Source organism: Cyanobacteria bacterium FACHB-DQ100, assembly GCA_014695195.1.
GTDB lineage: Bacteria > Cyanobacteriota > Cyanobacteriia > Leptolyngbyales > Leptolyngbyaceae > Leptolyngbya.
In genome coordinates, this window is record JACJNW010000028.1 from 865,073 (window position 1) to 978,621 (window position 113,549).

The 113,549-nt window shown below is 48.4% G+C and carries 119 protein-coding genes, 1 other RNA gene and 5 pseudogenes (2 of these 125 running past the window's edge); 66 read left to right on the forward strand and 59 right to left on the reverse strand.

Features of this window, described 5'->3' with window-relative positions:
• The 4 genes from H6F51_15205 to H6F51_15220 form a co-directional block, all read left to right on the forward strand.
• Positions 1-818, forward strand: partial view of a DEAD/DEAH box helicase gene (locus H6F51_15205; GenBank protein ID MBD1823832.1) — the 3' end only. 2,242 nt of this gene lie to the left of the window's left edge; only the last 818 of its 3,060 coding nucleotides appear in the window; its start codon lies off the left edge, out of view; its stop codon occupies positions 816-818.
• A 4-nt stretch (positions 819-822) separates the two neighbouring features.
• The gene (locus H6F51_15210) at positions 823-1,629 is read left to right on the forward strand and encodes an SWIM zinc finger family protein (protein ID MBD1823833.1); all 807 of its coding nucleotides are present in this window, start codon (positions 823-825) and stop codon (positions 1,627-1,629) included.
• A 381-nt stretch (positions 1,630-2,010) separates the two neighbouring features.
• Positions 2,011-4,287: an FG-GAP repeat protein gene (locus tag H6F51_15215; protein ID MBD1823834.1), complete on the forward strand. Its 2,277-nt coding sequence runs from the start codon at positions 2,011-2,013 to the stop codon at positions 4,285-4,287.
• 97 nt (positions 4,288-4,384) lie between these two features.
• Positions 4,385-5,110, forward strand: a complete 726-nt coding sequence (locus tag H6F51_15220) for a triose-phosphate isomerase (GenBank protein ID MBD1823835.1) — start codon at positions 4,385-4,387, stop codon at positions 5,108-5,110.
• Between the two features lie 161 nt (positions 5,111-5,271).
• Here the strand turns inward: H6F51_15220 and H6F51_15225 are convergent, their stop codons facing one another.
• On the reverse strand, positions 5,272-8,343 hold the full coding sequence (locus H6F51_15225) for a DUF3854 domain-containing protein (protein ID MBD1823836.1): 3,072 nt from the start codon (positions 8,341-8,343) through the stop codon (positions 5,272-5,274).
• 258 nt (positions 8,344-8,601) lie between these two features.
• Between H6F51_15225 and H6F51_15230 the strand changes: the two genes are divergently transcribed.
• The 3 genes from H6F51_15230 (at position 8,602) to msrA (ending at position 10,855) form a co-directional block, all read left to right on the forward strand.
• Positions 8,602-8,802: a hypothetical protein gene (locus H6F51_15230; protein MBD1823837.1), complete on the forward strand. Its 201-nt coding sequence runs from the start codon at positions 8,602-8,604 to the stop codon at positions 8,800-8,802.
• A gap of 237 nt (positions 8,803-9,039) precedes the next feature.
• Entirely contained in the window at positions 9,040-10,119 is a 1,080-nt protein-coding gene (locus H6F51_15235; GenBank protein MBD1823838.1) for a hypothetical protein, read from the forward strand.
• Between the two features lie 91 nt (positions 10,120-10,210).
• Complete coding sequence (gene msrA / locus H6F51_15240; protein MBD1823839.1) at positions 10,211-10,855, forward strand: peptide-methionine (S)-S-oxide reductase MsrA; 645 nt, start codon at positions 10,211-10,213, stop codon at positions 10,853-10,855.
• Here msrA and H6F51_15245 read toward each other — a convergent pair.
• Together H6F51_15245 and H6F51_15250 are read right to left on the reverse strand one after the other, a co-directional pair.
• Complete coding sequence (locus tag H6F51_15245; GenBank protein ID MBD1823840.1) at positions 10,840-12,519, reverse strand: MBL fold metallo-hydrolase; 1,680 nt, start codon at positions 12,517-12,519, stop codon at positions 10,840-10,842. The genes msrA and H6F51_15245 overlap by 16 nt on opposite strands.
• 446 nt (positions 12,520-12,965) lie before the next feature.
• Positions 12,966-13,451 carry a hypothetical protein gene (locus tag H6F51_15250; protein MBD1823841.1) on the reverse strand — a complete coding sequence of 162 codons (486 nt, stop codon included), beginning with the start codon at positions 13,449-13,451 and terminating at the stop codon, positions 12,966-12,968.
• Positions 13,452-13,751: 300 nt separating this feature from the next.
• Between H6F51_15250 and mgtE the strand changes: the two genes are divergently transcribed.
• Genes mgtE through H6F51_15265 form a run of 3 tightly spaced genes read left to right on the forward strand, consistent with a single transcriptional unit; the run spans position 13,752 to position 16,812 of the window.
• Complete coding sequence (gene mgtE, locus H6F51_15255; protein MBD1823842.1) at positions 13,752-15,104, forward strand: magnesium transporter; 1,353 nt, start codon at positions 13,752-13,754, stop codon at positions 15,102-15,104.
• A gap of 32 nt (positions 15,105-15,136) precedes the next feature.
• On the forward strand, positions 15,137-16,318 hold the full coding sequence (locus H6F51_15260) for a DNA double-strand break repair nuclease NurA (protein MBD1823843.1): 1,182 nt from the start codon (positions 15,137-15,139) through the stop codon (positions 16,316-16,318).
• Positions 16,319-16,350: 32 nt separating this feature from the next.
• The gene (locus H6F51_15265) at positions 16,351-16,812 is read left to right on the forward strand and encodes a DUF29 domain-containing protein (protein MBD1823844.1); all 462 of its coding nucleotides are present in this window, start codon (positions 16,351-16,353) and stop codon (positions 16,810-16,812) included.
• Here H6F51_15265 and xseB read toward each other — a convergent pair.
• Together xseB and H6F51_15275 are read right to left on the reverse strand one after the other, a co-directional pair.
• On the reverse strand, positions 16,809-17,060 hold the full coding sequence (gene xseB, locus H6F51_15270; protein MBD1823845.1) for an exodeoxyribonuclease VII small subunit: 252 nt from the start codon (positions 17,058-17,060) through the stop codon (positions 16,809-16,811). The two genes, H6F51_15265 and xseB, sit on opposite strands and share 4 nt — an antisense overlap.
• A gap of 26 nt (positions 17,061-17,086) precedes the next feature.
• Positions 17,087-18,328 (reverse strand): exodeoxyribonuclease VII large subunit, encoded by a 1,242-nt coding sequence (locus H6F51_15275; protein ID MBD1823846.1) that lies wholly within the window; start codon positions 18,326-18,328, stop codon positions 17,087-17,089.
• A gap of 162 nt (positions 18,329-18,490) precedes the next feature.
• Between H6F51_15275 and recA the strand changes: the two genes are divergently transcribed.
• From recA to H6F51_15295, 4 genes and pseudogenes are all read left to right on the forward strand, one after another.
• The gene (gene recA / locus H6F51_15280) at positions 18,491-19,567 is read left to right on the forward strand and encodes a recombinase RecA (GenBank protein MBD1823847.1); all 1,077 of its coding nucleotides are present in this window, start codon (positions 18,491-18,493) and stop codon (positions 19,565-19,567) included.
• 137 nt (positions 19,568-19,704) lie between these two features.
• Positions 19,705-20,592, forward strand: a complete 888-nt coding sequence (locus H6F51_15285; GenBank protein MBD1823848.1) for an alpha/beta fold hydrolase — start codon at positions 19,705-19,707, stop codon at positions 20,590-20,592.
• A 104-nt stretch (positions 20,593-20,696) separates the two neighbouring features.
• Positions 20,697-20,909, forward strand: a pseudogene (locus H6F51_15290) (hypothetical protein).
• Between the two features lie 15 nt (positions 20,910-20,924).
• Positions 20,925-21,002, forward strand: a pseudogene (locus tag H6F51_15295) (type II toxin-antitoxin system VapC family toxin).
• 121 nt (positions 21,003-21,123) lie between these two features.
• Here the strand turns inward: H6F51_15295 and dnaK are convergent.
• The 3 genes and pseudogenes from dnaK to H6F51_15310 all read right to left on the reverse strand — a co-directional run bounded on the left by dnaK (position 21,124) and on the right by H6F51_15310 (position 24,693).
• Positions 21,124-23,031: a molecular chaperone DnaK gene (gene dnaK, locus H6F51_15300; protein ID MBD1823849.1), complete on the reverse strand. Its 1,908-nt coding sequence runs from the start codon at positions 23,029-23,031 to the stop codon at positions 21,124-21,126.
• Between the two features lie 267 nt (positions 23,032-23,298).
• Positions 23,299-23,781: an Hsp20/alpha crystallin family protein gene (locus tag H6F51_15305; GenBank protein MBD1823850.1), complete on the reverse strand. Its 483-nt coding sequence runs from the start codon at positions 23,779-23,781 to the stop codon at positions 23,299-23,301.
• Between the two features lie 395 nt (positions 23,782-24,176).
• Positions 24,177-24,693 (reverse strand): annotated as a pseudogene (locus H6F51_15310) (Uma2 family endonuclease).
• Positions 24,694-24,794: 101 nt separating this feature from the next.
• Between H6F51_15310 and trxB the strand changes: the two are divergent.
• Together trxB and H6F51_15320 are read left to right on the forward strand one after the other, a co-directional pair.
• Positions 24,795-26,162 (forward strand): thioredoxin-disulfide reductase, encoded by a 1,368-nt coding sequence (trxB, locus tag H6F51_15315; GenBank protein ID MBD1823851.1) that lies wholly within the window; start codon positions 24,795-24,797, stop codon positions 26,160-26,162.
• A gap of 138 nt (positions 26,163-26,300) precedes the next feature.
• Positions 26,301-26,720 (forward strand): DUF2358 domain-containing protein, encoded by a 420-nt coding sequence (locus H6F51_15320; protein ID MBD1823852.1) that lies wholly within the window; start codon positions 26,301-26,303, stop codon positions 26,718-26,720.
• Positions 26,721-26,724: 4 nt separating this feature from the next.
• On the opposite strand, the gene H6F51_15325 is transcribed toward H6F51_15320, so the two are convergent.
• Together H6F51_15325 and H6F51_15330 are read right to left on the reverse strand one after the other, a co-directional pair.
• Positions 26,725-27,177, reverse strand: a complete 453-nt coding sequence (locus tag H6F51_15325) for a hypothetical protein (GenBank protein ID MBD1823853.1) — start codon at positions 27,175-27,177, stop codon at positions 26,725-26,727.
• A gap of 104 nt (positions 27,178-27,281) precedes the next feature.
• Positions 27,282-27,881: a hypothetical protein gene (locus H6F51_15330; protein MBD1823854.1), complete on the reverse strand. Its 600-nt coding sequence runs from the start codon at positions 27,879-27,881 to the stop codon at positions 27,282-27,284.
• Between the two features lie 148 nt (positions 27,882-28,029).
• Between H6F51_15330 and H6F51_15335 the strand changes: the two genes are divergently transcribed.
• Entirely contained in the window at positions 28,030-28,353 is a 324-nt protein-coding gene (locus H6F51_15335; GenBank protein ID MBD1823855.1) for a DUF760 domain-containing protein, read from the forward strand.
• A gap of 44 nt (positions 28,354-28,397) precedes the next feature.
• Here the strand turns inward: H6F51_15335 and H6F51_15340 are convergent, their stop codons facing one another.
• On the reverse strand, positions 28,398-29,579 hold the full coding sequence (locus tag H6F51_15340) for a trypsin-like peptidase domain-containing protein (protein MBD1823856.1): 1,182 nt from the start codon (positions 29,577-29,579) through the stop codon (positions 28,398-28,400).
• A 177-nt stretch (positions 29,580-29,756) separates the two neighbouring features.
• On the opposite strand from H6F51_15340, the gene psbQ reads away from it, so the two are divergent.
• Together psbQ and H6F51_15350 are read left to right on the forward strand one after the other, a co-directional pair.
• Entirely contained in the window at positions 29,757-30,200 is a 444-nt protein-coding gene (gene psbQ, locus H6F51_15345) for a photosystem II protein PsbQ (GenBank protein ID MBD1823857.1), read from the forward strand.
• A 52-nt stretch (positions 30,201-30,252) separates the two neighbouring features.
• On the forward strand, positions 30,253-31,332 hold the full coding sequence (locus H6F51_15350) for an FAD-binding oxidoreductase (GenBank protein MBD1823858.1): 1,080 nt from the start codon (positions 30,253-30,255) through the stop codon (positions 31,330-31,332).
• On the opposite strand, the gene H6F51_15355 is transcribed toward H6F51_15350, so the two are convergent.
• Positions 31,321-31,755 carry a hypothetical protein gene (locus tag H6F51_15355; protein ID MBD1823859.1) on the reverse strand — a complete coding sequence of 145 codons (435 nt, stop codon included), beginning with the start codon at positions 31,753-31,755 and terminating at the stop codon, positions 31,321-31,323. The two genes, H6F51_15350 and H6F51_15355, sit on opposite strands and share 12 nt — an antisense overlap.
• A gap of 9 nt (positions 31,756-31,764) precedes the next feature.
• Positions 31,765-31,983, reverse strand: a complete 219-nt coding sequence (locus tag H6F51_15360; protein MBD1823860.1) for a hypothetical protein — start codon at positions 31,981-31,983, stop codon at positions 31,765-31,767.
• Between the two features lie 302 nt (positions 31,984-32,285).
• Between H6F51_15360 and hemC the strand changes: the two genes are divergently transcribed.
• Both hemC and H6F51_15370 read left to right on the forward strand, forming a co-directional pair.
• A complete protein-coding gene (gene hemC / locus H6F51_15365; GenBank protein MBD1823861.1) occupies positions 32,286-33,254 on the forward strand; it encodes a hydroxymethylbilane synthase in 969 nt (322 codons plus the stop codon).
• Positions 33,255-33,321: 67 nt separating this feature from the next.
• Positions 33,322-34,068 (forward strand): phosphoadenylyl-sulfate reductase, encoded by a 747-nt coding sequence (locus H6F51_15370; GenBank protein MBD1823862.1) that lies wholly within the window; start codon positions 33,322-33,324, stop codon positions 34,066-34,068.
• Here H6F51_15370 and H6F51_15375 read toward each other — a convergent pair.
• The gene (locus H6F51_15375) at positions 34,060-34,722 is read right to left on the reverse strand and encodes a Uma2 family endonuclease (protein MBD1823863.1); all 663 of its coding nucleotides are present in this window, start codon (positions 34,720-34,722) and stop codon (positions 34,060-34,062) included. The genes H6F51_15370 and H6F51_15375 overlap by 9 nt on opposite strands.
• A 97-nt stretch (positions 34,723-34,819) precedes the next feature.
• On the opposite strand from H6F51_15375, the gene glgA reads away from it, so the two are divergent.
• Together glgA and H6F51_15385 are read left to right on the forward strand one after the other, a co-directional pair.
• A complete protein-coding gene (gene glgA, locus H6F51_15380) occupies positions 34,820-36,232 on the forward strand; it encodes a glycogen synthase GlgA (GenBank protein ID MBD1823864.1) in 1,413 nt (470 codons plus the stop codon).
• Positions 36,233-36,329: 97 nt separating this feature from the next.
• Positions 36,330-37,292, forward strand: coding sequence for a glycerol acyltransferase (locus tag H6F51_15385; protein MBD1823865.1), 963 nt, complete (start codon positions 36,330-36,332; stop codon positions 37,290-37,292).
• On the opposite strand, the gene H6F51_15390 is transcribed toward H6F51_15385, so the two are convergent.
• The gene (locus H6F51_15390; protein ID MBD1823866.1) at positions 37,278-37,751 is read right to left on the reverse strand and encodes a hypothetical protein; all 474 of its coding nucleotides are present in this window, start codon (positions 37,749-37,751) and stop codon (positions 37,278-37,280) included. The two genes, H6F51_15385 and H6F51_15390, sit on opposite strands and share 15 nt — an antisense overlap.
• A 41-nt stretch (positions 37,752-37,792) precedes the next feature.
• Complete coding sequence (locus H6F51_15395) at positions 37,793-39,019, reverse strand: NAD(P)/FAD-dependent oxidoreductase (GenBank protein ID MBD1823867.1); 1,227 nt, start codon at positions 39,017-39,019, stop codon at positions 37,793-37,795.
• Positions 39,020-39,126: 107 nt separating this feature from the next.
• Here H6F51_15395 and H6F51_15400 point away from each other — a divergent pair, with 107 nt between their 5' ends.
• Positions 39,127-39,597, forward strand: a complete 471-nt coding sequence (locus tag H6F51_15400) for a DUF4112 domain-containing protein (GenBank protein ID MBD1823868.1) — start codon at positions 39,127-39,129, stop codon at positions 39,595-39,597.
• A gap of 46 nt (positions 39,598-39,643) precedes the next feature.
• Complete coding sequence (locus tag H6F51_15405; protein MBD1823869.1) at positions 39,644-40,696, forward strand: hypothetical protein; 1,053 nt, start codon at positions 39,644-39,646, stop codon at positions 40,694-40,696.
• Here the strand turns inward: H6F51_15405 and H6F51_15410 are convergent.
• The 9 genes from H6F51_15410 to H6F51_15450 all read right to left on the reverse strand — a co-directional run bounded on the left by H6F51_15410 (position 40,693) and on the right by H6F51_15450 (position 48,002).
• Positions 40,693-40,833, reverse strand: a complete 141-nt coding sequence (locus tag H6F51_15410; protein MBD1823870.1) for a hypothetical protein — start codon at positions 40,831-40,833, stop codon at positions 40,693-40,695. The two genes, H6F51_15405 and H6F51_15410, sit on opposite strands and share 4 nt — an antisense overlap.
• A 161-nt stretch (positions 40,834-40,994) precedes the next feature.
• Positions 40,995-41,558 (reverse strand): Uma2 family endonuclease, encoded by a 564-nt coding sequence (locus tag H6F51_15415; GenBank protein ID MBD1823871.1) that lies wholly within the window; start codon positions 41,556-41,558, stop codon positions 40,995-40,997.
• Positions 41,559-41,642: 84 nt separating this feature from the next.
• Positions 41,643-42,962, reverse strand: coding sequence for a DNA methyltransferase (locus H6F51_15420; protein MBD1823872.1), 1,320 nt, complete (start codon positions 42,960-42,962; stop codon positions 41,643-41,645).
• A gap of 93 nt (positions 42,963-43,055) precedes the next feature.
• Positions 43,056-44,726 (reverse strand): NAD+ synthase, encoded by a 1,671-nt coding sequence (locus tag H6F51_15425; GenBank protein ID MBD1823873.1) that lies wholly within the window; start codon positions 44,724-44,726, stop codon positions 43,056-43,058.
• Entirely contained in the window at positions 44,726-45,067 is a 342-nt protein-coding gene (locus tag H6F51_15430; GenBank protein MBD1823874.1) for a DUF86 domain-containing protein, read from the reverse strand. The genes H6F51_15425 and H6F51_15430 overlap by 1 nt, the downstream gene beginning before the upstream one ends.
• The gene (locus tag H6F51_15435) at positions 45,064-45,357 is read right to left on the reverse strand and encodes a nucleotidyltransferase family protein (GenBank protein ID MBD1823875.1); all 294 of its coding nucleotides are present in this window, start codon (positions 45,355-45,357) and stop codon (positions 45,064-45,066) included. Before H6F51_15435 ends, H6F51_15430 begins: the two co-directional genes overlap by 4 nt.
• 10 nt (positions 45,358-45,367) lie before the next feature.
• Complete coding sequence (locus tag H6F51_15440) at positions 45,368-46,111, reverse strand: NUDIX hydrolase (protein ID MBD1823876.1); 744 nt, start codon at positions 46,109-46,111, stop codon at positions 45,368-45,370.
• Positions 46,075-46,662 (reverse strand): nicotinate-nucleotide adenylyltransferase, encoded by a 588-nt coding sequence (locus tag H6F51_15445; protein ID MBD1823877.1) that lies wholly within the window; start codon positions 46,660-46,662, stop codon positions 46,075-46,077. Before H6F51_15445 ends, H6F51_15440 begins: the two co-directional genes overlap by 37 nt.
• Positions 46,659-48,002 carry a nicotinate phosphoribosyltransferase gene (locus H6F51_15450; protein ID MBD1823878.1) on the reverse strand — a complete coding sequence of 448 codons (1,344 nt, stop codon included), beginning with the start codon at positions 48,000-48,002 and terminating at the stop codon, positions 46,659-46,661. The genes H6F51_15445 and H6F51_15450 overlap by 4 nt, the downstream gene beginning before the upstream one ends.
• 407 nt (positions 48,003-48,409) lie before the next feature.
• Between H6F51_15450 and H6F51_15455 the strand changes: the two genes are divergently transcribed.
• The 11 genes from H6F51_15455 (at position 48,410) to H6F51_15505 (ending at position 55,078) form a co-directional block, all read left to right on the forward strand.
• Entirely contained in the window at positions 48,410-48,571 is a 162-nt protein-coding gene (locus H6F51_15455; protein MBD1823879.1) for a hypothetical protein, read from the forward strand.
• Positions 48,572-48,657: 86 nt separating this feature from the next.
• Entirely contained in the window at positions 48,658-49,449 is a 792-nt protein-coding gene (locus H6F51_15460; protein MBD1823880.1) for a hypothetical protein, read from the forward strand.
• 28 nt (positions 49,450-49,477) lie between these two features.
• Positions 49,478-49,924, forward strand: an RNA gene (gene rnpB / locus H6F51_15465) — RNase P RNA component class A.
• A gap of 215 nt (positions 49,925-50,139) precedes the next feature.
• Positions 50,140-50,748: a hypothetical protein gene (locus H6F51_15470; GenBank protein ID MBD1823881.1), complete on the forward strand. Its 609-nt coding sequence runs from the start codon at positions 50,140-50,142 to the stop codon at positions 50,746-50,748.
• A 60-nt stretch (positions 50,749-50,808) separates the two neighbouring features.
• Positions 50,809-51,522 carry a ribonuclease III gene (gene rnc / locus H6F51_15475; GenBank protein ID MBD1823882.1) on the forward strand — a complete coding sequence of 238 codons (714 nt, stop codon included), beginning with the start codon at positions 50,809-50,811 and terminating at the stop codon, positions 51,520-51,522.
• A 41-nt stretch (positions 51,523-51,563) separates the two neighbouring features.
• Positions 51,564-52,562: a Gfo/Idh/MocA family oxidoreductase gene (locus H6F51_15480; protein MBD1823883.1), complete on the forward strand. Its 999-nt coding sequence runs from the start codon at positions 51,564-51,566 to the stop codon at positions 52,560-52,562.
• Positions 52,563-52,630: 68 nt separating this feature from the next.
• On the forward strand, positions 52,631-53,065 hold the full coding sequence (ureE, locus tag H6F51_15485) for an urease accessory protein UreE (GenBank protein ID MBD1823884.1): 435 nt from the start codon (positions 52,631-52,633) through the stop codon (positions 53,063-53,065).
• A complete protein-coding gene (locus H6F51_15490; GenBank protein MBD1823885.1) occupies positions 53,049-53,717 on the forward strand; it encodes an urease accessory protein UreF in 669 nt (222 codons plus the stop codon). Before ureE ends, H6F51_15490 begins: the two co-directional genes overlap by 17 nt.
• A 26-nt stretch (positions 53,718-53,743) precedes the next feature.
• Positions 53,744-53,983: a DUF2281 domain-containing protein gene (locus tag H6F51_15495; GenBank protein MBD1823886.1), complete on the forward strand. Its 240-nt coding sequence runs from the start codon at positions 53,744-53,746 to the stop codon at positions 53,981-53,983.
• On the forward strand, positions 53,984-54,376 hold the full coding sequence (locus tag H6F51_15500; GenBank protein ID MBD1823887.1) for a type II toxin-antitoxin system VapC family toxin: 393 nt from the start codon (positions 53,984-53,986) through the stop codon (positions 54,374-54,376).
• Between the two features lie 138 nt (positions 54,377-54,514).
• Positions 54,515-55,078: a hypothetical protein gene (locus tag H6F51_15505; GenBank protein MBD1823888.1), complete on the forward strand. Its 564-nt coding sequence runs from the start codon at positions 54,515-54,517 to the stop codon at positions 55,076-55,078.
• Between the two features lie 187 nt (positions 55,079-55,265).
• Here the strand turns inward: H6F51_15505 and H6F51_15510 are convergent, their stop codons facing one another.
• Positions 55,266-55,667: a hypothetical protein gene (locus H6F51_15510; GenBank protein MBD1823889.1), complete on the reverse strand. Its 402-nt coding sequence runs from the start codon at positions 55,665-55,667 to the stop codon at positions 55,266-55,268.
• Positions 55,668-55,947: 280 nt separating this feature from the next.
• On the opposite strand from H6F51_15510, the gene atpD reads away from it, so the two are divergent.
• From atpD to acs, 4 genes are all read left to right on the forward strand, one after another.
• Positions 55,948-57,405 (forward strand): F0F1 ATP synthase subunit beta, encoded by a 1,458-nt coding sequence (gene atpD, locus H6F51_15515; protein MBD1823890.1) that lies wholly within the window; start codon positions 55,948-55,950, stop codon positions 57,403-57,405.
• A gap of 59 nt (positions 57,406-57,464) precedes the next feature.
• Entirely contained in the window at positions 57,465-57,875 is a 411-nt protein-coding gene (locus H6F51_15520) for a F0F1 ATP synthase subunit epsilon (GenBank protein MBD1823891.1), read from the forward strand.
• A 749-nt stretch (positions 57,876-58,624) separates the two neighbouring features.
• Positions 58,625-59,353 (forward strand): carbonic anhydrase, encoded by a 729-nt coding sequence (locus H6F51_15525; GenBank protein ID MBD1823892.1) that lies wholly within the window; start codon positions 58,625-58,627, stop codon positions 59,351-59,353.
• A gap of 202 nt (positions 59,354-59,555) precedes the next feature.
• The gene (gene acs / locus H6F51_15530; protein ID MBD1823893.1) at positions 59,556-61,529 is read left to right on the forward strand and encodes an acetate--CoA ligase; all 1,974 of its coding nucleotides are present in this window, start codon (positions 59,556-59,558) and stop codon (positions 61,527-61,529) included.
• A gap of 36 nt (positions 61,530-61,565) precedes the next feature.
• Here acs and H6F51_15535 read toward each other — a convergent pair whose 3' ends face one another.
• The 3 genes from H6F51_15535 to H6F51_15545 all read right to left on the reverse strand — a co-directional run bounded on the left by H6F51_15535 (position 61,566) and on the right by H6F51_15545 (position 64,049).
• A complete protein-coding gene (locus tag H6F51_15535) occupies positions 61,566-62,351 on the reverse strand; it encodes an alpha/beta hydrolase (GenBank protein MBD1823894.1) in 786 nt (261 codons plus the stop codon).
• Positions 62,352-62,368: 17 nt separating this feature from the next.
• Complete coding sequence (locus H6F51_15540) at positions 62,369-63,091, reverse strand: 1-acyl-sn-glycerol-3-phosphate acyltransferase (GenBank protein MBD1823895.1); 723 nt, start codon at positions 63,089-63,091, stop codon at positions 62,369-62,371.
• Positions 63,092-63,314: 223 nt separating this feature from the next.
• Positions 63,315-64,049, reverse strand: a complete 735-nt coding sequence (locus H6F51_15545) for a PEP-CTERM sorting domain-containing protein (protein ID MBD1823896.1) — start codon at positions 64,047-64,049, stop codon at positions 63,315-63,317.
• Positions 64,050-64,599: 550 nt separating this feature from the next.
• On the opposite strand from H6F51_15545, the gene H6F51_15550 reads away from it, so the two are divergent.
• From H6F51_15550 to lptC, 3 genes are all read left to right on the forward strand, one after another.
• Positions 64,600-66,195, forward strand: a complete 1,596-nt coding sequence (locus tag H6F51_15550) for a methionine--tRNA ligase (GenBank protein ID MBD1823897.1) — start codon at positions 64,600-64,602, stop codon at positions 66,193-66,195.
• Positions 66,196-66,263: 68 nt separating this feature from the next.
• Complete coding sequence (locus H6F51_15555; GenBank protein ID MBD1823898.1) at positions 66,264-66,881, forward strand: NYN domain-containing protein; 618 nt, start codon at positions 66,264-66,266, stop codon at positions 66,879-66,881.
• Between the two features lie 86 nt (positions 66,882-66,967).
• The gene (lptC, locus tag H6F51_15560) at positions 66,968-68,119 is read left to right on the forward strand and encodes an LPS export ABC transporter periplasmic protein LptC (GenBank protein ID MBD1823899.1); all 1,152 of its coding nucleotides are present in this window, start codon (positions 66,968-66,970) and stop codon (positions 68,117-68,119) included.
• A gap of 17 nt (positions 68,120-68,136) precedes the next feature.
• Here the strand turns inward: lptC and H6F51_15565 are convergent, their stop codons facing one another.
• Positions 68,137-68,532, reverse strand: a complete 396-nt coding sequence (locus H6F51_15565; protein MBD1823900.1) for a nuclear transport factor 2 family protein — start codon at positions 68,530-68,532, stop codon at positions 68,137-68,139.
• 75 nt (positions 68,533-68,607) lie between these two features.
• Between H6F51_15565 and queG the strand changes: the two genes are divergently transcribed.
• Positions 68,608-69,513 carry a tRNA epoxyqueuosine(34) reductase QueG gene (gene queG / locus H6F51_15570; GenBank protein ID MBD1823901.1) on the forward strand — a complete coding sequence of 302 codons (906 nt, stop codon included), beginning with the start codon at positions 68,608-68,610 and terminating at the stop codon, positions 69,511-69,513.
• 59 nt (positions 69,514-69,572) lie between these two features.
• Here queG and H6F51_15575 read toward each other — a convergent pair whose 3' ends face one another.
• Positions 69,573-69,887: a thioredoxin family protein gene (locus tag H6F51_15575; protein MBD1823902.1), complete on the reverse strand. Its 315-nt coding sequence runs from the start codon at positions 69,885-69,887 to the stop codon at positions 69,573-69,575.
• Positions 69,888-70,016: 129 nt separating this feature from the next.
• Here H6F51_15575 and H6F51_15580 point away from each other — a divergent pair, with 129 nt between their 5' ends.
• On the forward strand, positions 70,017-70,583 hold the full coding sequence (locus H6F51_15580) for a DUF2854 domain-containing protein (protein ID MBD1823903.1): 567 nt from the start codon (positions 70,017-70,019) through the stop codon (positions 70,581-70,583).
• Between the two features lie 52 nt (positions 70,584-70,635).
• On the opposite strand, the gene rpmA is transcribed toward H6F51_15580, so the two are convergent.
• Complete coding sequence (gene rpmA, locus H6F51_15585) at positions 70,636-70,905, reverse strand: 50S ribosomal protein L27 (protein ID MBD1823904.1); 270 nt, start codon at positions 70,903-70,905, stop codon at positions 70,636-70,638.
• 35 nt (positions 70,906-70,940) lie between these two features.
• The gene (gene rplU, locus H6F51_15590) at positions 70,941-71,294 is read right to left on the reverse strand and encodes a 50S ribosomal protein L21 (GenBank protein ID MBD1823905.1); all 354 of its coding nucleotides are present in this window, start codon (positions 71,292-71,294) and stop codon (positions 70,941-70,943) included.
• Between the two features lie 183 nt (positions 71,295-71,477).
• Here rplU and H6F51_15595 point away from each other — a divergent pair, with 183 nt between their 5' ends.
• Both H6F51_15595 and H6F51_15600 read left to right on the forward strand, forming a co-directional pair.
• Complete coding sequence (locus tag H6F51_15595) at positions 71,478-72,314, forward strand: PRC-barrel domain-containing protein (GenBank protein ID MBD1823906.1); 837 nt, start codon at positions 71,478-71,480, stop codon at positions 72,312-72,314.
• A gap of 108 nt (positions 72,315-72,422) precedes the next feature.
• Positions 72,423-74,576 (forward strand): VWD domain-containing protein, encoded by a 2,154-nt coding sequence (locus H6F51_15600; protein ID MBD1823907.1) that lies wholly within the window; start codon positions 72,423-72,425, stop codon positions 74,574-74,576.
• 45 nt (positions 74,577-74,621) lie between these two features.
• Here H6F51_15600 and H6F51_15605 read toward each other — a convergent pair whose 3' ends face one another.
• The 4 genes from H6F51_15605 to H6F51_15620 all read right to left on the reverse strand — a co-directional run bounded on the left by H6F51_15605 (position 74,622) and on the right by H6F51_15620 (position 76,770).
• On the reverse strand, positions 74,622-75,290 hold the full coding sequence (locus tag H6F51_15605) for a hypothetical protein (protein ID MBD1823908.1): 669 nt from the start codon (positions 75,288-75,290) through the stop codon (positions 74,622-74,624).
• A 117-nt stretch (positions 75,291-75,407) separates the two neighbouring features.
• Positions 75,408-75,887: a flavin reductase gene (locus tag H6F51_15610; protein MBD1823909.1), complete on the reverse strand. Its 480-nt coding sequence runs from the start codon at positions 75,885-75,887 to the stop codon at positions 75,408-75,410.
• Positions 75,888-76,008: 121 nt separating this feature from the next.
• Positions 76,009-76,128 (reverse strand): photosystem II protein Y, encoded by a 120-nt coding sequence (locus H6F51_15615; protein MBD1823910.1) that lies wholly within the window; start codon positions 76,126-76,128, stop codon positions 76,009-76,011.
• Positions 76,129-76,215: 87 nt separating this feature from the next.
• Positions 76,216-76,770, reverse strand: a complete 555-nt coding sequence (locus tag H6F51_15620; GenBank protein ID MBD1823911.1) for a gamma carbonic anhydrase family protein — start codon at positions 76,768-76,770, stop codon at positions 76,216-76,218.
• 96 nt (positions 76,771-76,866) lie between these two features.
• Between H6F51_15620 and H6F51_15625 the strand changes: the two genes are divergently transcribed.
• From H6F51_15625 to H6F51_15635, 3 genes are all read left to right on the forward strand, one after another.
• Complete coding sequence (locus H6F51_15625; GenBank protein MBD1823912.1) at positions 76,867-77,376, forward strand: TIGR02652 family protein; 510 nt, start codon at positions 76,867-76,869, stop codon at positions 77,374-77,376.
• A 5-nt stretch (positions 77,377-77,381) separates the two neighbouring features.
• Entirely contained in the window at positions 77,382-77,795 is a 414-nt protein-coding gene (locus tag H6F51_15630; protein MBD1823913.1) for a VOC family protein, read from the forward strand.
• A gap of 111 nt (positions 77,796-77,906) precedes the next feature.
• Positions 77,907-79,271, forward strand: coding sequence for an ATP-binding protein (locus H6F51_15635; protein MBD1823914.1), 1,365 nt, complete (start codon positions 77,907-77,909; stop codon positions 79,269-79,271).
• Here the strand turns inward: H6F51_15635 and H6F51_15640 are convergent.
• The gene (locus tag H6F51_15640) at positions 79,243-79,599 is read right to left on the reverse strand and encodes a hypothetical protein (protein MBD1823915.1); all 357 of its coding nucleotides are present in this window, start codon (positions 79,597-79,599) and stop codon (positions 79,243-79,245) included. The genes H6F51_15635 and H6F51_15640 overlap by 29 nt on opposite strands.
• Positions 79,600-79,710: 111 nt before the next feature.
• On the opposite strand from H6F51_15640, the pseudogene H6F51_15645 reads away from it, so the two are divergent.
• The 6 genes and pseudogenes from H6F51_15645 (at position 79,711) to H6F51_15670 (ending at position 83,742) form a co-directional block, all read left to right on the forward strand.
• A pseudogene (locus tag H6F51_15645) lies at positions 79,711-80,793 on the forward strand (AI-2E family transporter).
• 141 nt (positions 80,794-80,934) lie between these two features.
• A complete protein-coding gene (locus H6F51_15650) occupies positions 80,935-81,186 on the forward strand; it encodes a hypothetical protein (protein MBD1823916.1) in 252 nt (83 codons plus the stop codon).
• A 115-nt stretch (positions 81,187-81,301) separates the two neighbouring features.
• Positions 81,302-81,505 (forward strand): RNA-binding S4 domain-containing protein, encoded by a 204-nt coding sequence (locus H6F51_15655; GenBank protein ID MBD1823917.1) that lies wholly within the window; start codon positions 81,302-81,304, stop codon positions 81,503-81,505.
• A 42-nt stretch (positions 81,506-81,547) separates the two neighbouring features.
• Positions 81,548-82,327: an MBL fold metallo-hydrolase gene (locus H6F51_15660; protein MBD1823918.1), complete on the forward strand. Its 780-nt coding sequence runs from the start codon at positions 81,548-81,550 to the stop codon at positions 82,325-82,327.
• 181 nt (positions 82,328-82,508) lie between these two features.
• Positions 82,509-82,787, forward strand: a complete 279-nt coding sequence (locus H6F51_15665) for a 4a-hydroxytetrahydrobiopterin dehydratase (protein ID MBD1823919.1) — start codon at positions 82,509-82,511, stop codon at positions 82,785-82,787.
• A gap of 142 nt (positions 82,788-82,929) precedes the next feature.
• Complete coding sequence (locus H6F51_15670; protein MBD1823920.1) at positions 82,930-83,742, forward strand: helix-turn-helix domain-containing protein; 813 nt, start codon at positions 82,930-82,932, stop codon at positions 83,740-83,742.
• A gap of 32 nt (positions 83,743-83,774) precedes the next feature.
• Here H6F51_15670 and crtC read toward each other — a convergent pair whose 3' ends face one another.
• The 7 genes from crtC to H6F51_15705 form a co-directional block, all read right to left on the reverse strand.
• On the reverse strand, positions 83,775-84,668 hold the full coding sequence (crtC, locus tag H6F51_15675; protein ID MBD1823921.1) for a cyanoexosortase C: 894 nt from the start codon (positions 84,666-84,668) through the stop codon (positions 83,775-83,777).
• A gap of 25 nt (positions 84,669-84,693) precedes the next feature.
• Positions 84,694-85,302: a hypothetical protein gene (locus H6F51_15680; protein ID MBD1823922.1), complete on the reverse strand. Its 609-nt coding sequence runs from the start codon at positions 85,300-85,302 to the stop codon at positions 84,694-84,696.
• A gap of 151 nt (positions 85,303-85,453) precedes the next feature.
• On the reverse strand, positions 85,454-88,363 hold the full coding sequence (locus H6F51_15685; protein MBD1823923.1) for a UPF0182 family protein: 2,910 nt from the start codon (positions 88,361-88,363) through the stop codon (positions 85,454-85,456).
• Between the two features lie 64 nt (positions 88,364-88,427).
• On the reverse strand, positions 88,428-88,970 hold the full coding sequence (locus H6F51_15690) for a DUF721 domain-containing protein (protein MBD1823924.1): 543 nt from the start codon (positions 88,968-88,970) through the stop codon (positions 88,428-88,430).
• A 3-nt stretch (positions 88,971-88,973) separates the two neighbouring features.
• On the reverse strand, positions 88,974-89,912 hold the full coding sequence (locus tag H6F51_15695) for a cobalamin biosynthesis protein (GenBank protein MBD1823925.1): 939 nt from the start codon (positions 89,910-89,912) through the stop codon (positions 88,974-88,976).
• Position 89,913: 1 nt separating this feature from the next.
• On the reverse strand, positions 89,914-90,357 hold the full coding sequence (locus H6F51_15700) for an RrF2 family transcriptional regulator (GenBank protein MBD1823926.1): 444 nt from the start codon (positions 90,355-90,357) through the stop codon (positions 89,914-89,916).
• Positions 90,358-90,439: 82 nt separating this feature from the next.
• Entirely contained in the window at positions 90,440-90,715 is a 276-nt protein-coding gene (locus H6F51_15705; GenBank protein MBD1823927.1) for a hypothetical protein, read from the reverse strand.
• A 227-nt stretch (positions 90,716-90,942) separates the two neighbouring features.
• On the opposite strand from H6F51_15705, the gene H6F51_15710 reads away from it, so the two are divergent.
• The 3 genes from H6F51_15710 (at position 90,943) to H6F51_15720 (ending at position 93,333) form a co-directional block, all read left to right on the forward strand.
• Positions 90,943-91,779, forward strand: a complete 837-nt coding sequence (locus H6F51_15710; protein MBD1823928.1) for a metal-dependent hydrolase — start codon at positions 90,943-90,945, stop codon at positions 91,777-91,779.
• 147 nt (positions 91,780-91,926) lie between these two features.
• Complete coding sequence (locus H6F51_15715; GenBank protein MBD1823929.1) at positions 91,927-92,838, forward strand: fatty acid desaturase; 912 nt, start codon at positions 91,927-91,929, stop codon at positions 92,836-92,838.
• Between the two features lie 129 nt (positions 92,839-92,967).
• Positions 92,968-93,333: a phage holin family protein gene (locus H6F51_15720; GenBank protein ID MBD1823930.1), complete on the forward strand. Its 366-nt coding sequence runs from the start codon at positions 92,968-92,970 to the stop codon at positions 93,331-93,333.
• 173 nt (positions 93,334-93,506) lie between these two features.
• On the opposite strand, the gene aroH is transcribed toward H6F51_15720, so the two are convergent.
• Positions 93,507-93,902 (reverse strand): chorismate mutase, encoded by a 396-nt coding sequence (gene aroH, locus H6F51_15725; GenBank protein MBD1823931.1) that lies wholly within the window; start codon positions 93,900-93,902, stop codon positions 93,507-93,509.
• 83 nt (positions 93,903-93,985) lie between these two features.
• Positions 93,986-94,822: a signal peptide peptidase SppA gene (gene sppA, locus H6F51_15730; GenBank protein ID MBD1823932.1), complete on the reverse strand. Its 837-nt coding sequence runs from the start codon at positions 94,820-94,822 to the stop codon at positions 93,986-93,988.
• A 138-nt stretch (positions 94,823-94,960) separates the two neighbouring features.
• On the opposite strand from sppA, the gene H6F51_15735 reads away from it, so the two are divergent.
• Genes H6F51_15735 through H6F51_15750 form a run of 4 tightly spaced genes read left to right on the forward strand, consistent with a single transcriptional unit; the run spans position 94,961 to position 99,017 of the window.
• Positions 94,961-96,031, forward strand: coding sequence for a DMT family transporter (locus H6F51_15735; GenBank protein ID MBD1823933.1), 1,071 nt, complete (start codon positions 94,961-94,963; stop codon positions 96,029-96,031).
• Between the two features lie 53 nt (positions 96,032-96,084).
• Positions 96,085-96,981 (forward strand): HEAT repeat domain-containing protein, encoded by an 897-nt coding sequence (locus H6F51_15740; GenBank protein MBD1823934.1) that lies wholly within the window; start codon positions 96,085-96,087, stop codon positions 96,979-96,981.
• 29 nt (positions 96,982-97,010) lie between these two features.
• Positions 97,011-98,096, forward strand: a complete 1,086-nt coding sequence (locus tag H6F51_15745) for a glycosyltransferase family 4 protein (protein MBD1823935.1) — start codon at positions 97,011-97,013, stop codon at positions 98,094-98,096.
• 21 nt (positions 98,097-98,117) lie between these two features.
• Positions 98,118-99,017, forward strand: coding sequence for an LD-carboxypeptidase (locus H6F51_15750; GenBank protein ID MBD1823936.1), 900 nt, complete (start codon positions 98,118-98,120; stop codon positions 99,015-99,017).
• Here H6F51_15750 and H6F51_15755 read toward each other — a convergent pair.
• The 5 genes from H6F51_15755 to H6F51_15775 all read right to left on the reverse strand — a co-directional run bounded on the left by H6F51_15755 (position 99,002) and on the right by H6F51_15775 (position 104,423).
• Entirely contained in the window at positions 99,002-99,574 is a 573-nt protein-coding gene (locus tag H6F51_15755; GenBank protein ID MBD1823937.1) for a Uma2 family endonuclease, read from the reverse strand. The genes H6F51_15750 and H6F51_15755 overlap by 16 nt on opposite strands.
• Positions 99,575-99,599: 25 nt before the next feature.
• A complete protein-coding gene (locus tag H6F51_15760; protein ID MBD1823938.1) occupies positions 99,600-101,402 on the reverse strand; it encodes a M61 family metallopeptidase in 1,803 nt (600 codons plus the stop codon).
• Between the two features lie 62 nt (positions 101,403-101,464).
• The gene (locus H6F51_15765) at positions 101,465-102,157 is read right to left on the reverse strand and encodes a Crp/Fnr family transcriptional regulator (protein MBD1823939.1); all 693 of its coding nucleotides are present in this window, start codon (positions 102,155-102,157) and stop codon (positions 101,465-101,467) included.
• Positions 102,158-102,219: 62 nt separating this feature from the next.
• Positions 102,220-103,071 carry an inositol monophosphatase family protein gene (locus tag H6F51_15770; GenBank protein MBD1823940.1) on the reverse strand — a complete coding sequence of 284 codons (852 nt, stop codon included), beginning with the start codon at positions 103,069-103,071 and terminating at the stop codon, positions 102,220-102,222.
• Between the two features lie 272 nt (positions 103,072-103,343).
• Positions 103,344-104,423: a PIN/TRAM domain-containing protein gene (locus tag H6F51_15775; protein ID MBD1823941.1), complete on the reverse strand. Its 1,080-nt coding sequence runs from the start codon at positions 104,421-104,423 to the stop codon at positions 103,344-103,346.
• A 332-nt stretch (positions 104,424-104,755) separates the two neighbouring features.
• Here H6F51_15775 and H6F51_15780 point away from each other — a divergent pair, with 332 nt between their 5' ends.
• On the forward strand, positions 104,756-105,922 hold the full coding sequence (locus tag H6F51_15780) for a coproporphyrinogen III oxidase (protein MBD1823942.1): 1,167 nt from the start codon (positions 104,756-104,758) through the stop codon (positions 105,920-105,922).
• On the opposite strand, the gene H6F51_15785 is transcribed toward H6F51_15780, so the two are convergent.
• Complete coding sequence (locus tag H6F51_15785; GenBank protein MBD1823943.1) at positions 105,923-106,648, reverse strand: phosphatase PAP2 family protein; 726 nt, start codon at positions 106,646-106,648, stop codon at positions 105,923-105,925.
• 232 nt (positions 106,649-106,880) lie between these two features.
• Here H6F51_15785 and H6F51_15790 point away from each other — a divergent pair, with 232 nt between their 5' ends.
• A complete protein-coding gene (locus H6F51_15790; GenBank protein MBD1823944.1) occupies positions 106,881-107,393 on the forward strand; it encodes a universal stress protein in 513 nt (170 codons plus the stop codon).
• Between the two features lie 76 nt (positions 107,394-107,469).
• Here the strand turns inward: H6F51_15790 and H6F51_15795 are convergent, their stop codons facing one another.
• Positions 107,470-108,306, reverse strand: coding sequence for a tetratricopeptide repeat protein (locus H6F51_15795; GenBank protein ID MBD1823945.1), 837 nt, complete (start codon positions 108,304-108,306; stop codon positions 107,470-107,472).
• Between the two features lie 118 nt (positions 108,307-108,424).
• The gene (locus tag H6F51_15800; GenBank protein MBD1823946.1) at positions 108,425-109,165 is read right to left on the reverse strand and encodes a DUF2993 domain-containing protein; all 741 of its coding nucleotides are present in this window, start codon (positions 109,163-109,165) and stop codon (positions 108,425-108,427) included.
• Between the two features lie 157 nt (positions 109,166-109,322).
• Here H6F51_15800 and H6F51_15805 point away from each other — a divergent pair, with 157 nt between their 5' ends.
• Positions 109,323-109,967, forward strand: coding sequence for an acetoacetate decarboxylase family protein (locus H6F51_15805; protein ID MBD1823947.1), 645 nt, complete (start codon positions 109,323-109,325; stop codon positions 109,965-109,967).
• A gap of 634 nt (positions 109,968-110,601) precedes the next feature.
• On the opposite strand, the pseudogene H6F51_15810 reads toward H6F51_15805, so the two are convergent.
• The 4 genes and pseudogenes from H6F51_15810 to mnmE all read right to left on the reverse strand — a co-directional run.
• Positions 110,602-110,871: pseudogene (locus H6F51_15810) on the reverse strand (Ycf66 family protein).
• Between the two features lie 82 nt (positions 110,872-110,953).
• Positions 110,954-111,880, reverse strand: coding sequence for an NAD-dependent epimerase/dehydratase family protein (locus H6F51_15815; GenBank protein MBD1823948.1), 927 nt, complete (start codon positions 111,878-111,880; stop codon positions 110,954-110,956).
• Positions 111,881-111,954: 74 nt separating this feature from the next.
• On the reverse strand, positions 111,955-112,620 hold the full coding sequence (locus H6F51_15820) for a Uma2 family endonuclease (GenBank protein ID MBD1823949.1): 666 nt from the start codon (positions 112,618-112,620) through the stop codon (positions 111,955-111,957).
• A 131-nt stretch (positions 112,621-112,751) separates the two neighbouring features.
• Positions 112,752-113,549: the 3' portion of a tRNA uridine-5-carboxymethylaminomethyl(34) synthesis GTPase MnmE gene (gene mnmE / locus H6F51_15825; GenBank protein MBD1823950.1), read on the reverse strand. It continues 561 nt past the right edge of the window; the window shows 798 of its 1,359 coding nt (coding positions 562-1,359); its start codon lies off the right edge, out of view — the gene reads right to left on this strand; it ends in the stop codon at positions 112,752-112,754.

A 113,549-nucleotide genomic window follows, 5' to 3' on the forward strand; every position in this document is an offset into this window, starting at 1 on the left:
CGCTAACTCAGCCTTTCATTCTCAGGCGTTTGAAAACCGATCGCTCAATCATTCAAGACTTGCCGGAGAAACAGGAGATGCCTGTTTACTGTGGATTGTCTGCGGAACAAGCAGCGCTCTATCAAGCAATGGTCGATCGCTCCCTTGCCGAAATCGAAGCAGCAGAAGGTATTCAGCGCAAAGGCATCATTCTTGCACTACTCACGAAGCTAAAGCAAATCTGCAATCATCCTGCATTGTTCAATCGAGAAGAAAGCATTCCGTCGAACCGATCAGTGAAGTTGCAACGACTCGAAGAAATGCTCGAAGAAGCGGTTGCAGAAGGCGATCGCGCTTTAATCTTCACTCAATTTGCAGAATGGGGAAAACTGCTGAAACCACATTTAGAACAGCAACTAGGACGTGAAACGCTGTTCCTCTACGGCAGCACTTCAAAGAAACAGCGCGAAGAAATGATCGATCGCTTCCAAAATGATCCGCAAGCTCCTCGAATTTTCATTTTGTCGCTCAAAGCAGGCGGAGTCGGCTTGAATCTCACTCGTGCAAATCATGTGTTTCACTACGATCGCTGGTGGAATCCAGCAGTCGAAAATCAAGCCACCGATCGCGTCTTTCGCATCGGACAAAAGCGAAATGTGCAAGTGCATAAATTCGTTTGTACCGGAACGCTTGAAGAACGCATTCACGACATGATCGAAAGCAAAAAAGCCTTAGCCGAACAAGTCGTGGGTACAGGCGAGAACTGGCTGACTGAATTAAATACCGATCAGCTTCGAGATTTACTCTTGCTCGATCGTAGCGCTGTGATAGAGGAGTAAACCGATGAGTGATTCTTACGTACAACCTAACCGTGAATGGTGGGTACAACAGTGGATTGATTTGTTAGAACGCATTGGATTTACACAGCGATTAGCACGAGCGAGAAACTACGCGCGTCAGGGAAACGTTCTCAGTCTCGAATTCAACGGTGCAAAAGTAATCGCAAAAGTGCAAGGAACGGCACCCGAACCGTATGAAGTGTCATTTTCGCTCGATCGCTTTACTGATGAAGAATGGGGCTATGTGATCGAATCGATGGCAGAACGGGCAATCTTTTCTGCCAAACTCCTAGCTGGAGAAATGCCGCAGAACATTCAAGATGTCTTTATCGCTAATGGATTGAGCCTATTTCCATACGACAAATCTGCGATTCATAGTCGCTGTTCCTGCCCTGATCCGGCAAATCCTTGCAAGCATATAGGAGCCGTTTACTATTTGCTGGGCGATCGCTTCGGAGAAGATCCGTTTGTGTTGTTCCAACTGCGCGGACGCAGCAAAGAAGAAATTATTAATGCACTGCGTCAGATTCGCAGCTCCGGAGAAGAAAGCGCGATCGCATCAGAAAACGCGATCATTCGAGCGATCGCCCCCCTGAATCCTGATCAATTTTGGAACTACAGCGATCAGCTTGAGCCTTCCTTAATCGTCATCACTCCGCCGCCTAGCAGCGAAACGGTTTTAGATGTGTTAGGAACAATTCCGCTCAAAATCGACCCGCCTGCGAATCAAGCCGCAATGGAAACCCTGAAACTGATTTATCAAACGGTCAGTATGGGAGCAGTGCAAATGGCAATGGCGCTGAATCTGTAAAGATTTCTATGCTGTAAGGAGATTCAAATTTCTTATTTAGACTTTCAATAATTTTAACAATTTCGATTAGAAGGAACTTAATTTCTGCAAGATCTAATATATTCATCAATCAACATTGTTGATCCGGAATATTATCTTTTCTCCTATCGCTGAAACTTTTCAGTAGAATAGCTTAGACACTCAAATCCTCTCTATACCGCAAGCTCAGCGCCGAATTTCTAAAGATTCTTTGAGACAATGCGAGTTTTTAAAGCAAAGATAAAGCACCTGCTTTTCCTAAACGAGCTGTTTGAAAATTCAATGTAGGTTGTACGGGTTTCGATAAGAAAAGCTCACCGAAAATGGTAGTTAGAAAGAGTACAAGATTTTTGGCTCTAGAGAATGGCAGGACAAAATATCCTTACTGAATCTTTCAGAAATGCAGATGTTAGCCAATTCAATTGGCTCCCTGGTATCAGTCAAGCTGGAGCACTTCCCCCAATTTTGACCGCTCGGAGCAGCAGTTCTGCTTCTCCAGGTGGAATTGCTGGCGGTGGCGCAGATGCTCCCGGCAGTGGCGCACTCCGCCTCACCAACAATACCCAGGGTCAAGGCTCCTTTGTGATCTACAACAAACCCCTGAATGCCGCATCAGGGCTGTCAGTCGAGTTTGATTTATACGCTTATGGGGGAAGCAGTGCTGATGGTATCAGCTTCTTTTTAATCGATGGTACTCAGAGTCCCACCGCAGGCGGTGCAGTGGGGCGCAGCTTGGGCTACTCCTCAGACTCGTCTACTGGTGCCGCCGGAATTGTGGGCGGATATTTGGGAGTCGGCTTTGATGAGTTCGGTAACTTTTCGACCAGCGAAGCCGGAGCAGCGGGGATTGGCAACAGACCTCAATCGATCGCCGTTCGCGGTCGAGAAGGACTGAACTATCCACTCCTACAAAGCGTTGCTCTACCTGATGGAAGCCGCATTGATGTTCCCACAGCCACAAGTCGAGCGGGCAATGCTCGGCGAGCCAAGATTGATCTGACGACCGCTGGGCTGCTTTCTGTAGCACTCGATGTCAATGGCAATGCTGTTTTTGACAGCGGTGAGACCTTTATTTCCAATCTCAACGTTACCCAGAATCTCAGCTCAGGCGATAGCCCCCTGCCCACGACCTTCAAGTTTGGCTTTGCGGCTTCAACAGGAGGATCCACCAACTTCCACGAAATCAATAACCTTTCGATTAGCACCTTTTCTGGAACCTACACGCCGCTGGTCGAATTCCCTACAACGACCGGCGTGATTTCGTCGCGTAGCTCTACGATCACAGCAAGTATTGATGTCGCGACCGACAAAGCAGTCACTATTCCGCTCCTTGTCGGTGGCACAGCCCAGAACAACATCGACTATCGGCTTTCGTCACAAACGATCACGATCGCGCCTGGACAAACCACAGGCAGCATCACGCTCACCAGACTGAACTCGCCAACCGCTGCGGATAAAACGATTCAAATCAATCTTGACACTCCGACCAATGCTGACAGAAGCCCACGGAACGCAGCAGTAAACCTCGTATTGGCACCTGGGGTGACATTCACGAATCCTACCGACTGCGAGATTCCCGATTTTGATGGCAACGGCGGCGTTGATTTGCCCTGGCGCAATGTGGCAACGACTGAGAGTGCAATTTGGTTGATCGATGGGACGCAAGTAAGCGCGGCTGGCTTTACAACGACAACTGGGCCTAACTGGGAAATCGCTTCCACCCGCGATTTCAACGCTGATGGTAGAACCGACCTGCTCTGGCGCAATGGTGTTACAGGTGAGAATGCAATCTGGTTAATGAATGGCACGGCGATCGGGCAAGCCGTCTTTATCACACCACAAGCTGATCTCAACTGGGAGATTGTGGGTTCACGCGACTTTAACAATGATGGAAAAGCGGACATCTTCTGGCGGAACGGAGTGACGGGTGAAAATGCGATCTGGCTGGTGAACGATACGACGATCGCCAGTGCTGCGTTTCTCACAACGACTGCGACAAGCTGGCAGGTTGCTGACTTTGGTGACTTTAACAACGATGGCAAAGCGGATCTGGTTTGGCGTAATGCTGTCACAGGTGAAAACGCAATTTGGTTAATCGACGGAACGACGGTCAGTGGCGCTCAATTTCTCGCAACGATCGAGGATTTGAATTGGCAAATCATTGCCGCAGGGGATACGAGCGGCGACGGGAAAGCAGATTTGATCTGGCGGAATCGATCGACGGGCGCGGATGCCGTCTGGTTAATCGATGGCACGACCGTAGCAAATGCACAATTTCTCTCGACGGTCAGCGATACCAACTGGCGGATTGCCGATGTCTGTGACACCAATGCGGATGGAAAAGCAGATTTAATCTGGCGCAACTCTGCAACGGGAGAAAATGCAGTTTGGCTGTTGGATGGAACCACGGTTGCCAACGCTGGCTTTATTGGGACAGTTGCTGAACTGAACTGGGAGATTATCAGCGCACGCGATACGAGCAGAGATGGCAAAGCCGATCTGATTTGGCGGAATCGATCAACAGGTCAGAATGCGATCTGGCTGCTCGACGGTATCACCGTTACAAACGCGCAATTCGTGCAAACGGTTGAAGATCCAAACTGGCAGATTCAAATTCGTCCGGGTGCGCTAGCGCTCTAAAGGCAGCGGAATCGGGAGCGATCACTCCCGATTCCCCTCCAAAACTGTCCCCGCGAAGCCGTAGACTGGAAAATGCAATTTAATAAGCTGACAGACCGTGCGAAAAATTATCATTGCTGGCAATTGGAAAATGTTCAAAACCCAGGCAGAAACGCTGGAGTTTTTGCAGGGATTCATGCCTCAGTTGGAGAACACACCTGACGATCGAGAAATAGTGCTGTGTGTGCCGTTTACTGATTTAGCAGTGTTGTCGAAGAATTTGCACGGAAGTCGGATACAGGTCGGGGCGCAGAACGTGCATTGGGCAGAGACGGGAGCCTTCACGGGCGAGATTTCAGCGTCGATGCTGACAGAATTAGCAGTTCGCTATGTGGTGATCGGGCACAGCGAACGGAGACAGTATTTTGGCGAAACGGATGAGACGGTGAATCTGCGGCTGAAAGCGGCTCAAAGTGCTGGATTGAAGCCAATTCTTTGTGTGGGTGAAAGTAAGCAGCAACGGGATACAGGTGAGACTGAAGCGGTGATTTTCGCTCAGCTTGAGAAGGATTTGGCGGGCGTAGATCAAGACAATTTAGTGATTGCTTATGAGCCGATTTGGGCGATCGGAACTGGAGATACTTGTGAGTCGATCGAAGCTAATCGCGTGATCGGGCTGATTCGCAGTCGGTTGAGTAATCCGAATGTCACGATCCAATATGGTGGATCGGTCAAGCCTGAGAATATTGATGAAATTATGGCGCAACCGGAGATTGATGGTGCTTTGGTGGGGGGTGCAAGCCTTGATCCAAAAGGCTTTGCTCGACTTGTCAATTTTCAGTAAAAGCGATGAAGCTTCGGAATGAGGTGATGGTTCTAGCAAAAGAACTAAATCGGAGCTAGAACCATCACCCTCATCGAACATCGAACAACTTCAGCTTATCCCAGATCCTAGCCAGAGCAGGTAATCGCACCCTTCCCCAAGCACAATGGGGTTAGGCGGGGCTAGGCAGATTGCTCAATCCACTCATCGATCTCCGAGAAATCATTACAGCCTGTAACTTCCATCAGCGTTTGTAGCATTGCAAGATCCTGCTTTTCCCATTCCGCCAGAATTGAGTCGCGATCGTCTTGGGGTGGAAAGTATTTGTAGATTCGCAATCCGCCGCGCCGTCCATCTGGTGCAACAGCTCGACCTGTACAGGTGAGTTTGACTCCAATTTTGCCGAGTAGGGTTTGAACAATCGCGATCGGTGCCAGCTTCTCGGTCACGGTGAAACTAAACAAGGCTTTCATGTCGTCGCGGCACTCTAATGCCGTTGTTGCCACGAATTGAACCAAATCATCGGTTGCAAGAATCTTCTCTCCGGGTTTGAGAAATTCTAGGATTCTTAGCGATCGTAATGCTTCGACTTGAGCGGTGAGGAGTTTGACATCCTGAATGGAGATTTTGCCGTCTCCGCGCTCTAGATGATCTTCGATCTCTTGCATATCGTGGAGTCGGACATATTCTGGATTGCGAGTCAGGTAGTAATACAATCGCAATTGTGTATACCAGCCATCATCATCTTTGAGTTTGATCTCTGGTGTGATCGTTTCAACGTTGTATTTACGCTTCAGTTCATGCTTGCGTTTACTGTAGCGTTTCTGAACGGTTTGTTCTGCTTGTTCTTTGAGTTCGTAATATTCTGCTGGAGTGATTTCTGGAGAATCGGAAACCGCGATCGCTTCTGCGGTTTGATTGCGAGTCCGAATCGCAGAAATCACCTGAGCAATGCGATCGCACACTTTCAAGTCATGCCGTGCTTCCAAGAACTCAAAGCCTGGAATGTTCAGAACGCCCGTCTTTAGTTGAGCCACCATTTGATCTGTGATCGGTAACTGTCCAAACATCTTCGTTAAATCGTCTGTGACTAATGTCACTGTATGACCTTCGAGCAGTAGCCCATTGCGAAACTCGCGCCGATAGCGCCACAGAGACGCATTCACTCGTGCCGCCATTTTCGCCCAAGTCCGCAGCGCGATCGGGTTACTCTGCTCATCCAAATCAAAATCGATATCTTTTAGCAATGCAATGTTGTACTGAACCGATTTCGTCACCGATTGCGCGACATCGCGGTAGTTACAGCTTCCATTACCAATTTTTCCAGGGCCGAAATGTGCTGCCCAAATGTAACGAGGAATCGGTTCACGGACTCTCGCTAAAGCTTGCCGGGACTCCGAATCTGGAGTTACCCCTTGGAAGATACCGAATACCCCTTGGAAGTGATTGCGGACATCGATCGAGACTCCCGTTCCGATCGTGGGTGTTGCCAAAACGATATCGTAATCACCCACAACATCATTAATGCGCTCAGCAATGTGATAAGCAGCATGATCCGGATCGGAAACAGTTTCGCTATCAATTCGGAGAATGCGCTTTTCGGGAAACTGCAATCTGAGGTAAGTTTCTAAATTCTTAGAACTCCAGCGACCTCGGACTTTCTGAGAATCGACGCAGACGAAAACGGCTCCAGTTTTTAGAACGGATTCCATGCGATCGATCAAAGGTGCAGGATTTTTCGTGTCGTATAGCGAAACATTCCAAGAAATTTCTGGCTTCCATTGATTCACCACCACCCAAGGTGTTACCGGAGTTTCTGCCAATCCGCGTAAGTAATCGATGCTGACATCTGACAAGTCTGCGTCTTGTGCAATCACCAATCCATCGGTCGCCAGTACAGTCTCGATTAATTCGCGCAGGGTTTCGAGAATTCTGACGCGCTGATTGTAGCAAGTTGCACTATTGAGCGCGTGCCATAACACCTGTTCGACTTCATCGAGAATGACGATCGCACCTTCCCACTCTGCCGCATTAAACCGGATGCGCGAGTTCGGATGCAGCGAATCAATACACAATCCATAGCTGCCCGGATTTTCCGAATTCAGCGCATCAGTAATCCAATCAATCCCAATACTTTGACAAATTGCTTTACCGAGTTGAATGCGATGGGTGATCACCAGAACTTTGCGGGCAGCTTTCGCTGTGCCAGGGGCAACGGTTGCCGTTTTGATTAATCCTTGTAGGGCTGTTGTTTTCCCGGTTCCTTTAGCACTTTTAATACAAGCTAAACCAGATTCGGGATAAGGAAGATCTCCTAAATACGGCTGATTTAATGTAAGTGAAGGGGTATAGGTTAGTGACCATAATTTTGATGCCTGCCAGAACTCAAGCTCAACTGCTGATTCATATAGTTTTGTAAATGCAGCATGACCATGAGCCACAATAAAATCGTCAACGCCTTTTTCAGCACCTGGCAGTGCAATAACTTTAACCTGACAGCCCGCATTGGTTAATAGTTGCCCTAAACGAGAAGTCGCAAGAAAAATATTTTGTAAGGTTCGCGGTTTTGTTTCGTAATCGAAGCAGATATGAACGGTTCTTTGAGTCGTGGCAAAATGACCGAGTTCTGCGATTAGTTGCCGAGTTTCGCGCCGATAGCCGCTAAAAATTCCGGGAAGCGCGATCGCGGCATAGCCCAAACTCAACAGACAACCCGCTTTCTTCTCGCCTTCGGTGAGCACGATCGGCAAATTATTGCGCCAAACCCATTCCCAAAAGTTCGTTGCTCCAGCAATTTCGATTTCAAACCGTTCTGCAACCTTCTGCCAAATCCGCATGGGTACATCGAGCAGAATCAATCGGCTAGAGCCTTTACCCAGACTGGGACTGAGATATTTTGCGGGTTTGCTTTTCGTGCGATCGACGATCGGCGTATCGGCATCGGGCTTAAACCGTCCCCACTCCATCCGCTGCCAGTGGTTAAGCGGATCAATTCCGCTCACCCACCAGCCCCGCACCGATTCCCGCGCTTGTTGACCAAATCGCGTCACTTTCCAATTCAGCCGCTCAGCGATCGGATAACTCGCCTCGCGAGTAAATGGATCGAAGTCGGTATCATGCAGTGATCGTACATTCCGGCGAATAATCTCCGGATCGACACCGCTCATTAACCATTCTTGTTCGTGATCGGGCGCAAGGTAGCCCTCGATCGATTTTGCCGCTTCAGAAGAAGCAATTCTGAGGGAAGTTACCATCAGTCCTGCTCCTTCTGACATAAATTCGCACACGAACCTGGCGCAGACGCGCCGCACCTGATACAATATCTAGACATAGAAATCAAGCCCAATCTTTTTGGGCAAACAAGGTTATCAACCCCTTTGGCTGACTGTGGTAGGGAAGCTCGAGGGGTTTTGCTTATGCAATTGAAATTCTAGATTGGCGGACTTCTTGAAGCGGTGGTAGTCGCCTGAAATCGCGCAATCTAATTCGAGACAAACAAGGTTAGTCGGGTCATGCAGGTTAAACATTACCGACGTGGAAAGCAGATTAACACTGATCCAGCAGAGGCTCAAGAGGGGATGGATCAGCGATCCGGGGGAGTGATAGGTGAGTTAGAGGCACAAGTTAGGTGGGAAGTTGGACGGGGGAGGAATAGGCAGTGGGAAGTGGAGAGCGGGGGAATTAGGGAGTTTGTGAGGGATGCGATCGCGTAAAATAGCTTCACCCCTGGATCGAATCAACGACAGAGTTACAGGGAAAAGATCGACGCGGCAGTTACAGAGATCGCGATCGAAATCAGACGCAGGCGTTACAGAACTGAGTGAAATTACTACTAGCGATAGGGGCAGCCTGGATCATTCCGGCACTAAATCTCCAGATATAGCGTTTAACCTCTAGACAAAACTCCGAGGGTAGGGCACTATATGTGGGGTCTAGAATCTTCGAGAGCGATGAAACCACTAGAAGCAGCCTTTCCCGTCGATAGTCAACTTTTGATGGTGTTGCCCAGAGCCAGCGCATCCATCCGCAATCCAGATGTACGACTGCCGATTTTGCGATCGGATGCTAACGGCTATTACTTGGAGATGCGAGTGGAGGCGGATGCTCAGGACGAAAGCGAATTTGCTGTGATTCGTCGAGTGCCGCTAGAAAATTTGACCGAAGAAGAATTAATAGAGTTAAAAACCGAATATGCCAAGCTCGATTGGGCAGCTTGTGTCCGGAAAGGCGTAAGCAATGGATTAGAAAAAGTCCACGATCGCCGGATTCAAAGAATGTTTATGGCGTTGATGACGTTTCTGAATCCACGTCAGATTTCGATCGTGCTGTATCTCTATAAATTGGCGGCCCAACAGCAAAACGGCGGAACAGTGACGTTCCGATCGAATGATTTACTTGAAAGTTTGGGATACACCCGCACAAAGGATGGCGGATTTGCGTCGAAGCTGCGATCGCAACTGAATCGAGATTTAGTCACGCTGCATCGAACCGAATTAGTATTAGCGCAGTCGTTCAAAAAAATGCACCAAAATCGTGGCGCAAAAGTCATGATTAAAAGCATTCTGCGAATCAAAGATTATGAAGTGGACACTGCTCCGCGGGATTTTGATATTACAAAAGCCGCGGATTACACTTATGAATTGGCAGATTCTTACACGATCTCTCTAGAGTTTTTTGACAGTTCTCGAAACGGGGATTGTGTCCTTTTTCCGAATCAGTTCGACATTACTCAACGGCTGGGTACGAACGCGAAGTGCGATTATAAAACCAAGCTTCTCATCTATCTAGCAAGTCGAATGAAATGGGATAGCTTAACCGATGGACAATTCATCTCTGTTTCTAAACGATACTTGTTCAAAAACCTTGATTTACTCGGCAGTAATTCTTCTCGAAATAACCAAATTCTTTGGCGCACTGTGGACGAACTCAAAGCAGATGGCTACCTCTTGGGCGCACAAGAACTCTCAGGAAAAAGTCGCATTTCTACGATTCAATTCCAGATTGATTCAACCAAATTGAAGTGCAAATAGTCTACTCCCCACTCTCCACCCCAGATAACCCTACAAATCCCACCCAAGGTTCACGCTAAAATTAAGAAGTATGAACCTAAGAGAAAAAGCAATGGTGTTATTTGGATTTGGCAAAAAACTGGCGATTCCTACTCCTGATGAAGCGCTAAAAGGTCGATCGGAACCAATGCCCGTTCCCGCGAAGCATTTCGTCAAGGGTCATCCGCTCAAGCCTCCCTTCCCGCCTGGAATTGAAACCGCCGTCTTTGGTCTCGGTTGCTTCTGGGGTGCGGAGCGAAAATTCTGGCAGCAAGAAGGCGTTTACACGACTGCCGTTGGTTATGCCGCAGGGAGCACTCCAAATCCGACTTACCAAGAAGTTTGCTCTGGCATGACCGGACATAATGAAGTTGTATTAGTGGCTTACGATCCGAAAGCCATCAGTTACGAGCAACTCTTGAAAGTATTCTGGGAAAGCCACGATCCGACTCAAGGAATGCGCCAGGGAAATGATGTCGGCACTCAGTATCGATCGGGAGTCTATGTCTACAACGACGAACAGCGCAAGGCAGCAGAAGCTTCTCTGAAGACCTACCAGGAAGAACTCGCAAAAGCAGGATACAAAGCAATCACCACCGAGATTCTAGATGCGCCTGAATTCTATTATGCTGAAGCTTACCATCAGCAGTATCTCGCTAAAAATCCCAATGGCTACTGTGGTTTAGGCGGTACAAAGGTCTGCTATCCCGGAGCTTGATCCACATCTTCGCGAGTCGGCTCATTCGCTTCGCTCCATGTAGTGTTTGCGCTTTGAGCCGCCTCAAACGCTGGACAATATCCATCCGGTGTCACCTTGAAATTAAACAGCGGTGATCTCGGATTCCAGCAGCGTTGCCCCCGAAAATGCCGACAGCGAAAACAACAAGCTTTCTCAGAGCTATCCATCCAAGACGGCGATCGTTCGGTATTTTGCGTCATTAATTCACGCTGAGACAACCCCCGCAAGACTAAATCTTGACCCTGCCAACGCGCCTCAATCAGCCCGGTGTCAGAGATCGATCGCCATCTCGGATCGTTTGTGATTGCCTCCGGAAGCGTGATCGTCACCACCGTTCCAAGCTCGGCCAGCTCACCTTCGTAAGTCGTTTCTGGTGGTGCAGGCTGGAGGAAGGTTTCTCCGATTGGTAACTCAACCAAGTTGCCTGAAGCGGGGGAATGTAGATGATAGCGGTTGTGCAATTCCTCTAATCCGGCTAAATCCGATAGATAGTTCGGATCACCGTGAACGAAAATAACGTGTTGGGGACGCAGATTGTGAATAAACTGCGTGGTACTTGCCCCATCACAATGTTGTGCTAGCAGATAGGTTTCGATCGCATACTTCGGTGGGATATCAATCAATCCTTCTTCTAGATGTTGCGGCAGTAGAATTAGCCAGCGCTCTGGCGTATCTTCGCAAAATTCCTGCCAATCTGTTGAAAAATCCGTCAGCACAATACAAGGCGACTCACCGACTAGCGGTCGCTGTTCTGGATGCAGTCGTCGCACCCGTGGACGAACGCGATCGTCCCAAAACAGCGATTGATGCTTGGCAAAGTTCTGCACCGAAGCAGGCAAGTGCGGTAAAAGCGCTAAGTAGGCATCGCACCCAGACGCGACCCGACCATCCACCCAGATATCTAAATCGCGTCCGGTAAACGAGTGATGGCTCCTCAGCAGCATCAACAATTCTTGTCCAAGTCCGACCATCGGCAGCGGCAAGAGAACTGACCGCCGATCGCTCAACGCCCGACTCATTCTTTCAGCGATCTGATTTTCTTGCTGCCGTCGATGTGGAAATCGTGCCGTTCCATACGAGCCTTCGATAATCACCACATCCGGGCGCAATCCCCGCAGTTCCTCTAGCCGCAAGCCTTCTACTAAGCGGGAATTCGATAAAAAGAAATCCCCCGTATATAAAATCGAGTGCGATCGACCCTGATGCGGCGTATACGTCAGCAAAATCGCCGCTGCTCCGGGAAGATGACCCGCCGGAAATAGTTCAGCCGTTAGCCCATCCTGAAACTCAACCGGCGATCGCCAAGGCAGGGCATGAACAAATTGCGGAATTAGACCCGGTTGATCCAGCCAGTTAAGCGGTAATAGCTCTGTCGTCACTTCACTGGCATAAATCGGCAACTGCGGAAAAGCGCGATGCAAACTGAGCAAACCTTGAGCGTGATCCGAGTGAGCATGACTGCACAACACTACATCTGCCGGAGCGCGGTCAGGAGGATTTGACACTGCACTCCCATCCGTGAGCGCAGAAATATCTGCCAGCCCGCAGTCGAGCAGAATCCGATAGGGACCCATACGAACGAGAAGACAGACTCCTTCTTCGCCATGTCCCGCACCGTAAGGAAAACAGTCCAATTGCGTCACGTATCCACCCTAGAAAAACTCAGAATTCATACATCCTGAATTTGGAAAACAGGGTAGATTTTTCACCCTGTTTTCCGCGTTCTGGCTCTGATGCTAATGCGCTGAGCCATTGCCATGATAGTTATCTGTATCATAAAAACCGTTGCGCGTCCCAAAGAAAAGACAGGCAACCGTGAACACACCGGAGAGTACCAGTAGGACGAGCTTTACATCCATATTGCTTACAACCCTTAACCTGTATTATCAAGTGTACAAGAACGAAAATACAAATCGATACCGAGCATCCTAGAGCGAGTTTGCCCATAGTTTAAGAAATCACAGATTGATCTTAGATTCTCCCAAAGACAGAAATAGCGAAATCCCGTAGAGACGTGATTAATCACGTCTCTACGGGATTTCGGTCAACGCAGAATCTGTGGCAGCATTTTTTTGAATTGATATGAACTCTACCTCGGTTTGATTAATTGACCCCGATCGGTAAATCGCACCGACTTAATCTTTAAAGCGGGATTTTGTGTCAGCGATCGCCGCACGCTACCAAACAGCGATAACTGCTCGCAATTTGCCAGCGAGAGCAGCGATCGACGCGCATTTGGAATCGGGCGGAAATCAACAGTCGCAACTCTAGATGCCACTTTGACCCGATATCCTGCCACTCCTAAGCTTTCACTATTTGCCTTTTCCAATGTTTTCGCGATCGCCTGAGTCACAGGTTGATTCGCCGCGATCGTCTCTTTTGAGGTGATGAATTTGTTGCACTGGCTATCTAGCTGAAAAATATTTACCGTAATCGTCCTACCACCAGGTTTAGGAGACGCTTTGGAAGTCGCGACAGCCGGAGAAGGGGAAACTGCAACTGACGGGGGTTCGGGCGATCGACAACCGCTAACAATAAACCAGACTAGATTAAAAAGAACAAATCCTCGAATCATTTGTGTCGCAACTTATCCTGTTTTTGTGACCCGTAGCTGGAAAGAGAAATGATACCAACTAGGGTAGATCCTTGATCGCGCTATGGTGCTTCTAAAGACGGGATTTCGCTCTCCGTGTTCTCGGAAACATTGTGAAATTGCTGTTTCAGAGTTAGCATAAACGTAGCAATCCCCGCTAGGGGTATTGATGTTGAATTCTTCAAAGTTCATGGACGAAGTCCATTTATCTATATCAAAGTACACTTTCTAGCCTGGATGCCTTGGTCTTCCAGCGCGAGGAAGATCGAGGAGGAAAGTTAAATGCTGACTCAAGACAGTCGAGCAACGCTCAGAGGAATTTCGGATCTCAACCGTCTGAAGCTCGAACTCAACGAACTGCCTGCGGTTGATGTAGGCGATTACATCACCGGACTCGAACCTGAAAAGCAAGCGATTACGTTTCGGCTTCTGAATAAAACTCAGGCAACGGATGTGTTTGAATATCTGCCGCCCGAAGTTAGAGAGTCGCTGCTGGGTTCTCTGCATAATGCTCAGGTGTGCCAAATTGTTGAATCGATGCGTCCGGACGATCGGGCAGAGTTGTTCGATGAGTTGCCTGCTGGAATTGTTAAACGCTTGGTGCAACAACTCAGCCCGGAAGAACGGCAAGCCACAGCGACGATTTTGGGCTATGCCGAAGGAACCGCAGGTCGGGTAATGACGACCGAGTATGTTCGACTGCGACAAGGTTTAACCGTCGGAGAAGCATTGAGCAAAATTCGATTGGCTGACCGGGATAAAGAAACGATCTACTACGCCTATGTCACCGACAACAACCGCAAGCTTAAGCAAGTTGTCTCGTTGCGGCAGTTAGTGTTCTCGATCCCCGATGCCAAAATTGAAGACATTGGCAGCGATCGCGTGATCAAAGCGCGGACGGAAATGCAGCAAGAGGAAGTGGCGCAATTGATGAAGCGCTATGACTTATTAGCGGTTCCAGTGGTCGATCGTGAAGATCGGCTGGTTGGGATCATTACCGTCGATGATGTGGTGGACATTCTTGAACAAGAAGCCACCGAAGATATTCAAAAACTCGCGGGGGGTGGCGGTGATGAGTCATCGCTTTCAACCCCGATCGAAAAGCTGCGAAATCGTGTGCCCTGGCTGTTAGGGATTATGGCGCTGTATATCGGGGCTTCTAGCGCCATTTCGCCGTTTCAATCGACGATCGCAGCCGTTCCGGTGCTGGCGGTGATTATGCCATTGTTCTCGAATACTGGGGGAACGGTTGGCATTCAAGCGCTGACGGTAACCATTCGATCGCTTGGTATCGGTGAAGTCACTTCTCAAGACACAATGCGAATTCTGCGAAAAGAACTCCTTGCAGGACTCGGAACCGCTTTGGCATTGGGTCTAACGATGTTTGTCTTGTCGCTGATTTGGACAAAGCCGGAAGAACGCTGGGTCGGAGTTGTGGCGGCAATCGTTATGGCATCCAATAGCATTGTTGCCGTGACCCTCGGAACACTTTTACCAATGGGACTGAAGCGGTTGAAGCTTGATCCGGCTTTGGTTAGCGGGCCGTTAGTGACAACTTTATTGGATACGATCGGCTTTATCACCTTCCTCACGCTGATTACATTCAGCTTAAACGTACTGAAACTTCCAACTTAGCTCTAGGATGAGGGTAGTTCGCAATTACTGTCATGCTAGATCTGACAAAACTGGCTCAACAGATGCAAGGGATTAGTCAACAGCTAACCCTAGAGGCAACCGCAACGCGGCAACGGCTCGATCGCGCAAACTTGCTGATGGCACAAGCGTTCGATCGCCAAGCCGAACTAACTGAGATGCAGCAATTGTGGCGCGATCGGCTGAGTTTTACCGCAGCGATCCCGATCGAACCCCTGAATACGCGGATTGCGATCGATCCTGCTCCCTTTGCTCATACCGTAATCGCGACAGATGGTTCTCAGATCGCACCGAGTCATCACGAAATTGCTTATTGCTATTTGATTAATGTGGGTCGCATCATTCTGCATTACGGGCAAAGTAAACTCCCCTTGCTCGATAGTTTGCCAGAAGTGTTTTATCGTCCTGAAGATCTCTACGTTTCTCGACAATGGGGTATTCGGACTGAGGAATGGATGGGCTATCAGCGAACCGCGTTAGAAGTGCAGATGCTTGCAGAATTAGCGCAGGCGATAATTGATGAAATGAGTGCGCCGACGATTTCGCTGGTAGATGGATCGCTGATTTATTGGTTTTTGGAGCAGTTACCAACTGAGGCTCGCGATCGTATTCTTACGCCGATTCTTGCTGCTTGGGATCAGTTGAGAGCGATCGAGGTTCCTTTGGTGGGTTATATCAGCGCATCCCGAAGCGGAGAAGCTATGAACTTTTTGCGGCTTCAAAGTTGTGCATATCTTGCTCCTGATTGTGCGACGCATTGTAGTGAAGTGGTGGATAGAGCGCCTTGCCAAGTGTTAGATCCGCTCAAAGATGCGGCAATTTGGGGAATGTTGCTAGAGCCAGGTCAGCGCAGTCCTTTGTGGAAAAGTTCGGCGCGAATTCAAGAGTTTTATGGCGATCATGCCATTCATTTTTGCTATGTGAATGTAGGCAGTGAGATTGCGCGAGTTGAGGTTCCTGCTTGGGTGGCAGAGAACTCAGCACTGTTGAATTCTGCATTGAGTTTGGTTTTAGCTCAGGTGCAGAAAGGATATGGTTATCCGGTTGCTTTGGCAGAAGCGCACAATCAGGCAGTCGTGCGAGGGGGCGATCGTGCGCGATTTTTTGCCTTGCTGGAACAGCAGATGATCAAAGCCGGCTTGCGAAATGTGGGAACGTCTTACAAAGAAGCGCGAAAGCGCGGCAGCATTGCATAGAATTGAGAGAATTACAACGCGGTGAGGCTCACATGAAGACAGAGCTGAAGGTCAGCCAGTCAGAACTGTATGAAGCTGATTATTATTTGTGGATTCAGGACACACTCGAAAAGTTAAAACATCAGAACTATAGCCAGGTTGATTGGAAGAATCTACTGGATGAGATCGAAGACATTGAAAAAAGTGAACGAAGAAGCCTATCGAGTAATTTAGTGATTGTTTTATTGCATTTACTGAAGTGGCAATATCAAATCGATCGTCGCTCACAAAGTTGGGAATTGAGTATTGTTGAACATCGGATACGAATCGAGGAAGCGCTAGAAGATTCTCCAAGTCTTAAAAGCTATCTTACCGAAATTCTTGAGAAGCAGTATCGAAAAGCAACCCGACTTGCAAGCGCAGAAACTGGATTATCGATCGAAGATTTTCCTGCTAAATGCCCTTACTCGATCGCTGAAGTTCTAGAGAGTAGTTTAGAGACTTTTGACTGCTAAAACTCAGCTTCATCGGTCAACGTTTCAATCAACAAATCCACCTGCTTTTGCCGCTCTGCTAAAAACGATTCACATTGTCTTAAGTATTCAACCGCAGCCGAAAACTCCTCAAACACATCAGCTAATTCCAATTCGCCTGATTCAATCCGCGTCAAAATTTTCTCGACCTTTGCCACCGTCGTTTCATAGTTCCAGGGCTCAGAAGAACGATTCGATTTTTGAGCGTTTGCATTAGGAGAGGAATTCATCGGCAAAAGTTCGATCGCTATTTTACTTATACAGTTTTATCTGCCGATACGTTGGTTACAGTCACATCAATTTGCCCTTGTCCTAGCTGAATTTTTAAGGTTTCGCCAACCGTTACATCGTTCGTCGATCGCACAATTCCCGATTCTGCCCGAACTACTGCATATCCTCGCTGTAGAACCGATGCCGGATCAAGCGTAGTCAATTTTTCCTGAAGCATTTGACAGTGTTGCTCTGCAATTTGAAACCGTCTTTGCGTGGATTGAATCAATCGTTGACGCAGCCAGGAAATGACTTGTGCTTCTTGTTTCAAAGCACGATCGAGCTTCAATCGAGAGATACGATCGCGCAATCCAGCTAAACGATCGTGCTCCTCGCTCATGTATTGCAGCATCGCTAGATTGAGCGACTGAACTCGATTGTTGTGAAGCTCATACAAATCCGCCAAACAAGGAACCGCCTGTTCTGCCGCAGCCGTCGGAGTATGCGCCGCCAGATCTGCCGCCAAATCCGAAAGCGATTCATCGCGCTGATGTCCAATCCCCGCAATCACCGGAATTGGGCAATCCGCGATCGCTCTCACAACATTTTCATCATTAAAACAGACCATATCTTCGATCGCACCGCCGCCACGTGATATAATTAGTACATCTGCTCTGTTATCTCGCTCAACCCGTTTGATGGCAGCTACGATCGACAAAGGTGCTTGATCACCCTGTACCAATGCAGGTGAAAACAGCACCCGTAAACCGGGATATCGTCGCTTTAGCGTTCTTTGAATGTCTCCCCAAGCGGCGGCTTGCGGTGAAGTCACAACCGCTACGGTTTGCGGATGAGTCGGGATCGGGCGCTTGCAATCGGCATCAAACAGCCCCTCGGCTTCGAGACGGTCCTTGAGTTGACGCGATCGCAGAGCGCGTAAGCCTTCCCCCGCCGGAAGCGCTTGCCAGACGATTAACTGATAGCTGCCCCGGTGCGGCTGCACATGCACACGACCGAGCAAAATCAACTGTTCACCTGGAGCGGGTAACGTCGCCAACTTATGCAACTGACTATTCCAAACCACACATTGGATCGCAGCCTTCGCATCCGGATCTTGCAGCGTGAAAAACAACCCACTGCGATATCGCGTCGCACTCGACACTTCTCCGGTGAGCCAGACTTGGCGCAGTTGATCATCTTGCTCGATCAGCAACTGAATGTAAGCCGTAAGACCCGCCACCGTCAGGGCGGTATCCGGTACCAACAAGTTCGGCAGTTTCGAGGTCATTCTCGTTACCCTAGAAGAAGAAATACGAATTGTGCTGAGAGCGGCATCCTCTCTATGCTACAAAGTTTGGCAATTAGGTGATAGTTCGATCGCAATTCGGCTACAATTGCCCATCCCGTTCTGTCCCCACTCTCTTTTTTCACACCACTTTCTGAGGCGCTAATGGCAACTAAAACTACAGAAACGACCGATAAGCAAAAAGCCCTAAATCTCGTTCTCACCCAGATCGAGCGCAACTTCGGGAAAGGCAGCATCATGCGCCTGGGCGATGCCACCCGAATGAAAGTAGAAACGATTCCGACGGGAGCCTTGACGCTGGATTTGGCGCTGGGTGGTGGTTTACCCAAAGGTCGGGTGATCGAAATCTACGGGCCTGAAAGTTCAGGTAAAACGACGTTGGCGCTTCATGCGGTCGCAGAAGTGCAAAAGGCTGGCGGCATTGCGGCATACGTGGATGCTGAACACGCGCTTGATCCGAGCTACTCAGCGGCGTTGGGTGTAGACATTGCGAACCTGCTGATTTCTCAACCGGATACTGGAGAATCGGCGCTGGAAATTGTGGATCAGTTAGTGCGATCGACGGCGGTTGATGTGGTGGTCGTGGACTCGGTTGCTGCACTGGTTCCCCGCGCTGAAATCGAAGGGGAAATGGGTGACTCTCACATGGGTCTGCAAGCGCGATTAATGAGCCAAGCCCTGCGGAAAATCACAGGCAACATTGGTAAATCGGGCTGTACGGTGATCTTCATTAACCAGTTGCGTCAGAAGATCGGTGTCACCTACGGTAGCCCAGAAACGACCACAGGCGGTCAAGCGCTGAAGTATTACGCTTCGGTGCGGCTCGATATTCGCCGGATTCAAACTTTGAAGAAGGGAACCGAAGAATTTGGAACTCGTGCAAAGGTGAAGGTGGCGAAGAACAAAGTTGCGCCTCCGTTTAGAATTGCAGAGTTTGACATCATCTTTGGTAAGGGAATCTCGACTTTGGGCTGTCTGGTGGATCTGGCTGAAGAAACGAGCGTGATTGTTCGCAAGGGTGCTTGGTACAGCTACAAGGGCGAGAATATCAGTCAAGGTCGCGATAATGCGATCAAGTACATGGAAGAGCGCCCAGAACTTGCGAAGGAGCTTGAGCTTCAGGTGCGCGAGAAGTTAGAAATGGGCGCACAGGTGTCTGCGAATTCGGTTGGTCAGGTCGATGAGCATGACAGCGAAGAGGAAGTCTTGGACGAAGAATAGGAATGAGGGCGATCGTCTTTGTAAGGGGACGATCGTCAAATTTCTTCAAATGATTAGGCAGGCACCACGCCTGCTTTTTTATTAGCCTAAATCACGCTAGAAATGAAAAAAGATTAGACAGTAGGCAGAACCAATCAGTGAACAAATCAAACCGCTTCGCTATAGCTTTGAGTGTTTTGTCGATCGCCTACCTTTCCGCCTGCCTGCTATTATTCATCCTTCAACGCTACCTTATCTATCGACCGAGTTCTCAAATTGCAATGTTGCCGAGTGCATCCGAGTTCAAGATGCCTTATCGAGAAGTTTGGATTCCTGTAGGGCACGATCGTATCTACGGTTGGTGGATTCCAGCCCCTTCAAATCAAGAGCAATTCATGCCGATCGCAAATGAGCCAACCCGCATTCTCAAATCTTCTAAAGTCATGCTCTACCTTTGTGGAGTCGGACGAAATATGGGAGATCATAACTACCTTGCTCGGATGCAAGCATTTCGGCAATTAGGATTTTCAGTTCTAGTGTTTGACTATCGGGGCTACGGTCAGAGTACGGGAAACTTTCCGACCGAGAGCCAAGTTTATCAGGATGCTGAAGCGGCTTGGGATTACTTGCAACAAAAAGTTCCGGCGAATCAAGTCGTCATTTACGGGGAATCATTGGGAGGTGCGATCGCGCTTGAGTTGGCAATCAAACATCCTGATGCAAAGGGCTTAATTCTTCAAAGCTCATTCACTTCGATAGCTGAGGTGACGAAACAGAGAGGTCTCTTTGGCTTATTTCCGATCGACATTCTCTTAACCGAGCGCTTCAACTCACTCGAAAAGATACGATCGCTCAAGGTTCCAGTTCTGTTCCTGCATGGCACTCAAGATTCAGTTGTGCCTGTAAGAATGAGTCAAATGCTGTATGACACTGCGCCTGAATCAAAGCAGCTATTTCTGATTTCTGGGGCTGATCATGTAAGAATTTATCAACCTGGAAACAACTCGTATCTAAGAGCAATTAAAAGATTTGTGGATTCGCTGTAATGTCGGGGATTTTAGCGATTGCCTCTTTCACACTCCAGCTCTTCTAGAAGTAGTGTTGAAAACCTACTATAATGCTGGCAGACTCTTAGCTTTTGTGCATTCTTATGACTTCTTAGCAACTTGAAGAACGCTTTCAACAGCTCGAAGCGCGAGTTGCAGCTTTGAAGTCAGAACTTGCACAGATGAAGCAACTACTGTCTGGCGTGACCCAGAAACAGTCCCCTTGGTGGCAACAGATTGCAGGCAGCTTTGAGAATGATCCAAATTTTAATGAAGCGGTTCGCCTTGGACAAGAATGGCGCAAATCTGCGGAATAGGTCACAGATTGCAAAATGTATATTCTTGATACTGACCATCTCAGCCTAATTCAGCGTGATGGGCAAGAGGGAAAACGAATTCGGGCTGCGATCGTTGCTTGTGTTGCTGAAGCTGAATATCTAATTCACCCACCTCGGTTGCAGAGTTTTAAACAAAAAAGCTGGTAGCTCCAGCAAAGGAAACTACCAGCCTCAATCACAATCAAACTAGAGTTTATTTCGACTCGGTGAAGTCAGCATCAATCACATCATCACCACCAGTCGAACCGGTCGAGCCGCCTGCACTTGCACCCGGATCAACGTCCGGAGCAGCACCGCCACCGGCTTGCTGATAGAGGTTTTGGCTAATGCCGTACAGTGCCTGTTGCAGATCCGTGGTCAGCGTCTTGATCCGATCGAAGTTCTCTTGGGCGATCGCCTCTCTGAGATCCTTGACCAAACCTTCAACCTTGGTCTTGTCATCGGCAGGAACCTTATCGCCAAGTTCGCTGATCTGCTTCTCAGCCTGGTACGCCAGCGAATCCGCTTGGTTCTTCATATCAATGCGCTCACGCCGTTCTTTGTCTGCCGAAGCATTGACTTCAGCATCGCGAACCATGCGTTCAACATCATCCTTCGGCAAGGTCGATGCACCCGTGATGCTGATCGATTGTTCCTTACCCGTGCCCTTATCTTTCGCAGAAACAGTCAAGATACCATTGGCGTCGATGTCGAAAGTGACTTCGATTTGAGGAACACCACGCGGAGCCGGGGGAATTCCATCGAGACGGAAGGTTCCAAGGCTCTTGTTGTCGTTCGACATTTCGCGCTCACCTTGCAGCACATGGATTTCTACATTGCTTTGTCCATCAACTGCCGTCGAGAACACTTCCGATTTCTTGGTCGGAACTGTGGTGTTACGAGGAATAATCTTGGTCATCACACCGCCCAAGGTTTCGACACCGAGAGACAGCGGAGTCACGTCGAGCAGGAGAATATCTTTCACTTCACCTGCCAACACCCCTGCTTGAATTGCAGCACCCATTGCCACAACTTCATCGGGGTTAACGGTTTGATTCGGATCTTTGCCCAGAACGCGCTTCACGACTTCTTGAACCGCAGGAATCCGGGTCGAACCCCCGACTAACACAACTTCATCGATCTTGCTCTTGTCGAGTTTCGAGTCACGCAATGCCGCTTCAACTGGAATGCGACACCGATCAATTAAGTCGGCACAGAGTTCTTCAAACTTCTGACGAGTAAGAACATTCTCTAAGTGTTTCGGCCCGTCTTGGGTCGCTGTGATAAACGGCAGGTTAATGTCTACTTGGGTAACGCTGGAAAGCTCGATTTTCGCTTTCTCAGCCGCTTCGGTTAGGCGTTGGAGGGCTTGCTTGTCTTTACGAAGATCAATCCCTTCCGCCCGCGCAAAGTTGTCTGCGAGGTAATCTACGATCTTCTTGTCGAAGTCGTCACCGCCTAAGTGTGTGTCGCCTGAAGTGGCAAGCACTTCAAACACACCATCACCCACTTCTAGAATCGAGACATCAAACGTACCGCCGCCCAAGTCAAAGACCAGAATTGTTTCGTTGCTCTTCTTGTCGAGACCATAAGCCAGCGATGCCGCAGTCGGCTCGTTGATGATCCGCAGCACTTCTAGACCGGCAATTTTACCTGCGTCTTTGGTCGCTTGGCGCTGGGAATCGTTAAAGTAAGCGGGAACGGTGATCACCGCTTGGGTAACATCTTCGCCCAGATACTTACTGGCATCTTCTTTCAGCTTGCGAAGAACTTGAGCAGAGATTTCTTCCGGTGCAAACTGCTTACCTTGTGCGGGGCAGTCGAGTTTTACATTGCCACTGATATTCAGGACTTTGTAGGAAACTTCTGTGGTTTCGTGCGTCACTTCATCAACGCGACGACCGATGAACCGCTTCACTGAATAAAAGGTATTCTCTGGGTTCATCACGGCTTGACGCTTTGCGATTTGACCGACTAAGCGATCGCCATTTTTCGCAAATGCAACGACGGAAGGTGTTGTCCGACCGCCTTCTGCATTCGGAATCACAGTGGGCTTACCGCCTTCCATCACAGCGACACACGAGTTTGTCGTTCCTAAGTCAATTCCAACAACTTTTGCCATATTGGTGCTTCGGCTCCATCACTATCAAATGCTTTGTCAGGGTAGGGGACTGGCAATAGTGCCAGAATCAGTTCGGGGCGGCAGGACTCAAACGGGTTAATGCCACCAAAGCATCCTTCAATCCCCTACCTTATATACTGTTCGGCTAATGGCGTTCCATGAAGGGGTATTTACCGTACCTACCGAACCATTTCGGGGGACGGTTGGGGATGGGAAGTAGGGAGAACAGAAATTAGTATTCCTGCTCCCTACTTCCCACGCTCATCTCTAGCTATTCCAAACGTCTGCGGTTTCCGCTTCAGCTTGGGGTGCGATCGCAGCTTTGGTTGTACCAGTCAAGTTCAGCTTCACCACCGCAGGCTTCACCGCTTGGTAGCGTGGCAGCGTCAGCGTCAGAATACCGTCAACGAATTCAGCTTTGACTTGATCGTTCTGCACAGCAGCAGGTAGCGTGATCACGCGGTGGAACTTGCCGTAGCGGAACTCAGAGCGGAATCCTTTCGTGTCGGTTTGCTCAAACTTGCGCTCACCGGAAATCGAGATCGCATCGCGTCCGACTTGCACTTCAACATCTTCTGCCTTGATACCAGGGAGTTGAACGCGAACGGTGAAGGCATCATCGCTGCTATTGAACTCGATCGCAGGTGTCCAGGTTGCTTCGCGAGTTGGCATCAATTCGTTGAAGAGTTGATTGAATTGACGACGAGCTAGTTCCATTTCTTGCCAAGGTTGCAAACGAGTAGAAGTCATCATGGTCATTGTTTAAGAGAGAGGAGTTAAGTCTTGGGCTTTGTTCGTCCGCCCTTGATGTTTCTACTGTAAGAAGAATGGAGGGCGATCGCACTGAGGCAACCCGTAATCGTGCGGGTGTAGTTGCCGATGGGTGAAATGCGCTCTGTTTGGTGAGCCGATGACTCGTTTGGGTTTCCCGAAATTTAGCCTTAGCTTTGTAGGGTATGGTTGAGTTGCTGTTGGATCTGTTGAACTTCTGCTGAACTTCTGCGATCGGTAACCCAGCCAAAATTGCTGAAGCTCCATGAGGAATAAGCAGCCTAAACAAACACAACTAAGCAAAGTTGATAAATTCAGCAAATGAACAATCTTCGATTCACTCAGTCAACCCTTGATTGAAGCGATCGAACAATTTATTCTCCCGCTTGCATCACTTGATTCACAGTTAATTGCAATTCAGGAAGCTGAGCGGATTGAATTCGATCGTCGCCTCGCAGTACCGCCGCTTCATAAAATCCATCTACCAAAGTCAGTAAAGTAATTTGCGCTTCATCTGGATCAATAATCCAGTATTCTGCAATGCCTCGCGCTGCATATTCCGCGCTGCTTCGCAGATACCGCAAGGGTCACTTATATCGATAGTCACGATCGCGATTGGTTTTGCCCAGAGACACAATCTCGACCGTGATTGCAAGCGCGAACTCTTGCCCGTGCGCCGCTGACGACCAGTTCGTAATCTTTGTGGCTAATTTTCTGAAACGGCAGCAGCTTGAGAAACTCTGACAGCGAAAACAGCGCAATTCGGCTATTCCGAGTGCTTTCCGGTGGCATCTCAACCAAGACTCCATCCACTAACTCATAGCGCTGCTCTGTCCCGGCATCATACGCTAAATATTCGGCAAGTGTCATCCGCTTTGAAGCGAGAGTCATAGAATCGATCGCATACCTACGATCCGTATTTTACCTGGTTCATTTTCTTTCAGATCTGCGCTATACTACTCATAGTCGTTATGAGTTTGTAATAGAATTTTATGGCAAACCCAACTGTCGAAAATTTAGTGATCATTGGGTCGGGTCCCGCTGGCTATACGGCAGCAATCTATGCAGGACGCGCCAACCTCAAGCCGCTTGTATTTGAAGGATTTCAGGCAGGAGGAATTCCCGGCGGACAACTCATGACCACGACCGAAGTTGAAAATTTTCCTGGTTTTCCACAAGGCATCACGGGGCCTCAGTTAATGACGCAGATGAAAGCGCAAGCTGAGCGTTGGGGTGCAGAGCTGGTGACAGAAGATGTGCTGTCGGTTGATTTTTCGCAGCGTCCATTTACGATTCGCTCTGAAACTCAAGAAGTTAAAGCACATAGCGTTGTCATTGCGACCGGAGCGACAGCAAAACGGTTGGGTTTACCGAATGAGCATGAATTCTGGAGCCGTGGCATTTCCGCCTGTGCGATTTGCGATGGTGCAACTCCGATTTTCCGGGGTGTGCCGCTGGTTGTAATTGGCGGTGGAGATACAGCCGCCGAAGAAGCAATCTATCTCACCAAGTACGGCGATCATGTGCATCTGCTGGTGCGGGGCGAAGCGATGAGAGCCTCGAAAGCGATGCAAGACCGCGTTTTGAGCAATCCTCGTATCACCGTTCACTGGAATTCTGAAGCGATCGATGTCGTCGGTGATGTCAAACATATGACCGGGGTGAGAATCCGCAACCGCAAGACCAACGAAGAAAGCACGATCGACGCGAAAGGTTTGTTTTATGCGATCGGGCATACACCGAACACTGCTCTATTCAAAGGTCAACTCGAACTGGATGAGATTGGTTACATCCAGACCAAGCATGGCGGCGTTGAAACCAGTTTAGAAGGTGTGTTTGCCGCAGGTGATGTGCAAGACCACGAATTTCGTCAGGCGATTACCGCAGCCGGAACCGGATGTATGGCGGCAATGCTGGCGGAACGTTGGCTCTCGGTGAATGGATTGGTGCAAGAGTTCCCTCGGATTCAAGCAGACGTGCCGAACGAAGAGAATACCGCTCACGCTCCCATAGAAACCGAAGTTATTGAGTTTAGCCTAGAATCGACGCGGCATCGGGGCGGTTTGGCGTTGCGGAAGCTGTATCACGAGAGCGATCGACCAATTTTGGTCAAATATGTCTCTCCGACTTGCGGGCCTTGCCACACGCTGAAGCCAATTCTCAACAAAGTTGTGGATGAGTTCGACGGTAAGATCCACTTCGTTGAAATTAACATTGAAGAAGATCAAGACATTGCCGAGGCAGCAGGGGTCATTGGAACGCCGACTGTGCATATCTTCAAGAACAAAGACAAGATTGCAGAACTCAAAGGCGTGAAGCAAAAGAGCCAGTATCGAGAAGTGCTCTCGGCTCATCTCTAAGCGATTTAGGTTTCGCTCTGTTCTGACCACAGCGGATGAGGAGAACTTGTCCGCTGTTTTTTATTGTCATACGTTTTTTATTGTCATACGATCGTCTGTCAATGCCACAATGCCTAGACTCGATCGAGGTGAAATCCGATGATTGCTCAAAACCGAGTTGACGAAATCATTCACACGCTCAAGCAAGATCTACCCACTTTGTTTGAGAAGGATATTACCTACGACATCTATAGTTCAGATATCTTCTTCAAAGATCCGGTCAATACCTTTAAGTGGAAGTTTAACTATCGCATTATCTTTTGGACATTGCGCTTTCACGGCAAACTGTTTTTCACTGAGCTATTTTTCGATCTGCATCAGGTCTACCCCAAAGATGAATCGACTATCTTGGCGGATTGGACAGTTCGCGGAACGCTGAGAGTCCCTTGGAAGGCGCGACTTTTGTTTAACGGCACTTCCACTTACAGCCTTAACGCAGATGGACTGATTTATAGGCATATCGACACTTGGGATCGACCTCCCAATGAAATTCTGAAACAGTTCTTTCAGAAGGGATAAGCGCTTACTCACCTCGACGACTCCTAGAGCGAACATAACGGAGTTTCGCTCTAGTTCCTTTAATCACAATGAATAGAATCACCCCTGGAACCATGAGATGCAGCGCTAAAACTAGAATCGTTGAAAAGAGAGTCTGGAAACTCAGCAGTGTAGTTCCAGTCAAGAGTGGCTCAAGCGATGCGTAGATGATATACCCACAGAGACCTAAAATGGGTAGCCCGATCGCGACCCAACTCATCACAATGATGCCCCAGGGCATCCGACCGTGGCTCAGACCCCGATACATCCGTCCTTCTACCGCCACTTCTCCCATCGGCGTAAATCCAGAGGGAATCTGCTCTACGTCAAAGTATTGGTTTGGCGGCGGAACTGAAATATTGCGTTTATCGCTCACCTCTGGATCGGCATCAAATTTTGAAAAATCGAACTCTGAACCGGAATCAGTGTTCTTGCTCATTGCAACACCCTTATGAAGAGAATGAGTGAGGCTTCAATCAACTAGACGGCGTTTCCTGATCGAAGGTTTCTCTGTTTTAATCCGATCGCGCATCAATTGCGATTTTAATCTTTAACCCAGAGTGCAAGTCCGCCTCCCCGTCCACGGGCTGCAATGAAGCGATCGCGAATCAGGAAAAACGCAAAAAAGGGAAGTTTCCCAATAGAAGTTTCTGAAAATGCTTGTTCCTTTTCGGCTCCACCCCGCACCGCTTGAGTATAAATGGGCCGATCTCCTAAGCAAACCTGGATCTGTGTAAACTCAAACGCCAGCAAATGCTTCTTCGGTTGAAATCGCGCAGGGCCGGAAAACTTCAAGGACAGCAGCCCGATTCGCGCTTGATTGCCAATTCGCTCGGCTCCAGACTCAGCGGTACTAAATGAGATTTGAGCTTTCGCAAGTTTAGGCACATAGTATCCTTTTTTCAGTTTGATTCCACCTTGGCGGATTTTGCGGGTTCCAGTGGCAAAACAAAGCCGCCACTGCCCCTGGAGTTGCGAAAACTGGTCATCGATTGATCGCTGCTTTGCCAATTTTTCAGCCTGCAAAAGCGCATCTACAACGCTCTCGGCTGCCGGACGGTTCGCTGTTGAGTTCTGGAATGCCAAAGCAGCCTGCTCTAAAACGGCAAGAAAATCGGGCGCGGTAGGGGTTGAGGAAGTCATGAGCGCTGAGCGAGACAATTAGAAGGATTATAGAAAATTTGACGATCGCCCTGCTGGCAGATCCAAAGAAGCAATTTTTCCCACCGCTCAAAGTGGGCGAATTTGTAAAGAAATGCCAAAATAATTGGATAGGTTTTTGTGGAACCCAATGGCATTTAATCCTGACAGTGCTAATTTTCTTCATACCGATGCTGAGGCAAGCGACGCAAACGCGCTGCTGCGTTACCTTCAGCATCAACCACCCGAAGTCCTAGAGCGGGTGGCACGATCGGCTAGTCCTCAAGTCAAGCAGATTGTCTCCCACAACGTGCAGGGGTTGGTCGGTGTTCTCCCCGGAGACGGCTTCAACGTCAAAATTACCACTGATCGCGAAAATCTTGCAGGACTACTCGCTTCCGCAATGCTGACCGGCTATTTCCTGCGTCAGATGGAGCAGCGGATGGAACTCGAAAACAATATTGGGGATCTCTAAGGAGAACTCTAAGCGCACCGATTTCTAATCAATGCGCCTCGGATTTAGCTTTTTTTCGGAAACGCGCCCGGACGTACCTGAACGGTCTGTGTGCTGTTTCCTCGCTTCACCTCGACTTGAAGTGGCGCTCCAATTTGGCTTGCTTCGACCTGTCTCTGAACATCGGAAGTGGTCTGAACTGAAGTGCCGTTAATTCTTTGGATAATATCGCCGGAACGTAATCCCCCTTGAGCTGCCGGAGAATTCTCTGCAATCCGCGCAATAAATACGCCTTGATCTTCTGTGACTTGCGCTCGACCGCCCGATTCTTTGTTCAGTTCCTCACGAATCGTCGCCGTTAAATCAATCATCTGAATCCCCAAGTAAGGATGATCGACACTGCCCTTAGTGAAAAGCTGTTCGGCAACTCGCTGAGCAGTTTCGATCGGAATCGCAAATCCCAACCCCTGAGCATCTGCCCGAATTGCCGTATTAATGCCAATCACTTCACCGCGATCGTTGAGCAACGGCCCACCCGAATTGCCGGGATTAATCGCGGCATCGGTTTGAATAAAGCTGACTCGTTTATCCGAAACGCCTACCTGACTGCTCGATCGACCCGTCGCGCTGATAATGCCAGCCGTGACTGTGTTATCGAGACCCAACGGATTTCCGATCGCGATCGCCCACTGCCCCGGAATCAAACTGGTCGATTTTCCGAGCGTTACGTTGGGTAGCCCTGCCGCATCAATTTTCACGGCTGCCACGTCGGTTACAGAATCCGTTCCAACGACCCGCCCCTCGAAAGTACGTCCATCTTTCAGCGTTACTTCTACGGTGTCAGTTCCTTCGACCACATGAGCATTCGTGAGCAACCGACCATCTGAAGTGAGCAGAAAGCCTGATCCAGTTCCGCGCTCGACTCGATCTTCAGGAGCTGGAAGCTGATCGCCAAAAAACCGCTTGAAGACAGGATTCCGAAACGCTTCAGGGACATTACTTGATACGCGCCGAGTCGCATTGATTCGCACTACTGCAGGGCCTGCTCGATCGACCGCCGTAGAAATAAAATTTTCATTTTTTGCGATATCTGGAGACACCAGAATCGTGCTGGGCGGAGCGGATTGCACCTGAAACGGCTGCCCTTGAAGCCGATTGCTCAAATAATGATTTGCCACCAAGCCCGCTCCACCACCAACGGCTAACAGCGAAGCTCCGATCGCGACTTGTCTGAAGGAGAGAACCATATAACGTAACGCGAAAAACAGCGGTGTATTCAGTGTATCTTTGTCTTCTGAATCCGGTGGGTATTTCTGTGACCGATTCGGAGGGACTCGTTTTGGGATAGACTGCTTTTACACAGACTGCGCCTGATTTTCGGCAGTTTGAAGGCGTGGTATATCAGTGAGTTGAAACATAGGGTTATGGCAAAGTATCGTTCTATTCTGGCACTTGTTTTTTGCACGATCATGGCGATCGTCATGGTGGGCTGTAGCAGTCCGACAGCAGTTAAGCCAACTTACACTCCGGAGAAGATTGCAGAGATTCAGAGCTATGCAAAAGATTTGAGCGAGTTGAGCGATCGCTTACCTGAATTACAAAATCTGATTCAGCAAGAGGATTTCATCTTTGCGCGGAACTTTATTCATGGGCCCTTGGGTGAGATCCGCGTGATTATGAGCCGAGTTGCGGGCAGTTTGTTGCCGAATGAGCAGAAGCCAGCCCGCGAGCTGGCAAAACAGATTGCAAACGATTTGGTGGAGATCGATCAAGCCTCGGCATCGAATAACTATAAGGAAGCGATTCGCTACTATGGGGAAACGGTGAAGGATTTAGAAGCGCTCACCAAGTTGATTCCACAAGGTTAAGCGAAAGGGGGCGAAGGATGAATTCTCAAGTTGTTTATGCTTCGCCCTGCATATGAAGATTACGATCGCAGGCTGTGGCGTGGTGGGCGCGACGATCGCTTACGAACTCAGCAAGATTTCAGGTTTAGAGATTACGGTGACCGATGCTCAACCGACTCCGGTTCAAGCTGATTTAACTCAATGCCCAACCTCTACAGGGGCAGCACTCGGCGTATTAATGGGTGCAATCAGCAAAAAGGAAAAAGGTCGCAATTTGAGAATGCGACTGCATGGAATCCAGTATTACAACGAAACCATTCCAGAGTTAGAAGCGCTGACCGGACGATCGATTCCCTTCAATCGCCAAGGCATTTTGATGCTGCAATTTCCCGATGATGATTTATCGGTTTGGCATCGCTTAATTGAGGTCCGACAAAAACAGGATTTAACTTTAGAACTCTGGGATCAAGCGCGATTAAAATCAGAGCTTCCGTTTCTCGATCGTGCTTCTGCTGCCGTGTATTCACCGTGCGATCGACAAGTCAATCCCGTCGCACTCACTCAAGCGTTAATTGAAGCGGCAAAATTGCGAGGTGTTCGGTTTGAGTTTGGAACCAAAGTGATCGGAATGCAGGATGATCAGGTTCAAACTTCTGGAGGTGCGATCGCTTCAGATTATCTTGTGATTTCTGCGGGAGTGGGAACGACTGCGATTGAAAGCTCAGTTGACATTCGCCCTGTCTTGGGTCAAGCGATTCAGGTTCGATTGCCCCAGCCGTTGAGCGATTCAGATTTACCTGTGATTACCGGAAATGATGTGCATATTGTTGCGATCGGAGCATCGGAGTATTGGGTTGGCGCGACGGTTGAGTTTCCGACTGAGGCGGGGGAAGTGTTGCCGCCCGATCGAGCGATGTTTGATGAGGTGATGAGGCAAGCGATCGAGTTTTGTCCGGTTCTCAAAGATGCAGAACCGATTCGGACTTGGTTTGGCTTGCGTCCGCGTCCACAGGGTCGTCCCGCTCCAGTGATTGAAGAACTTAAGCCGAATGTTTTACTTGCAACTGGACATTATCGAAACGGTGTTTTGTTAGCACCAGCGACCGCAGCAGAAGTGAGAGCAAAAATTCTAGACAGAAGACTAAGCTGCTGATTGCAATTGGGGTTTGACAAAGGCATCTAATGTATCTTCCCGCCTAGCGAAAATCCTCCAAACCGTACTATCGACTAGCTCAAAGGCTAATTCACAAGCTGAATTGGTGATATCAAAGTCAACGGCGGGAATATCAGCAGCATTCAAGCAGGCAACGAGAGTAAGATTAATAACCTGATCGAATAAATTTGCAAGTTTCACAAGGTCTTGCCAGTTGAGAATGATTGGAGAGCTAGAGATTTGAGTTTCTAAATCTACGATTCCTGCTTCCCAAACCTCACTAATATCGCCGCTCGCTTCTAGGTCTAAAATTGCCCAGACGAGCTTGTGCTCTTCTTCTGGAACAGCCCGCAACAAGTCGATTAAATCGATCGCCAACACCCCAGCACTATTCGTTTGCGATAGTTCGATTACGGCTGACATAAAAACCTCTTAGAGCGATACTGGTTCAGCACTCATCCGCTTCCCTGTAATTGAATCATACCGATGTTGATGCGGATTGGTGTGATCAGCTCGATCGTGATCGGTGAAATCAATATCTCGAATCAGCCTGCCGTTTTCGCCAAATTCGGGAACTTGAGTATAGGTTTGATTTCTTCTACGACTTGTTTTTTCGCCCAATTGAGTATGTGGGTACGGAGAATCAGGCAAAGCACGCCCTGTTTTTGGATCTCTGGGTAGGGGACGGTGAAATGTATAGATTGAAATCATCGCATAGGCAATAAAGGCTGACTGTATGAAAGCTGATTCTGGTGTGTGGTAAGTATGCAACTTCTGGAGTTTGTGCAAAATTAGCAAAGAAGTTACAAATCCAATAAGAATTTATCGCTTCAGACCTTGCAGCGCTTAATCATCTGTAACGATTTCGAGCCGATCTCACCACAAATCGGGCATCACACTACGGTAAGGTGAAGAAAGTCACTTAATAAGCACGTATCAACTACCCGCTAATTATGTCCTCAACTGTCTCTAGCCCAACCCGTACCATCAAGATTGCTTCCCGCAAGAGCCAACTCGCATTAGTGCAGACTTATTGGGTGCAGGAGCAGTTACAAAAAGCTTTTCCCGATCGCACCTTTGAAGTCCATACAATGGAGACTCAAGGCGATAAAGTCCTGAACGTCGCATTGGCAAAAATCGGGGACAAAGGCTTATTTACTAAAGAACTTGAAGACGGAATGCTTAATCGCACGACAGATTTTGCGGTGCATTCGCTGAAAGATTTGCCGACGCGCTTGCCAGAAGGCTTGATGCTGGGTTGTGTCACCGAGCGCGAAGATCCCGCCGATGCCTTGGTCGTGCATGAAAAACACAAAGATAAAGAGCTTGCGACCTTGCCCGAAGGCGCTGTGATTGGAACCTCCTCGCTGCGGCGCTTGGCTCAGCTGCGTCATCACTATCCGCACCTCAGCTTCAAAGATGTGCGCGGTAATGTGAACACTCGCTTGGCAAAATTAGATTCGGGTGAATACGATGCCATCATCCTAGCGGCAGCAGGATTGAATCGATTGAACTTTAGCGATCGCATTCATCAACTCATCCCGTCTGACATTTCCCTTCATGCCGTCGGTCAAGGTGCGTTGGGAATCGAATGTCGCGAAGGTGATACCGAAATTCTCGAAATTCTGAAAGTTTTGGAACATCAGCCGACTGCTTATCGCTGTTATGCAGAGCGGGCATTTTTGCGTGAATTAGAAGGCGGTTGCCAAGTGCCGATCGGAGTCAACACCACAATCGAAGGCGACACTTTGACTTTAACCGGAATCGTGGCAAGTTTAGACGGTCAAAAACTCGTCAAAGATAGCGTTTCGGGGCTGGCAACCGATGCGGAGAAGCTCGGAACCGAACTGGCGCATCGTGCCAGAGAACAAGGAGCGCAGGAAATCTTAGACGAAATTCTCGCCACCTTAAACCGCAGCTAAACGCAATGCGCTCATAACGTTCGATAATAGAAAACGCAATATAGGGAACGCTGCCGGAGAACACACTATGGCGCAAACGATCGCGCAGTCTGCGTTAGACATTCCAAGTTTAGACGCGGAACTTTCAACCCAAAGTCCTCAGAGAATTCTGGAACGGGCGCTAGATCAATTTGACAACATCGCGATTTCGTTTAGTGGTGCGGAAGATGTTGTGCTGATCGACATGGCGCATCGTCTCAACAAAAAAGTGCAGGTGTTTAGCCTTGATACTGGACGGCTTCATGCGGAGACTTATCAGTTTATCGAGCAAGTGAGAAAGCACTACGGCTGCACGATCGACATTCTCTTCCCGGACACCGAGAAAGTTCAGCAACTCGTCACTGAGAAAGGACTGTTCAGCTTCTACGAAGACGGACACAATGAATGCTGTGGCATTCGCAAAGTTGAACCCCTGCGTCGCAAGCTCGGAACCTTAGATGCTTGGATCACGGGACAACGTAAGGATCAAAATCCGTCCACTCGTGCAACGGTTCCCGTGATTCAAGTCGATACGGCGTTTTCATCGGACGATCGCCAGCTGATCAAATTCAACCCCTTGGCAAACTGGTCTTCTGCGGATGTCTGGCTGTACATTCGCGGCTTTGAAGTGCCTTACAATCCATTGCACGAAAAAGGATTTATCAGCATCGGCTGTGAGCCTTGCACCAGAGCCGTTCTACCGAATCAGCACGAGCGAGAAGGACGCTGGTGGTGGGAAGATGCCACGAAGAAAGAGTGTGGCTTACACGCGATCAATCCCACGAAATCAGCTTAAGCGGTCTTTGAATTCCTGATGTTCTGGACTGTTTAACCCGGTTTGTAAATTCGATAGAACTGTTGCAATGTCGCCTTGCTGGAGTGAGGCGACATTTAGCCATAGTCCTGGAAAAATCCGGCTTTTAATTACGCCTGCTTCCGGTTCTAGCAAAACATATTCGCTATCTTGCAACTGAAACCAGCGAATCTGATTTTCGTAAATTTGCCAAACTAAATACTCTTTCACGCCATTTCGGCGATAAGCGTTTAACTTGGCATTGAGATCGACCGATGCGCTACTCGCTGCAATTTCCACGACCAGTTCTGGCGCACCTTCGATGTAATCATCTTCAGTAATTCGAGAGCCGCCCCCCGCTTCGGGTTCGATTCGCAATAAAGCATCGGGTTGTGGCTCATTATCCAGATCGAGCCGAACGGTTGCATTGTCTTCGATATCAACCCCTGGAGTCGCAGCAACATAAGCTGTTAGCCATCCAATCACATAGGCGTGAGGCCTTCCATGTTGTTTTGCTCGGACGGGAGATGCCACGTATACGACTCCTTCGATTAATTCCGCCTTGAGATTAGGGTATGGAGCATATCGCCGCTCGAACTCAGAGCGGGAAAGACGATCGCCGCTTTCAAGTGGTGGAGTCGAAACTTGGCTGACCATAGTACAAACCTCGGCATTTCTCTGATTTTGACACACACGCAAATCGCTATCCCAAAGTCGGTATGATGACAGTGCGAAAAGAGAGAGGGAAAGCCAGATGCGGATTTTGTTTGTGGCGGCGGAAGCAGCACCGATCGCGAAAGTTGGGGGCATGGGTGATGTCGTGGGGGCATTGCCGAAAGTGTTGAAAGCGATGGGGCATGATGTCCGAATTTTCCTGCCGTATTTTGGCTTTCTCAATGACAAGATTAAGATTCCAGCAGAACCGATCTGGAAAGGCTACGCAATGTTTAATGACTTTGCGGTGTATGAAACGGTTTTGCCGGGAACCGATGTGCCGCTGTATCTGTTTGGGCATCCTGCGTTTGACCCGCGCCGGATTTACGGCGGAGAGGATGAAGACTGGCGGTTTACGTTCTTTGCCAATGGTGCGGCTGAGTTTGCCTGGAACTATTGGAAGCCGCAGATTATTCACTGTCACGATTGGCATACCGGGATGATTCCGGTGTGGATGCACCAAGACCCAGATATTTCCACGATTTTTACGATTCACAATTTGGCGTATCAAGGCCCCTGGCGCTGGAAATTAGAGCAGATGACATGGTGCCCTTGGTATATGCAGGGACATAACACAATGGCGGCAGCAGTTCAGTATGCGAATTGGGTGACAACGGTTTCGCCCACGTATGCAGAGCAAATCAAAACGCCCACGTATGGGGAAACGCTAGAGGGATTGCTGTCGTTTATCAGTGGCAGGGTCTCTGGCATTGTGAACGGGATTGATACGGAGTCTTACAATCCAGAGGTCGATAAAGCGATCGCACAACCCTTTTCCACCGAAACGATCGACGACCGCATTGCCAACAAAATCGCCCTGCAAGAAGAAGTCGGATTGGAAGTCAATTCCAAAGCGTTCTTGATTGGCATGGTTTCGCGCTTGGTGGAGCAAAAAGGATTGGATCTTGTAATTCAGATTCTCGATCGCTATCTCGCGTACACCGATGCTCAATTTGTGCTGTTGGGGACGGGCGATCGGTACTACGAAACGCAGATGTGGCAAATGTCCTCGCGCTATGGGGGGCGGATGTCGGTGTATTTGCTCTATAACGATGCTCTCGCGCGTCGGATTTATGCGGGAACGGATGCGTTCTTGATGCCCTCGCGATTCGAGCCTTGTGGCATTAGTCAGATGTTAGCAATGCGATATGGTTGTGTGCCGATCGTGCGGCGAACGGGTGGTTTAGTCGATACCGTGTCGCATCATGATCCCGAAAACCATGCGGGAACGGGGTATTGTTTCGATCGCTATGAGCCGTTGGATTTGTTTACTTCAATGGTGCGGGCGAATGAAGCTTACCGATTTAAAGGTTTGTGGAAAGAACTTCAGCAGCGCGGGATGGAGCAAAACTTTAGCTGGAAAAATTCGGCGGTGGAATACGATCGCCTGTATCGTCGCGTTTTAGGAGTGCCAGAAGAGGAAACACTCGAAAAAGAATTAATTCAAGGATAAGAATTGCAGCTTACGGTTGGAATTTCTAGTCTGAGGGAAGATCTGTTCTGCCCCCAATTTGCGGTATTCCAATTGTAGTTTGGTCTACATTGCGCTTATGAGTTTCCGGTTTTCCTGGTTTGACTGGTTTTGCTTTTGGTATCCGCCCGGATGGCTGATTCTGTTTAATCGCCATTGGCAGCATTACCACGCTGATCCAGACGGCTGGAACTGGCTGGAGTATGCGCTATTTCTGATTCCGGGCGGATTCTACGTTGCCCTGTTAATTCGGTGGGTTCGCTTGGGATTTCGATCGCCCAAGTCCGATTTCACTGAACCCGATCCCCTTTATCAAAAAGCGTTTCGAGAAGAAATCTTGCTGCCGATCGTCACGCGATTTTTTCGGGCTGAGTTGCATCACTTGGAAAACTTGCCAGACCATCCCCCCGCGATCGTCACGCTGAATCATGCGGGAATGTGCTTCCCATGGGATTTCGTGTGTTTAGGCGTGTTACTCAGCGAAAAAACCGGATGGTTTGTGCAACCTGTGGCGCATCCGATCTTTTTTGATCATCCCTGGTTGGTTTGGTGGCTGCCGCGTGGATGGGCACAGGTTTTAGGCGGAGTTCGGGCGGAGCGGGAAAGTTTCGAGGCGGCAATGGCACAAAAAACTGTGCTGCTGTATGCGCCTGAGAGTTGGCGCGGACTCGCTAAAGGATGGCGACGACGCTATCAGCTAGAGAAGTTTGATCCGAGTTTTTTGCAACTGAGTGCGAGATATGAAGTGCCGATCGTTCCCACGATTTGTATCGGGAATGAATTTCTGCATCCCTGGACAGTAAATTCTAAACGATTGGCACGATGGTTAAAAATGCCGTTGCTACCTATATCGCCTTTACTGTTGTTATTTGTGTTGTTTCCGTCGTTGGGCGTATGGGCGGTGAGAACGCGATTAAAGTATTATTTTCAGCCTACACAGTCGCCGCTAGACGAGAATTTGACGCGATCGCAGCTTTACGATCAAGCAAGAGACTTACGATCGCGCTTACAACAAGAACTCAATCATCTAACGGCACGCTAAACCTGTGTAGGGATTCACCGGGATCGGAGATGGGATCGGGCTTCCATAAATCGCGGTGCCGCAAGAGGGAAGTGTATAGTTGCCAAAACCAAAGCCTGGATTGACGATGACCCTTCGCGCTCTCGGTGTCACAATTACAGTCGAACCGGGAAATGCTGGTGGATAGAATCCAGGCGAGTAATAGCCATTGTTGTAATAGCCGTTGTTGTAATAGCCAGGGGAGTAATAGCCATTGTTGTAATAGCCATTGCTTGGAGTACGAATAATAATCTGTCTGTTGTAGCCCGGAGAACCACGATAAAAAGTTCCACCAGAAAAGCCAGAGGGCACACCGAAGCTAGAAGGCGATCCGATCGTCACCCCAAAGCCAGAGGAGCGAGTGCGATAGCCCGCCTGAGCGGGTAATAGAGGTGCAAGCACGATCGCGCCTGCAACGATACAAGAAATGAGCTTAAACATAACATCCTCAAGATTGCAGCGAAGTTGAGTTGATGCACCGTCTAGACTTGCAATTTCGACGGCTTAGCGATCGCGTTTCCGGCAATCCAGCCTGTCGTCCAAGCACTTTGAAAGTTGAAACCACCTGTAATACCATCAATATCTAATATTTCACCCGCGAAATAAAGACCAGAACAACAACGGCTTTCCATTGTTTTGAAGTTAATTTCCTTCAAACTCACTCCGCCACAAGTCACAAATTCTTCTTTGAATGCGCCTTTACCAGAAATTTGATAGCTCCCTTGGGTGAGTTCCTGGATCAGTTGGTTCAGGGTTTTGTTAGATAGCTCTGCCCATCGACGATCGCGATCGATTCCGACTGCTTCCGTTAACCGTTCCCATAAGCGGCGGGGTAACATGACCGGGCAATTGGCGGCGATCGTTTTTTGCGGAATTTGACCCCTCACGGCTGTTAATTCTTGCCGCAATTGTTCCGGGTTCTGTTTTGGCAACCAGTTAATTGTCAGTTTTGCTCGATAGTTGTAATCGTGAAGTTCCCTTGCTGCCCATGCAGAAAGCTTTAAGACCGCAGGCGCACTTAAGCCCCAATGGGTGATTAATAAAGCTCCGGTCTGTTCAAATTTGGATTCCCCGACTTGCAACTTCAGCCGAGCCGAATCAACGGAAACACCCGCGAGGTCAGTCAAGCGATCGTCGCGCACATTGAACGTAAACAGCGACGGAACCGGCTCGATGATTGAATGTCCCAATGCTCTGGCAAATTCATACCCGTGGGGATTGCTTCCGGTTGCAATCAGGACGCGATCGGCAGTCAGAACTTCACCAGAGCGGAGTTCGATCGCGAATTCATCGCCCAACTTTGTCACAGATTTTACCGGAGCCTGGGTGTAAATTTTCACGCCTAGATCGGCTGCTTGATTAAATAAGCAGTCTGCGATCGTTCTCGAATCATCAGTAATCGGAAAAATGCGTCCGTCAGCTTCCGTTTTGAGTTTGACATTACGATCGGTAAACCATTCGATCGTATGTTTTGCTTGGAACTGTGAAAATGCGCCTCGAAGTGCTTTTCCGCCTCTTGGATAATGCTGCACTAATAAAGACGGCTCAAAGCACGCATGAGTCACATTACAGCGACCTCCGCCCGAAATCAGCACTTTCGATAAACATTGCCGCCCTGCTTCGAGCAACGTTACTTCCATACCAGATTGCGCGGCACAAATCGCCCCAAAAAATCCTGCTGCTCCACCGCCAATAACAACTAATTTCACCGCTCTATTTCTCCCAGTGCGATCTTGATCTTAGGCGATTCGATCGCGCTTACAGACTCAGAATTACAACGCTGAGGTTAAGATTTGAGAAACCAGAATGAATCAATATGCAACCTCATCGGGATAAGACGATCGCACGATTACGATCGCTCACACATCTGCTTGATAATGCCTTTCCAATTCCAGGGACAAAATATCGCGTCGGAATTGATCCCATCATTGGGCTGTTGCCGGGGGGTGGGGATGTAGCGATGTCATTTGTTTCGTCCTATATCCTGATCGAAGCTGCACGGTTGGGCTTGCCTCGCCCAACTTTGCTCCGAATGTTGTGGAATTTGATTCTTGATGCGTTGCTTGGAATTGTTCCAATGGCGGGCGACTTTGTTGATCTAGCTTGGAAGGCAAACAGTAAAAATCTGGCACTGATCGAGGCACATTTAGCGAAACCAGGACAACAAGCGAAAGCGGATTATTTGTTCGTGGCGTTGCTGATTGTGATCTTTCTTGCAGTCGTGATTGCGTTAGGAATGTTGACGGTGTTAGTTATTAGCACCATTTGGAATGCGATCGCGGCATAACGCAGCAAAGATGCAATAATGATGCGGCTGTTTTTTTCTTGTCGCAATGCCGCGCTCAACCACTCTCCTCACCCCCGAAGCCCTGGAGCCAACTGAATTCAAGTTTGATCTACCCGACCCGAACGACGATCGCATTGCAGAACTTGAATTTCAGCAGCAAATTGAGCAAGCATGGCAGGTGTGCGATCGCTTCGATTTGCAGACGGATATTTGGCGGGGACGAATTCTTAGAGCAGTCCGAGAGCGCGAAAAGCGATCGGGAGAAGGTCGCGGGGCTGGATTTCTCAATTGGTTGAAAGACCGCGAAATTAGCAAAACCCAAGCTTATAAACTGATCGAACTTGCAAACAGCGCAGATATGCTTTTAGCAGGCGGATATATTGAGCCTGAAGATGTAAATCGATTTAGTAAGCAAGCCTTTGTCGAAACGGCTCAGTCGGAACCAGAAGTGCAGCAGCTTGTCGGCGATGCAGCGAAACGGGGCGATCGCATTACTCGTCGTGAAGTGCGACAACTCTCCGACGACTGGACAGCCATGAGTTCAGAGTTGTTGCCCGAAGAGATTCGCGAGAAAGTTGTTGATCAAACGATTCCAACCCGTTATGTTGCGCCTTTGGTCAAACATTTGCAGAAACTACCCGAATCGCATCAGTCTTCAATTCGACAAGCGATCGCAGAGCAGCCTGATCTCGATACCTTGAAGCAGGCAACCGGAGAAGCTCGATCGCTCTCTCGCTATCTAGAAGCGGCTCCCCAAGTGCAAGCGTTGAATGACGAATCGATCGACATTCAGAACGCCTTGGATGAAGCGATGCGCTTAGGGTGTCTCAACTCTGCCGCAGAATTAGTGAATCAAGCCGCGCAGCTAGAGCAAGCGATCGCTAAACTCTACACGACTTGGAAACGAGTCAATACCTTATCTGATAGGCTCTACGAAGATACGGGCGCGAGTACCCCGAATCTACGGTCGATGTTGAAATCGCTGGAACGGCTGTCTAGTGATTCGATCGAATTCTACTTTGGCGATCCGAGAGGCGAGAACTTTTCGCACACGATTCGACTCAAACTAGAAGACGATCAAATTTCAGACGGGGACTAGCGATCGCTCGATCGTCTTAGATACACCCAGTGGCGGTAGTTCGGGTGAACATGACCTTCGGGTTCTCGGTGCAAGTTCGTTTCCGGTTCAACGGGCTTGCGGTCTTGTTCTAACTTCTTGCGATTAAAGAATTTCATGAGAGTCCTCCTCAATGAAGTGATTGCAGGAGGCACTTTCAAACCTGTCACCATACTTGGCTAAGGCAGCCGTATGTCCGAATCTTTTCTGTGCCTTATACTACTATTCTACAAGATTCTGCTAAGGCCATATCACTAAAGAGCGATTTGTTTCTTTAGGTTTAGCGGAAGAACTCAGCAACCGCGCAATCAAATTCCGGAAGCAATGCAGAGGTTAATCTATCTTGCGAAAATAAAGTAGAAACGAGTTGAAGCAGAGCATCCTGACGGCGATACACTTCTAACTGTTGGATTCGCCAATCGAGAATCCAATACTCCTGAACTCCGCGTTCTGCATATAGTTTTAGCTTGGTTTCGCGGTCTCGGCGCTCATTCTGCGTTCCGGGAGACAATACCTCGACGATGAGTTCTGGGGCGATCGTAAAATGCCCTTCTTCATCGACTCCCACAGCTAACCGCTCATTGCTAATCCAAATGACATCTGGAATCACGTTATCTGCATCGTCAAAAATGACTCCCGGAGTCGGAACTGCTTGTCCCACTTGGGATATGCCTGACCAAACATTCAGCACTTGATAGGCTTGTCCAATCACTTTCTGATGCTTCCAGTGCGGGGCGCGGGTCATGAGCAGATGTCCATCAACAATTTCATAGCGATTACTGCTCTCAGGCAGAAGCTTGAGATCTTCAGTCGTCCAGTAGACTCGATTTGCAGCTTGAGACATAAGGACAGCAGCTTAGAGGATGTTGTTATTGTAGGCGAACACCCTTCGCGTGAGCCAAACGCAACACTAAAATCATTACTAAAATCATTGTTTCCCGTTCCAACGTAGCACTACAACTTCTTCGCGGATTTGTTCTTTCGTTGCAGTCGCTAATCGAGTTCTAAACAAATCAATGTTCACCACTTCATAGCCCAGTTCACTAGCAATGTCTGCTAACAGTTGACCTGTCCGAATCATCACACGCAAATATGACGCTTGATCTCCAACCACATAAGCTAGCTGAGCACCAGGGCGCAGTGCAGAACGTAACTCAGCTAAATGCTTTGCCATTCCGCCGAAATACAGCTTAGTGACTCGTGCATACATTCGCTCAAACCCGCTTGTTTTTCCAAGCTCAATCCGGCGATCTTCAATTTCTTGAGCAATGCGTTGAATCTCAGGAAAATGCGACACCCATCGATCGTCGTCATCGACCTTATAAACGCCGCGTGTGTTTGATCGCACTAATCCCCGCTTCATTGCTTGCAGTTCAGCTTTGGTGTTGATAAAGCCAAGCAGCACCGACTCTAGCCGTGTCGTGCGGGTGTAGTCTTTCTCATTGGGATAAGGTGGGGAAGTAATCACCGCATCAATCGAATCCGGTGCCAGAATCTGTCCGGCGTTGCGAGAATCTGCATGGTGAACGATCGCTTCGGTTTCAGCTTGAGAGGCTAAGGTGCGTAAATCGTTGGCAATGATTCGCACTGCCTGTAGCCACGATTCAATCACAGGCGCATCAGATTTCGCTACTCCGATGCTCACTTCCGGTCTAAATCGTAAGTTACTAATCGAGAATACTAAAGCTTTTGCGAGTGCAAGCCGAATGTGAGCATCATAGCGATCGTTTGAATGTCGCTGGATTTCCTCAAGTAGCACTAGGGTTTTATCCAGTGGAACAGGACTGATGGAATCAGCTAACAGTAGCTTTTGGACTTCTTCGGTTAGAGTTCGGGGTTGTCGCGGCTGATTTTGCACTGCTTCTGCGGTGGTTGCAATGTCTTCTGCGTGACGAATTAAAGCATCAGGATCAACTGTCCAATTAAGCTTCGTTTGACAAGCAAATGCTGCCATTGCATTGGCTTCAATTCCAACGCTCTTAATGCCTAATTTTTTGCACTCAACCGGAGTCGTTCCAGTTCCACAAAACGGATCAAGCACTCGTTGGGATGAATCAACTTTAAACTTCTGCAAATACTCTCGGACGAGGTGCGGCGGGTAAGAAAGCACAAAGCGATACCAATCGTGGGCTGATCGATCTTCGGGTCGAAGTTGATTAATCTCTAAGCCTTTGCGGTTTGAATTTGGGACTGGGATCGGTAACGATAGCTGGGTCGATCTTGGCGATTCAACTTCGGCATTTAGCATATCTTACGGGGTCGATCGCGAAACGATTTGGATGCAATCTGCACAAGATTACTACGAAACGCCAGAAACAGCGCTAATTTACAAGGGATTCGATCAAATTCGAGCAATCCAACGATTTGCGATCGGCATTCTCCATCCGGTGCCAAAGGCACGATCGGTCACTTTCAATCCGGGAGGTGCTTGCTTGCGCTTAAATTCTGCAATCCGAACTAATTTAACGATTCGTTCGACGATCGCCGCTTCATGTCCGGTAGCAACAATTTCGGCAGGGGCTTGATGTTGGTGAATGTAGCGATCGAGAATGTCGTCCAACACATCGTATTCTGGCAGTGAGTCTTGATCTTTCTGACCAGGCTTTAATTCTGCGCTGGGCGGTTTCACAAGCACATTCACCGGAATGATCTCTTGCGATCGATTAATCCATTCGCACAGCTTGTAGACTTTTGTTTTCGGCACATCTGCGATCGCGGCTAACCCACCATTCATGTCTCCGTATAAGGTGCAATATCCGACAGCAATCTCTGATTTGTTTCCGGTTGAAACTAAGAGATGTCCAAATTTGTTCGACACTGCCATCAGCAAAGTACCGCGAATTCGAGACTGTAAATTCTCTTCTGCCAGGCCGAAGGGTGTTCCTGCAAACAATGGATCAAGGGTGTGATCAAAACATTCCATGATTGTTCCGATCGGCAATGTTTGCGTCTGAATTCCTAAATTCTGAGCAAGATCTAGCGCGTCTTGAATGGAATGATCAGAACTATAGGGAGAAGGCATCAGAATGCCGAGAACATTGTCTTGACCAACTGCTTCGGCTGCGATCGCGGCAATTAATGATGAATCAATTCCACCACTCAAACCCAATACAATCTTAGAAAAACCACATTTACGGGCATAATCTCGCACACCTAAAACTAAAGCTGACCATAGTTCAGCTTCTTCGCAATCGGGAGCCTCTACGATCGTGCTGTTCTCAAAATCCCGTGTTGCAAGATTGTACTCAATCGTTAGCCAATCTTCTTCAAAGCTAATCGATCGTGCAATCAATGCCCCTTTTCGATTGATTGCAAAGCTTGCGCCATCAAAGATCAGATCATCATTACCGCCAACTTGATTTGCGTAGATTAAAGGTTGCTGAAATCGCAATGCTCCATGTTGCAGCATCGCTTCCCTCAGCTTTCGCTTTCCGACTGTGTAGGGCGAGGCGGAAAGATTGATCGTGAATTCTACGCCTGCCTGGGCGAGATCTGCGATCGGATTCAAGGTATAGGTTCGTCTGCCCCAAAATTCCTCATCGTTCCAAAGATCCTCGCAGATTGTGACTCCAATCCGAACTCCATCTAGCTCGAACTGATTTGGCTGATTTCCCGGCTCAAAGTAGCGATCCTCATCAAACACATCGTAAGTTGGCAGTAAGCGCTTGTGAAAGACTTTCAGAATGTTGCCTTTCTCAATCAATGCCACACTGTTGAACAAGGGTTTTCCGCCTGTTGAGAGCGATCGAGCATTTGGCTCAACGGTTCCCACTAACACCGCCACACCTTCAGGGATGTTTGCTGCAAGCTCCGCAAGTTGCTTTGCCATTGTTGCAATAAAGCTCGGATCAAGCAGCAGATCGCGTGGTGGATAACCACAGAGTGATAGTTCTGGAGTCAGCAGTAAACGAACATTCTCAGATGCTGCACGATCGGCAGCTTGGAGAATTTTGTTCGCGTTGCCTTGGATATCTCCGATCGTCGGATTGAGTTGTGCGATCGCAATTTTCATCATGATTGGTTCAGCGTTTGCAAGATAGCAGTAATGTTTGTTTTAAGCTCTGGCAGATTTTGCTCTACGACCCGCCAAACTTCTTCAGGATCAACTCGGACATAATCGTGAATTAAAACATCTCTTAATCCTGCAATCCGTTTCCAAGAAATATCAGGATAGCTTTCTCTAATCGAAAGTGGTAATTGTTTAGTCGCTTCTCCAATAATCTCAAGATTGCGAACTACAGCATCCCGCATCATACGATTTTGCAAAAATGCTTCGCGTCCTTCAGCAGTATAGGATTCGATCCATGTAATGCATTCTAAAATATCGCTGAGTAAGAGACGGATTTCTCTCATAAGGGAACTGCCTCTTTCAGAACACGATCGCGAATCAATTCATGCAAATTTTCTGGTAGCGCCACATCAACTTTTCGTCCTAACACATCTTCGAGATCTTGAATTAGCGCAATGCGATCGAGCAAACTATGATTTTTCATCTCCACTAAGAAATCAACATCACTTTCTGCATTGGCTTCTCCTCTTGAGACGGAGCCAAAAACCCGAATATTAAAGGCTTTATGCTTGCGTGCGATCGCTAAGATCTCCTCTCGCTTATCCGCTAATAGTTCCTCGATTCCAAGTCCCATAATTTTAATCTCAAATAAACACTAAAGGCTTATCTTTTAGGGGTGCAAATGCCTCGGCATCAAAGCGATATAAACTTGCAGGTCGTCCCGCTCCTCTGGAAACTTTTACGCCTGTATCTGATAAGAAGCCGAGCTTTAATAGGCGCGATCGAAAGTTAGAATAATCCGAAAAATTCTCGCCTAGAACTGTGGTGTAAAGCTGAAATAAATCACTTAATGTAAACAATTCTGGTAATACATCAAACGCAACTGGACTGTATTCTAATTTGTTTCTTAAACGGCGATGACCATACTCTAAAATCTTGTTGTGATCAAATGCGAGTTGGGGTAATTGATCCACAGGATACCAAGCAATTCCGCTCACTCCATCTGCAATCAGTTCAGCTTCTGCAAACCGAACTAACGCAAAATAACTCACGGATAGATATCGCACTCCATAACTCTCTTTCGCCTCGCGCGGATCGCGATCGGGGCCGCCAAACGTATAAAGCTGCTCTAGATAAAGATTCCTCACCCGAATCTTTTCTGACAGAATCCGATAAGCTGCATCTTCGAGTGATTCTCCTTGTCGCACCAGGGTTCCCGGCAAGCTCCACTGCCCTAAAAACGGCTCCTCATGGCGCATCACCAGCAGAACCAACAAGCGATTTTGCGCGGTGTCTACCGAAAAAATGACGTTATCCACTCCCACCCTGAAATCTGCAAGCTTCTCTCCCATCAATGAACGGGTTGTTTTTTTATGTGTGCGTGGCATTGATACAGTTGCTCCCGATCGATATAAGCCTGAATCGAGGCTGTCACCCCAGATAAGTCACAGCCTTCGCGATATGCGGTGGATGACACATCTGGAACCGTCGCAGGCGCGATCGTGGTTTGCGCTCCCAGTGCTTCCAATCGCTGTAAATCTTCCGTTTTGAACTGATAGCGCGATCGCGGAATCACCAAGACTCGCACTCGCTGCAAGAGTTCCGTCACGCGATACCATTTCGATAACTGTTGTGCTACATCAAATCCCACAACTAGAGTAAGCTCTGCATTCGGATAGCGCTCTTGAATGCGATCGACCGTGACGATCGTTCTGGGATGACTCAGTTCGGGATGTACCTGCACATTCGGACAGCCTAACTCATTGACTAAAACTTGCAGCATGGCTGTTCGATGCGCTAACTCGGTTTGATGCGACTTAAATGGGTTGTCGGCTGCCCAAACTGCAACGTGATCAAACTGTCCGGACAGCCAGCGCAAAATTTCTAGATGTCCTGTGGTGGGCGGATCGGCACTAGTTCCAAATAGCGCGATTCTCATACAGATTTGCTCCGGTGACGAGTGCGATCGGTTAACTCAGAAAGCGCTTCGGAGAGTTCGACTGGAAGCGCAATTGGACTTTCAAGCTGTCGCGCTGATTCGGGTAAGCTTTGAACATTTTTCCAGGCGCGATCGCGAATTTGGGCGATTGTTTCCGGTTCGCTCATGCGCTCTCCCTGCTTGAACACCAATTGTAATAAAGGAATTTCTCCCTTGGGATCTTCAGTCGCAAGTCCTAAACGATCGCGCACTCCAGCTTGCCGAAAAATCTGCTTGCGTCCAGGATAGGTAACTTTCCCAGTCGCTTCTTTCATCACTGGAATTCCATCGATTTCAACTAGCTTATAAACCCCATTTACAGGAGCACCCGTAACCAGTTGAGTTCCTAAGCCATAGCCATCAATGCAAGCCCCGTTTGCCCTTAACTCGGCAATGCGATACTCATCGAGATCGCCACTGGCAAAGATTGAAACGCCAGGTAAGAGCGATCGCACTTTCTTCGACAAATCTAATAAATCGCCCGAATCAATCCGCACTCCTGCAAGCTCAATTTCTCCCGCTTTGAGTTGTTTCGAAAGCGATTCAGCCGCCGCGATCGTGTCGTAGGTATCAATCAGCAACGGCGCACCCGGAAAATAGCGATGAAAGGTAGCAAAAGCTCCGGATTCAGTCCCCTCGATCGCGCTCAACGCCATCACCAATGAGTGCGCCATCGTGCCAACGGGCTTGCGATCGAGTTTCACTGCCGCTAATACATTTGAAGTCGCATCTAAACCGCCCGCTAGCGCCGATCGAGCCGCCCAAATCGAACCCTGTGGACTAAAGGCGCGACGAGTGCCAAACTCAAACAAAATCGCATCTTTACCCGCAACATCTCGCATTCGAGCCGCACGAGTTGCGACTAGGGTTTGATAATTAATCGTATTTAGCAAGTAGGTTTCAACCAGTTGAGCCTGCCACAAAGGAGCCTCAATCCGCAGCAAAGGTTCATTCGCAAATACTGCCGTCCCTTCTGGAACTGCCCAGACATCCCCCTCGAATTGTCCCTCTTTCAGCCGTGCCCAAAACCGCTCCGGTGCTTGCTCAAAAATTCCCGTTGATTGTAGGGCTAAAATTTGCGCGTCGCCAAACTGAAAATTCTCCAAATATTCCAGGGCTTGCGCCAGTCCCATCGCAATTAAATAGCCAAATCCTTTTGGTAATCGCCGCACTGAAAGCTCAAAACTGGCGCGTCTTTGATCTAAACCTTCACCAACGTAACAAGCCGCCATTGTTAACTGATACAAATCAGTTAATAAGCTGTAATCTTCTGGACGAATAATGAGTTCAAGATCTTCCACCCAAATCCTCCTTGGGTTCAAAGGTGATGGCAGGCTGAGATTTACTGTTCCTAAATTATAGTTGATTTAACCAAAAGTCAAGAAGTAGATTCAGAAAACCAGCAATCTAATCTAAAGGCAATCAAAAAGGATTATAGTAGCTCTAACAAAAACAAGCCGTTTTACAGATGTGAAGGGATGTTGCGATCGTTCCGTATTCGCTCTAGTTTTTATAACTTTATTCAAATAGAAAATACGAAATTTCAAGAAAAACGAAATAACCTGCTTTCTTTCTAAACAATTGATGCGATTCCTGGCAATCTTCTGCCAAATTTCTCATAATGAGTCATTCGTAAATCTGTGAATTAGCCATTCACCTAGACAAATTTTTCTGCTCCACCAAACGCACACTTTGAAAGGTGATTCTTATGAGTATTCCAAAAGTAGTAGATGGGCTGATGGACTATTTTTCGGGTGCTGTGAGTCGGATTTTCGGCTTAAGTGATGATGCTTATCCCAGTACAGGACTTCAGCCTTTTAGCGGCAATATTTACGACAAGAAGCACGATAAGAAACATTTTGAGCGTTAACGCTACAACGGTTCTAGGTTTACAGAAGGGATGTCGGTAGAAGCTCAATGACTTCTGCCGATTTTTTAATTACTTTTTAATTAACATTGTCGCTCTGTCCGCCGTTTGACGAAAATTCTAAACACACCGCCACCCCGGAATGGTATAAGGACAGAATTAAAGCTGCATTTGTGCGATCAGGAATGACTGAACTCGATTTTGTTCTATTAACAGTCTATTTTCTATGCGTCACCTATGTTCTCTTCCAGATGGTGAGTTCATTTAACGATGAATTCACCATCTGGCTCGATCAGGACTATCTCAACGAGCAACTCACTGCCCTAAATCTACAAGACGCGATCGGTATCAGCTTCAAATTTGATAACCGCTACGAATTCGACAGGCTCAAAAAGCTGCAAATCCGCATCAACAATAAATCAACTGATCACGCGCTCTATGTCGATTGGGACTCCTGCGCCCTCACCGATCAATACGATCCCCCACGATCGCGGCGTGTCACTCGCGCTGTCGCGGGTTCTCCAGTCGATGTCTTTCAACGCCAAGCGTTCAGCGCGATCGCCCCTGGCAAAACCCTAAGGGAAGACCTGTTTGCCGAAGATATGCTGTCCCGCAGAGATGCAGGTAGCCCCCTGCAAGCGAGCGAAACGGTTCTCGACTTCAGCAAACCTAACAGAAAAGCAGCCGCAGCCAAGAAAAAGCGCTATCAGAACTTCATGTCCGGTGAAGAGATGTTTAAGTTTGAGCTCTACCTTGCGCTGCGCTTTATGGGATTTAACTCATCGGCTCCCGCAGGCAATCAAATCGCGATCGTCTGTCGCTTTAACGTTCGCAAGCTCGACTGGACAGCCGGACTTCCCTGGAATCCCAAAAAGCCCTGACCCCATCAGTTAAACTGGACGTTAGAGAAGAGTCAGCGAGGCGGTTGCGGATTCAGCACGAATCTGAGGAAAGTCCGGACTCCCGAAAACCCAAACTTGCTGGGTAACGCCCAGTGCGCGTGAGCGTGAGGAAAGTGCCACAGAAAAATACCGCCGGAGAAAGGTGGGGATCGGGCATAAGATGTCAAAAGCGTCGTATGCCCCACTCGCCGCTCCGGTAAGGGTGCAAAGGTGCGGTAAGAGCGCACCAGCAGTATCGAGAGGTACTGGCTCGGTAAACCCCGGTGGGGAGCAAGGTCGGACGAAACAAGGGTTGGGTTTTTTCCTGTTTCGGTAGTTCACTTCACTTTCAATGAAGGTTGAGTGAGCGAGAACCGCTTGAGGTTGGAGGTAACTTCAATCCCAGATAGATAACTGCCCTCACCTTGCAAAATGCAGGGTGAGAACAGAATCCGGCTTATGTCTAACTCTTCTCGACTCTGCACAGAAAATGACACAGCCGTTTTCGCTTGAGCGTGAGATTGCTAGTTCAATTCTCACGTTCCTTTAAACAGAACAAAACTAATGTGTAGATTCCGCAAAGACTGTATCGATCGTTTCATCCAGTCTGCTCTGCTCGCATACTATAGGGAGGCAATGCACCCCGTTACATCAGGCAGTTTCTCACCTACAGCCGAGTCAGATCAGTCTGTGAAAAGTCAAGTTTCTACCCTCGAACTCCCGCCGCGCTGTGAGCCTTCTTCCTCACAGAGTTTGCTTTTTGCGATCGCAGAACACAAGAAAAGTGGGCTGATCTTATGTAAAGAATATCACGCAGAGTTCGCGGGTCCTGGCGCTGCGGTGAATTGTGCCGTTGAACCTGCTTATCGCGCTGTGATTGCGATCGGTGCTCCAGATCTGATCGCAACGACGACCTATGAGGAGCGTCGTCGGGCATATGGGCGTAGAATTCAATGGGGACGCTGGCTACAGAGAATTGTTGACCATCCTGATTCCATGACTCGCGCTGAAAAGTTGCTCACAGGGTTTGAGGAGTTTTTTGGACGGCAGGTTGTTCTTGGCTTGCCGAATGAGGTTCTAGCGCTGTTAGCGGGTGTGCTTCCGGGCACGATCGAGCAGATGCGATCTCAGCACTGGCGCAGCAGCAGAATTGGCACAGTACCGTTTCTGCCAAGCTCTGACCAGCTTCAAATCACGACGATTTCTCTCAACAATCAAGAAACTCCAGCCGTGCCGCTTCTAACTACGGCAACTGTTAACGAAATTGAGCGCACCTATGCAGTCTTGAAATCCGCCTAAATTGTCATCAGATGCAGTCCACCCTCTACGATGGAGTTAGTTTAATTTCTGATTGCACCGATGATTGCCTATCCGCGCCGCCAGCAGGAACTCCGATCCCTTGTTCAACGTTTGGGAGTCGCGCAGCTTGATGCGATCGACTGGAACTTAATGGATCTGGCGTTGATTCATGTGACGTTTTCAGCAGAGCGCAATTATGAGCAGCTAGAATTCGTCGGGGATGCGGTCGTGAAGTTAGCGGCGGCTGAATTTTTGCTCAAGGCTTACCCGCAGTTGAAAGTGGGAGAATTCACCGCCCTGCGATCGGTCTTAGTCAGCGATCGCATTCTGGCTAAAATTGCGGATTCTTTTGGGTTCGATCGCTATCTCCTAGTCGCGGCGAGTGCAAAATCTGATCCAGCCGGACGCGATTCTCGCCTTGCCGATTCTTTTGAAGCGGTGCTTGCTGCCCTTTATCTCAGCACCCAAGATCTCAGTCTGATTCGTTCCTGGTTAGATGAGCAGTTCCAACCGCTTGCCGAAGAAATTCTCGCTGATCCTGCCCGCCAAAACTACAAAGCCGCGCTGCAAAATTGGACGCAAGGACACCAAAAAACGCTGCCTGAATATCGCACCCAAGAAACCGGGAATACTCACAATGACCCGCATCGCTTTGTAGCAGAAGTCTGGATTCAAGGACGCTGTTTAGGGCAGGGAATGGGTCGATCGCGGAAAGCTGCTGAGCAAGCAGCCGCACAAGAAGCGTTTTTGGTGCTGAGCCGTCAGGAGAGTTAAATCAGGCTGACTTGCCAGCGCTACCCTTGGGAGGAACTGGGATGTCAGAGGCAACGACGATCGCGCTGTTTGGTGTGGGACGCTGGGGAGTTCATTTATTACGGAATTTCTTGCAGCACCCAAGAGCGCGAGTGGTTGCAGTGGTTGATCCTTGCGGAGTGCAGTTAGAAACTATTGCACAGCGATTTGGGCTTGATGAGCAGATCTTCTTTACGACGCAATGGCAGGATGCTTTGGAGTTAAGCGGGTTAGATGCTGTTGCGATCACCACACCTGCAACAACTCACAATCAGTTAATTACAGCAGCGCTGAAGCAAAATCTTCACGTCTTGGCAGCGAAACCCCTAACTCTAGATGTTGCGGAGTCGATTCAACTTTGTCAGCTTGCCGAATTACAACAAAAGCAGTTAGTTGTCGATCACACTTATTTATTTCATCCTGCGATCGTTCGTGGGCAGGAATTAGTGCGATCGGGTAAGCTCGGCAAACTACGCTATGGCTATTCCACTCGAACCCATCTAAGTCCGGTGCGATCGGATGTCGATGCACTCTGGGATCTAGCTATTCACGATATTGCAATCTTGAATTTCTGGTTGGGAGAAAGTCCCTGTGTGGTTGAAGCGAGGGGTTCGGTTTGGCTGCAAGAGGGGTTAGCGGATACGATTTGGGCGACTTTGATTTATCCCAGTGGGTTTGAGGCGAGACTTCACTTGGGTTGGCTGAATCCAGATAAACAACGCCGATCGTGCATTGTGGGCGAAAACGGTAGTCTCATTTTCGATGAACTCGCACCAGAGGCGTTAACCGTGCAGTGGGGTAAATTCGATTCGGAGTTTAAGCCGATCGACCAAAGCCGAGAAATCCTTCAGTTTTCCAAACAAGAGCCACTTCAACAAGTTTGCGATCATTTTTTGGACTGTGTGCAGAACGATCGAGCTTCTGAGATTTCTTCAGGTTGGCTCGGTGCTGAACTCGTTCAAATCTTGGCTGCGTTATCCGAATCGATGCGACAGGGGAAAGCGATCGAGCTTGTTAAATAAAGCTCAAAAATTGCTGAAATTCAAAAAGGCGCGATATTTTGAGTACGGTAAGTTTTTGAACTTGATTTGTGACTCCAACTTTCACGCGCCGAATTCATCCCAAATCTAATTTGCCGGATTATGTGTTGTCGCTAACGGCAGAGGAGAGGATGCGATCGCGCTTTCTCTTCCAAACTGACGATGGGCGAGAAGTGTACCTAAATTTACCCAGAGGCACAACGCTACGGGATGGTGACTGGTTAGCGTCTGATGAAGGTGTATTTCTCAAAATTCAAGCTAAACCCGAACCCGTTCTAACCGTTACAACTTCAGCATTATTAAATCTATTACAAGCAGCGTACCATTTAGGCAATCGTCATGTTCCACTGGAAATTACAGATACATATCTCAGACTATCACCTGATCCAGTTCTACAAGATTTACTAGAACATCGCGGACTAGAGATCAAATCTGAAATCGTTCCATTCCAACCTGAATCTGGTGCTTATGGACACGCTCACTAATCCAGCATTACTGCGATTGTTGCAGTTAGCTAGTCCCGCTTTACCTGTGGGGGCATACAGCTATTCAGAAGGACTGGAAACTCTGGTTGATCGCGGCATCATTAAAACTGTAGACGATTTAGAGCATTGGATCGGTCAAGAATTGCAGTACGGCGCGGCTCGATTAGAAGCAGCAATGTTGGCACGATCGCACCGCGCCACGATCGCTCAAAACTTCGATCAAGTCCTCTACTGGAATCAATGGTTCACCGCCGCCCGTGAAACCGAGGAACTACGATCTCAAAGCCTACAAATGGGCGGTTCTCTGCTGCGCTTATTCCGATCGCTCCACTCCGAGCCGATTCCGAATTTCGAGGACGGCTGTAATTTTGCGATCGCGTTTGGTCTAGTTGCCGCCCTTTGGGAGATTGATGAATCCGCCGCACTGGTTGCCTATTTGCACAGTTGGGCAGCGAATTTAGTGAGTGCAGGTGTGAAATTAATTCCACTAGGGCAAACGGCGGGGCAAAAGCTACTCCTGAAATTAGGGGAAGAGATTGGGAGGAGTACGATCACGCATCTTGAAGATTCGGAGCTTGAGAGTTGTGGGTGGGGGATTGCGATCGCCAGCATGACGCATGAAACGCTCTACAGTCGCCTATTTCGGAGCTAAACTGAGCAATTATCAGGAGAACTGGAATGACGATCGCTGAACAAATTTACGCCATTGTCAAAACGCTTCCCCCAGAGCAAGCTAGCGAAATTCTTGCGTTTGCTGAATTCGTTCAGTCTAAGCACTCGATTCGTGTAGAAGATGCTCAAGAGATGTCTTGGGCAGACTTGGTTAAATCATTGGCTGGAGCTTGGGCAGACGACTTTCCGACTCTGGAAGAAATTCGTGCTGGAGAAGGGCAAGATGCTTTACGGGAGAGCCTTTGAATGTATGTTTTGGATACGAATACCCTAATCTACTACTTTAAGGATCAAGGGCGAGTCGCTCAAACGCTTGCAAGCATTCCTGCTCAAGACATCGTGATTTCTACGATCGTCTTTTACGAGTTGCAGGTTGGCATTTTGAAATCAACATCACCTGCAAAGCGAATTCAACAACTTCAACAGCTTTTGAGCCGAGTGAATTTAGTTTTGTTTGATCGAGATGCTGCTTTGGCTGCGGCAACGATTCGCGCTCAATTAGAGCAACAAGGAACACCGATTGGCGCGATCGACGTTCTGATCGCAGGGGTAGCGGTCTCGCTGCAGGCAACGCTTGTGACTCACAACATTAGTGAATTCTCTAGAGTTTCTGGGCTTGCGATCGTGGACTGGTATTAGATGTACGATCGCTCAGCTTGAAGATTCGGAGCTTGAGAGTTGTGGGTGGGGGATTGCGATCGCCAGCATGACGCATGAAACGCTCCACAGTCGATTATTCAGAAGTTAGCTGATTCAGATTCAAATCAAGTAAACGAGATGAACAAAAAACAGCCCAATTCCATTAATCAGATTCAGGGACAGGGTGAAGCAGCTATTTTTCTGAATCGCGTTCTTCAATGGATCTGTAGTTTGCAATCTAAAGAGATTGAGATCTTTGAAGAAGAACGAGTCGTCGAACTCAGTCAATTGATGGCGAAGAAGCTTGGTATCGTCGTCTTTTGCGACCTTGATCGCAATTATCGCACTGCTCATAATTTAAGAATTCTGATTGATGAAAAAGGTAAAGCACCAGCAATACCGAAAGAGCGGGATTACTACACTGCGCTAAAAGCGAGCCAGTTTGAAGTGCGAATCGATATCAGTCGCAAAGGTGGATTCTTTTGTCTTCGTTCTTATAGCCGCTCTGACAATGGTAGTTTTTACATTCTTGTGGGCGAAAAACCCAAGCATTTACTTAAAATCTGTGAGCGAGTTGTTCATTTCTTGATAAAGAATGACCTGATTCAGGTTCCTGATGAGCTTCTTAATCGTCATATCGATGGTCGAAATGAATTAGGTGGTGAAGTGACAGTGATGACTCAGCTTTTTGGTGAACTCTAAGCTGAATTGTGCCCTCATATCGTCCAAGCTAGATAGACCAGAACTGCTTATCTCCAGCGAAAATTAGAACGTTGAGCGCAAGCTAAAAGCGGCTTGTACGTTACGATGGAGGAGCCAACGAGTTAACGATCGCCCTCTTCACTCATCAAATACGAGCACTCACGATCGCTGAACAGCTCCGTCAAACCTAATCAATGAAATCTTGAATCATGTCTAGCTTTTCAGGAGTCTCCGAAGTAATTGGGCGATTGCCATCAACCGGAAGTGTTTTCCGAACTTCAGCTTGACTCGCAGCGATCGGTCGATTGCCATCTTCATGCAGCACTTCCTTCACCTCCAAATTGCTCGGAGTAATCGGACGATTGCCATCAATTCCCAGCGATTTGTTCGCTTCTAAGGTATCCGCAGCGATCGGACGACTGCCATCGACTTCGATTGTTCCGCGCACTTCCATCTCATCGGCAACAACCGGACGATTGCCATCGATCTGCAAAAAAGACCGTACCTCAAGATCGCTGCTGTCGATTGGGCGATTCCCATCAATTTGAAGCACTTTGCTCTCATCTTGCTCTGCGTTTGAAAGAGTCAGATCGCTATTTTCTGAAGACTCTTGCTGTTTCGGCATCGTTAAAACTCCTGCTCTTCACTGCAATTGTTTAGTTTTAATCGCCTGCTGAGTTGTCAAACAACTGTCTAAAGTTAGTCACGATCGACGGGTTGTTCGATCGCGGGTCATAGAAAACACACCCTTCACCAATAGGAAAAATTGCTTAATCATCTGTAACCCTTCAGTGATAAGCTAATTCGTGGCGAATAAGCGCAATTCGTGCATACACAATCGTTGAACCATAAGTTTTAGGGCACCGATAATGGTCACCACCGCAGAGAAAACAAACATCGGTTACATCACGCAAATCATCGGCCCAGTGCTGGACGTGCGATTCCCCAATGGCAAAATGCCCCGAATTTACAACGCCTTGAAGATTTCTGGTCAAACCGAATCCGGTCAAGACGTTGCCGTGACCTGCGAAGTGCAACAACTCTTAGGCGATAACCAAGTCCGAGCAGTGGCGATGAGTTCCACCGATGGCTTGGTGCGCGGCATGGAAGTTGCCGATACAGGCGCACCAATCAGCGTTCCTGTGGGAACCGCAACCTTGGGACGCATCTTCAACGTTTTGGGTGAACCCGTAGATAACCAAGGTCCGGTCAACAACACCGAAACTTCCCCAATTCACCGTCCCGCTCCGAAACTGACCGAACTCGAAACCAAGCCTTCCGTGTTTGAAACCGGAATTAAGGTGATCGACCTGCTGACTCCCTACCGTCGCGGTGGAAAAATTGGTTTGTTCGGCGGTGCAGGTGTAGGCAAAACCGTGATCATGATGGAATTGATCAACAACATTGCAACCAATCACGGTGGCGTGTCGGTGTTCGCAGGTGTGGGTGAGCGCACTCGCGAAGGAAACGACCTCTATAACGAAATGATCGAATCGGGCGTAATCAAAAAGGACAACCTCAACGAGTCCAAGATTGCCCTAGTGTATGGTCAGATGAACGAACCACCGGGAGCGCGGATGCGGGTTGGTCTCTCAGGTCTGACGATGGCAGAATACTTCCGCGATGTGAACAAGCAAGACGTATTGCTGTTCGTGGATAACATCTTCCGGTTTGTGCAAGCGGGTTCTGAAGTATCAGCGCTGCTTGGTCGGATGCCTTCTGCGGTGGGATATCAGCCGACTTTGGGTACAGACGTAGGTGACTTGCAAGAGCGGATTACCTCGACGACTGAAGGTTCGATTACTTCGATTCAAGCGGTTTACGTGCCTGCAGATGACTTGACCGACCCTGCTCCGGCAACGACCTTTGCTCACTTGGATGGAACCACTGTACTTTCTCGTGGTTTGGCTTCAAAAGGAATTTATCCGGCAGTTGATCCGTTGGATTCAACTTCCACAATGCTGCAGCCGTCGATCGTCGGCGATGACCACTACGATACGGCTCGTGCAGTTCAATCCACGCTGCAACGCTACAAAGAACTGCAAGACATCATTGCGATTCTCGGTTTGGATGAATTGTCGGAAGACGATCGCTTAACCGTGTCGCGTGCCCGTAAGATTGAGCGCTTCTTGTCGCAGCCGTTCTTCGTGGCTGAAGTCTTCACCGGATCGCCGGGTAAGTATGTGTCGTTGGAAAAGACGATCGCAGGCTTCAAAAGAATCCTTGCCGGCGAACTCGATGATCTGCCAGAGCAAGCGTTCTACTTGGTCGGTGACATCGATGAAGCGATCGCGAAAGCTGAAAAAATGAAGGCTGAAGCCAAGTAACTCTAAAGGGTGCGGAGGATTCTGCACCCGCTCATCGTTCATTATTCATCCTAATTACTATGGCTTTAACGGTTCGTGTGATTGCGCCAGATAAAACAGTCTGGGATTCTTCGGCTGAGGAAGTGATTCTTCCTAGCACCACAGGACAACTCGGTATTTTGACGGGCCACGCTCCTTTGTTGACGGCACTGGAAACCGGCGTTCTGCGCGTCCGGGCTGACAAGAACTGGGTGCCGATCGCGGTGATGGGCGGCTTTGCAGAAATTGAAAAGAACGAAGTCACGATTCTGGTGAATGCGGCAGAGCGCGGTGAATCGATCGATCTCGATGCGGCTCGTACTGCCTACACCGAAGCAGAAGCGAAGTTTGCTCAAGCGGATCAAAGCGGTTCTAGACAAGAACAATTGCAGGCAACTCAAGCGCTGAAACGCGCTCGTGCCCGTCTTCAGGCGGCTGGCGGTCAGGTTTAGATCGCAAACTAATTTGATCGAAAGCTCAGGGGGAATCCCTGGGCTTTTTTCATGCGATCGCAGACATCATAACTGGGCGCTCTTTTTGTCGAAGAGTTGAAGCAATTCGATTGATTCTGCAAATCGGAACCTGTGCAAATCGTGAAATTGAGCAAGGTACTACACTGGGTAAACAAATGAATGAGTTACTCCGGCGAAAAACAGCAATCAATGCTCAACGAAGAAGCCAGAAAGTTTAGGCATTTTAGAGGTGTTGTCTAACTTGATCGATCGACAAATTGAGCGCGATCTGTTCAACACTCAATCCCATTTCTGCTAAACGAGAAATCGCCACGTACCGCGCTCGTTCTGCTGCTTGTCGCGCTCGTTCCGTTTCAACATGAGTTAAAAGTTTCGTCTCAATAAATCGTGTTTGGGTCGTAATTGAGTTGGTTGGAAAAAGAAGTCATGAGATTGCCTCTCACTCAATAAGTTTTCATACGATACCGCGAAGATTAAGTGAATTGCGATCGCTCATTCAATGATCGTAGGGATCGAAATCTGTTTTTGAAATCGGAGTCGATCGATAAATTTCAAGCCATGTACAGCTTTCTTAATATCGATAATTTCCTTTGTTTGACTGTGGGGATCATCAATCACTGCATTTGAATGGATGAGGCAGTCGCTCTGATATATTTCCCTTATCACCTGTATCGATGCGACTGAATGAAATGCGATCGCATCGATTAACATTGCTGGAGATTAATTTGATGACTCGAACACATGGTTTTATTGGACGGCGATCGTTCCTTGCAGGAATGGGAGGACTCGGCATCGCAGCAGCAGCAGGAAGCAATTTAATCTGGCAGCCAGAAGAAGCGCTAGCACAAAATTCAACCAAACCTCAGATTAAACCTAAACCCATTAGCCCTGATGCAGCATTAAAGCTTCTACTCGAAGGCAATCAGCGATTTGTGGAGGGTAAGCGCCAAAACCCGCACCAATCTCGTTTACGCCTTCAAGAAACTGCTGTTGCCCAATATCCCTTCGCGTCGATTCTGGGTTGTGCAGATTCTAGAGTGCCTGCCGAAATCGTGTTTGATCAAGGCTTAGGTGACTTATTTGTGGTGCGAGTTGCAGGAAATGTGGCAAGTCAAACCGCGATCGGAAGTCTAGAATTTTCGACCGCTGCATTGGGATCGCAACTGATTGTGGTGGTTGGTCATAGCCGTTGTGGTGCAGTGACTGCAGCCGCAAAAGGAGATCCGTTGCCGGGTCGAATCGGCGTTTTTGTGGAAGAGATTAAGCCCGCTGTGGCTCGTGTGAGAGCGAAAACAGGGGATTTAGAGCAAAATGCAGTGATTGCGAATATCCAGTATCAAGCGCAGAAGCTGGCAGAGAGTTCGACGATTTTGAGTGGCTTGATCAAGGAAGGTAAGCTCAGAATTGTGGGTGGGCGCTATGACTTGGCAAGCGGGAAGTTCACGATCGTGACCTGAGCGGATGAAGAGTGCTACCAGAAACAAGCCATCAGATTGTTTTTGACCCAACTCTGTAAGGCGAGAAAGTGATCGCAAATTTCGCGATCACTCTTCTTAACGAAATGCAATCTTGAATTCTGCTGATCGCACCCAAGAAGCCAGTATCGTTGGGATAGGAGACTCTCCGACTGTTTGTTTTAGATACTTTAGAAATCAACTGATGTCACAACCGACGATCGAATCAATCCTGCATGAAGACCGCCTCTTTCCCCCTTCTGCGGAATTTTCGCAACGTGCGCGGATCAAGAATTTAGAAGAATATCAAGTGCTGTACGATCGCGCCAAAGCCGATCCGCTCCAGTTCTGGTCAGAATTGGCAGAACAAGAACTTCATTGGTTTCAAAAATGGGATACGGTTCTCGATTGGAGCAATCCCCCGTTTGCGAAATGGTTTGTCAACGGCAAGATCAATCTTTCTTATAACTGTCTCGATCGACATTTAGAAACCGATCGCCGCAACAAACCCGCGATCGTTTGGGAAGGTGAACCCGGAGATTCAAAAACGCTCACCTATGCCGAACTGCATCAGGAAGTTTGTAAGTTCGCAAACGTTCTCAAAAGCTTGGGAGTCAAGAAAGGTGACGGTGTTGGCATTTATATGCCAATGATTCCTGAAGCGGCGATCGCAATGTTAGCCTGTGCCCGAATTGGTGCGCCTCACTCGGTTGTGTTTGGTGGATTTAGCGCAGAGGCATTGCGCGATCGTCTCATTGACGCAGAAGTAAAAGTTGTTGTCACCGCAGATGGCGGATGGCGAAAAGATGCGATCGTGCCTCTGAAACCGCAAGTTGATAAGGCTTTAGCAGAAGGAACTACTGCGGTAGAAAAAGTTGTAGTGGTGAAGCGAACGGGTCAGGACATCTCGATGGAGGGCGATCGCGATCTCTGGTGGCACGACCTCGAAAAAGACGCTTCCACCGATTGCCCTGCTGAACCAATGGACAGCGAAGATATGCTGTTCATTCTCTACACATCAGGCAGCACCGGAAAACCCAAAGGAGTCGTCCACACCACAGGCGGCTACAATCTCTATGCTCACATGACCGCTCAGTGGATTTTTGACCTGCAAGAAAACGATGTCTACTGGTGTACGGCTGATGTCGGCTGGATCACAGGGCATAGTTATGTCGTTTACGGGCCGCTCTCAAATGGTGCAACGACCGTGATGTACGAAGGTGCGCCTCGTGGCTCAAATCCGGGTTGCTTCTGGGATGTCATCCAAAAGCATAAAGTGTCGGTGTTCTATACCGCTCCGACTGCGATTCGCGCCTTTATCAAGATGGGCGATGAGCATCCAAAATCGCGAGATCTATCTTCACTGCGATTGCTTGGAACCGTGGGCGAACCGATCAACCCTGAAGCTTGGATGTGGTATCACAGCGTCATTGGTAAGGAGCGTTGCCCGATCGTCGATACCTGGTGGCAAACCGAAACAGGCGGCATCATGATTACGCCGCTTCCGGGTGCAATTTCGACAAAGCCCGGATCAGCAACGCTACCATTCCCCGGAATTTTGGCGGATGTGGTTGATCTCGACGGCAATTCTGTACCTGCCAACGAGGGCGGTTACTTAGCCGTGCGGCATCCCTGGCCCGGAATGATGCGAACCGTGTACAAAGATCCTGATCGCTTCCGCAAAACCTATTGGGAACACATTCCACCTAAAGACGGCAACTACATCTACTTTGCCGGAGACGGGGCACGACGGGATGAAGATGGTTACTTTTGGGTCATGGGTCGCGTCGATGACGTGATCAACGTTGCTGGACACCGTTTAGGCACGATGGAAGTTGAATCAGCGTTAGTCTCGCATCCCGCAGTTGCAGAAGCCGCAGTCGTTGGAAAGCCAGACGAAATCAAAGGTCAAGATATTGTCGCCTTTGTGACGCTCGAAGGAACGCACCAACCGAGCGAAGACCTTGCCAAAGAGCTGAAAAAGCACGTTGTAAGGGAAATCGGCGCGATCGCCCGCCCTGGTGAAATCCGCTTTGCCGATGCGCTACCGAAAACGAGATCGGGTAAAATCATGCGTCGTTTACTTCGTGATTTAGCCGCAGGAACCGAGATTTCTGGAGATACTTCAACCCTTGAAGATCGCGGTGTATTAGAGAAACTACGCGCCGAAGGTTCATAAAATATAGAGCGCGCTCACAAAGGGGGAGATCGCGCTCTATACTTTGACTTTCAAAAACTCATGCTGCTTAAGAATCTCATACAGATTCACATCTACCTCTAATAGACAGGTATGACCGCTCTCCGGTAACACAACCACTTCCGCATCCTGAAACGCCGCTTTGAGCCGATAACCCTCAACTAGCGAAGGCAGCAACCGATCCTTTCCGCTTGACAAAATCAGCGTGGGAATCGTCAGCGAACGCAACTGCTCGATCGGCACTTCAAACTGCCGTAGCAAATCCATGCGCCAAGTCGAGGTCGCTTGCGGAACCGAACGCACCGCTTCGATTAAAGCTTGTCGATCCAGCGGTGCAATTTTCTCAAACGCCGCCAGAAGTGGCAGAAACGAAACCGAAGACCAATGATACAAAAACTGCGGCAAATGACGACTAAGTTGAGCGCCCCACCCAATCCAAGGTCTGCGATTAAACGACGAAGCGGGATTGACGAGAATTAAGCGATCGAACAAACCCGGTGCCAAAGCTGCAACCTCCATCGCCAAGCAGCCGCCAAACGACTCACCGCACAGATAAATCTCCCGGTCTGGCTCCCCTCTCACCTCCGTTCTGACTAAATCCACGACCCGCTGCGCCAAGTCCTCCCAATTCGTCAGGTCATCAGGCGGGATCGCCAAGCAACGCACATCAAACGCCACCTCTAATCCTGCCGTTTGCGCTCTTAACAATTGCCCTGTCCCATCCATCCCTGGCAGAAAAACAAACAGCGGAAACTGGGGTCGAAGCGCTTTCGGCGTGAGAAAGCAAGGAGAACTTTGAATCATGGGAAAAAGCTTCAGATTTAAAAGTGACCTTGGTGTAACAGTGTTCTAATTTCAGTCTGGGCACGATCAACGAGTTCAATCACAGCTTTTCTGGCATATTTACCTTGATAATCTGTGCGCTGAACCGACGTGATCCAGATTGGGTGTCCGATAAGTATATTTACATTCTGATATAAAACTAGCGGATGCCACCCCTCTTGGTCAAACAGTGGCTCCGAGGGATCAAAGAAGCTTAAGACTTTGAGCGGGATCGCAGAATTGATCGTTTCTCGCTGCGGTGAAATTGCTACAGGCAAAACCGCTAACTCAGAAATGGGTGCTCTAAGCGCCAAATGAGCAAACCCCCGCTGAAATTCGCCCATCTGATTCGGTTCGGGAGGCTGCACCATCGGCAGAGTGCCTTCTGGAAAAACCCCTACGGCTTGCTGCGACTTCAGCAGCGCGATCGCCTGGTGGAAAAAGCTGCTCTGACGATGCTTATCGCTATCTAAAGGAAAACATCCTAGCTGTGTCACCACTTCTCGCATAACGGGAACTTGCCCCATATAGTGATGGCAGGCAAATCGAATCGGACGATCGATGGCGCTCATCAACAACATCGCATCCATGACGCTGCGGTGATTGCTCACAACGATAACCGGGCTGTTTCTGGGAACACGATCGCAGTGATACGAATAGGTTCGTGTACCCATGCTCATCAGGATCATCTGGGAAATCTGAAGGGGACTCAAAGCTGGCATGAAACTTATGACACTCGCTCTATTGCAGACTGAATCTCTTTCTATTTATGAATAGATTGACCGGAACTAACCATTGTCTTTAGACGCAAATCACATAACTAGAGTGAAAAATTATCCTTATTGTAGGTCGTCTCTGACTTTAGACAGGAAAAAGCACCCCTAAATCAAGAGGTGCAACTAACGGGAATTTTGAATTAGATCCGTGTCGCCTTCCGCGAGAACGTTACTCTTCGAGTTGTGCTTGAGTCCGGCGCTTCAGCAATAAAGCACCGCCCGCAGCCATCAAGCCCAGCACTGCTGCCGGCTCAGGCACTTTCCGCACATCGCCATCATCGGCAATGTGGAAAGAGTGGTTATCCGACTCAAAGCCACCACCACCGGTTTGCGTAATCACAATGCGGTTAAAGAGGTCATTTTTGCCCTCTGAGTAGAAGTGGAGGTAGCCGTTGCCTTCACCGCCATGCTGTTCTGCTTTCACAGGAGCCACAGGGTTCACGTCTTCGGTCGAGAAAGACTTGATCAACTGATCGCCCATGAAGAACGAAAAGACGTTTCCAGGGCTAATTGCGCCCCAGTTCATCCCGAAGTAGTTCAAGGTTTTCTCTAACTTGATCGTCACGCTATCGCCCTGAAATACAGCTAGGTAGCTGCCCTGGTTGACTTCTCCATTTGGACCTGCGGGTGCCCAGACATCCTGACGAACGCTGCTCGTACCGCTGTTATTTTGGAAACTGTATTGTGCAAATCCTGTAGTGGGTACAGAACCGGAATTGAAGTCAATCGTGGTGGTGCCTTTTTTGTTCCAGAAGTCGGAGTAAGCACCGTGATTGGTGACACCGTTCGGACCAGCTACACCAGAAGTGATGTTGAACGTAATGGCTTGAGCGGAACCTGCATGGCTAAGCGCTGCGATCGCAGAAACCGCCATGGCTGAAAGAAAGCTCTTAATTAATGTCATACCGTTGTCTTGCAGACTAACTTTATATCTCACATTATTCGTTCTCCGCAGTGGAGAAGCTTTGCGAAAATGTACTGAAATTTTGAGCAGTATCCTACTAGTTTTCTTTATGAACTAGGCATTAAATTTGACAAAGAAAATCCGTAATTTCGACTAGATTAAGGATTGTTGTCGAGAAGAGCTCCCTAAATTTACGGAGTAGCTTGTTGTTAGTGCGTCTACTTCATCGCGGCTTGTCGTTTAGGGTCGTAGCCTCACTGAACTGAAGCACTAGCGCTGACCGTTCACATACAAAAATTCAAGCAATTTTCTAGAGGTCTAGATTTCGGGGAAGTTACTGAGGCCATCTCACAAATTGGTAGAATCGGGAGCTTGAGACCTCTTAATAGCAACAGACGGTAAGATTTAAGGTTTAATGACGCTTCTGACACAGCGTTGCTGGTTAGAATTAGAGACGTGCTTCACTTTAAGAGCGATCGTTCTCAAAATCCAGTTAAGCCCCTACCCGGATTGATTTAGTTAATTAGAAGGGGTTATTTTCACACTCTTTATGACTTTACCTCCAGAAAAGCCTACTTTTGCTCTCACAACACCGCTTTATTATGTCAATGATTTGCCCCACATTGGCAGCGCCTATCCGACGATCGCGGCAGATGCGATCGCCCGATTTCAACGATTGCAGGGGAAACCGGTTCGATTTGTCACCGGAAGCGATGAGCATGGACAAAAAATTCAGCGGACTGCCGAAAGTTTGGGGCGCAAGCCGCAAGAACACTGTGACTTGATCGTGGAAGGCTTTAAGCGGCTGTGGACAAAGCTTGATATCCACTACGATCGCTTTATTCGCACCACCGATGAGCGGCATCATGCGATCGTCAAGGAGTTCTTCCAACGAGTATGGGAAAACGGTGATATTTATCTCAGTCAGCAGCAAGGTTGGTATTGCGTTTCCTGCGAGGAATTTAAAGAGGAGCGTGAGTTATTAGAAGACCGTCGCTGCTCAATTCACACCAATAAGGAAGTAGAATGGCGCGACGAGGAAAACTACTTCTTCCGCCTGTCTCACTATCAAGAAAAACTGGAAAGACTCTACGCAGAACATCCAGAATTTATCCAGCCCGAAATTCGCCGGAATGAAGTGCTGAGTTTTGTCGGTCAAGGGTTAAGAGATTTTTCAGTTTCGCGAGTCAATTTCGACTGGGGATTTCCGGTTCCCGTCGATCCAAAACATACGATTTATGTTTGGTTTGATGCGCTCCTTGGATATATCACAGCATTGCTCGAACCGGATCAAGAACCGACGTTAGAGAATGCAAGTTCTAAGTGGTATCCGTTTGATCTTCACATTATTGGAAAAGATATTCTCAGGTTTCACGCCGTTTATTTTCCCGCAATGTTAATGTCAGCCGGATTGCCCTTGCCAAAGATGGTATTTGGACATGGGTTCCTTGTGCGTGATGGCGTGAAGATGGGTAAAAGTAGTGGCAACGCGATCGATCCAGTCGCCTTAGTTGAACGATATGGAGTCGATGCGTTTCGATACTATTTCCTCAAAGGCATCGAATTCGGGCGGGATGGCGTGTTTGAAGAAGGGCGCTTCGTCGATATGTGCAACGCCGATCTTGCCGATGGATTTGGTAACTTGCTGAATCGTAGTTTGGGCTTGATTCACAAAAATAGTGGTGGAGTGGTTCCGGAGGTCGAAATTTCAGTCGATCATCCGTTGAGGGCGATCGCTGAAGGGCTAGGAGAACGGGTGGCAAAAGCTTATGACTCTCTAGCGTTTAATGTCGCTTGTGAAGAAGTTTTAACGCTGATTCGATTGGGTAACAAATATATCAACGAACAGGCTCCCTGGTCGCTTTACAAATCAGGGAAAAAGCAAGAGGCAGAAGAAGTTCTCTATGCAGTCTTGGAGTCGGTGCGCTTGGCGGCGTATCTTTTAGCACCGATTATTCCTCGCACTAGCACGTTGGTTTATCAACAATTAGGTTTTAATGTTGACTTTAATGACGCTAACTTAATTGATATGTCAATTGCTTTCCCCGATCAGTCAAAATGGGGAATACTTCGTGCTAAACAAGCACTTCAAAAACCTCAACCTGTTTTTCAAAAACTCGAACTTCCGGTCGAAAGTTCACCCTAAGTGCGTGATGAATGTTCGCTCTTTATTTTCGTTCAAAACTTTTCATAAAAAATCTGAGGATAGCAACTGTGTTGAACCATATTAATCACGAAGCAGAGACAGTATTTTCGCCAGAGCAAGTGCTCGAAAATCGCGGACGGGTTGCCATTTTTATTGATGGCTCAAACCTGTTTTATGCTGCGTTACAACTCGGCATCGAAATCGATTACACAAAGCTCCTGGTACGGCTCACTTCTGGTTCAAGATTGCTGCGATCGTTCTTCTATACCGGGGTCGATCGCACCAACGAAAAACAGCAGGGATTTCTTCTGTGGATGCGGCGCAACGGATATCGCGTGATTTCTAAAGACTTGGTGCAACTGCCTGATGGCTCGAAAAAAGCGAATCTCGATGTTGAAATTGCGGTCGATATGATGTCGCTGGTGGGGTCTTACGACACGGCGGTTTTGGTTAGCGGTGACGGAGATCTCGCGTATGCGGTGAATGCAGTCAGCTACCGTGGGGTACGGGTTGAGGTCGTGAGTTTACGATCGATGACCAGCGATAGCTTGATTAATGTTGCCGATCGCTATATCGATCTGGACAACATCAAAGAAGACATCCAGAAAACGCCCCGGAGTTATACGTATCGTCCGTTAACCAGTATCGGTTTAATGGATGAACACGATGATGAGCATTCGCCTTAAAGTAAAGAAGTCGGGAGCAATATCGGGATAAATTTCGTCGTTTGTCCCGGTAGCTCCCTGGTTCTTTTGGTTTGAGGAATTTTATTTTGCGTCGTTCAATCTTCTTGAATCTAGCTCTCATTGCGCTGCTCATCGGCGCAAGTGGTTGTGGCGATCGCAATCGCACGGCTGAAAAGTTGGCAACAGACACACAAGGCGCACAGAAGTTTGATAGCAACCTGACGTTTAATAATGTGACGCTAGAGCAAGCCAACGACAAAGGGCAGCTTTGGTGGCGCGTGAAGGCGAAGCAGGCGGTCTACGCCAAAGATCAGAAGAACGCAACGGTGCAAGAGCCAAAAGGGGAGCTATTCCAGGATGGTAAGCCCATCTTTAAGCTCGAAGCGCAACGCAGCGAGATTCAGCAAGACGGAAAATCAATTATTCTCAAAGGGCAAATTACTGCCGTTGATATTCGCGATGGATCGGTTCTCAAAGGTAATGAGATGGAATGGCGACCGACCGAAGATGTATTAATTATTCGCAACGGATTCAACGCAGACCATAAGCAGATTCAACTGGCAGCTAAAGAAGGTCGGTTCCTGACTCGCGCTCGACGAGTAGACGTAACCGGGCAAATTGTCGCACAGGCGAAAGACCCAACGCTACAACTGCGAGGAGAGCGATTAACCTGGCTGATCCAAGCGCAGAAATTAAGCAGCGATCGACCGATTCAAGTCGATCGCTATGAAAACAAGCAGGTGAGCGATCGTGGCGGTGCTGACCAAACTGAGGTCGATCTGAAGTCTAAAATTGTCAATCTTCGTCAGAATGCGCGGATTGCCCTACAAAGCTCAAATACGCAAGTCAGCAGCAATGCCCTGAGTTGGAATGTTGATCAAAAAACGCTGTCTGCGAGCGAACCCGTGACGATCGTGAACTCTGCTCAACAGGTGACGCTGACCGCAGATCAGGGCGAAATGCTGCTGGATCAGCAAATTGCAAACCTCAGTGGCAACGTGCGGGGCGTTGGGGAAAGGAATCAATCGCGATTGAGCGCCGATCGTGTGAAGTGGTTCTTGGCGACACAGCAGTTTGAAGCAAACGGCAATGTGAACTATCAGCAGAGCAATCCGCCCTTTAGTATTGCAGGCCCGCAAGCCTCTGGAAAGCTAGATACTCAACAGGTCGCGGTGAACGGCGGACAGCAAGGGGGACGAGTGGAAATCCAGATTACACCGCGCGGGTTAGGACGGTAAAACCGTATCAGTTTATTTTATTGACGCAATTTCATTAGTTCTTGGGGCGAAGCGTTCAGTTTAATCCGCGTGAACATCAATTGATCATTTGAGTCGAGCGTAAAGTACCAAGTGACATTTACGCCGAACATAGGCATCTGAACTCTTCCCGTAATTTGAAATTCGATCGCATTTTGGTCGGTGGTATGAGACGTTCCAGCTTGCGGCAGAGCAGTTAATCCAGGGGCTTCTTTTTGCAGGTAAGCCGTGATCGCTTCTCGCCCAATGATCGGTTGCTCAAACGGAGGTTGCATTGCACCTTCGATCGCAAACAACTGACTGGTCGCCTCAAATTCTCCAGCATTTAGCGTCTCAAAATATCGCAAAATTATTGGGTGTGAAATGCCTTCAATTTCGATCGATTGCGTTTGCATGGGTTGATCTCACTCGCTCCGACCAAGCTACTGGATTATTAGAATAGAAGTCCTGCTTCTGCGGATGGAATTTTGATGTCACGAACGGAAGAAATTAAGCAAAAAGCGATCGAGCTTGGGTTTCACAAAGTCGGCATTGCCTCGGTGGACAATTCGGCTCAAATCAGTGCAGTTCAAGCATTGCAGAAATGGCTTGATCGTGGCTTTCAAGCAGACATGGCATGGATGGAAAATCCGAAGCGTCAAAATATTCGGGAATTGGTGCCAGGAGCGCGATCGATCATTGCTGTGGCGCTGAACTATTACACTCCGCAGCAGCGACCGGAGGGAAAAGAATATGCAAAAATTTCCCGTTATGGTTGGGGACGTGATTACCATCGGATTTTGCATAAGAAATTGAAGGCATTTTCGACCTGGCTAGAGCGTGACGGTACACAGGCACGTTATTTTGCAGATACAGCTCCAGTACAAGATAAGTTTTGGGCGCAACAAGCAGGACTCGGTTGGATCGCGAAAAACGGCAATGTGATCACTCGCGAATATGGTTCTTGGGTGTTTCTCGGTGGCATTGTCATCGATTTAGAGTTAGCGATCGATCAACCTTACACGCAGCATTGTGGAACCTGTACCCGCTGCATTGATGCTTGTCCAACGGATGCAATCACAGAACCATTTGTAATCGATGCAAATCGGTGTATTGCGTACCATACGATCGAGAATCGTGCCGAAACGCTCCCAGAGATTAATCTCAAGGGTTGGGTGGCAGGATGTGATATTTGTCAGGATGTTTGCCCCTGGAATCAGCGATTTGCCCAAGAAACCGATGTCCAAGATTTTCAGCCGCGATCGTGGAACGTTGCACCCACCCTGCAAGAACTAGCTGAGATTTCGGAAGAGGAGTACGATCGACGCTTTACCGGGTCAGCTTTGCGGCGAATTAAAATTGAGATGTTACGACGAAATGCGAGAGCCAATTTTTGAGTGTCAGACGGTAGCACAAATTAGAGTTTGAAATCTACCGTCTGCGATCGTGTCTCTACTTAGTTCGATTCTGCTAACACTGCTTGCAACCGACTGCGAAACTCACCCTTGGGGTGTCCGCCTTTCACTTCACCCAGAATTTTGAACTCTTCCTCCGGTGAATCACAAATAATGTAGGTGGGCCACCCCATCTCAGCTTTATCGGGGTACTGAGCCAGCAAAATCTTGCGGTACTTCCGATAAGTTGCGGTATCTTGCATTTTCACATCTACAAACTGCAAGCCCAACTCCTCAACCACTTTTTGGTCGTAGAACGACATCTTGTGACAAATTCCGCAATCTTCCGACGAAAACTTAATTACTGCACGAGCCATACTCAAATCATTTTTGGAATACCGTTCCAGCGTAAAAGATCTTGAGGTCGATCGCGCCGATTTCGTAAAACTCCGTTAACTGGAATTCTGCGATAATAGTGTTAATAAATATTGCAGCGAGTCAGTCTTATGTTTCTTCGTCGAATTCCTCTCGGTGCGTTATGTCTGGGTGGAGGAACCATTATTACGATCGTCGGATTTGCCGCGTATGCGCTAAACTATGCCGCCCTCAACATGATCGGGTTCTTCTATGGAATTCCTCTACTCTTAGGTGGTGTTGCACTTAAAATCACTGAATTGCGCCCTGTGCCGCTCAGTGTGCCCACAACCCCCGAAGTAGAAGCCCTGAAAGCGACTCAAGCAACCGCTACCCAAAAACAAGTCTTCGACGATGTAACGCGCTTTCGCTACGGACAAGAAGCCCATCTTGATAGTGCGCTCAAGTTCTTGGGACTCAGCCCAAGCGATGACGATCGCCCCACCCTCATTGGTCTGCGCGAGGAAAATCGAGACGGCGCTTATGCCATGGTGTTAGAATTCGACTCCCCGTTTATCTCGCTTGAAACCTGGCAGAAAAAAGTCGAAAAAATGACCACATTTTTTGGTCCAGGAGTTCGAGTCGAAGTGGCTCAACCTGAAGAAGAACGAGTCGATCTTGCGATCGTTGCTACCCCCAGCGTCACTGCTGCCGTTTAGCGACTAAAAAAGCCGTCCAAAGTTGGACGGCTCTTAATCCTTCGAGTTCGACTTAAGCCGAAACTTCTGCAACTGAATAAACGCTGACCTTCTGACGATCTTTACCCATGCGCTCGAACTTCACTTCACCTTCGATCAGCGCAAACAGCGTGTCATCGCTGCCCCGTCCGACGTTATTTCCAGGATGAAACTTCGTGCCGCGTTGACGCACCAAGATATTTCCTGCCTTCACGACTTGACCGCCGAACCGCTTTACACCCAAACGCTGAGCATTAGAATCGCGTCCGTTGCGGGTACTACCTGTTCCCTTCTTATGAGCCATAATTCCCTCTGAAATGGTGTTCTCGAATCTCTAGATTAACCGTTCGCTTGTTCTTTGGTCGCGATCGCGCTGCCGCCCAAGCTGATTGAATCAATCATAATCCGGGTCAATTCTTGACGATGACCACGTTTTTTGCGGGTTTTCTTTTTCGGTTGCATCTTGTAGACGATTACCTTGCGTCCGCGCAGGTGACGCATCACCGTTGCCTGAACGATCGCGCCTTCTACAACGGGCGCGCCCACGCTGATGTCCCCTTCGTTGTTGACCAGCAAAACGCGATCGATGTCGATCTGCGAGTCTACGTCTCCCACAAGGCGATTCACATCATAAAAGCGACTCGGTTCGACCCGAATTTGCTGCCCTGCGATCTCGATAATTGCGTAAGCCATGAGTTTTTCCTGAGTAGTCGCCGTACAGGTCGCGATCTCTACGAATCGCCGTTGACAAATACCTGATCCGAGCATGAATTGTAAGCCAGTTATCTAGTATGCAAAATGTAAAGCGATCGTGTCAAGTCACATTTTCTGCGGGTGCAAGATACACTGAAAGTAAGGTGAACATTTGAGATACCTATGGCAGAAATCGTCCGGCAGAGTGAGCTACTGAATCAGACTGTCCTTGATCGCGCTTCGATGCAGGAAGTAGGACAGGTAGAGGTACTGTGGATGTACCCGAAAGTGAATCGGGTGTTGGGATTTATCTGCAAATCGGGCTGGCTTGGCAAGAAAAAAACGGCGTTTAACTTGGATCAGCTAGAAGCGATCGGGAGCGATGGCGTTTTGGTGAATTCGCCGCCTGTCGAAACAGATGTCGAGAAGGTGAAACAGCTTGAATCGCTTGTCAATTGCGAAGTGTGGACGGATGCAGGCGATCAAGTGGGTAAGGTTGTCGATTATCTGTTTAATTTAGAAACGGGTGAAATTGAGCATTACTTATATGTTTCCGATGGTTGGGGAGGCATTGTGGGAAGCGTTTACCTTCTGCCACCGAACTATATTTTGAGATACGGCAGTCGGCGGGTGATGGTTCCCAAGGAATCGGTTGAATCGTTTGCGGTGTATCGGGGTGGAGTGCAGGAAAAATTCTCGAAAGTTAAGGATTTGTTTAGTGAGGAGAAGGGTCAGGTGACGCAAGAAGTGCGATCGCTTGCCGAACTCGCTCGCGAAAAAGCTCGCCGATTAAAGGAAAAGGCGCGATCGTTCACCGAACAAGCCTACGAATTTGTCGAAGATATTGCGCTTGATGAAACAGAGCCTTATGCTGCTCCGGCTTCTGAGCCTGCACCTTGGGACGATTGGGAAGATGAACCCGCTAAGCCAAAATCGCAGGAACTCAAAACGCCTGTCGAGCCGAAACGATCGCCGAAATCCCCAACTGCTGATGCTTGGGATGACGACGACTGGATGTGAAGATTATGAATTCAAAATAGTATTTCTCCGGATGGCAGGTCTTTCTCTGTCGTAGTGAATTTGAAGTGCTGACATGAGCGACTCAATTTCAAACGATAGAGAAAAACTATGCAACGAAAATGGATTACGTTTTTGGGACTGTTGCTGAGTAGTGTATTGCTCATTATCCTGAGTCAGGCGCAGCCCGCCTTGTCGATCGCGCCTCCTGCGGCAACAGTGACCAAAATCGCGGCGGACATGGGCAAATTGATCGGACGTAAACCGACGCGCCCGATTCTGATTACAGATAAGAAGTCTGCCCCTTCTATCTTTGCCCAAAGTATTAAGGATGCGGCGGGACATGGAGCAGTGACGATCGCTGCAACCAAAGAAGGCGGCAAATGGCGGGAACAAGACGAAGGCGAGACGATGGATACCTGCTGGATCGTTTGGCTGTCCTCTTATGCTAACGATGCACAAGATAAATCCCTGCTGGCTCACGAAATCTATCACTGTTTTCAAAACGAGCTGCTTGGCGTGAACCAGTTACCGGAATGGTTCATCGAAGGATCGGCAATGTGGGCAGGTGAAGAATACGCAGGCGGAACCAAGATGAGCAGTCCGATGTGGAAGGACTACTTAAGCGGCGAAAAATCACTTTTTGATCGCGGCTACGATGCGATCGGCTTTTATGCCCACTTGAAAAATAGCGGAGTTGATGTTTGGAAGCGGCTCGACTCGATTATGAAAACCGCCTCAAACGATTCGGATGGCTTGTTCAATCAGTTCGTCAAATCTGCTGGAGATTCTTTTCTGACAACCTGGGCATCTGGACTCGCTCGGAAATCTGAGGCGGGAGCGGATTGGAATACCATAGGGCCGGGAATTACTGCGGATAAACGATCAAGTAAGGCGACCACCGTTTCTTCCAGTTCGCCACTGTCCCGCGAAATCACACGCGGAACTCAAGCCCTGTACGAGATTAACGTTCCTAGCGGAAAGATCATTCAGTTCGATATCAAAGGATATGGAGCCTTGCGCTGGACGGGTGGTAGTAGCGACATTCTGAAATTTAGCCAGGTATTTAATAAGCGCTACTGTGTGGGAGAAACCTGTCGCTGTGAAAATGGAAATTCTCCCTCCGGTGTAGAATCGGCTCCGTCAAATCAAGTTCTGCTAGCGGTGACGGGTACTACACGATCGACCAAGGTTGATGTGACGGCTGAAGACAATTCTTGTAAAGAGAAGAAGCCCAATAGCGGCAGCGGAAATAGCGGCGGAAGCTCAGGCAACACGGGATCCAACTCGCCGAATAGCGGCAACACAAAAACCGGAGCAAGCTATGGTGATCCGCATTTGATCACCTTTGATGGGTTCCGCTACAGCTTCCAAACGATCGGCGAATTTCTGCTGAGCCAATCTCAGGATCAGAAGTTTGTCGTTCAAACGCGGCAAGCTCAAGTGCCGGGGCAAGAATTGACGCTGAACCGTGCGGTTGCCTTGAAGGTCGGCAACGATCGCATTGGATTCTACACCGCTAAAGACTCAGCCCCGATCGTGCGCGTCAATGGAGACGTGAGCACCAGCGATCGCCGCTCTTTTGCCGATGGCTCAATGCAGAAACGCGGCGATCGGGAATATGTAGTGCAGTGGAATAGCGGAGAACAAGCCACAATTCGACTGATTGAAGTTGCAAAAATGACGTTTCTCAATGTCACGCTCAATGTTCCAAATCGATCGAATCGGTACACTGGATTACTAGGAAACTTAGACGGCAATGCAGCAAACGACTTGCGAACCCGTTCGGGCAAAGTCATTCCAACAAAATCGAGCTATGGACAATTCACCAGTGCGCTGAGTAATCTGTTACCCACGCCTATTCCTTTGTCAAGTATCGAAACGGCGTTTCTCGATCAGCTTCATCGTGAGTTTGGTGATAGTTGGCGGATTCAGCAAAGCGAGTCGCTGTTCGATTATGAAGCGGGACAATCGACGGAAACGTTTAGCGATCGGCGTTTTCCCCGCCGCTATCTGACATTAGGCTCATTGATGCCTGCTCAACTGCGATCGGCAGAAGCCGTTTGCCGCAATGCGGGAGTCGAAGCGAATTTGCTAGAAGGCTGCATTTTTGATGTGGGACTGACGAATCAGCCTGGATTTGCTCAAGCCGCAGCAAATGCGTTAGTACAAGGAGTGATTGATCGGGCGGTCGATCGCGTCATCGATCAAGTCCAAGAAAAAATTCCGGTGAAGCTTCCAGTGCGGATTCGCTTCCCTTGGTAAAGAAAACCGTGCACTCGACAAGACCGATTGAGTGCACGGTTTTCTTTAAATTGCGTCAATATTAACGGTTTCGATCGCGGGTGTCGTCTTCGCAACGGTTGATCGCTGACGAGACACTAACTCTGTTCCAGTGCGCTGTTTATTAGCGCGATACTTTTCTGTGATTTTTTGACCCGTCAAGAAATTGCTGCTTTCGCGAGTTTCGGCTCCGGCCAGGCGATCGAACTGTCGCACATCTTGACCAATCAGCACCAGACGTTTCGACGCTTTATCAATCCAGAAGCGGTGCAAAGTCTGTGTTCCATCGCGAGAGCCGCGTAGCTGATCGACTAAAAGCACACCGTTCTCAATTTTGATCTGAATCGATTCCAACATGCCGCCGCAGTTTGAACACAGCAATAGACGTGGAGCCATGCCGATACGCTGCCATTGACCGTTCGGCTGTCGCTGCAAAACGAGCAGCATCCGGGCACGATCGCCTCCCGAATTTGCCGTTTGAATCAATCTCAAAACCGTATCCGCTCTGCGATCGCCATTGAGGTCGCCCTCAACTTTGCCTTCAATTTGCCATCCTTTCGGCACTAGGGCTTGGATACTGGTTCCGTTTGAGGGAAACCCGACCGGATTAATTTGCTTAGAAGATTGAGCAATTGCAGGCGCAACCGGAGCGATCACAAACATCGCCAATACTAGAGTCGAAATTGCACGTTTCATACAGGAATGATTGAACTACCGGGCTTCAGTAGTATAAGCTTCAAGCCCGATAATTCTTACTGCGGAAATTACGAGTTTGAAAGCTCGAATCAACCGTCGCTCGATCGAGCGATTAACTTAACCGCCGTACTGCCAACCTGTGCTTTCGAGCAGGAGCGGTTCACCTTCGCGATGCACTCCAGCCGCGATCACTTCACCCACAAACACCGTATGATCCCCATGATCCACGGTTCCGACGACTCGGCATTCCACATAGCCAAGCGCCTCGGAGATAATTGGGCATCCGGTTTCGCCTAAGTAGAACTCTACATCCTCGAATTTGTTACCGACTCGACGCTGCGGCTTAAAAAATTTCTGCGCGAGGTCTTTCTGTCCAGCTTCTAGAAAGCTCAGTGCAAATACGCCACTGTTGCGAAGCATTTGGTTGGAGCCAGAGTCGCTTTTAACGCAGTTCACGACGATCGGTGGCTTAAACGATCCCTGCATCACCCAACTTGCAGTAAAGCCGTTTACATTTTCTCCATCTTTGACACCGCAGATATACAACCCATGCGGAATCTTCAGCAACATTGCTTTTTTTGCCTGTTCGTCGAGCATTGCAGGTTTCCTTAAATTTGTACCGATTAACTTCTCAAGATTAACAAGCGCGATCGCAAAACAAAACCGACTTCTCTACGGTGAGAAAAGTCGGCTCAAGCGTGAAGGCTTAATTTAGCGGTTACTTTGCCAAGAAGCCCTTCACTTGCTGTAATGCGTAAGGAAGAATTCGAGAAACAGCCCAACCCCCTGCCAGAATGATCGGAAATAACACGATTAGGACGCGAAAATCAAAATCCATACCCGCTCTCTCGCTTAATCAGACGTTTCAATAATTTAAATTTGTACCGTATTTCGTGTAGCTTTCAAAGCAGTTTTCTCAGAGGGTTCACATTTGTACACGAAAACCGAGATCCGTTCCTTTGTTCGCGTGAACGAGTGCTAATTTCTCGTAATGTTGAGCGTGTTCGATCAGGTGTTCGACTTCTGAATCTAAAAGTTCACGAATCGGCTTGCCCGGAACGCCAACGACTAACGATCGTGGTGGTACATCCTTAGTCACAACTGATCCCGCTCCAATGATGCTGCCTGCTCCCACTCGTACCCCATCAAGGACGATCGCCCCGATACCAATCAAACAGCCCCGCTCGATATGAGCGCTATGAATCACGGCTCGATGTCCCACCGTGACAAATTCTTCGAGGATCGTCGGATGACCCGGATCACCGTGAAGAATTGCCCCATCTTGAATATTCGTGCTGGCTCCAAGGCAGATTCTTTCTACATCGGCGCGGACGACTGCGTTATACCAAATGCTGGCTCCAGCAGCGATTTCGACATTGCCAATTACCGTAGCATTAGGCGCAACGAAGGCAGCGATCGTCAAATCAGGAGGATTCCAATAAGACGGAGAAAAAAGAATTGGGACTTCAGAAGGATTCACGGTGATAATGAGACTAGAAACGCGCAAAGAGAAGACCGTTATAATAATTTCACGATCGCGCTTCACTTTAATGAAATATTCGATTTCCCGCACTTCATGATTAATCCCAGTTTGCAGTACCCGATATTTGGACCCGAAATTCAGTGCCCACACTGTCGGCAAACGATCCCAGCGTTGACTCTGACAGATACCTATTTGTGTCCACGCCACGGCGCGTTTGAGGCGAATCCGAAGACAGGCGAACTCATTCACCTCCAATCAGCGCGACACTGGCGGCTGTGGAATGATGAATGGTATCGCCAACACACCCACCCGGATGGCATTCGGTTTGAGATTCATGAGGCGCTCGATCGACTTTATACGCAGGGCTACCGAGCGACTCGCGTGATTATTGCTCAGCGCTATAAGGAACTCATCAGCACGTATTTAGAGCGGAGTACCCCTTGGAGGGGACAATCCGATTCTCCGAAACCGAGACTTTATGGGCTTCCGGTCGAGTTTAGTCCTGATCCAAAAGATGATCCCTGCTGGGATGTAATTAATTTTGATTTAGAGAAGGAACCAGGAGCGCCTGTTCGCTATCCGTATTTTCGATTGTTTGAATAGAGCCAATGCACCACGTTTCGATCCGAACGGCTGATATTTTCAGGGCGATCGCATTCTACGAGCAGCTTGGATTTCAAGTGTGTGAGCGATTCCAAACGGGTTATACCTTAGCGTGCTGGATGGAAGGCTTGGGCGGACGGATCGAACTGCTGCAAATTCCTGAACCGAAACCCGTACCCGATGCCTTTCACGATGAGCATTACACCGGATACTATCATCTGTCGTTTGATGTGACGGAATTGACCGATGAATTACCGCAGTGGATCGAATCGCTGAAAACGAAATTGGGTGAGCAAGATCAAGCATTAACGGTGTTACTGGAGCCGGCACAGCAAATGATCGGCGATCGCGTGTATGAAGTGGCATTCATTGCCGATGCGGACGGATTACCGATCGAATTTCTCAATCGGCTGAAGTAATGAAACTCAGGAAGGCGAATTCAGACTATCTCTAAGAAATTCGATTTGTCTTTCATGCCGAAATTCGGGCAGTAGAGTACCATGCTCTCACCCGGATCGATTTGGTGTGGTATGCGCTCGGAACCCTTTCTCGACAACTGGACCTATCTCAAAGTTGAATTTAACTGGCTGGAGCGGTTGTTGTTGACTGCCGTGGCGAAACAGCGCAAGGACGTAAAGACGATCGAGCGAGTATCGCAAACTAAAGCCGATCTCGTTACCAGTCATTGGTGGAAAGGATTGATTAGTTTAGACGAGGCGATCTCGTCAGATTCTCCGGTTGAGCGGCGAAAATCTTCGCCTGCTCCAACCTATCAGCAGCAACTAGACGCACGGATTCAGTCAAGTGGGCAGCATGGAATTGGCTTGGCGCTGCCGATGCTGCGTGATCGCTTGAATCTGACAACGTTTGAGAAAAATGTAGTTCTAATTGCCCTCGCGCCGGAAGTTCACCGACGATATGCTCAACTGTATGGCTACTTACAAAGCGGTCATGATGTTGCTGAGCGACCGACGATCGATCTCGTACTCCGCTTGCTTTGTCGAACCGATGCAGAATGGCGGACGGTGCGATCGAGCTTGAGTGATTCCAGCCGATTGATGAGATCGGGGTTGATTGAGGTAGAGGAGAATGATCGATCGTCGTTTTTATCGCGATCGATCAAGCTTTCCGATGAAGGCGTTAATTTTTTGCTGAGTGAGCCAGCAGAATTAGCTGAACTAGAAGAGTTAATTGCCGCTCAGATGCCCGCGCCGATCGCAATGACGCGATCAAGGAAATCCGTCAATCTGGTATTGCCGGAAGCCGTTCAAGCGCAACTGGCGCAAGTTTGCGATCGCATTCGATTTGCACCCCAGCTACAAGCTTGGGGATTTACCGCATCGACAGGCGTGACTGCTTTATTGATCGGTGCTAGTGGAACAGGGAAGACGATCGCGGCTCAATCGATCGCCCAAAAATTAGCCCTGCCACTGGCTGAAATCGATCTCGCGATCATGGATGATTCGATCGAACTGATCGAAGAGTTGATTGATCAGGCACCAGAATTCGTATTGATTAAATCGGCTGAACGGTGGTTAAAGCGATCGGCTCCGATTGCACAGGTGATTCAACTGATTGAGGCTCGTAGCGGTTTAACTTGCTTTAGTGTGCGACATCGACTTGCAATCCCAACCGCACTACGATCGCGCATTCACTTTACGATCGAATTTCCTAAACCCGATGCTGCGGCTCGTGTGCAGCTTTGGAAGCAGGCATTTCCCGAAGTAACGCCGATCTCTGAAATAGACTGGCAAACATTGGCTAAGAAGCATTCCCTTACTGGGGGAGAAATTCAGAAAATTGCAGAGATTTCGGCGATCGAAGCCCTTTCACAAGATGCCTCAGAAATCGAGTTACATCACGTTCTTAAAGCAATCTCCCGACTTTCCCAATGAGCGGCAGGACGATCGATTTTCGCTGCCACAACCGCACCATCAGAACCAAATTCAGCACAAAGTAACCCGAAGTGAGAAAGCTTGCCGTCAACAATAGCGGCAACTGCGCGGAGTCAGACGTAAAGGCGCTCGCGCCCATCAATCCGTAGAGCAACAGCCAGCCCATCGCAAGCTTCACCACGAATCGACTCAATGCGCGTTCTCGGCGGCTGCTCGATTGTCGATACAGCGTCCAAAGGGCTGGAAAAAATCCAAAAACGGGTAAAAGATAGAAAAATAGCCGCAAATGCCGGACTGCATCGGGTTCTAGGCGATCGAAATCATTCATAAGTCAAAGGGATCACGGCGGAAGGAGGATGAACCGAAACCAAAGCGCGATAATAATAACTAGAGACTGCCCAAAACGATCTCGTGAATTACTGTCGTTAGTTGTTGCATCATGCCTCATCGCAATAAAGTGTGGATTTGGTGGGATTCTTTATCTCCGGTATTAAAAGCGGTTGTGATCGCCTTTTTTGTGCCGCTTGTGGTGTTGAATGCGTGGGCGATCTCGTCTATTTTTGATTATTTTCATTCTTTATTAGTCATTGTCGCTGGCGCATCGTTGCTGACCTTTTTGCTGAATTATCCAGTTAGCTATATGCAGCAGCACGGAGCGACACGAGGACGGTCGGCAATTGTCGTGTTTCTGTTTACGATTTCGGTTTTACTTGCGATCGGGGTAACGCTGGTTCCGTTGGCACTCCAGCAAGCTCAACAGTTGGTGGTTCGATTACCAGATTGGATCGACTCAGGACAACGACAATTAATCCTGCTCAATGATCAAATCGAAAAAGCTGGATTCCCAGTGAGTCTTGATGTATTGGCAGATCAAATCACGGCTCCATTGAAAAATCAATTGCAGCGATTAGCCGGGGATATTCTTGGGTTAGCGGTGATTACTGTCACCAGTTTGCTCGATGTTGTGTTGACGTTAGTATTGACATTTTATTTGCTGCAACACAGTGATCGTTTGTGGCAAAGTTTAGTTGAATGGTTGCCGCCTCGGATTCGAGATCCATTTAGCGAAACATTGCGCCTGAGCTTTCAGAACTTCTTTTTCAGTCAGTTGATCTCGTCTACCTCGATGGGGTTTGTGCTGACGGTAATCTTTCTGACGTTGCGCGTTCCGTTTGGATTGCTGTTTGGGTTAACGATCGGCACAATGGCGCTGATTCCATTCGGCGGATCGGTCGGGATTGCGTTGGTCTCGCTGCTGGTAGCGTTGCGCGATATTGGGTTGGGCGTTGAGGTGTTGATTGCCTCGTTGATTGTGCAGCAGATTATTGAAAATCTGATCATGCCGCGCGTGCTAGGTAGCTTTACGGGACTGAATCCGGTGTGGGTGTTTGTTTCGATTCTGATGGGGGCGCGGGTTGGCGGATTGCTAGGTGTGGTGGTGGCAGTGCCGATCGCGGTTGTGATTAAGAGCATTTTGGTGTCGTTGCGATCGCCTCATCCAACGATTTTAGTGACCACAGATCCGCATCCGGTGACGATCGGGCGATCGGACTCGGCGGAACTGACAAAAGCGACCGACAGTTAACGGTGTAATGTGCAATTGCTTGATAGTTCTTTTCGGTGTTCGCCCATACTGAATCTGTCCTGTTTAGGGTGAACTCAGATGCCTAGAACGCCGACCGAATTTTCTGTCCATATCATGATGGAAGGTGGACATCGCGAAGAAGTGCGATTTCCGACAATTCAAGACTTTCAGAAGTGGTACAGTGGCGAACTGATGCCAAAAGCCGCTTCAGAAGATTTTATTAGTGTTCCGATTAAAAACATCCAGGGCGAATACATGGTGGTGCGTCCAGCGCGAGTAGTAAGTTTGCGAGTTGAGCCAGTGTTTGCGGGGAGTGTTGATCGCTATTAAATTTCTAATTTTCAGATCGCGCAGAGCGGCTTAGTCGCTCTGCGCGATTTCGTGATTGCATCCCGATTTTGCAAACCATTCGGTACGATCGAATGACGTAATCAACGATACGAAAATGCAGGACGACACGATTCAAGACGACACAATTAAATTAGATCAATTTCTCAAGTTTCAAGGACTGGCGCAGACGGGTGGACAGGCGAAACTGTTAATTCAGTCGGGAGAAGTGCGGGTAAATGGCAAGATTGAGACCCGACGCGGACGCAAATTAGTCAAAGGCGATCGCGTGACCACGCTGGGAGAAACCATTGAAGTCTAATCTCCCTTAGAATCAAATGGAGTAGCGTTCCGGTCAGCGACAATGTATCTTACTTGGCTTGATAGTAATTCCTGGCTGATCGAATTAGCCGATCGACGCATTCTGCTTGATCCGTGGTTGGTCGGCGAATTGACCTTTGGCAATGTCGGCTGGTTGTTCAAAGGAACACGATCCCACGATCGCCCCATTCCCGAAAATCTCGATCTGATTTTGCTGTCTCAAGGCATTGAAGATCACGCCCATCCTGAAACGTTGAAGCGGTTGGATCGATCGGTTCCGGTTGTTGCTTCTGCAAGTGCGGCAAAAGTTGCACAAGCGATCGGCTTTAAGTCGATTACGACGTTAAAACCTGGAGAATCGTTCACGCTCAGTTCATCGGTGCAAATTCAAGCCACTGTAGGCTCGGCATTAGGTCCGGGGACGCAGGAAAACGGCTATTTGCTAACAGAATTACCAACCGGGGTAACAGTGTACTATGAGCCGCACGGAAGTCATCCTTCAGCATTACCCACTCCAATCGATGTCGTGATCACACCGATAATCGATTTAGCCTTGCCTCTAGTGGGTTCGATTATCAAAGGGACTGAGAGCGCGATCGAGCTTGCGAAGCAAGTCAAACCACAAGTCATGCTTCCGACCGCAGCTGGTGGAGAGATTCAATTTGAAGGCGTTTTGATCTCGCTGCTCAAGGAAATCGGCAATGTTGAGGATTTTCGCGCCAAACTGACTCAAGCGAATCTCAATACACAGGTGATTGAACCCAAACCGGGCGATCGCATTGAGATTGCTGTCGAGTCGGCGACGATCGCAAATTCGCTCTAAGTCTAACGAAATTAACTGGCTTTGTTGTCCAATCTGGGAAGCCCCCTAAATCCCCCACGGGTGGGGGACTTCAAACCGAAAAAGGTGCAAGATTCTCAAACTCTCTCATTTATGGGGGATTTAGGGGGCAAGAAGCCGCTCAAACCGAAGCGAAAACTCCAAACTTCATAAAGGTGTGACTATGCCCCCACTTTCCAGACAAGAACTCGAAACCGAACTCAAACAGCTTGAGGGTTGGACAATTCAAAACGGCAAACTGCATCGTGAATTCAAATTTCCCTCGTTTGTCGAAGCTTTCGGATTCATGTCAAGCTTGGCACTCGTTTCCGAAGCGCTTGGACATCATCCAGAATGGTTCAACGTTTACAATCGCGTCACGATCGACCTCACCACCCACGACGCTGGCGGAATTACCTCGAAAGATATGGAGTGGGCGCGTCGAGCCAACCAATTGGAATAGATTCAGCAAAATGTCCAGATTTTTTACGTTAGTCCGGAAGAGCGAAATAATCGTGCGTAAAGGGTTCCTACGTAACCTAGAGAACATCGTCTGAACCTTGTACAGAGACGATCGCAATTCTTGATTTTGGCGAGGACTGGAAATGTTAGCGCAAGATTTGAAAATCACCAGCATTGTAGGAACAGGTGAGGAGTCCTCCGAAGGATTCCGCGCTTTGCTTTCTCAAATTGAATCCGAACTTTGTCGCAGCGAAGTCTTTCGTCGCGCGGTAGCAAGTTTGGAAGAAAGCCTTCCTGAAGGCGCATCCGCACAATTTTGTCTCAAAGCTGTTGGACGAGAAGCGATTCGATTAGCGCTGCAGGAAATGATGCCCCAAGCCGCCTCAGCGCCAAAACCTGCTGAGCCTGTTCACTGCAAGAAGCCACTATCCGAGTCGGAGCAGCATCGCCAGACAGGTTTAGCTCGATTAGGCGCACAAATCCGCACTGCCCGCCAAGTCCAAGCAATGTCGATCGCGGAGTTGCACAGCAAAACGCTGGTTCCGGTACATCAACTGCAAGCGATCGAAGCGGGTCACGGAGCGCACTTGCCCGAAGATATCTACCTGCGGGGATTCATACACCGCATTGCCAAAGCGCTTGATCTCAATAGTGATCAGCTTCTCGAATTGCTGCCTGAGATCGATCCTGTCAAAGCTGTCCTGCCGACTTGGTATCATCCCCCGCAAAAGAGCGCGATCGAGATTGGTGGAATGGCGCTAAAACCTGTGCATCTCTATCTCGGCTATGCCGCAATGTTGAGCGGCGGGTTCGTTTGGCTCTCGCACCAATCGGCTCCTAACACATCAATGAAGAGCTTGAATTCGCCTCAAGTTGAACCCGCTTCCAAAGCTGAAGCTCAACCGACTGCAAAAATAAGCGCAAAGATGCAAGTTTCTGCACCCGAACGGCTCTAGAAAATTCTGAAGGCATTGATTAACTAGATTGATTAACCAGTGCCTTCACGCTTTAAATTCAAAATTGGCTGAATTGCGTAATAGTAAATCGTAAATAGCACTCCAGAAAAAACCTGTCCGCCGATCGATCCATGCCAAAACTCAAACGCAGCTTTCCCCCAGTAAACGGCTGCTAATACCATTACTGCAATTCGTACAATATTGAGTAATAACGCCAAGGTGATTCCGATCGCGATCAACCGCACCATCACGATCGCTCTCACTCGAAACGCTAATCCGATGATCACGGCGGCGATCATAATGACAAACGCCATTTCAAATCCATCACATCCGGGCGCAACTTCCACGCTTCCGGCTGGCAAAATCACGAACTCATTCTGCAAATCAACAGGTTGCCCGATCGCCCGCAATACCCAACTGCCTCCCCACGCCATAAACTCCGCCAAAGCTTTCGGTGGCGCAAAGATACTCCAGAGGTGACGGGCGATGCGCTGCCAATTTGGATGTAGGCTGATCGTGAGCAGCGCGATCGCCAACCATTGATGGCGCAAAAAGCTTAAGCCAAGATAGCTCAGGGTGCCGCCAATCAGCATAATCATGCAGCCAAACGCTTGTGGAGCCGTAGCTGGGTAATAAAAATAAAAAATAGCTAGACCGCCCAGCACAAGGCTACTTCCAAGCCATTGATCTTCGGTTAGGGGTTGGTCGAGTGAAGCGTGATGCTGATCGCGTCTTAACTGTCGAACGGCAAGCCCGATAAGCAGCACATTCAGAATCAAATGGGGCATCCCGCTTACTTGAGTCGTTGCAGCAAGCGATAACCAAGTCGGAAAATACACGCCCAGTCCGAGTGCTGCACCGAGCAAAAGAATCCAGTTATGGATTGATCTCAGGCTTGATTTGAAGTCGGAAAAATCTCTAGGCATCCATGTTTAAAGTCAATGTCTAAAATCAATGTCTAAATAAGTACAATCCGTAGCGCCCTAGAACCAAAAGCGAAATTCCAATCACAGCAAAATTGCCAACGGACAGAAAACCAGTTTTGAAAATGCTGTTATTTGCCGTTTGCTTTGCGGTCTCTGTGCGGGTAGTGAGTTGCTGCATGGCTTGCTCTATCTGCTGCGGTGAGATTTTCCCTGCCGCATTGGGATCAGATTGAATCGCCTCGATGCGTGAGCTAAGCTGCGAGGACTGAGCACTGATGCGATCGAGTGCTTGACGCTGCAACGATAAGCTATCCTGTGCCACTACTGCACAAAACAATAGAAACGAAATGCCGATCGCAAAACAAAATAGCGAGATCGATCGCAGCAGTTTTCGCCGTTCGGCTCCGTAAATTAACAGAGATAGCCCAAACAAGATGACAATACTGCGGTTGCTAATTTGTTGCAGCGTTCCCAAACGCCAACCTGCTTCTGCAACATTGACGGGAAACACAATGACTAGAAAATCGAGCGCAAAAGCAACCAGACAAGTGCACCCTACGATGCGACAAAGCTTTTTTGCGCGTGACGACTCAATTAGCGGGGAACTCACGATCGGTTTAGAAGTAAAAGTCATACAAAAGCGACGCTAAAGTAATCTCTACAAAATTCGGTAGATTGCGTCGGAATTCCGCGAAAGGAATGCCTCAATTGTATCAACGCGATTTTAGTGAACTAGGGAAAATACTTAAACTTCATTAATCCTAGATAGTCGATTCATCCAGAGTTTACCGAGTCTGAGCAGGGGATTCCTCAACGGGTCGAATAATCGCAGGGGCAGGAGTCACTTCCGGGCGGAAGATAGCTTTTAGCGACTCTTCCAAAGTTGGAGTCATGACAATGCGATTTTCGTAAGCAACGACGACTCTGACTAAAGTGGGTAAACTGTTTTGCTCGGCTTCCAGATAGATGGGTTCGACGTAGAGCAGCGATTGTTCGATCGGAACGACGAGTAGATTTCCTTGAATTGCTCTCGACCCCTGACGATTCCAGAGTGAAATTTGTTGCGAAATCACGGGGTCTTGATTGATTCGCGCTTCGATTTGTTCAGGGCCATAGACTAAACGCTCTTTGGGAAAGGTATAGAGCAGCAATCGCCCGTAGTTTTCACCGTCCGATCGCGCTGCTAACCAAGCAACCAAGTTTGTGCGAGCCTGCGGAGTGTAAGGCAACAATAGAATAAATTCTTCAAACGGAACGGTCGGAAGGCTGGTAATTAGATAGTAAGGCTCGACCAGTCGTGATTGATTGCCGTAGACTTCATTTGCGATCGTCCATTGATCCTCCCGGTTGTAAAACACTTGGGGATCGGTCATGTGATAAGTTCTGAGACGATCGGATTGAATTTTGAAAAAGTCTACGGGATAGCGAATATGCTGACGCAGCGTTTCGGGCATGGCGCTGAGTGGCTTAAATAAACTTGGAAATATTTTTGTCCAAGTAGTAATGATGGGATCACTTGGATCAGCAACATAGAAATCGACTGAGCCATTGTAAGCATCAATCACAACTTTAACGGAATTGCGAATGTAATTAATTTGATTTTGTGTTGGCTCAGAGTAAGGATAACGATCGCTCGCTGCATACGCATCGATCATCCAATAAAGATAATTTTGATTGGGTTCTGAGGCATTTGGATTGCCATTTGCAGCAACGAGATAAGGATTGCTGTCATATCTGAGAAATGGCGCGATCGCTTGAATTCGCTGCTTTATGGTGCGCCGAAACAGCACTTTCGTTTCTGGCAAAAACTCCCGCGTGACTAGCAGCCGCCAATCTTTCAAATACATTGCAAACAAACTACGTCGCCACCAAGATCCGATCGAGAGACCACCTTTACCGTCGTAGCTGTTGTAAGCATTATCGCTGCCGCTCGGATAGTCTAACTCTTGCTGCCGAGTTCCTGTCATAACGTGCGTATCGGTAAGCTCACCGTAATAGATTCGGGGTCTACCGATCGGGATGCTATCGCGAATCGCTTGACTCGATGTTACAAGTGCGCCTCCGTTTGTGTTACCGATATCTTTGACAAAATATTCTGGTAATCCACCTGCCCCCACGACATTCACTGGACTGATCGTAAAACCATACCCGTGTGTATAAACCAAGTGTTGATTTACCCAGGTTTGAGCTTGTTCTGGAACAGCGCGGTAATCTAATTCTCTTGCAGCAACTAGGACTTGTCGGCGTTCAGTCTGACTCGGTGCGGGTTGAGACGATGATGCTGGAGCGCTGGGTCTTTGGGTCGGGGCTTCGGTTCGTAGCGTGTAGCGATCGAAATCCGCATCGGGAAACCGATAATAGAGCCGAATCTGCTGCAATTCGCGATTGGTATCTAGCAAAGGGCGCTGATCCCACAGTCGAATATTGCGAACGGTGAGATCGTTGTTTCTCAAATCTGCTTCGCTGAGTTGTCCTTGAGGATTAAAAGTTTGAGTGTCGATCGCATTCAAGCCAAACGCTTGACGAGTGAGGGCGATCGATCTTTCGATATAAGGTTGCTCTCGTACTAATTCATTTGGCTGCACGATGAGGTACTGCACCACTTCGGGCAGAACGACTGCAACGATGGCAACAACACCGTAGACAATTAATCCAAAGCCGACCCAGCGACGACGCTTCGATCTCGGTCGCCAGAAGATCCAGCGCCAGAAGAGATAGAGCGCGATCGCAAGTGCTGTGATTCCGAGCGCAACATAGGCGGGTAACTGGACATGGATATCGGTATAGCCCGCGCCATAAACGGCTCCTCGCGTTGAGTAAAGCAGTTCATAACGGCTGAGCCAATAGCTAAATGCCAGCGAGAACATGAACAGACTGCCTACTCCAAATAAGTGGCGCTGTTGTGTAGAGGAGAATCCAAGAAAACGCCCTTCGCTCAGGCTATTCCCAGATAACAGATAGCTCAAACTAACAGAGAGCAATCCAAACAGCGACAATCCTACTAACCATAGTGAAAGCAATTCGGCGATGGGAAGTGCAAAAATATAAAAGCTAATCTCGTGATTAAACAGAGGATCTGCTGCATTAAATGCAGTGGGATACAGATACTGCAATAGATCAATCCAATGCTGAGATAATATGAAGCTCAATAATAGAGTTAATACAATTGCGATCGCAGTTAATAAAAATTGAGGAAAAATCAGAATCGAAATTGCAGCAGCGAACGCGATCGCCGGATACCAAATCTCAGTACTAAAGTGCTGAACAATTTGCCAAATTGCACTGAGATTAAACAATGAAACTGTTGTGACGAAATTCGATTGCCAATAACGCCAAGCTAACTGTCCATAGTGAGCGAGCATAAACCCGATCGTGAGGCTGAGTACGATCGCCAGTGGTAACAGTGTTCTCAACCGTAGAGATAGGAGTGTATCAAATCGCGCTTCTTTTTCATCGATTAGTGGGTCATGTTTTAATCGATCGACCGTTCTGAGATTGAGCAGAAAATATGCGATCGTCACGCCTGCAACAATCAGTCCGAGCAGTCCCTGAGTAATAGTTTTTATCAGAAAAACGGGCAGATACCCGACCTCCTGAAACCAAAAAATCTCTGCTCCAAAATGAGCAAAGACACTAAGCAAAATCCATCCACCTAAACAGAAGGTGAAAAACTTTAGGAAAGTGTTTTGAAGCACAGCGTTGAAGCGAATCTTTTCATCAAACTCACGTTAGTTTAACGCGAATTAGAAGGCGCATTCTCTAACGTTTTGCAGCGCAAATGGCACAAACTGACCAGCGTTGAAGCTCTCCCGGCGGCGTTGGACTGCCGCACTCCGGACAAAGCGGCAAATGTTGAGCGCGACTCTGTACGATCGATGACCAGCGATCGAATGCAGTTTTGGCATTGCTAAATAGCGCAAGCTGCGTTTCAATCTCTGAAGTTTGCCTTGGTAAAAGACTCGGATGACTTTGCCAAGGATCAGACTCAACCGGAGTTTCAGTCTGAGGCGATCGCCATTGAGCGGTCGAAAATCGAATGTCGCTGAGATCGATCGATAACCGCTCTCGAATCTTTCTCAAAATCATGGAACGTTCAAACACAAGCGTCTGTGTCCAAACTGGACTCGCAGTCGTTACTTCCAGAACGTTGCGCTGAATAGCGATCGGTTGAGCATAATTCGCAATCTTCTCGCTAACCAGTTCTGCCCAGATCTCTAGAATGCGCTGTAGCTGTTGACGCTCTAGAGACTGATAATGCGGCTCGATCGCCCCCAAAATCGACTGTAATTCTTGAAACGACATAATTTATTGAAGAAATACGAGTGCGATCGCTAACCAAATCAAGAAGCACGATCGCGTTAAGTTCGTTGCTTGGTGAATGGTGTCGATCGTAATCGGTCGTAGCGGTTCACCGAGTAATGGTTTCTGTTTCTTAACGCCGCGATAATAATTCACTCCACCAACTTGAACGCCTAAAACCGCCGCATACACACACTCACTCCAACCCGAATTCGGACTCGAATCCTTTGGCGCATCTCGTTGGCAAAGGCTCCAAACCTCAAGCGGCTTGCCTGAAATCAGACCTAAAGTAAACACCGTCGACCGACAAGGGAGCCAAGTCAGAACATCATCGGTTTTAGCGCTAAACCACCCAAAATCCGTAAATGGCGCTTCTCGATAGCCAATCATTGAATCAAGCGTACTCGCTGCCTTATACGCGATCGCCAACGGAACACTCCCCACCGGCGTAAATGCTCCAATCAACGCATAAAACAATGGAGCCATCACACCATCAACAGCATTCTCGGTCACAGTTTCTAGAATAGCCCTGAGAATCTCTGGTTCCGGCAAATTCTCTGTGTCCCGACCGACATACAAGCGTAATCGCGATCGCGCCTCCTCCAAATTCGGCAGCAAGCCTAAAACATCTTCCGCAGCCATTCTCAAACTTCGTCCTGCGAAACAACTCGCAAGCAAAACGACCGCAATTGCAGTCCCAAACGCTGAATGAATCGATTTTGCAACTTCAATTGCGCCCCAAGCGATCGTAGCGCTTCCTAGAATGAGTGCGATCGTCAAGACAACTCCAGCGATCCTCAGCAGAATCGGATTTTTGGTGAATCGAAACGCGATCGTTTTGAATTGCTCGATCGCCCATCCCATCACCTGCACCGGATGAATCCAATTCCACGGATCGCCGATGCAAAAATCCAGCAATGCTGCCCCGATTAAAACCCCGCTCATCTCAAACCACAAAGCTCGCCCCTTCTCCCTGAGATGCCCGCCAACTCCGCGCATCGTAGTATAAATCCTCCAGCGAAATGCTGTACAGCGCGTTTTGCAGCTTTTTGTACAGTCGGTTCCACACGCTAAACGCCACCCAATCTTCTGCCTGAGCATCATCCGGTGTATGGTGCGACAAGGGTTCCACACTTTCCCCAACTGCCGCAAGAATCTGCCCTAGTGAAATTTCTGCGGGATGTCGCGCCAGTTGATACCCGCCCTGCGCCCCTCGAATCGAGTGAACCAATTTTGCTCGGCGCATTTCGATTAGCAACTTTTCCAGATAAGGAGCCGGAAGAGCTTGCCGAAGCGCGATCGCCTTGACCGAAGCTGGTCCATATTCTGGCTGAAAGCACAAATCTAGCAACGCCTTCACGCTGTAATGCCCGCGTGTCGTTAGCTTCATCATCAGAGAAATTGTCTCATCCTACTCTGAATAGCCTAACAGGGAAGGCGAATTCTATTGAGGTCATGCACTCAACCCAGTTCTACCGCTCTTTTAGAGATTTCACCCAGTAGTCTTTAGAAGTGCTCATTGGAATTCCTGTACTTGCAAGCTCTTGCTGAATCTTGAGTCTTTCCGAGACTGAGGGATTGGACAGAAACTTGGAACGGGTTACTAACTGTAAGCTCGAAGGCTGAACCGGACGAGACGCGATCGCAGGAGGAGTAGGCCGAAGCGCCAGTCCCACTAAACTTACGATCGATGCAGTCCAGCCCGTAAGCGCAGCAATGGTTAACCACTTTTCAACTGTCTGATTCATCCTCGACTCCACCATGCTCAGGAACTTGCTTGCAGACCGGCTCTAACCGGACTAACAGAGATATCTTGCTCTCAATGATTATAACTTGATTAACAAAAGCAGGAATAGATCTCGCTCTGTTGTCAACCGTAAAGATTGGCAAATTTTGCGATATATAGGCAAAACTCCGGAGGAATTTCCACTAGAATCCGATGTCCCTTGCTCAAAAGACAGTGTTTTGAATGGTTATGAATCTCAAGCGCCTGCTTCAAGTGGCGCTGCTTGTTTCAGTCGCAATCGTAATTTTGATGGTGAGTGTCGTACCGCAGGGATCAAGCGCTACGGCTGGAAAAACGCAATTGCAATGGTACGGACAGTCCGCATTTAAGCTCACCACTCCATCGGGTAAAGTCCTGTTAATCGATCCCTGGCTGACTAATCCTGTAAATCCAAACGGCAAAACCGATCTCGCCAATCTCAACCGAGCAGATTTGATTCTGATTACACATGGTCACTTTGATCATGTCGGCGATGCCGTGACGATCGCCAAAAAAACAAACGCCCCCTTAGTCAGCACCGCCGACTTAGGACAGGCATTAGTAGGCATCGGCTATCCCAAAAACCTAGCTACCACGCAAACTCTAGGGAATTTCGGGGGTGAACTGACGCTGTTAAACAATGAAGTGAAAGTTGCTTTCATTCCGGCTGTTCACAGTTCGGCAGTTGCATCAGATGGGAATCCAGCCCAGTATGCAGGCAATCCGGGAGGATTCCTAATCACAGTGCAGAATGGGCCTGTCATCTATCACACAGGCGATACTGACGTTTTCTTGGATATGCGGTTGATCCCAGAATTTCGTAAAGTTTCGGTGATGCTGGCTTGCATCGGCGATCGCTTCACGATGGGGCCTAAGCGGGCAGCCACTGCGGTGAGTTATGTTAAGCCAAATGTTGTGATCCCGATGCACTTTGGCACTTTCCCTTTATTAACCGGAACACCTCAAGCGTTTCAAGCCGAACTCGCTCGCCAAAGAGTCACAACAAAGCTTCAAGTCATGAAAGTGGGTCAAACGATTCAGCTTTAAGTTGCTTGTAATGCCTCTGGTTAAGAACCAGGGCAATTCTAAATCTGAAAAGAGTAGGGTCACAATATCTCTCTGGTTGCTTTACTTAACTTAACCACAGCACGTATCGTACAATACGCAAAGTATTCATGTATGAGAGGTGGTGTGATGTCGGAGGCGGCAACGAAGCCCCTGACGATTCCGAGGGAGTTGCTGGGAGCGCCCGGTGATTTTAATCCAACGTTATTAATATTTCTGATCTCAAACGCGATCGCCATTATCACCACACTCGGCTACTGGTGTTGGGGATGGGTGGATTGGGTTTGTTTTTGTCTAAATACGATCGGGCTGCATCTGCTGGGAACGGTGATCCACGATGCTTGTCATGGTGTGGCGCACCGCAATAAGGTGATGAATGCACTCCTCGGACATGGAAGCGCCTTTTTCCTGTGCTTTTCTTATCCAGTCTTTACGCGGGTACACATCCAACATCACGGCAACGTCAATGATCCTGAAAACGACCCAGATCACGTCGTTTCGACGTTCGGGCCACTCTGGATCATTAATGCGCGATTTATGTACCACGAGTTCTTTTTCTTTCAGAGAAAGCTGTGGCGCAAAAATGAGCTGCTTGAGTGGTTTTTAGCGCGGCTGTCATTAGCGATGATCGTCTTTGTCGCAGTGAAGTACCACTTTTTGGGCTATGTGTTTAACTTCTGGTTTATTCCCTTGGCGATCGTGGGCTTGGTGTTAGGGCTGTTCTTTGACTACCTGCCGCATCGTCCATTTAAGGAACGTGATCGCTGGAAAAATGCCAGAGTCTATCCAAGTCGAATTCTGAACGGCTTGATTTTGGGACAGAACTATCACTTGGTGCATCATCTTTGGCCCGCTGTACCCTGGTACAAATATCAAGCTGCATACTATGCAGCAAAGCCGATTTTGGATGAAAAAGGATCGCCGCAATCGATCGGACTGCTTAAAGAAGACTTTCTTGGCTTCCTCTACGACGTTTTCTTAGGCATTCGAATTCATCCCAAGCCGATTAAAGAAATTCCTGAAGCGCCGCTCGCTGAATAGCCGGAAAGCCCCAACCCTGAAGTGAGAGTTGGGGCTTTTTAAGATCTGCCTGGATGGAGAGGATGCCTTTACGATCGCTGCGCCAGAATTAGTTATAGAAAAATTGTTATTAATGCGGAGAAAACAAACATGGGATATTTCCTAACCATCCTGGTAACAGCACTCAGCTTGCTTGTCGTGGATATTGTATTACCCGGTGTCAATATTGAAAGCTTTGCGGTCGCGCTGATTGCAGGTGTGGTGATCGGTTTGGTGAATACTTTTATCAAGCCAATTTTGTCGCTGTTGACGCTACCGATTAACCTGCTGACGTTGGGATTGTTTTCGATCGTCATTAACGGAATCTGTTTTACCTTGGCGGCTGCTTTGGTTCCAGGATTCCAAGCTCACGGTTTAGTGTCCTTCTTGGTCGCACCGTTTATTCTGTCGCTGGCAAGCACATTCTTGAACAAGTATTTTGCTGAGCGCAATGTTGATCTCAAGCCGAATGCGTAACTAAACATAAGTTTGAACATAAGTTTGACAAAGGTTTTCGCTGCGGTTTGAGCGGTTAGTTGCCCCCTAGCTCCCTCACAAGTTGGGGGACTTTGATAATTGTTTGATAACTGATCGATACCCATAGAATTCTGAAATAAAAAAGGGCGGTATCTCAACCGCCCTTTTTTTCGCTAATTTTGAGGACTTGCGATCGAACTCAATGCCCAATCCGGTCGCAAATTCTTCGCCTGCCGCAAATAAGGATGATGAATTTTCACATCTGGATCAGGCGTATTGAAATGAATCAGAAACCGAATACAGCGCTCTAAACTACCCTGGACGTGCATTTGCTGAACATCAATCAGGGGCACATTCGCCCAGTGGGAGCGCTCACGAGCGATTGCCGCTGGAAAAATCGCATCAAGATCCTTAGTGACTGTAAACGTAGCGCTGACGATTTCCTCCGGGTCGAGTTGGTTACAAGTTTCTAACTCATCCAATAACTCTATTACCGCTTCCCGAATTGCCTCGATCGTATTCTCTGAAGCGGTGGTCGCTCCCCGGATTGCTCGTACTCGCCAATGCACGTTCCCGTCCTCCTAAGTCTTGCTCGTTCGTACCTAGATTATCAACGAAAGGGCAAGGGTGAAATCCGGATAAATGCTTTGATCTAAGGACGATACAACCACAGCGGCAATCCACAAGTCTCAAGTTCAAATTCCAACCAGTCCATACCTACCACAAGCGGCGGTAAAGCTCCGATTAAACCGTCTAGACGATCGTTCGAGGCGAAGCGACCGACTAAGGATTTCTTTTCTTCAAAGTTATAAGTCTTCGTCTTCTCTGGATCGAGATTCACCAGTTCACATGCCCAGCGTCGCGCATCTTCTTCGGTTCCTAAACGATCGACCACACCCAATTCAACCGCCTGCTGTCCGGTAAAAATTCGTCCGTCTGCAAACGATCGCACCGTTTCTTCTGAAAGATGGCGCGACTCCGCAACCGTTTGCACAAATTGAGAATAGCTGATATCGATCAGGTCTTGCAGAATTTTTTGTTCTGGCTCCGTGAGTTCGCGATCGAACGACAAAATATCTTTGTAGGGCCCTGATTTAATCACCTTGAACGATACGCCAACTTTCTCCAGCAATCGCTCAATATTGTTACCGCGCAGGATTACACCAATGCTACCTGTAATCGTTCCAGGATTCGCCATGATGTGCTGTGCGCCCATGCCGATATATACGCCGCCCGACGCGGAAATATTGCCGTAGCTCGCAACAATCTTAGTTTTTTGCCCCAACCGCTTCAGCGCTTCATAAATCTCCTGCGAATCGCCTACCGTTCCGCCAGGGCTGTCAATTCTCAGCAATAACGCCGGAAACTCTCGCTCCTCCACCGTTTTCAAATTTTCTAACACTCGTTTTCGAGTTGCGCCCGCGATCGCACCTTTAACTTCAATTCGAGCAATCTGCTTCCGCAACCCACGCTTAAACAACCGCACCATAATGCCTTAACCATCACAAGTTAAGACAATTTTAACGTTTCCGCTTGAGATCCATTCGATCGACATCGCTATCCAGACTACTTAACACTTCTACATAATTTACTAAGATGAGAAGAACACCATTCCCAAATCGCACTCATGCAGACTAAATCTCGCTCTTTGATCCTCCTGATTGCACCGTTTTTCCTGTGGGGAACCGCAATGGTAGCGATGAAAGGCGTAATTCCAAATACGACTCCGTTTTTCTTAGCGGGGGTGCGCTTACTACCTGCGGGACTTTTGGTGCTGCTAACGGCGGCATTTATGGGTCGATCGCAGCCCAAAGGGTGGGCAGCATGGCTCTGGATTAGTTTGTTTGCGATCGTAGATGGGGCGATGTTTCAGGGCTTTCTCGCTCAGGGATTAGTCAGAACCGGAGCGGGATTGGGATCGGTGATGATCGATTCGCAGCCGCTAGCGGTGGCACTCATGGCGCTGTGGTTGTTCGGTGAAAAGATTGGGTTTTGGGGCTGGGTGGGACTTGCGATCGGCGTTTGCGGCATTAGCTTACTGGGATTACCAGAAGAATGGATTCTTTCTGCTGGATCGCGGTTAGGCGATGCCCTATTAGATATTCATTCGTTTACCGATTTATTAGCAGGATTGTTTGATAACGGACAGTGGCTGATGCTGTTAGCGGCATTATCAATGGCGGTCGGAACAATTATTTCGCGCTATGTCTGCCGGTATACTGATCCAATTGTGGCGACGGGATGGCACATGATTTTAGGCGGATTGCCGCTGTTTGGATTATCAAACCAGCTAGAAAGTGGACAATGGACGAATTTAACGGCAGCGAACTGGGTGTCGCTCTCGTATTCGACGATTTTTGGTAGCGCGATCGCCTACGGCTTGTTTTTCTACTTTGCCGCCAGTGGAAGTCTTACGAGTTTAAGTTCGCTGACCTTTTTGACCCCTGTATTTGCGCTGTTGTTTGGAAATCTCTTCCTCGCAGAAGTCTTGAGTCCGGTTCAGTGGGTGGGCGTGGGCTTCACGCTAATTAGCATTTACTTAATTAATCAGCGGGATATGTTGGGCGAGAAACTCAGTGGTTCGATTTCTGAGTCGATCGAGGAAGTTCAGGGTAACATAGCCGAGAAAAGGCAATTGCTACCGCAAGCCGAATCAACTCTCAGTGAAATTACGACTCTGTCCGATTCCGACTCTTAGCTTTTAGCAATCCGAGTCGGATGGCGATATGACCTTCCGTTTTGGATTCCGCTATGACTCGTTCTCTCCTCCTGATTGTCACTTGCGCGGCTTGTCTCAGTTTGTCTACGCGCTCAGTTCAAGCCATTCCCTCTCAATTAGCTACACCGCTTTTAGCCAAAACTGGAGAGCCAGCGAAAACGCCGTTTTGGGCATCACCTTTGTTTCTGGGTGGGCTTGGGGCAACGAGCATTGCTGGAGCGCTTACGGCTTGGGTACTCAAGCGCAAATCGATCGCTGAGAATTTAGGTGAGCAGAGCCGCGCGATCGAGAATCTGGAGCGATCGCAGTCAGTGGTATCTAGCAGCAATGGAACTCCCGATATAAGACCGGAGCTTCTGCCGCTCACCGGGAATTCTCAATCAGAAACCGCCACCCAGGCAGGATCTGGTGGAATGCTGCAGGTCGTTGAATTACCCAAAGCAGTTTCTTCACTTGCGATCGAAGAAACCACGCGTCTTGCAAAAATCAACATTGTTGATGAACTGATTCAAGACTTACGATCGCCTGACCCTGCAAAGCGCCGCAAAGTCATTTGGGAGCTAGGGCAGCGCGGAGATACTCGTGCTGTGCAACCGTTGGTTGATCTGCTCGTCGAGTCGGATTCTAAGCAGCGAAGTTTGGTTCTATCTGCACTTTCAGAAATTGGCACTCGAACCCTGAAACCCATGACAAGAGCGTTAGCCGTTTCGCTCCAAGATGAGAATGCAGAGGTGCGAAAAAATGCCATTCGGGATTTGACCCGCGTGTTTGACATGGTTTCGCAGATGAGTCATTTGCTGCATCAAGCAACCGAAGATTCAGATCAAGAGGTGCAAGACACAGCGAAATGGGCATTGGGACAATTGAATCGAATTCGATCGACTCCCTCAGAAGCGCCCACGCTGAAAAATCCAGAGAGTTTGCCGTAGAGTAGGAAAACACTCCACGTTAGAATCCTGTGTCTCGATCGAATCCGCTTAAATTACTGCTGCTGTCTACTCCGGTTGGCGCGATCGGCTCCGGTTTAGGCGGCGGCGTTGAACTGACGCTCACAAATATTGCCCGATCGCTGATCCTTCTCAATCATTCAGTGACAGTAGTCGCGCCTGAAGGCTCTGTTCTGGATGGCATTCCGCTAGTGCCGATCGCGGGAAATCTCCAAATTACGGCGCAATCTCAGGGGCGCGATGCCCTGATTACGCTACCTGCGAATTCAGTGTTGGGGAATGCTTGGGACTATGCGCGGCAAGTTCAGCATGAGTATGATGTGCTGATTAATTTTGCCTATGATTGGCTGCCGTTCTATCTCACGCCATTTTTTGAACGCCCGATCGCTCATTTAGTCAGCATGGGATCGCTGACCGATGCAATGGATCAAATCATTGCTCAAGTTGCTGAACAGTTTCCCGCGACGATCGCGGTTCACAGTTTGGCGCAAGCAGAGACATTTTCGTTTCGCGATCGCTGTTTTAATCTCAAAAATGGCTTTGATTTATCGCAGTACCAATTCAATCCAACCCCAAAAAATCACCTCGCTTGGGTCGGTCGAATCGCACCCGAAAAAGGGTTAGAAGATGCCGTCGCTGCCGTTGACCAAATTGGAATTCCGCTGAAAATCTGGGGCGTGCTTCAAGACGAAGCGTACTGGAATCACATTCGAGCAAGCTATCCAGATGCGCCGCTCGACTATTGCGGCTTCCTCTCTACTCAGGATTTACAAAAAGCGCTGGGAGAATCGAGAGCGTTGTTGATGACTCCGCATTGGGTCGAAGCGTTTGGCAATGTAGCGATCGAAGCACTAGCCTGCGGCGTTCCGGTGATCGCGTATCGTCGCGGTGGGCCGGCTGAGATTGTGCAGCCGGGTAAAACGGGGTGGCTGGTTGAACCGGATAGCGTCGCTGGATTAGTTGAGGCGATTTCTAAACTAGAGCAAATCGATCGCGCCGAATGTCGTCAGCAGGCAGAGCGCGAGTATTCTTTAGAAGCGATCGGAGAGCGGTTAGAAATTTGGCTCGATCGCATTGTACAATCCCAAGATTTATAGATCGCGAAATTTGTAGATTTTATGAAACGCTGTCAGCCTCCTGCACCGCTTAAACCTGGCGATCGTCTCTGTGTGATTGCGCCAAGTGGCACCTTACGCGAACTAACTGCCTTCAAACAAGGCATTGAGGTGTGGAGGCAGCGCGGCTATCAGGTCGAGCTAATGGCTGGCTTTGACGACCAGCATGGTTATCTGGCGGGAACCGATGAACAGCGTCGCGCTCAATTTGCAGCCGCGCTGAATGATCCGGCTTGTCGCGGAATTTTGTGTGCCCGTGGAGGATGGGGCGGTGCAAGGGTGCTGGAAAAATGGCGCTTTCCCGCCGTTGAACCGAAATGGCTGATCGGGTTTTCGGATATTACCAGTTTGCTGTGGGCTTATGCAGAACAAGGTGTTTCTGGGGTTCACGCGCCGTTGCTCACGACGATCGCCGCTGAGCCAGAGTGGTCAAAAAAGCGTTTGTTTGATTGGATTGAAGGGCGTTCTCTGCCTGCGCTTCAAGGGTCAGGCTGGGTAAGAGGTCAAGCGTCTGGATTGTTATTGCCTGCAAATCTTACGGTCGCGACGCATCTTCTAGGGACACCGTGGCAACCGGATTTTTCGGGGGTGATTTTGGCGATCGAAGATGTCACTGAAGCCCCGTATCGCATCGATCGAATGCTGACGCAATGGCGCTTGTGTGGAGAGTTTCGCCATATTCGTGGGATTGCGATCGGGCGATTTAGTAAGTGTGATCCGCCTGCGGGAATGCCGAGTTTTAGCATTGAAGAAGTGCTACGTGATCGACTCTCTGATCTAGGAATTCCGATCGTATCTGGTTTACCGTTTGGTCACGATGGCGAAAATGCAGCGTTGCCTGTGGGAATTCCAGCCGAGATTGATGGCGATCGAGGCGTTCTCAGCTTTCAAGCGAATACTTGATCAACCGCAATCTCGAAGCCGTTGAGAACTTTTTGAGTCGCGATCGTCTGTCCGGGGCTAAAAATCTGCCAGGATTGGTCGATCGTTCTCACCATGATTAGTTTTGCTTCAGGAAAGACAAGCCAAACTTCCTCGCAACCGGATTCTAGGTATTCGATCGCTTTCGCAAACATTTCCTCGGCGAAATCGGTCGGAGAAGCAACTTCCGCAATTAGAGGATAACTTCGTGGAACCGTAGCACTTTGATTAAACTGAGCAAACAGAGGTGCGGGAAGATAAGCACAATCCGGTCGTCGTCCTTGCTTTTGAGTCCGACAAGGGGCTTCCGGTAACGCTTTGCCCCCTGGCTCATGTGCTGTCGCATAGTTGTTCCACGCGGTCACAATATTGCCTTGAGCGATTGAGTGCTTAACCGTCATTCCTGTTTTTTCAACTAATTCACCATTTACCCATTCCATGTCTTGTGGAGGATTGGCAACGAAATCCTCCAAGGTGAATGGTTTAGAAATTTCTTCTTGTACTGGTGCAAGAATTTCTTGCGAAACAGTTGCAATCATTATTTTTTCTCCATGTATTTTACTTCTAGCGGGAAAGTGAAGCGATCGAGACTCCTAGCCATTGCTCGAAGTTCTGCTGCTGAAGCTCGGATGGATTTTCGATCGTCTCAATTCCGTAACTGGTTGCACGCGGTTTTGCAAGCGTCAGCGATCGCTGCTTCAATTCATCGCCATGGAATACCGTCAACGTAATCGTATCTCCGGGCTGATAATCCTTCAGTCGCTCCTCAAACTGCCCGGAATTGACGCGGAAGCCATCGATCGCCAGAAGTTCATCACCAGGGTCGATCGCCGCTTTCTGAGCAGGCGAACCCGCTTCGACAAATTTGATCATTTCCCGACCGCCTTCTGTCTTCACCGTCATTCCAGCAAACGGCGGTAAATTTGGTGTGTCGACGTTCGATCGCAGACGCAATCCAAATGCGGCTAAATATTCGTCAAATGGAAGTTCTTCCGTTCCGTGAAGATAGCGATCGCAGAAATTTGTTAAATCAAAGCCAGCAATTGATTCGATCGTTGTTTTCAATTGTTCGGGAGTGAAGCCGATTTCGTCTTTACCAAATTGCTGCCACATCACGCGCATGACATCATCAAACGATCGTTGATTCTGATGCTTGATCCGAATCGCTAAGTCTAACAGCAGCGTCACCATCTCACCTTTGAGATAATAGGAAATCTGAGAATTGGCACTATTCGCATCGGGACGATAGAGCTTAATCCAAGCATCAAAACTCGATTCGCTTAAGGGTTGCACTAAACGTCCGGGCGTTGTCAAATAGCGAGAGACTTCTTGACCCAACGCATTAAGATAAGCCTTTGCATCATAAATTCCTGCACGATAGGGAAAGATTAAATCATAGAAGCTGGTTGTTCCTTCACTAAACCAAAGTGACGGCGTGTAATTTTCACCGTCGTAATCAAATACTTCAAGCGCTTTTGGTCGAATTCGTTTCACATTCCAAAGATGAAAGAATTCATGAGAAACGAGCTGCATAAAGCGATCGTACTTCTCTTTCGCCCGAAATCCTAAACGCGAATAAATCAAAGAACAGCAATCTTTATGCTCTAATCCACCGAAGGAATTTGCAGTTAAATGTAAGAGAAAGAAATAGCGATCGTAAGGCAATCCGCCAAACATTTCAGCCTCAACCTGAATGATTTTTTGTGTGTCTTGAACAATGCGATCAACATCTAGTTTTCCTTCTCCCCAAACCACAAATTGATGCGGTTTTCCTAATACTTCAAACGAATAAACTTGATGCTGTCCAATCTCAAATGGACTATCGACCAATGTATCGAAATCTTTGGCTTCAAAGGTGTTAGGTGCGATCGCAGGCAGCGCCGTCACAACTTGCCAATCTGAACGCGGCGGAACGATCGTGACGCGAAAGGGTTGCTTCTCATACCCCGGCACATAAAAGAACAGTGCTGCTCCGTTGAAATACCCGTGATTTTCATCGAGATGATTCGTCCGTACCGTCAATTCATTGGCAAAAATCTGGTAGTGAACCTCGATCGCCTCTTTACCCTGAGTTTGAATCTGATAGTGATTTTTAGCTAACTTTTGCCAGGGCGATGCAGATTTGAAACCTTGCAAATGGCGTGAATACTCGCGCACTAAGTACGATCCGGGTGTCCAAACGGGCATCTTGAGGTCGATCGTTGGCAATGTCCAACCCTGAATTCGCAGCGTCACCTCGAATAAATGCGACTCCGGCTCAGGCATCGCAACGACATACTCAAACGACAAAGCACTCTGTGGAGAAGAGTTTGAAATTTCCGCTTCTGGACGTAGCGATCGGATAGCTCCAAACTCTTCGTGATTCATAGCGCTCAACTCCGGCAACAAAGGATTTCTCTATCCATCATGCCGCAATTCCACAACCCAACTCACCCCTTTTTAGAGGCTAACGCAGTAAGCTGCTGCAAATTTATCAGATGAATGACCTGCTGCTTCGGCTCAATCCGAATCCAGCCCTTGCTATCCAGCTTTTCGAGAATTTTGCTCGTTTCCTCAACGGTGATATCGGTTACATCAGCCAGATCTTTGGCAGGAATATTGAAAATATAAACCCCTGAGCCAGAAGACTGACCGTAGCTTTCAGCTAGCCCGACTAACGTGTTGACAAGCTTAATAGCTGCGGGTTGATGGCGCAACTGAAATCTAAGATTCGTTTGGCGCAATCGTCGTACCATCAATTGCAGCATTCGATGGTGGAGTTGCGGGTCTTTAAACAGGGTTTGGATAAAGCGCTGTGCCGAAATGCTCATCAGCCGCACATTAGAGAGCGCAATCACATCGGTCGATCGGGGAGATTCATCCAAAATCGCCATTTCACCGAAAAAGTCGCCGCGACCGAGGAGCGCCAGCGTTGAAACCTCTTCGCCTGTACCAGAGTGTCGTCGGACTTTGACCCAGCCAGAAACCACAAAATACACAGCATTTCCCCAGGCATCTTCCATCAAAACGGCTCTGCCACTGGGGTACTCATGTTCAGTCGCAACGGAGAGCAACCAATCTAGCGTCTCTGGATTTGCCGCCGCGAGTAATGGAAATAGCTCACTGAAAACTTCAGTCTGCATCGGATGATCCACTGGGGAAAGAGGTCGTTTTTATCTTTCCCCAATTCTTCACGTGATATTCATCACACCGAAAGTTGGGGATCAAGAACGGCTCTTAACCGGGGTAAAAGCGCCTCTACCGCCTCTCTTTGCCCAATGACGATCGCTTGCTGATGCGCCAAACTTTCTAAATTTAAGACCTCTGGAGTGAACTCGATCGTGTTGCCGTCTAAGTCACAGCACGCCAAGCCCGCAGTTTGTGCAATCGCGATCGGGGCGACCGTGTCCCAAACTTTCACGCGGCGATTTAGGTATAGATAGACCTCAGCTTTTCCTAACACCACGTTCATTACTTTTAAGCCGAAGCTTCCAGGCGATCGCAAAAATTCAATTTCAGGGATTGATGCAGAGATCTGGCGGGCAGTATTGCGGAAATCTTTATCGCCAATAATGATGCGGTAGGAATCGACTCGCGCTTGCGGAATCTTACAAAGCTCCGGCTCATCGTCTCCGATCGTCTGCCACACGCCTAATGATTTTCCACCGTAATAAAGAGCATCCTGCTCCGGTGCATAAATCCAACCCGCGATCGGCGATTGGTGTTCCAGAAGTCCAACTAACACTGCATAATCCGGATCGCCGTGAATAAAATCCTGGGTGCCATCGAGCGGATCAATACACCAGAGTCGATCGTACTCTTCCTGATACTGTTTGCGAGAGGCAGCGTTTTCTTCAGTAATGATGCCGTCGTTGGGAAAAAGCGTAGTGAAGAATTCAGAAAGCTGTCGATCAAGCGCTTGATCGACTGTGGTGACAAAATCACCGGGTTCCTTCTGAAAGACTTCGTAGTTCTGGGTGGAAAGGGTTTTGGCTTGTTGTCCACACGATCGAACAATGCGCCGGATCTCGGTCAACTGGGCGGGAGTGAAAATCATGGACAGAGGGTGAAGGATGACAGGAGCGATCGTAGAAGACAGATTCTGAAAGCACAACCGGATACACAAAGATTTTATCGTTGAGATTTTATCGTTTGTGCGCTTTCCAGGTTCCACCGTAAACATAGAAGGGATTATTTTGGCTCACTTGATCCCAACAGCTTCGACAAGCAAAAATCCACTCACCAGACTCATCGCATTGAATACGGTAGAGAACAGGAGCGGATTTTTCACAAAGAGAACAAGTTTTTTCTCGATCGCGACTCATGGATTTACGCTAAAGCTGAAGCTTTTGGTTTAGCAAAGATCATACGACCTGCGGAAGTCTGCAAAGAGCTGGTGACGATCACTTGAAGCTCTCCACCAACATAGCTGCGCCCATCTTCAACCACAACCATCGTGCCGTCATCAAGATAGCCAATCCCTTGAGCGGGTTCTTTCCCTTCTCGCAGAATTTTTAGATCAATGCTATCTCCTGGTAAGTAGGACGGGCGAATCGCTTGAGTCAAATCATTGACGTTCAGAACGGGGACTTTCTGAACGGTTGCAACTTTATTCAGGTTGTAATCGGTGGTCAGTAGGGTTCCGTTGATTTCTTGAACGAGACGCACCAGCTTCGCGTCTACAGTTGGGATATCGTCGTAGTCTGCGGGATGAATGACCACACGATCGGGATAGGTTTCTCGAATCCGATTGAGAATGTCGAGTCCTCGCCGTCCCCGGACTCGTTTTTGGTCGTTCGAGGCATCTGCAACCTGCTGGAGTTCTTGCAGAATGAACTGCGGCACGAGTAGCTGACCTTCGAGAAAGCCTGTATCCAACAGGTCGGCAATTCGACCATCGATAATGCAGCTTGTATCGAGGACTTTTGTGGTGGCAGCTTTGATCGTGCCTTCAGAGAGCAGGAGCGTTTCAGCGCTGCTGGGATTGATCAGGCGTAAAAGCGATCGACCATGCACATCCGCAAGCGACATGCCTGAAACTGCAAACATGATGCTACCAACCACAGCCGTGAGCGGTTTGAGAAACGAGAATTCCGATGGAATCGGCAGCAGGAAAATCGGTGCAAGCAGCAAATTCGCGACCAAAAGCCCAATCACGAGACCGACTGAGCGACTGAGTAGGGTATAAGCTGGAAGTTGCCGGACATCACGTTCGATTCGGCGAAAGGTTGTCTGGGCGACAAGCCCGATCGCTAAACCAAAAATTGCACCAAACCCGCCACAAACCCAGCGGAGTGCTTCTGGATTTGAGACTTGTTGCAGTACACTTCCAGGCAGTGCTTCAATGCCGTGAAAGCCAGTTTCCGCCCCTGCTAGGATAAATGAGATGATGATAATTGCGTCGAGCATAATGGCACTGGAGACGCATTGGAGCGTCTGTACGGGAAAATTGCGAGTCAAGCAAAACGATGAAGCACTGCACCCAGTCACGCGAAGTTACCGGATCGATGGGAATTTGATGCAAATCAAATTCGCTAAATACTGTCAGGCTTACGAACCGCTTGACTTGGCATCATTATATCCTGCTTGTTCGTGGATTCCTGCCCCCAAATGCTTATCTGATGGGGGGTTTACCTCACTCTGCCGCATTTTGTGATACAAAGTTTAGCGATTTCTGAGAAGCGATCGCCTCTTTTGCTCTACATTTCCCGAAATTGAGTTTGAAAAATAAGTTACAAGTCATGGAATTTAACATTCCAAGTTCGGCGTATATTCATATTCCGTTTTGCCGCAGACGGTGTTTCTACTGCGACTTTCCGATTTCTGTAGTCGGGGATCAACGCAACGGCAGCAATTTTAGAACGATCGTCAATTATGTCGATAAATTGTGTCAAGAAATTGATCAGACTACAAATTTAGGTGAACCGTTAAGAACTGTGTTTTTTGGTGGGGGAACTCCTTCGCTTTTATCGGTTTCACAATTGCGGCAGATTTTAGAGCGGCTCGATCGTCAGTTTGGAATTCTTCCTGATGCGGAGATTTCGATGGAGATTGATCCGGGTACGTTCGACCTCGCGCAAGTTCAGGGATTCAAATCAGCCGGAGTCAATCGCTTCAGTTTAGGGGTGCAGGCGTTTCAATCTGATATTCTCAAAGCTTGTGGAAGAACTCACACGGTTGAAGATATTTATCATTCGATCGATCTACTTCATCAAGCAGAAATCAAAAATTACAGCTTAGATTTAATCTCAGGTCTTCCCCATCAAACGATCAAGATTTGGCAGGATTCTCTCGATCGCGCAATTGCACTTTCACCCGCACATTTATCGATCTACGATCTAACGATCGAACCGCAAACGCCCTTTGGCAAACAATTAAAGCCGGGTGAAAAACCTTTACCCTCAGATGAATTAACCGCAGATTTCTATCGATTTGCTCAACAGAAATTGACGAAAGCTGGTTTTGAGCATTATGAAATCTCAAACTATGCGAAACCCGGCTATCAATGTCAACACAATCGCGTGTATTGGGAGAACCGATCGTTCTACGGTTTTGGGATGGGCGCGACGAGTTTTCTGAACGGCGATCGCGTTTCTCGACCGCGTAAGCTGCTTGAGTATTACGCTTGGCTTGAAGCACCACAATTAGACTCTGAGACAACCCAAGCTGAGCACTTATTAGATAGTTTAATGGTGGGATTGCGATTGCAAGAAGGAATTGATTTGAAGCAGCTAAGAGAGCGGTTTGGAGAGGGTGCGATCGCTCAAATTCTAGACTGCTTACAGCCCTACAAAAAAGTGTCCTGGGTCGAAATCACGCCAGGAAGAATTAAGCTCACTGATCCCGAAGGCTTTCTTTTCTCAAATGTGATTTTAACGAAGCTATTTGCACGATTCGACGAAGATTAATTAAGGTTCTGATTTTAATAGCTCTCTTCGATGTTGCCAAACTTCTAAACTTAGAGTGCAGGTCATTAACCACACAAATCCTGCTCCATAGCCCGCAATAATATCTGTCAGCCAATGCACACCAAAATACATCCGACTAAAACCAATGAGCGCAATCAGAAGTGACATTAACAACACAATTAGACTACGATATTTCCCATAACGTTTTGCTAACAAATATCCGAACAATCCATACATGACGATCGACAACATCGCGTGTCCGCTCGGAAAGCTATAGAAATTTACCTCAACGACTCTTGACCACAATTCCGGTCGTGCTCGTTCAAATAGTCGCTTCAGTAGCAAATTCAGCCCCAACGCCCCGACTCCGCCGATCGCGATCGTCATTGCCTGCGATCTCTGATGACGCAGCAAAACAAGACTCATAATTACAGCAACGATAACCAGCACCATTGGATCGCCAATCGCAGTCACAAACAGCATAATTGGAGTCAGCCACGGAGCCTGAAGCCGATGAATTGCAAACAGCACACTAATATCAAATGCCTGCGTCTGGTCGTGCATCACCGTCTCTGCGAGTTCTGCAAATCCCCAAAGCGCGATCGCGGCTGTGACAAGCCCAACCAAACGTACCACAGTCAATAGCGGCGTGATTCGATGCCCGACCCTTCGCCGCCAAAACGTTAAAATTCTTTCGCTTAATCGTCGAATGATTTCGACCAACATCTATTTAAGACAACGCAATCTTGATACTTTGACAAGACTAGAAGGTGAAATTCGTCTAGCCACAGTTTGAGATTTTTGAAGTGTTAAGAAGCGAGAAAATTAAGCCATGGTAATGAATTCTAGTCCTATACTGCACTTATAGGGTGAGGTAAATTGGGATGAGGTAAATCTCACTTCAAATAATCAATAAGCATTCGATTAAGTCTTCAATTAAACTATTGGGAGAATCGGTATGTTTCGGAAGATTTTAGTTGCGCTCGATCATGCTGAAACAGGTCAGGGCGTGTTTGAAAAGGCGATCGAGTTTGCAAAAGTCAATCAATCACAATTAATGCTGCTGCATGTGATTAGCCCGATTGACGAAGGGATACCGACTCCAATGTATCCCATGCCAGATAGCCTTTACCCCATGCAGCATGAAGCGTTGATTCGGTCTTCAGCACAGTTGCTTTCTCAGGCTGAAGCCGCAGGATTAGATATGCTGAGAGCACGAGATGCGGCAGCCACAGCAGCGGGAGTTCGATGCGAATTTACACAGCACGTCGGCGATGCGGGTGACACAATTTGCACGATCGCTCGAACCTGGAATGCAGATTTAGTCATGATGGGGCGCAGGGGGCGATCAGGCATCAGTGAATTTCTCCTCGGCAGCGTCAGCAATTACGTACTACACCATGCACCCTGCTCTGTTTTAGTGGTTCAAGAAGCATTGGTTCCGACTAAAACTTGGGTTAGGACACGTTGATTTCAGCGAAAAATTAAAAAGCGCGATCGCAGTTGAATCGCGCTTCTTGGCAGGTCACAAAAATCACAGCGAACAATTAAGCTTCGCGAGGGGGGCGGACACTTAGAATCGATAGGAATCGATTATCTCGTCGGAGCGCCGCAAAATCCGAATTGGTTTGCGCCATCTCACGATACTCCTCTGGACTCAGCTCGATCGCTCGTTGCAAATGCTCAAACGCGAGATCCGCTTTGCCCTGGATCGCATAACAGCAGGCTTTGTTATACCAAACTGTTGCGGCATCCGGTCGAAGCGCCAGCGCTCGATCGTAGCTCTCGATCGCCGCATCAATATTGCCCATGTGATAGAGCGCATTGCCGCGATTTGTCCAGGATTCTTCAAAATCTGGCTTGAGTTCGAGCGCGCGATCGTAGCTGGCGACGACTCGTTCTAGCTGTCCGAGTTTTCGCAACGCTAAGCCGCGACTGTACCAAGCCCAGTAGTAATCTGGCTTGAATTCAATGGCGCGATCGTAGCTATTGACCGCATCGTCGTAACGTTCTAGGTTCCGTAGCGAAATGCCCCGGTTGTACCAAGCCCAGTAGTAGTCAGCGCGATATTTAATCGCTTGGTCGTAACTTTTAATCGCTTGGTCGTAGCGTCCTAGTTCATCGAGTGCGTTGCCGCGATTGTTCCAGGCTTCGGGGAAACCGGGTTGATACTCGATCGCTTGGTTGTAGCTGTCGATCGCTTGTTCGTAGCGTCCCAGATGGTAAAGCGAGTTACCTCGGTTGTACCAGGCATCGGGATAGTCGGGCTTGAGATTCAGCGCAGCTTCGTAGCTAGAAACGGCTGCTTCGTAAGCTTTCGTCTTATTCAGGTACAGCCCCTTCTGGAAAAAAAGCGTTATTTCAACATCTTGAGCGTGGCTCATCACCGGAGTCCGTCTTACACATCACTGTCCTTGTTAAGATTCCCAGATGTTGTGCGACAAATCACAGATGAAATGAAAATTTATAAGCGTGAGCAGAAAAAAGTCCGACTAAGTTAGACTAAAGGGTTGGCATTTGAGACGCGTGAATTTCGATTTCTGTCGTTAATTCTTTATTCTGAATTGAGAGCAATTTAACCTGAAACGCAATTCCGGCAAATTCAAGGTAAGGCTGACTAACTAAGGTTTGCATCCATTGCATTAAAGCAATCATGAGTGGAATCGATTGACCATCATTCGGGGTGCAATAAAATGATTCCATTTTGATAGGTTCGATTTCAGTCCGCGGACAAACAACAGCGCTAAAACCGATCGTTTGTATATTCCTCGCGCTCCGAATGATCGCATCTCCGGTGAAGCGCATTCTGTTATTACTTAGTAACCGAAGGCTGAACGGAGGCTTCAATTCTAAAAACACAGTTTTGCCTTCAACGTTTAATTCAATCGGTTGAAGAAAGCCTTTAACATAATCTGAATTCATGTTTCGATTCAGATTATCTTCAGAAAGAACGAGTCGAATATGACTATCGATCGGTTCGCTTAGCCGAATTTTTCCTAACAGAATGCTGAGCGGATCAACAGAAATCTGGTCAGCTTGAACTTCTACTTCCTGAACCTGAATTTCATCTTTAACAATGTTGCGCCCTGCAAAAGAAATATTTTCTACTTCGCCCTGAAATAATTTAACTAGATTAGTTCTTGCAGACACAGCAACTTTCCTAAACTCGTCAAGCTGAGTTCCTACAACAAGTTTGGCAAATTCAGAGAAGATGTTTTCTTCAGGACGAGGCGAATCAGACATAGGTTTCAAGCTGAGAATACTCGTAATTTAAGGCAATTCTCGTAAAACCATATCTACTAAATTGAAGTAAGTTTTTATTGATATTCTGCGTCCCAAGATAGAGGTAAAGCAGATCGGAGTTTTTTAGGGTACGATCGCACTCCTTCACTTAACAGTCATGAATCATCCACCCGCACCTTGGATACTTAAAGGTCATGGTTTTCTCACGCTGCATTTGATTGACTTTAACGTTGCCGCAAAAGTCATTCCTAAAAATCTCGAAATTGTTCAAGTCCTGCCCGGAAAAACGATCGGCGGCTTAGTGCTTGGCAAATATGAACCGAGTTCGACGTTAACCTATGGAGAATTAATCGCTGTTGCAGGTTTAGTTCGCTACGGTGGCAAGATTGGAAGCTGGGTCTCCCATATTTATGTCGATGATCAAAGCTCGATCGCAGGGGGTCGAAATATTTGGGGCTTACCGAAGGAAGAAGCACAATTTCTTTGGCAACCTGGCGGGGGTGCGATCGTTAAACAAGGCGATCGGACGCTCTGCAATTTGACTCAAGCTTGGCAATTCAATCTACCGCGACTGAACGGACAGTTTGACACTTATACCCAGCTTGCAGAGGAATTAATGCGGTTTGAAAGTTCAGCCGTCGGAAATCTTTCGATCGTCAATTCTCGGCTTGAGGTTCCGTATTCTAGCCCGTTTGCCAACATGATTGATTCTCAGCCCTGGATGGCACTCAAAGCCGAATCGCTTGAAATTACGATCGCGGCCCCAGTTTCGGTGGGTGCTAAGGTTCCCATGCCTGTGTAAATTCGAGACGAAAAAGGGCTTGATGATCTCAAGCCCTTCTTGTAATACCTTATTCAGCTTCGGGTGGATCGGCGGGAAGATTCTTTTCTTCGGCATCTGCAAGAGCCGCTTCAACCTGCTCCGGAGTCGGTGGATGTGGTGGAACAGCTTGCGGATGATTCGCTTCAAATGCGATCTCTTCTTCGATAATTTCATCAGCCGTCGAAGCCGATTCTGATGCGCCGTCTTGATCAATTGACACAGATTTCGATTCTACCGCTTGCTCAGATTTCACGATGTCTTCTTCAAAGTTGAAGGCTTCATCATCGGTTTCGGTTGCGTCCTCACGGAAGTCTTTCCGCACATAAGTTGTCGTATTCTTTTCGGGCTTTTTGAACAGTCCCCCGAACACTCCGGGAAGCGAAGCTACCGCACTGCCCACGGCACCGATCGTTCCCATCACATCCGGCTTAGACGCTTCGGGGGTAGGATTGCCAAAATCTTCCCGCTTTAACGGCTGATACGGTTCGGCTGGCATTTCGGGCGTTTTGTTCAGCACTGATTGAACGCGCTCTCGTACTGTTGTCACCGCTCGTTTGCCTTGCTCCAAGACTTTTGAAGTATTTTCCGAGTTGACGACCTCGTTTAATTTCGATTGTAATTCAGCCGTTGAAGGCGTGTAGCCCAGTCGAGCGGTCAGGGCTTGATAGCCGAACCAACTGATCAACGACACACTCGCAATTTGTCCCAACAGAACCGCACCGGTAATGCGATCGGCGCAAATCCAAAGCACTAACGCATAAAACAATCCCACACCCGCAAGTGTGAGATCACCTTTGCGATAAATATTTGGGTAAAAGAAAGCGGACATATACAGCCCGAAACTACCCAACGCGACGACTAGCGCTAAAAGATATGTCAGCATGTTGCTGCCCTCAACTCGGAAAAACTACTCTCAATGTACTGCGAAGCGTCGATCGGCGAAGGTAGGGTTTACAGAACAGTACCTAAGCCAAGATTTGCTCGTCAAGCGAAAAATCGATTTCGGATTTGTCGCGCCCTGTCTTGAGATAGTCGTTCTGATAGGAATCTTTTAGCCCGGAAACGAGGTCAAATTCGGGTTTCCAATCGAGTTCGGTTATCGCCTTGTGAATATCTGCAAAAAAGTGCTGTGTCCGCATCGGAAATGCTTTCTTTTTGCCGAAATCGAATTTTTTCGGGTCGTAATGCACGATTTTGATCGCGCTCGGATCTTTGCCTGCTGCTTCTGCACAAGCGCGTGCTAAACCGTCAAAGGTTACAGCTCGATCGCCAGACACATTGTAAATCTGCCCGATCGCGCTCTGATTGCCCAACACTTTCGCCATTGCTGCCGCTAGGTCTTTGACGTGCCCAAACTGAGTAAAGTGCTGTCCGTGACCGGGAATGGGAACCGGACGATCGCGAACGATGCGATCGAAAAACCACGCTTCTAGATCGTTGTAGTTCTGTGCTCCATAAATGTAAGTCGGACGAATCGAGGTAAACGGAATTCCCGCTTCAGCCAGATAAGATTCTGTGTCATGCTTGCCTTTGTGCCGGCTTTTCGGATCAACCGCATCGCCTTCGACGTGCGGCATTTGGTCTGACTTGAGATAAACCCCTGCCGAACTCATATAAACAAAATGCTGAATCCGACCTTTGAACAGTTCAGCTAGGGGTTGAGTATCGCTGAGTTCGCGCCCGTTGTTGTCGAAAATCGCATCAAAATCGAGATCGGCTAACTGTTTCAAGTCGGTGGCGTTGGTACGATCGCCCTTAATTTGTTTCACGCCTTCTGCCGGAGCAGGCTTATTGCCTCGGTTGAACAATGTAACCTCATGCCCTTGAGACACCAAAAGCTGAGTGAGATAGACTCCAATAAACCGAGTCCCGCCCATAATCAGAATTCGCATAACGATCGATTTACACGCAACAATTTTTTATCTTAAGGCGATTACGCTCACAGAATTTCTTAGTTTTTTTGGCTTTAGAGTTGTTCGGGCTCGATGCCGAGTTCTCGGAGTTTTGCGGCTAAGCGATCGGCTCTTTGTGCTTCTTGCTCGGCTCTTTGTGCTTCTTGCTCGGCTCTAAGTTCTGCCGCTCGTCGAGCGGATTCCGTTTCTTCGAGACCCAGCAGTTGAATTCCAGAACCCGCTTCAAAGAACTTGAGATCCTGATTTTTTAGACATAAATCGATTCCTAAAACTTCGCTTCGGAGTGAGAAGTCATTGGGTTGATCGAGTGGAACTTGAGGAATTGGAAAGTAGTTTCCTTCAATCAGGCGGAAGCCTTTAAGTTGTGGTTTGAGATAATCGGCTGTGGGATCGTACTGAAAATATTCCTCGACACCCCAGAAAGCGTAGAGTCCTTTCTTCGAGCCTTGGTCTTCGTTAACGGTGGATTTTGAAGTAATTTCTAGAACGAAATTAGGATATTTCTCGCCTTCCTCCCACACTTTGTACGATCGACGTTTGCGCTTTTCCTGATTTTTAACTACGAAGACATCCGGAGAGAGGCAAGCTTTTGAATTGCCTTCTTCGTAGTAAATCAAAATATTGCCAGAGACATAGACATTAGGCTGATTCTGAAAGTAGAGATCCAATACGCTAACCGAGTAAATCAAGTACTCTCGCTGAAAATCGGTTTCTGCCATCGGTTTACCATCAGAATCTGGATATTCAATTTCTGCGAGCAGTTTTGCTAGTTCGTAGGCATCTTGAGTGGCTGCCATTGCTCTACCTCGCGTTCAGCTAAATTAGATTTATCACAATTAAAACGTTTGTCCTACTTACCGATACAAAATCGACTGAAGATGCGATCGAGTACCGACTCCGTGACATCTTCGCCCAGAATTTCACCTAAAGCTTGAATTGCACTTCGCAAATCGATCGTCCAAAAATCTAGCGGCAGTTGATTGGCGATCGTCATTTGCACTTGTTCTAACGCTGTTTTCGCTTTGGTTAATGCAGCCGCTTGACGTTGATTGATCGCTAAATCTAAATTTGCGGCTTGAATTTTTCCGGTTTGAACTGTGTTTAGAATTGCTGTTTCTAGGGCATCAATTCCTTGATTGAGCGATGCCACAGTTTTCACAATTTGTAGTGCTGAAGGAAGATCACCGTTCACTTCAGCAAGATCAATTTTGTTAACAATTAGAATTAAGGGGCGATCGCTTACTTGTTCGTAAATTTCGCGATCGCTCTTGGTAAATCCAGTTTGAGCGTCAATCGTAAATAACACTAAATCCGCAGATTGAGCGGCTAAGCGCGATCGTTCAACTCCAATTTTTTCGACTTGATCTTCAGTTTCGCGAATGCCTGCGGTATCAAGCACTTGAATCGGAATGCCACCCACGACAAGCTGAGATTCAACCACATCGCGAGTAGTGCCAGGAAGATCCGTCACAATCGCACGATCGCTGCGGCTCCAAGCATTCAACAAACTGGATTTTCCAACGTTGGGACGACCGACGATCGCAACTTTTAATCCGGTTCTGAGCAATTCACCACGATCGGCGGTCGCTAGAATTCGGGTGACTTCGCCGAGAACATGACGAAATTGCGCTTGAATCTCGGCTTCATC

Bases quoted from the DNA above. Each gene is read 5' to 3' on its own strand.
- hemC (MBD1823861.1), top strand. From the start codon at position 32,286: ATGTCCTCAACTGTCTCTAGCCCAACCCGTACCATCAAGATTGCTTCC.
- psbQ (MBD1823857.1), top strand. From the start codon at position 29,757: ATGGCAAAGTATCGTTCTATTCTGGCACTTGTTTTTTGCACGATCATG.
- H6F51_15520 (MBD1823891.1), top strand. From the start codon at position 57,465: ATGGCTTTAACGGTTCGTGTGATTGCGCCAGATAAAACAGTCTGGGAT.
- H6F51_15695 (MBD1823925.1), bottom strand. From the start codon at position 89,912: ATGAGCGGGGTTTTAATCGGGGCAGCATTGCTGGATTTTTGCATCGGC.
- H6F51_15420 (MBD1823872.1), bottom strand. From the start codon at position 42,962: ATGCTAAATGCCGAAGTTGAATCGCCAAGATCGACCCAGCTATCGTTA.
- H6F51_15480 (MBD1823883.1), top strand. From the start codon at position 51,564: ATGTCAGAGGCAACGACGATCGCGCTGTTTGGTGTGGGACGCTGGGGA.
- H6F51_15525 (MBD1823892.1), top strand. From the start codon at position 58,625: ATGACTCGAACACATGGTTTTATTGGACGGCGATCGTTCCTTGCAGGA.
- H6F51_15370 (MBD1823862.1), top strand. From the start codon at position 33,322: ATGGCGCAAACGATCGCGCAGTCTGCGTTAGACATTCCAAGTTTAGAC.
- H6F51_15330 (MBD1823854.1), bottom strand. From the start codon at position 27,881: ATGACTTCCTCAACCCCTACCGCGCCCGATTTTCTTGCCGTTTTAGAG.
- glgA (MBD1823864.1), top strand. From the start codon at position 34,820: ATGCGGATTTTGTTTGTGGCGGCGGAAGCAGCACCGATCGCGAAAGTT.
- H6F51_15635 (MBD1823914.1), top strand. From the start codon at position 77,907: ATGCGCTCGGAACCCTTTCTCGACAACTGGACCTATCTCAAAGTTGAA.
- sppA (MBD1823932.1), bottom strand. From the start codon at position 94,822: ATGGTGCGGTTGTTTAAGCGTGGGTTGCGGAAGCAGATTGCTCGAATT.
- crtC (MBD1823921.1), bottom strand. From the start codon at position 84,668: ATGCCTAGAGATTTTTCCGACTTCAAATCAAGCCTGAGATCAATCCAT.
- H6F51_15640 (MBD1823915.1), bottom strand. From the start codon at position 79,599: ATGAATGATTTCGATCGCCTAGAACCCGATGCAGTCCGGCATTTGCGG.
- trxB (MBD1823851.1), top strand. From the start codon at position 24,795: ATGGCAAACCCAACTGTCGAAAATTTAGTGATCATTGGGTCGGGTCCC.
- H6F51_15235 (MBD1823838.1), top strand. From the start codon at position 9,040: ATGAAACCACTAGAAGCAGCCTTTCCCGTCGATAGTCAACTTTTGATG.
- H6F51_15780 (MBD1823942.1), top strand. From the start codon at position 104,756: ATGGAATTTAACATTCCAAGTTCGGCGTATATTCATATTCCGTTTTGC.
- H6F51_15600 (MBD1823907.1), top strand. From the start codon at position 72,423: ATGCAACGAAAATGGATTACGTTTTTGGGACTGTTGCTGAGTAGTGTA.
- acs (MBD1823893.1), top strand. From the start codon at position 59,556: ATGTCACAACCGACGATCGAATCAATCCTGCATGAAGACCGCCTCTTT.
- H6F51_15700 (MBD1823926.1), bottom strand. From the start codon at position 90,357: ATGAAGCTAACGACACGCGGGCATTACAGCGTGAAGGCGTTGCTAGAT.
- H6F51_15305 (MBD1823850.1), bottom strand. From the start codon at position 23,781: ATGACTTCTACTCGTTTGCAACCTTGGCAAGAAATGGAACTAGCTCGT.
- H6F51_15805 (MBD1823947.1), top strand. From the start codon at position 109,323: ATGAATCATCCACCCGCACCTTGGATACTTAAAGGTCATGGTTTTCTC.
- H6F51_15250 (MBD1823841.1), bottom strand. From the start codon at position 13,451: ATGATTCGAGGATTTGTTCTTTTTAATCTAGTCTGGTTTATTGTTAGC.
- dnaK (MBD1823849.1), bottom strand. From the start codon at position 23,031: ATGGCAAAAGTTGTTGGAATTGACTTAGGAACGACAAACTCGTGTGTC.
- H6F51_15325 (MBD1823853.1), bottom strand. From the start codon at position 27,177: ATGAGCAAGAACACTGATTCCGGTTCAGAGTTCGATTTTTCAAAATTT.
- H6F51_15655 (MBD1823917.1), top strand. From the start codon at position 81,302: ATGCAGGACGACACGATTCAAGACGACACAATTAAATTAGATCAATTT.
- H6F51_15610 (MBD1823909.1), bottom strand. From the start codon at position 75,887: ATGCTCGACGAACAGGCAAAAAAAGCAATGTTGCTGAAGATTCCGCAT.
- H6F51_15275 (MBD1823846.1), bottom strand. From the start codon at position 18,328: ATGACCTCGAAACTGCCGAACTTGTTGGTACCGGATACCGCCCTGACG.
- H6F51_15680 (MBD1823922.1), bottom strand. From the start codon at position 85,302: ATGACTTTTACTTCTAAACCGATCGTGAGTTCCCCGCTAATTGAGTCG.
- H6F51_15215 (MBD1823834.1), top strand. From the start codon at position 2,011: ATGGCAGGACAAAATATCCTTACTGAATCTTTCAGAAATGCAGATGTT.
- H6F51_15265 (MBD1823844.1), top strand. From the start codon at position 16,351: ATGAAGACAGAGCTGAAGGTCAGCCAGTCAGAACTGTATGAAGCTGAT.
- H6F51_15535 (MBD1823894.1), bottom strand. From the start codon at position 62,351: ATGATTCAAAGTTCTCCTTGCTTTCTCACGCCGAAAGCGCTTCGACCC.
- H6F51_15785 (MBD1823943.1), bottom strand. From the start codon at position 106,648: ATGTTGGTCGAAATCATTCGACGATTAAGCGAAAGAATTTTAACGTTT.
- H6F51_15550 (MBD1823897.1), top strand. From the start codon at position 64,600: ATGACTTTACCTCCAGAAAAGCCTACTTTTGCTCTCACAACACCGCTT.
- H6F51_15425 (MBD1823873.1), bottom strand. From the start codon at position 44,726: ATGAAAATTGCGATCGCACAACTCAATCCGACGATCGGAGATATCCAA.
- H6F51_15770 (MBD1823940.1), bottom strand. From the start codon at position 103,071: ATGATTTTCACTCCCGCCCAGTTGACCGAGATCCGGCGCATTGTTCGA.
- H6F51_15605 (MBD1823908.1), bottom strand. From the start codon at position 75,290: ATGAAACGTGCAATTTCGACTCTAGTATTGGCGATGTTTGTGATCGCT.
- H6F51_15755 (MBD1823937.1), bottom strand. From the start codon at position 99,574: ATGATTGCAACTGTTTCGCAAGAAATTCTTGCACCAGTACAAGAAGAA.
- atpD (MBD1823890.1), top strand. From the start codon at position 55,948: ATGGTCACCACCGCAGAGAAAACAAACATCGGTTACATCACGCAAATC.
- H6F51_15815 (MBD1823948.1), bottom strand. From the start codon at position 111,880: ATGCGAATTCTGATTATGGGCGGGACTCGGTTTATTGGAGTCTATCTC.
- H6F51_15735 (MBD1823933.1), top strand. From the start codon at position 94,961: ATGCAGACTAAATCTCGCTCTTTGATCCTCCTGATTGCACCGTTTTTC.
- H6F51_15710 (MBD1823928.1), top strand. From the start codon at position 90,943: ATGAATCTCAAGCGCCTGCTTCAAGTGGCGCTGCTTGTTTCAGTCGCA.
- H6F51_15400 (MBD1823868.1), top strand. From the start codon at position 39,127: ATGCAACCTCATCGGGATAAGACGATCGCACGATTACGATCGCTCACA.
- H6F51_15800 (MBD1823946.1), bottom strand. From the start codon at position 109,165: ATGTCTGATTCGCCTCGTCCTGAAGAAAACATCTTCTCTGAATTTGCC.
- H6F51_15705 (MBD1823927.1), bottom strand. From the start codon at position 90,715: ATGAATCAGACAGTTGAAAAGTGGTTAACCATTGCTGCGCTTACGGGC.
- H6F51_15540 (MBD1823895.1), bottom strand. From the start codon at position 63,091: ATGCCAGCTTTGAGTCCCCTTCAGATTTCCCAGATGATCCTGATGAGC.
- H6F51_15210 (MBD1823833.1), top strand. From the start codon at position 823: ATGAGTGATTCTTACGTACAACCTAACCGTGAATGGTGGGTACAACAG.
- mgtE (MBD1823842.1), top strand. From the start codon at position 13,752: ATGCTGACTCAAGACAGTCGAGCAACGCTCAGAGGAATTTCGGATCTC.
- H6F51_15505 (MBD1823888.1), top strand. From the start codon at position 54,515: ATGAACAAAAAACAGCCCAATTCCATTAATCAGATTCAGGGACAGGGT.
- queG (MBD1823901.1), top strand. From the start codon at position 68,608: ATGTCACGAACGGAAGAAATTAAGCAAAAAGCGATCGAGCTTGGGTTT.
- H6F51_15670 (MBD1823920.1), top strand. From the start codon at position 82,930: ATGTTAGCGCAAGATTTGAAAATCACCAGCATTGTAGGAACAGGTGAG.
- H6F51_15690 (MBD1823924.1), bottom strand. From the start codon at position 88,970: ATGTCGTTTCAAGAATTACAGTCGATTTTGGGGGCGATCGAGCCGCAT.
- xseB (MBD1823845.1), bottom strand. From the start codon at position 17,060: ATGAATTCCTCTCCTAATGCAAACGCTCAAAAATCGAATCGTTCTTCT.
- H6F51_15375 (MBD1823863.1), bottom strand. From the start codon at position 34,722: ATGGTCAGCCAAGTTTCGACTCCACCACTTGAAAGCGGCGATCGTCTT.
- H6F51_15615 (MBD1823910.1), bottom strand. From the start codon at position 76,128: ATGGATTTTGATTTTCGCGTCCTAATCGTGTTATTTCCGATCATTCTG.
- H6F51_15260 (MBD1823843.1), top strand. From the start codon at position 15,137: ATGCTAGATCTGACAAAACTGGCTCAACAGATGCAAGGGATTAGTCAA.
- H6F51_15545 (MBD1823896.1), bottom strand. From the start codon at position 64,049: ATGACATTAATTAAGAGCTTTCTTTCAGCCATGGCGGTTTCTGCGATC.
- H6F51_15335 (MBD1823855.1), top strand. From the start codon at position 28,030: ATGGCATTTAATCCTGACAGTGCTAATTTTCTTCATACCGATGCTGAG.
- H6F51_15410 (MBD1823870.1), bottom strand. From the start codon at position 40,833: ATGAAATTCTTTAATCGCAAGAAGTTAGAACAAGACCGCAAGCCCGTT.
- H6F51_15340 (MBD1823856.1), bottom strand. From the start codon at position 29,579: ATGGTTCTCTCCTTCAGACAAGTCGCGATCGGAGCTTCGCTGTTAGCC.
- H6F51_15565 (MBD1823900.1), bottom strand. From the start codon at position 68,532: ATGCAAACGCAATCGATCGAAATTGAAGGCATTTCACACCCAATAATT.
- H6F51_15390 (MBD1823866.1), bottom strand. From the start codon at position 37,751: ATGTTTAAGCTCATTTCTTGTATCGTTGCAGGCGCGATCGTGCTTGCA.
- H6F51_15720 (MBD1823930.1), top strand. From the start codon at position 92,968: ATGGGATATTTCCTAACCATCCTGGTAACAGCACTCAGCTTGCTTGTC.
- recA (MBD1823847.1), top strand. From the start codon at position 18,491: ATGGCAACTAAAACTACAGAAACGACCGATAAGCAAAAAGCCCTAAAT.
- rpmA (MBD1823904.1), bottom strand. From the start codon at position 70,905: ATGGCTCATAAGAAGGGAACAGGTAGTACCCGCAACGGACGCGATTCT.
- H6F51_15820 (MBD1823949.1), bottom strand. From the start codon at position 112,620: ATGGCAGAAACCGATTTTCAGCGAGAGTACTTGATTTACTCGGTTAGC.
- H6F51_15580 (MBD1823903.1), top strand. From the start codon at position 70,017: ATGTTTCTTCGTCGAATTCCTCTCGGTGCGTTATGTCTGGGTGGAGGA.
- rnc (MBD1823882.1), top strand. From the start codon at position 50,809: ATGATTGCCTATCCGCGCCGCCAGCAGGAACTCCGATCCCTTGTTCAA.
- H6F51_15350 (MBD1823858.1), top strand. From the start codon at position 30,253: ATGAAGATTACGATCGCAGGCTGTGGCGTGGTGGGCGCGACGATCGCT.
- H6F51_15660 (MBD1823918.1), top strand. From the start codon at position 81,548: ATGTATCTTACTTGGCTTGATAGTAATTCCTGGCTGATCGAATTAGCC.
- H6F51_15385 (MBD1823865.1), top strand. From the start codon at position 36,330: ATGAGTTTCCGGTTTTCCTGGTTTGACTGGTTTTGCTTTTGGTATCCG.
- H6F51_15355 (MBD1823859.1), bottom strand. From the start codon at position 31,755: ATGTCAGCCGTAATCGAACTATCGCAAACGAATAGTGCTGGGGTGTTG.
- H6F51_15760 (MBD1823938.1), bottom strand. From the start codon at position 101,402: ATGAATCACGAAGAGTTTGGAGCTATCCGATCGCTACGTCCAGAAGCG.
- H6F51_15490 (MBD1823885.1), top strand. From the start codon at position 53,049: ATGGACACGCTCACTAATCCAGCATTACTGCGATTGTTGCAGTTAGCT.
- H6F51_15230 (MBD1823837.1), top strand. From the start codon at position 8,602: ATGCAGGTTAAACATTACCGACGTGGAAAGCAGATTAACACTGATCCA.
- H6F51_15495 (MBD1823886.1), top strand. From the start codon at position 53,744: ATGACGATCGCTGAACAAATTTACGCCATTGTCAAAACGCTTCCCCCA.
- H6F51_15225 (MBD1823836.1), bottom strand. From the start codon at position 8,343: ATGGTAACTTCCCTCAGAATTGCTTCTTCTGAAGCGGCAAAATCGATC.
- H6F51_15715 (MBD1823929.1), top strand. From the start codon at position 91,927: ATGTCGGAGGCGGCAACGAAGCCCCTGACGATTCCGAGGGAGTTGCTG.
- H6F51_15415 (MBD1823871.1), bottom strand. From the start codon at position 41,558: ATGTCTCAAGCTGCAAATCGAGTCTACTGGACGACTGAAGATCTCAAG.
- H6F51_15630 (MBD1823913.1), top strand. From the start codon at position 77,382: ATGCACCACGTTTCGATCCGAACGGCTGATATTTTCAGGGCGATCGCA.
- H6F51_15455 (MBD1823879.1), top strand. From the start codon at position 48,410: ATGAGTATTCCAAAAGTAGTAGATGGGCTGATGGACTATTTTTCGGGT.
- H6F51_15440 (MBD1823876.1), bottom strand. From the start codon at position 46,111: ATGCCACGCACACATAAAAAAACAACCCGTTCATTGATGGGAGAGAAG.
- H6F51_15405 (MBD1823869.1), top strand. From the start codon at position 39,644: ATGCCGCGCTCAACCACTCTCCTCACCCCCGAAGCCCTGGAGCCAACT.
- H6F51_15625 (MBD1823912.1), top strand. From the start codon at position 76,867: ATGATTAATCCCAGTTTGCAGTACCCGATATTTGGACCCGAAATTCAG.
- H6F51_15445 (MBD1823877.1), bottom strand. From the start codon at position 46,662: ATGAGAATCGCGCTATTTGGAACTAGTGCCGATCCGCCCACCACAGGA.
- H6F51_15750 (MBD1823936.1), top strand. From the start codon at position 98,118: ATGAAACGCTGTCAGCCTCCTGCACCGCTTAAACCTGGCGATCGTCTC.
- rplU (MBD1823905.1), bottom strand. From the start codon at position 71,294: ATGGCTTACGCAATTATCGAGATCGCAGGGCAGCAAATTCGGGTCGAA.
- H6F51_15665 (MBD1823919.1), top strand. From the start codon at position 82,509: ATGCCCCCACTTTCCAGACAAGAACTCGAAACCGAACTCAAACAGCTT.
- H6F51_15650 (MBD1823916.1), top strand. From the start codon at position 80,935: ATGCCTAGAACGCCGACCGAATTTTCTGTCCATATCATGATGGAAGGT.
- H6F51_15795 (MBD1823945.1), bottom strand. From the start codon at position 108,306: ATGAGCCACGCTCAAGATGTTGAAATAACGCTTTTTTTCCAGAAGGGG.
- H6F51_15740 (MBD1823934.1), top strand. From the start codon at position 96,085: ATGACTCGTTCTCTCCTCCTGATTGTCACTTGCGCGGCTTGTCTCAGT.
- H6F51_15575 (MBD1823902.1), bottom strand. From the start codon at position 69,887: ATGGCTCGTGCAGTAATTAAGTTTTCGTCGGAAGATTGCGGAATTTGT.
- H6F51_15320 (MBD1823852.1), top strand. From the start codon at position 26,301: ATGATTGCTCAAAACCGAGTTGACGAAATCATTCACACGCTCAAGCAA.
- H6F51_15775 (MBD1823941.1), bottom strand. From the start codon at position 104,423: ATGCTCGACGCAATTATCATCATCTCATTTATCCTAGCAGGGGCGGAA.
- H6F51_15595 (MBD1823906.1), top strand. From the start codon at position 71,478: ATGGCAGAAATCGTCCGGCAGAGTGAGCTACTGAATCAGACTGTCCTT.
- msrA (MBD1823839.1), top strand. From the start codon at position 10,211: ATGGTGTTATTTGGATTTGGCAAAAAACTGGCGATTCCTACTCCTGAT.
- H6F51_15435 (MBD1823875.1), bottom strand. From the start codon at position 45,357: ATGGGACTTGGAATCGAGGAACTATTAGCGGATAAGCGAGAGGAGATC.
- H6F51_15765 (MBD1823939.1), bottom strand. From the start codon at position 102,157: ATGCAGACTGAAGTTTTCAGTGAGCTATTTCCATTACTCGCGGCGGCA.
- H6F51_15790 (MBD1823944.1), top strand. From the start codon at position 106,881: ATGTTTCGGAAGATTTTAGTTGCGCTCGATCATGCTGAAACAGGTCAG.
- H6F51_15500 (MBD1823887.1), top strand. From the start codon at position 53,984: ATGTATGTTTTGGATACGAATACCCTAATCTACTACTTTAAGGATCAA.
- H6F51_15430 (MBD1823874.1), bottom strand. From the start codon at position 45,067: ATGAGAGAAATCCGTCTCTTACTCAGCGATATTTTAGAATGCATTACA.